General features: G+C 65.0%; 107 protein-coding genes, 1 tRNA gene and 1 pseudogene (1 of these 109 cut by a window edge). 48 read left to right on the top strand and 61 right to left on the bottom strand.

Features of this window, described 5'->3' with window-relative positions:
• Both clpP and LI72_RS15165 read right to left on the bottom strand, forming a co-directional pair.
• Positions 1 to 425: the 5' portion of an ATP-dependent Clp endopeptidase proteolytic subunit ClpP gene (clpP, locus tag LI72_RS15170; protein WP_017671688.1), read on the bottom strand. Its footprint begins 202 nt before the window's first position; the window shows 425 of its 627 coding nt (coding positions 1–425); it begins with the start codon at positions 423 to 425; the stop codon falls past the left edge of the window.
• Positions 426 to 568: 143 nt separating this feature from the next.
• Positions 569 to 1,948 carry an MFS transporter gene (locus tag LI72_RS15165; RefSeq protein ID WP_052130029.1) on the bottom strand — a complete coding sequence of 460 codons (1,380 nt, stop codon included), beginning with the start codon at positions 1,946 to 1,948 and terminating at the stop codon, positions 569 to 571.
• Positions 1,949 to 2,127: 179 nt separating this feature from the next.
• Here LI72_RS15165 and LI72_RS15160 point away from each other — a divergent pair, with 179 nt between their 5' ends.
• From LI72_RS15160 to LI72_RS15150, 3 genes are read left to right on the top strand one after another with little or no spacing between them, the layout of a single operon-like run.
• The gene (locus tag LI72_RS15160) at positions 2,128 to 4,602 is read left to right on the top strand and encodes a TonB-dependent receptor (RefSeq protein WP_033926795.1); all 2,475 of its coding nucleotides are present in this window, start codon (positions 2,128 to 2,130) and stop codon (positions 4,600 to 4,602) included.
• A gap of 8 nt (positions 4,603 to 4,610) precedes the next feature.
• On the top strand, positions 4,611 to 5,759 hold the full coding sequence (locus tag LI72_RS15155) for a glycoside hydrolase family 68 protein (protein WP_033926794.1): 1,149 nt from the start codon (positions 4,611 to 4,613) through the stop codon (positions 5,757 to 5,759).
• A complete protein-coding gene (locus tag LI72_RS15150; protein ID WP_033926793.1) occupies positions 5,749 to 6,624 on the top strand; it encodes an ROK family protein in 876 nt (291 codons plus the stop codon). Before LI72_RS15155 ends, LI72_RS15150 begins: the two co-directional genes overlap by 11 nt.
• Before the next feature lie 5 nt (positions 6,625 to 6,629).
• On the opposite strand, the gene yghU is transcribed toward LI72_RS15150, so the two are convergent.
• From yghU to LI72_RS20530, 8 genes and pseudogenes are all read right to left on the bottom strand, one after another.
• Positions 6,630 to 7,517, bottom strand: coding sequence for a glutathione-dependent disulfide-bond oxidoreductase (gene yghU / locus LI72_RS15145; protein WP_033926792.1), 888 nt, complete (start codon positions 7,515 to 7,517; stop codon positions 6,630 to 6,632).
• Positions 7,518 to 7,736: 219 nt separating this feature from the next.
• Entirely contained in the window at positions 7,737 to 7,961 is a 225-nt protein-coding gene (locus LI72_RS15140) for a hypothetical protein (RefSeq protein ID WP_033926791.1), read from the bottom strand.
• A gap of 122 nt (positions 7,962 to 8,083) precedes the next feature.
• The gene (locus tag LI72_RS15135) at positions 8,084 to 8,794 is read right to left on the bottom strand and encodes a hypothetical protein (protein WP_052129960.1); all 711 of its coding nucleotides are present in this window, start codon (positions 8,792 to 8,794) and stop codon (positions 8,084 to 8,086) included.
• A gap of 163 nt (positions 8,795 to 8,957) precedes the next feature.
• Positions 8,958 to 9,206: pseudogene (locus tag LI72_RS20685) on the bottom strand (SRPBCC domain-containing protein); the annotation flags it as partial.
• 15 nt (positions 9,207 to 9,221) lie between these two features.
• A complete protein-coding gene (locus tag LI72_RS20680; RefSeq protein WP_331378687.1) occupies positions 9,222 to 9,422 on the bottom strand; it encodes an SRPBCC domain-containing protein in 201 nt (66 codons plus the stop codon).
• Positions 9,419 to 10,195: a VOC family protein gene (locus tag LI72_RS15125; protein WP_033926790.1), complete on the bottom strand. Its 777-nt coding sequence runs from the start codon at positions 10,193 to 10,195 to the stop codon at positions 9,419 to 9,421. The genes LI72_RS20680 and LI72_RS15125 overlap by 4 nt, the downstream gene beginning before the upstream one ends.
• Before the next feature lie 23 nt (positions 10,196 to 10,218).
• Positions 10,219 to 10,602 carry a DUF1428 domain-containing protein gene (locus LI72_RS15120; protein ID WP_033926789.1) on the bottom strand — a complete coding sequence of 128 codons (384 nt, stop codon included), beginning with the start codon at positions 10,600 to 10,602 and terminating at the stop codon, positions 10,219 to 10,221.
• Positions 10,603 to 10,632: 30 nt separating this feature from the next.
• Positions 10,633 to 10,755 (bottom strand): VOC family protein, encoded by a 123-nt coding sequence (locus tag LI72_RS20530; protein ID WP_231562491.1) that lies wholly within the window; start codon positions 10,753 to 10,755, stop codon positions 10,633 to 10,635.
• Between the two features lie 126 nt (positions 10,756 to 10,881).
• Between LI72_RS20530 and LI72_RS15115 the strand changes: the two genes are divergently transcribed.
• Together LI72_RS15115 and LI72_RS15110 are read left to right on the top strand one after the other, a co-directional pair.
• Positions 10,882 to 11,550 (top strand): winged helix-turn-helix transcriptional regulator, encoded by a 669-nt coding sequence (locus LI72_RS15115; protein WP_052129958.1) that lies wholly within the window; start codon positions 10,882 to 10,884, stop codon positions 11,548 to 11,550.
• Positions 11,551 to 11,627: 77 nt separating this feature from the next.
• Positions 11,628 to 13,139: a YifB family Mg chelatase-like AAA ATPase gene (locus LI72_RS15110; RefSeq protein ID WP_033926788.1), complete on the top strand. Its 1,512-nt coding sequence runs from the start codon at positions 11,628 to 11,630 to the stop codon at positions 13,137 to 13,139.
• A gap of 4 nt (positions 13,140 to 13,143) precedes the next feature.
• Here LI72_RS15110 and LI72_RS15105 read toward each other — a convergent pair whose 3' ends face one another.
• The 3 genes from LI72_RS15105 to LI72_RS15095 form a co-directional block, all read right to left on the bottom strand.
• Complete coding sequence (locus tag LI72_RS15105) at positions 13,144 to 13,389, bottom strand: pilus assembly protein HicB (protein WP_231562490.1); 246 nt, start codon at positions 13,387 to 13,389, stop codon at positions 13,144 to 13,146.
• 17 nt (positions 13,390 to 13,406) lie between these two features.
• Entirely contained in the window at positions 13,407 to 13,832 is a 426-nt protein-coding gene (locus LI72_RS15100; protein ID WP_033926786.1) for a putative toxin-antitoxin system toxin component, PIN family, read from the bottom strand.
• Between the two features lie 138 nt (positions 13,833 to 13,970).
• Positions 13,971 to 14,753, bottom strand: a complete 783-nt coding sequence (locus LI72_RS15095; protein ID WP_033926785.1) for a 3-hydroxybutyrate dehydrogenase — start codon at positions 14,751 to 14,753, stop codon at positions 13,971 to 13,973.
• A 150-nt stretch (positions 14,754 to 14,903) separates the two neighbouring features.
• Here LI72_RS15095 and LI72_RS15090 point away from each other — a divergent pair, with 150 nt between their 5' ends.
• From LI72_RS15090 to LI72_RS15080, 3 genes are read left to right on the top strand one after another with little or no spacing between them, the layout of a single operon-like run.
• Positions 14,904 to 15,992, top strand: coding sequence for a patatin-like phospholipase family protein (locus tag LI72_RS15090; RefSeq protein WP_081985068.1), 1,089 nt, complete (start codon positions 14,904 to 14,906; stop codon positions 15,990 to 15,992).
• Positions 15,993 to 16,048: 56 nt separating this feature from the next.
• Entirely contained in the window at positions 16,049 to 16,804 is a 756-nt protein-coding gene (locus LI72_RS15085; RefSeq protein ID WP_033926784.1) for an acetoacetate decarboxylase, read from the top strand.
• A gap of 14 nt (positions 16,805 to 16,818) precedes the next feature.
• A complete protein-coding gene (locus LI72_RS15080) occupies positions 16,819 to 17,556 on the top strand; it encodes an acetoacetate decarboxylase (protein ID WP_033926783.1) in 738 nt (245 codons plus the stop codon).
• 61 nt (positions 17,557 to 17,617) lie between these two features.
• On the opposite strand, the gene arsC is transcribed toward LI72_RS15080, so the two are convergent.
• From arsC to LI72_RS15055, 5 genes are all read right to left on the bottom strand, one after another.
• Positions 17,618 to 17,965, bottom strand: a complete 348-nt coding sequence (gene arsC, locus LI72_RS15075) for an arsenate reductase (glutaredoxin) (protein ID WP_033926782.1) — start codon at positions 17,963 to 17,965, stop codon at positions 17,618 to 17,620.
• A 28-nt stretch (positions 17,966 to 17,993) separates the two neighbouring features.
• Positions 17,994 to 18,497: a cupin domain-containing protein gene (locus LI72_RS15070; protein WP_033926781.1), complete on the bottom strand. Its 504-nt coding sequence runs from the start codon at positions 18,495 to 18,497 to the stop codon at positions 17,994 to 17,996.
• Positions 18,498 to 18,523: 26 nt separating this feature from the next.
• On the bottom strand, positions 18,524 to 19,057 hold the full coding sequence (gene ssb, locus LI72_RS15065) for a single-stranded DNA-binding protein (protein WP_033926780.1): 534 nt from the start codon (positions 19,055 to 19,057) through the stop codon (positions 18,524 to 18,526).
• A gap of 70 nt (positions 19,058 to 19,127) precedes the next feature.
• Positions 19,128 to 20,984 carry a ferrous iron transporter B gene (gene feoB / locus LI72_RS15060; protein WP_033926779.1) on the bottom strand — a complete coding sequence of 619 codons (1,857 nt, stop codon included), beginning with the start codon at positions 20,982 to 20,984 and terminating at the stop codon, positions 19,128 to 19,130.
• A complete protein-coding gene (locus LI72_RS15055; RefSeq protein ID WP_033926778.1) occupies positions 20,981 to 21,232 on the bottom strand; it encodes a FeoA family protein in 252 nt (83 codons plus the stop codon). The genes feoB and LI72_RS15055 overlap by 4 nt, the downstream gene beginning before the upstream one ends.
• Positions 21,233 to 21,344: 112 nt before the next feature.
• Between LI72_RS15055 and LI72_RS15050 the strand changes: the two genes are divergently transcribed.
• Positions 21,345 to 22,940 carry a phytoene desaturase family protein gene (locus tag LI72_RS15050; protein WP_033926777.1) on the top strand — a complete coding sequence of 532 codons (1,596 nt, stop codon included), beginning with the start codon at positions 21,345 to 21,347 and terminating at the stop codon, positions 22,938 to 22,940.
• An 81-nt stretch (positions 22,941 to 23,021) separates the two neighbouring features.
• On the opposite strand, the gene tig is transcribed toward LI72_RS15050, so the two are convergent.
• Together tig and LI72_RS15040 are read right to left on the bottom strand one after the other, a co-directional pair.
• The gene (gene tig, locus LI72_RS15045; RefSeq protein WP_033926776.1) at positions 23,022 to 24,638 is read right to left on the bottom strand and encodes a trigger factor; all 1,617 of its coding nucleotides are present in this window, start codon (positions 24,636 to 24,638) and stop codon (positions 23,022 to 23,024) included.
• A 66-nt stretch (positions 24,639 to 24,704) separates the two neighbouring features.
• Positions 24,705 to 24,789: transfer RNA gene (locus LI72_RS15040), tRNA-Leu, on the bottom strand.
• 138 nt (positions 24,790 to 24,927) lie between these two features.
• On the opposite strand from LI72_RS15040, the gene LI72_RS15035 reads away from it, so the two are divergent.
• Positions 24,928 to 25,119, top strand: a complete 192-nt coding sequence (locus tag LI72_RS15035; protein WP_033926775.1) for a hypothetical protein — start codon at positions 24,928 to 24,930, stop codon at positions 25,117 to 25,119.
• 33 nt (positions 25,120 to 25,152) lie between these two features.
• Here the strand turns inward: LI72_RS15035 and LI72_RS15030 are convergent, their stop codons facing one another.
• Complete coding sequence (locus LI72_RS15030; RefSeq protein WP_033926774.1) at positions 25,153 to 28,083, bottom strand: M16 family metallopeptidase; 2,931 nt, start codon at positions 28,081 to 28,083, stop codon at positions 25,153 to 25,155.
• A gap of 148 nt (positions 28,084 to 28,231) precedes the next feature.
• On the opposite strand from LI72_RS15030, the gene LI72_RS15025 reads away from it, so the two are divergent.
• The 12 genes from LI72_RS15025 (at position 28,232) to LI72_RS14970 (ending at position 38,010) form a co-directional block, all read left to right on the top strand.
• Complete coding sequence (locus LI72_RS15025; protein ID WP_033926773.1) at positions 28,232 to 28,807, top strand: NifU family protein; 576 nt, start codon at positions 28,232 to 28,234, stop codon at positions 28,805 to 28,807.
• 33 nt (positions 28,808 to 28,840) lie between these two features.
• Positions 28,841 to 29,440, top strand: coding sequence for a malonic semialdehyde reductase (locus tag LI72_RS15020; protein ID WP_033926772.1), 600 nt, complete (start codon positions 28,841 to 28,843; stop codon positions 29,438 to 29,440).
• Between the two features lie 12 nt (positions 29,441 to 29,452).
• Positions 29,453 to 30,097: a tRNA (adenosine(37)-N6)-threonylcarbamoyltransferase complex dimerization subunit type 1 TsaB gene (gene tsaB / locus LI72_RS15015; protein WP_033926771.1), complete on the top strand. Its 645-nt coding sequence runs from the start codon at positions 29,453 to 29,455 to the stop codon at positions 30,095 to 30,097.
• Positions 30,098 to 30,101: 4 nt separating this feature from the next.
• Positions 30,102 to 30,623, top strand: coding sequence for a GNAT family N-acetyltransferase (locus tag LI72_RS15010; protein WP_052129956.1), 522 nt, complete (start codon positions 30,102 to 30,104; stop codon positions 30,621 to 30,623).
• 171 nt (positions 30,624 to 30,794) lie between these two features.
• Complete coding sequence (locus LI72_RS15005; RefSeq protein WP_033926770.1) at positions 30,795 to 31,223, top strand: MucR family transcriptional regulator; 429 nt, start codon at positions 30,795 to 30,797, stop codon at positions 31,221 to 31,223.
• Between the two features lie 163 nt (positions 31,224 to 31,386).
• Positions 31,387 to 31,809 (top strand): Fur family transcriptional regulator, encoded by a 423-nt coding sequence (locus LI72_RS15000; RefSeq protein WP_033926769.1) that lies wholly within the window; start codon positions 31,387 to 31,389, stop codon positions 31,807 to 31,809.
• A 7-nt stretch (positions 31,810 to 31,816) separates the two neighbouring features.
• Positions 31,817 to 32,659 carry a lysophospholipid acyltransferase family protein gene (locus tag LI72_RS14995; RefSeq protein WP_033926768.1) on the top strand — a complete coding sequence of 281 codons (843 nt, stop codon included), beginning with the start codon at positions 31,817 to 31,819 and terminating at the stop codon, positions 32,657 to 32,659.
• A gap of 11 nt (positions 32,660 to 32,670) precedes the next feature.
• On the top strand, positions 32,671 to 34,050 hold the full coding sequence (gene miaB, locus LI72_RS14990) for a tRNA (N6-isopentenyl adenosine(37)-C2)-methylthiotransferase MiaB (RefSeq protein ID WP_081985065.1): 1,380 nt from the start codon (positions 32,671 to 32,673) through the stop codon (positions 34,048 to 34,050).
• Positions 34,050 to 35,159: a PhoH family protein gene (locus LI72_RS14985; RefSeq protein ID WP_033926767.1), complete on the top strand. Its 1,110-nt coding sequence runs from the start codon at positions 34,050 to 34,052 to the stop codon at positions 35,157 to 35,159. Before miaB ends, LI72_RS14985 begins: the two co-directional genes overlap by 1 nt.
• A 132-nt stretch (positions 35,160 to 35,291) precedes the next feature.
• Positions 35,292 to 35,786 (top strand): rRNA maturation RNase YbeY, encoded by a 495-nt coding sequence (ybeY, locus tag LI72_RS14980; RefSeq protein WP_033926766.1) that lies wholly within the window; start codon positions 35,292 to 35,294, stop codon positions 35,784 to 35,786.
• A gap of 63 nt (positions 35,787 to 35,849) precedes the next feature.
• Positions 35,850 to 36,779: a hemolysin family protein gene (locus LI72_RS14975; RefSeq protein WP_033926765.1), complete on the top strand. Its 930-nt coding sequence runs from the start codon at positions 35,850 to 35,852 to the stop codon at positions 36,777 to 36,779.
• Positions 36,780 to 36,828: 49 nt separating this feature from the next.
• Positions 36,829 to 38,010, top strand: a complete 1,182-nt coding sequence (locus LI72_RS14970; RefSeq protein ID WP_033926764.1) for a glycosyltransferase family 4 protein — start codon at positions 36,829 to 36,831, stop codon at positions 38,008 to 38,010.
• A gap of 58 nt (positions 38,011 to 38,068) precedes the next feature.
• Here the strand turns inward: LI72_RS14970 and LI72_RS14965 are convergent, their stop codons facing one another.
• From LI72_RS14965 to pepN, 4 genes are all read right to left on the bottom strand, one after another.
• Positions 38,069 to 39,394: a cystathionine gamma-synthase family protein gene (locus LI72_RS14965; RefSeq protein WP_033926763.1), complete on the bottom strand. Its 1,326-nt coding sequence runs from the start codon at positions 39,392 to 39,394 to the stop codon at positions 38,069 to 38,071.
• A gap of 182 nt (positions 39,395 to 39,576) precedes the next feature.
• Entirely contained in the window at positions 39,577 to 40,980 is a 1,404-nt protein-coding gene (locus tag LI72_RS14960; protein WP_033926762.1) for an SLC13 family permease, read from the bottom strand.
• A 220-nt stretch (positions 40,981 to 41,200) separates the two neighbouring features.
• Complete coding sequence (pgeF, locus tag LI72_RS14955) at positions 41,201 to 41,959, bottom strand: peptidoglycan editing factor PgeF (protein WP_033926761.1); 759 nt, start codon at positions 41,957 to 41,959, stop codon at positions 41,201 to 41,203.
• Positions 41,960 to 41,969: 10 nt separating this feature from the next.
• Positions 41,970 to 44,600: an aminopeptidase N gene (gene pepN / locus LI72_RS14950; RefSeq protein ID WP_033926760.1), complete on the bottom strand. Its 2,631-nt coding sequence runs from the start codon at positions 44,598 to 44,600 to the stop codon at positions 41,970 to 41,972.
• A gap of 264 nt (positions 44,601 to 44,864) precedes the next feature.
• Between pepN and LI72_RS14945 the strand changes: the two genes are divergently transcribed.
• On the top strand, positions 44,865 to 45,668 hold the full coding sequence (locus LI72_RS14945; RefSeq protein WP_033926759.1) for an SDR family oxidoreductase: 804 nt from the start codon (positions 44,865 to 44,867) through the stop codon (positions 45,666 to 45,668).
• Positions 45,669 to 45,672: 4 nt separating this feature from the next.
• On the opposite strand, the gene LI72_RS14940 is transcribed toward LI72_RS14945, so the two are convergent.
• From LI72_RS14940 to acnA, 10 genes are all read right to left on the bottom strand, one after another.
• Entirely contained in the window at positions 45,673 to 46,326 is a 654-nt protein-coding gene (locus tag LI72_RS14940; protein WP_033926758.1) for a glutathione S-transferase family protein, read from the bottom strand.
• Between the two features lie 31 nt (positions 46,327 to 46,357).
• Positions 46,358 to 47,011, bottom strand: coding sequence for a ribosome biogenesis GTP-binding protein YihA/YsxC (yihA, locus tag LI72_RS14935; RefSeq protein ID WP_033926757.1), 654 nt, complete (start codon positions 47,009 to 47,011; stop codon positions 46,358 to 46,360).
• Positions 47,008 to 48,774: a membrane protein insertase YidC gene (yidC, locus tag LI72_RS14930; protein ID WP_033926756.1), complete on the bottom strand. Its 1,767-nt coding sequence runs from the start codon at positions 48,772 to 48,774 to the stop codon at positions 47,008 to 47,010. Before yidC ends, yihA begins: the two co-directional genes overlap by 4 nt.
• A 47-nt stretch (positions 48,775 to 48,821) precedes the next feature.
• Positions 48,822 to 49,031, bottom strand: coding sequence for a membrane protein insertion efficiency factor YidD (gene yidD, locus LI72_RS14925; RefSeq protein WP_033926755.1), 210 nt, complete (start codon positions 49,029 to 49,031; stop codon positions 48,822 to 48,824).
• 93 nt (positions 49,032 to 49,124) lie between these two features.
• Positions 49,125 to 49,496 carry a ribonuclease P protein component gene (gene rnpA / locus LI72_RS14920; protein WP_052130023.1) on the bottom strand — a complete coding sequence of 124 codons (372 nt, stop codon included), beginning with the start codon at positions 49,494 to 49,496 and terminating at the stop codon, positions 49,125 to 49,127.
• A gap of 86 nt (positions 49,497 to 49,582) precedes the next feature.
• Positions 49,583 to 49,717 carry a 50S ribosomal protein L34 gene (gene rpmH, locus LI72_RS19670; RefSeq protein WP_081985062.1) on the bottom strand — a complete coding sequence of 45 codons (135 nt, stop codon included), beginning with the start codon at positions 49,715 to 49,717 and terminating at the stop codon, positions 49,583 to 49,585.
• Between the two features lie 138 nt (positions 49,718 to 49,855).
• On the bottom strand, positions 49,856 to 50,479 hold the full coding sequence (locus LI72_RS14915; protein WP_033926754.1) for a hypothetical protein: 624 nt from the start codon (positions 50,477 to 50,479) through the stop codon (positions 49,856 to 49,858).
• The gene (locus LI72_RS20340) at positions 50,476 to 50,763 is read right to left on the bottom strand and encodes a hypothetical protein (RefSeq protein ID WP_197051932.1); all 288 of its coding nucleotides are present in this window, start codon (positions 50,761 to 50,763) and stop codon (positions 50,476 to 50,478) included. The genes LI72_RS14915 and LI72_RS20340 overlap by 4 nt, the downstream gene beginning before the upstream one ends.
• A 5-nt stretch (positions 50,764 to 50,768) precedes the next feature.
• Complete coding sequence (locus LI72_RS14905; RefSeq protein WP_033926752.1) at positions 50,769 to 51,434, bottom strand: hypothetical protein; 666 nt, start codon at positions 51,432 to 51,434, stop codon at positions 50,769 to 50,771.
• Positions 51,431 to 54,103, bottom strand: coding sequence for an aconitate hydratase AcnA (gene acnA, locus LI72_RS14900; RefSeq protein WP_033926751.1), 2,673 nt, complete (start codon positions 54,101 to 54,103; stop codon positions 51,431 to 51,433). The genes LI72_RS14905 and acnA overlap by 4 nt, the downstream gene beginning before the upstream one ends.
• 334 nt (positions 54,104 to 54,437) lie before the next feature.
• Between acnA and LI72_RS14895 the strand changes: the two genes are divergently transcribed.
• The 3 genes from LI72_RS14895 (at position 54,438) to LI72_RS14885 (ending at position 57,069) form a co-directional block, all read left to right on the top strand.
• On the top strand, positions 54,438 to 55,055 hold the full coding sequence (locus LI72_RS14895) for a LuxR C-terminal-related transcriptional regulator (RefSeq protein ID WP_033926750.1): 618 nt from the start codon (positions 54,438 to 54,440) through the stop codon (positions 55,053 to 55,055).
• A gap of 208 nt (positions 55,056 to 55,263) precedes the next feature.
• Positions 55,264 to 56,046, top strand: a complete 783-nt coding sequence (locus LI72_RS14890; RefSeq protein WP_052129953.1) for a bacteriorhodopsin-like — start codon at positions 55,264 to 55,266, stop codon at positions 56,044 to 56,046.
• Positions 56,047 to 56,103: 57 nt separating this feature from the next.
• Positions 56,104 to 57,069, top strand: coding sequence for a Brp/Blh family beta-carotene 15,15'-dioxygenase (locus tag LI72_RS14885; protein ID WP_081985060.1), 966 nt, complete (start codon positions 56,104 to 56,106; stop codon positions 57,067 to 57,069).
• Here LI72_RS14885 and LI72_RS14880 read toward each other — a convergent pair.
• Positions 57,017 to 57,394, bottom strand: a complete 378-nt coding sequence (locus LI72_RS14880) for a winged helix-turn-helix transcriptional regulator (RefSeq protein WP_052129951.1) — start codon at positions 57,392 to 57,394, stop codon at positions 57,017 to 57,019. The genes LI72_RS14885 and LI72_RS14880 overlap by 53 nt on opposite strands.
• Before the next feature lie 101 nt (positions 57,395 to 57,495).
• Here LI72_RS14880 and LI72_RS14875 point away from each other — a divergent pair, with 101 nt between their 5' ends.
• Positions 57,496 to 58,344, top strand: coding sequence for an SDR family oxidoreductase (locus LI72_RS14875; protein ID WP_033926748.1), 849 nt, complete (start codon positions 57,496 to 57,498; stop codon positions 58,342 to 58,344).
• 60 nt (positions 58,345 to 58,404) lie between these two features.
• Here the strand turns inward: LI72_RS14875 and tldD are convergent, their stop codons facing one another.
• The 3 genes from tldD to LI72_RS14860 form a co-directional block, all read right to left on the bottom strand.
• Positions 58,405 to 59,829: a metalloprotease TldD gene (gene tldD, locus LI72_RS14870; protein WP_033926747.1), complete on the bottom strand. Its 1,425-nt coding sequence runs from the start codon at positions 59,827 to 59,829 to the stop codon at positions 58,405 to 58,407.
• Between the two features lie 167 nt (positions 59,830 to 59,996).
• Positions 59,997 to 61,325: a glutamate--tRNA ligase gene (gene gltX / locus LI72_RS14865; RefSeq protein ID WP_033926746.1), complete on the bottom strand. Its 1,329-nt coding sequence runs from the start codon at positions 61,323 to 61,325 to the stop codon at positions 59,997 to 59,999.
• Positions 61,326 to 62,318: 993 nt separating this feature from the next.
• Positions 62,319 to 63,974: an NAD+ synthase gene (locus LI72_RS14860; RefSeq protein ID WP_033926745.1), complete on the bottom strand. Its 1,656-nt coding sequence runs from the start codon at positions 63,972 to 63,974 to the stop codon at positions 62,319 to 62,321.
• A gap of 153 nt (positions 63,975 to 64,127) precedes the next feature.
• Here LI72_RS14860 and LI72_RS14855 point away from each other — a divergent pair, with 153 nt between their 5' ends.
• Genes LI72_RS14855 through hisN form a run of 3 tightly spaced genes read left to right on the top strand, consistent with a single transcriptional unit; the run spans position 64,128 to position 66,706 of the window.
• On the top strand, positions 64,128 to 65,063 hold the full coding sequence (locus LI72_RS14855; protein WP_033926744.1) for a ribose-phosphate pyrophosphokinase: 936 nt from the start codon (positions 64,128 to 64,130) through the stop codon (positions 65,061 to 65,063).
• A 9-nt stretch (positions 65,064 to 65,072) separates the two neighbouring features.
• Positions 65,073 to 65,873 carry an arylamine N-acetyltransferase family protein gene (locus LI72_RS14850; protein WP_033926743.1) on the top strand — a complete coding sequence of 267 codons (801 nt, stop codon included), beginning with the start codon at positions 65,073 to 65,075 and terminating at the stop codon, positions 65,871 to 65,873.
• Between the two features lie 47 nt (positions 65,874 to 65,920).
• Positions 65,921 to 66,706 (top strand): histidinol-phosphatase, encoded by a 786-nt coding sequence (hisN, locus tag LI72_RS14845; RefSeq protein WP_033926742.1) that lies wholly within the window; start codon positions 65,921 to 65,923, stop codon positions 66,704 to 66,706.
• 85 nt (positions 66,707 to 66,791) lie between these two features.
• Here the strand turns inward: hisN and LI72_RS14840 are convergent, their stop codons facing one another.
• The 3 genes from LI72_RS14840 to LI72_RS14830 all read right to left on the bottom strand — a co-directional run bounded on the left by LI72_RS14840 (position 66,792) and on the right by LI72_RS14830 (position 70,690).
• Positions 66,792 to 67,802, bottom strand: coding sequence for a DUF6607 family protein (locus LI72_RS14840; protein ID WP_033926741.1), 1,011 nt, complete (start codon positions 67,800 to 67,802; stop codon positions 66,792 to 66,794).
• A 40-nt stretch (positions 67,803 to 67,842) separates the two neighbouring features.
• Positions 67,843 to 70,044: a TonB-dependent hemoglobin/transferrin/lactoferrin family receptor gene (locus tag LI72_RS14835; protein WP_052129950.1), complete on the bottom strand. Its 2,202-nt coding sequence runs from the start codon at positions 70,042 to 70,044 to the stop codon at positions 67,843 to 67,845.
• A gap of 190 nt (positions 70,045 to 70,234) precedes the next feature.
• On the bottom strand, positions 70,235 to 70,690 hold the full coding sequence (locus LI72_RS14830; protein ID WP_033926740.1) for a cupin domain-containing protein: 456 nt from the start codon (positions 70,688 to 70,690) through the stop codon (positions 70,235 to 70,237).
• 41 nt (positions 70,691 to 70,731) lie between these two features.
• Between LI72_RS14830 and dapE the strand changes: the two genes are divergently transcribed.
• Positions 70,732 to 71,886, top strand: a complete 1,155-nt coding sequence (dapE, locus tag LI72_RS14825; protein ID WP_033926739.1) for a succinyl-diaminopimelate desuccinylase — start codon at positions 70,732 to 70,734, stop codon at positions 71,884 to 71,886.
• Between the two features lie 39 nt (positions 71,887 to 71,925).
• On the opposite strand, the gene LI72_RS14820 is transcribed toward dapE, so the two are convergent.
• The 4 genes from LI72_RS14820 to LI72_RS14805 all read right to left on the bottom strand — a co-directional run bounded on the left by LI72_RS14820 (position 71,926) and on the right by LI72_RS14805 (position 75,379).
• The gene (locus LI72_RS14820; RefSeq protein ID WP_033926738.1) at positions 71,926 to 72,486 is read right to left on the bottom strand and encodes a hypothetical protein; all 561 of its coding nucleotides are present in this window, start codon (positions 72,484 to 72,486) and stop codon (positions 71,926 to 71,928) included.
• Positions 72,487 to 72,607: 121 nt separating this feature from the next.
• Positions 72,608 to 73,048 carry a TIGR01244 family sulfur transferase gene (locus tag LI72_RS14815; RefSeq protein WP_033926916.1) on the bottom strand — a complete coding sequence of 147 codons (441 nt, stop codon included), beginning with the start codon at positions 73,046 to 73,048 and terminating at the stop codon, positions 72,608 to 72,610.
• 148 nt (positions 73,049 to 73,196) lie between these two features.
• The gene (locus LI72_RS14810; RefSeq protein WP_033926737.1) at positions 73,197 to 73,553 is read right to left on the bottom strand and encodes a hypothetical protein; all 357 of its coding nucleotides are present in this window, start codon (positions 73,551 to 73,553) and stop codon (positions 73,197 to 73,199) included.
• On the bottom strand, positions 73,550 to 75,379 hold the full coding sequence (locus LI72_RS14805) for an ABCB family ABC transporter ATP-binding protein/permease (protein ID WP_033926736.1): 1,830 nt from the start codon (positions 75,377 to 75,379) through the stop codon (positions 73,550 to 73,552). The genes LI72_RS14810 and LI72_RS14805 overlap by 4 nt, the downstream gene beginning before the upstream one ends.
• Before the next feature lie 256 nt (positions 75,380 to 75,635).
• On the opposite strand from LI72_RS14805, the gene LI72_RS14800 reads away from it, so the two are divergent.
• On the top strand, positions 75,636 to 77,423 hold the full coding sequence (locus LI72_RS14800; RefSeq protein WP_156139638.1) for a tetratricopeptide repeat protein: 1,788 nt from the start codon (positions 75,636 to 75,638) through the stop codon (positions 77,421 to 77,423).
• Between the two features lie 715 nt (positions 77,424 to 78,138).
• On the opposite strand, the gene LI72_RS14795 is transcribed toward LI72_RS14800, so the two are convergent.
• Genes LI72_RS14795 through LI72_RS14770 form a run of 6 tightly spaced genes read right to left on the bottom strand, consistent with a single transcriptional unit; the run spans position 78,139 to position 82,636 of the window.
• Positions 78,139 to 79,071 (bottom strand): NAD(P)/FAD-dependent oxidoreductase, encoded by a 933-nt coding sequence (locus LI72_RS14795; RefSeq protein WP_033926734.1) that lies wholly within the window; start codon positions 79,069 to 79,071, stop codon positions 78,139 to 78,141.
• Between the two features lie 11 nt (positions 79,072 to 79,082).
• Positions 79,083 to 79,673 carry a methionine biosynthesis protein MetW gene (metW, locus tag LI72_RS14790; RefSeq protein WP_033926733.1) on the bottom strand — a complete coding sequence of 197 codons (591 nt, stop codon included), beginning with the start codon at positions 79,671 to 79,673 and terminating at the stop codon, positions 79,083 to 79,085.
• A complete protein-coding gene (gene metX, locus LI72_RS14785; protein ID WP_033926732.1) occupies positions 79,670 to 80,827 on the bottom strand; it encodes a homoserine O-acetyltransferase MetX in 1,158 nt (385 codons plus the stop codon). Before metX ends, metW begins: the two co-directional genes overlap by 4 nt.
• A 59-nt stretch (positions 80,828 to 80,886) precedes the next feature.
• Positions 80,887 to 81,285, bottom strand: coding sequence for a VOC family protein (locus tag LI72_RS14780; RefSeq protein ID WP_033926731.1), 399 nt, complete (start codon positions 81,283 to 81,285; stop codon positions 80,887 to 80,889).
• A 7-nt stretch (positions 81,286 to 81,292) separates the two neighbouring features.
• Positions 81,293 to 82,147, bottom strand: a complete 855-nt coding sequence (gene hemF / locus LI72_RS14775; protein WP_033926915.1) for an oxygen-dependent coproporphyrinogen oxidase — start codon at positions 82,145 to 82,147, stop codon at positions 81,293 to 81,295.
• A 27-nt stretch (positions 82,148 to 82,174) separates the two neighbouring features.
• Positions 82,175 to 82,636: a tRNA (cytidine(34)-2'-O)-methyltransferase gene (locus LI72_RS14770; RefSeq protein ID WP_033926730.1), complete on the bottom strand. Its 462-nt coding sequence runs from the start codon at positions 82,634 to 82,636 to the stop codon at positions 82,175 to 82,177.
• Positions 82,637 to 82,889: 253 nt separating this feature from the next.
• Between LI72_RS14770 and petA the strand changes: the two genes are divergently transcribed.
• The 6 genes from petA to LI72_RS14740 all read left to right on the top strand — a co-directional run bounded on the left by petA (position 82,890) and on the right by LI72_RS14740 (position 87,423).
• Positions 82,890 to 83,462: a ubiquinol-cytochrome c reductase iron-sulfur subunit gene (gene petA, locus LI72_RS14765; RefSeq protein ID WP_017671760.1), complete on the top strand. Its 573-nt coding sequence runs from the start codon at positions 82,890 to 82,892 to the stop codon at positions 83,460 to 83,462.
• Between the two features lie 12 nt (positions 83,463 to 83,474).
• On the top strand, positions 83,475 to 84,770 hold the full coding sequence (locus LI72_RS14760; RefSeq protein ID WP_033926729.1) for a cytochrome b: 1,296 nt from the start codon (positions 83,475 to 83,477) through the stop codon (positions 84,768 to 84,770).
• Positions 84,771 to 84,800: 30 nt separating this feature from the next.
• A complete protein-coding gene (locus LI72_RS14755) occupies positions 84,801 to 85,643 on the top strand; it encodes a cytochrome c1 (RefSeq protein ID WP_033926728.1) in 843 nt (280 codons plus the stop codon).
• A 210-nt stretch (positions 85,644 to 85,853) separates the two neighbouring features.
• Positions 85,854 to 86,327, top strand: coding sequence for a hypothetical protein (locus LI72_RS14750; RefSeq protein ID WP_033926727.1), 474 nt, complete (start codon positions 85,854 to 85,856; stop codon positions 86,325 to 86,327).
• Positions 86,324 to 86,632 (top strand): transcriptional regulator, encoded by a 309-nt coding sequence (locus tag LI72_RS14745; protein ID WP_033926726.1) that lies wholly within the window; start codon positions 86,324 to 86,326, stop codon positions 86,630 to 86,632. Before LI72_RS14750 ends, LI72_RS14745 begins: the two co-directional genes overlap by 4 nt.
• Positions 86,633 to 86,919: 287 nt before the next feature.
• The gene (locus LI72_RS14740) at positions 86,920 to 87,423 is read left to right on the top strand and encodes an SUKH-3 domain-containing protein (protein WP_081985058.1); all 504 of its coding nucleotides are present in this window, start codon (positions 86,920 to 86,922) and stop codon (positions 87,421 to 87,423) included.
• Positions 87,424 to 87,503: 80 nt separating this feature from the next.
• Here the strand turns inward: LI72_RS14740 and LI72_RS14735 are convergent, their stop codons facing one another.
• From LI72_RS14735 to hemC, 5 genes are all read right to left on the bottom strand, one after another.
• Positions 87,504 to 89,633 carry a transglycosylase domain-containing protein gene (locus tag LI72_RS14735; RefSeq protein WP_052129945.1) on the bottom strand — a complete coding sequence of 710 codons (2,130 nt, stop codon included), beginning with the start codon at positions 89,631 to 89,633 and terminating at the stop codon, positions 87,504 to 87,506.
• Between the two features lie 139 nt (positions 89,634 to 89,772).
• Positions 89,773 to 90,363, bottom strand: a complete 591-nt coding sequence (gene mobA, locus LI72_RS14730; protein ID WP_052129943.1) for a molybdenum cofactor guanylyltransferase — start codon at positions 90,361 to 90,363, stop codon at positions 89,773 to 89,775.
• Between the two features lie 12 nt (positions 90,364 to 90,375).
• Positions 90,376 to 91,275: a hypothetical protein gene (locus LI72_RS14725; protein ID WP_156139637.1), complete on the bottom strand. Its 900-nt coding sequence runs from the start codon at positions 91,273 to 91,275 to the stop codon at positions 90,376 to 90,378.
• The gene (locus tag LI72_RS14720) at positions 91,275 to 91,997 is read right to left on the bottom strand and encodes a uroporphyrinogen-III synthase (protein ID WP_033926724.1); all 723 of its coding nucleotides are present in this window, start codon (positions 91,995 to 91,997) and stop codon (positions 91,275 to 91,277) included. Before LI72_RS14720 ends, LI72_RS14725 begins: the two co-directional genes overlap by 1 nt.
• Positions 91,997 to 92,989, bottom strand: coding sequence for a hydroxymethylbilane synthase (gene hemC / locus LI72_RS14715; protein ID WP_081985056.1), 993 nt, complete (start codon positions 92,987 to 92,989; stop codon positions 91,997 to 91,999). Before hemC ends, LI72_RS14720 begins: the two co-directional genes overlap by 1 nt.
• A 40-nt stretch (positions 92,990 to 93,029) precedes the next feature.
• Here hemC and tsaD point away from each other — a divergent pair, with 40 nt between their 5' ends.
• The 3 genes from tsaD to LI72_RS14700 all read left to right on the top strand — a co-directional run bounded on the left by tsaD (position 93,030) and on the right by LI72_RS14700 (position 95,647).
• Positions 93,030 to 94,076: a tRNA (adenosine(37)-N6)-threonylcarbamoyltransferase complex transferase subunit TsaD gene (gene tsaD / locus LI72_RS14710; protein WP_033926723.1), complete on the top strand. Its 1,047-nt coding sequence runs from the start codon at positions 93,030 to 93,032 to the stop codon at positions 94,074 to 94,076.
• A complete protein-coding gene (locus LI72_RS14705) occupies positions 94,073 to 95,062 on the top strand; it encodes an NAD(P)H-dependent glycerol-3-phosphate dehydrogenase (protein WP_033926722.1) in 990 nt (329 codons plus the stop codon). The genes tsaD and LI72_RS14705 overlap by 4 nt, the downstream gene beginning before the upstream one ends.
• Before the next feature lie 87 nt (positions 95,063 to 95,149).
• Complete coding sequence (locus LI72_RS14700; protein ID WP_052129941.1) at positions 95,150 to 95,647, top strand: MGMT family protein; 498 nt, start codon at positions 95,150 to 95,152, stop codon at positions 95,645 to 95,647.
• 11 nt (positions 95,648 to 95,658) lie between these two features.
• Here the strand turns inward: LI72_RS14700 and LI72_RS14695 are convergent, their stop codons facing one another.
• The gene (locus LI72_RS14695) at positions 95,659 to 97,602 is read right to left on the bottom strand and encodes an alkyl/aryl-sulfatase (RefSeq protein ID WP_033926721.1); all 1,944 of its coding nucleotides are present in this window, start codon (positions 97,600 to 97,602) and stop codon (positions 95,659 to 95,661) included.
• A 303-nt stretch (positions 97,603 to 97,905) separates the two neighbouring features.
• Between LI72_RS14695 and LI72_RS14690 the strand changes: the two genes are divergently transcribed.
• The 5 genes from LI72_RS14690 (at position 97,906) to gltB (ending at position 106,835) form a co-directional block, all read left to right on the top strand.
• On the top strand, positions 97,906 to 98,904 hold the full coding sequence (locus LI72_RS14690) for a hypothetical protein (RefSeq protein ID WP_033926720.1): 999 nt from the start codon (positions 97,906 to 97,908) through the stop codon (positions 98,902 to 98,904).
• 77 nt (positions 98,905 to 98,981) lie between these two features.
• Complete coding sequence (locus LI72_RS14685) at positions 98,982 to 99,785, top strand: undecaprenyl-diphosphate phosphatase (RefSeq protein WP_033926719.1); 804 nt, start codon at positions 98,982 to 98,984, stop codon at positions 99,783 to 99,785.
• 267 nt (positions 99,786 to 100,052) lie between these two features.
• The gene (locus LI72_RS14680) at positions 100,053 to 101,486 is read left to right on the top strand and encodes an NAD(P)-dependent oxidoreductase (RefSeq protein WP_033926909.1); all 1,434 of its coding nucleotides are present in this window, start codon (positions 100,053 to 100,055) and stop codon (positions 101,484 to 101,486) included.
• A gap of 32 nt (positions 101,487 to 101,518) precedes the next feature.
• A complete protein-coding gene (locus LI72_RS14675; RefSeq protein WP_231562489.1) occupies positions 101,519 to 102,262 on the top strand; it encodes a DUF2059 domain-containing protein in 744 nt (247 codons plus the stop codon).
• Between the two features lie 49 nt (positions 102,263 to 102,311).
• The gene (gltB, locus tag LI72_RS14670; protein WP_033926718.1) at positions 102,312 to 106,835 is read left to right on the top strand and encodes a glutamate synthase large subunit; all 4,524 of its coding nucleotides are present in this window, start codon (positions 102,312 to 102,314) and stop codon (positions 106,833 to 106,835) included.
• Positions 106,836 to 106,944: 109 nt separating this feature from the next.
• On the opposite strand, the gene LI72_RS19150 is transcribed toward gltB, so the two are convergent.
• On the bottom strand, positions 106,945 to 107,484 hold the full coding sequence (locus LI72_RS19150) for an outer membrane beta-barrel protein (protein ID WP_052129938.1): 540 nt from the start codon (positions 107,482 to 107,484) through the stop codon (positions 106,945 to 106,947).
• Between the two features lie 256 nt (positions 107,485 to 107,740).
• On the opposite strand from LI72_RS19150, the gene LI72_RS14660 reads away from it, so the two are divergent.
• Positions 107,741 to 108,412, top strand: a complete 672-nt coding sequence (locus LI72_RS14660) for a glutathione S-transferase family protein (RefSeq protein WP_033926906.1) — start codon at positions 107,741 to 107,743, stop codon at positions 108,410 to 108,412.
• Between the two features lie 222 nt (positions 108,413 to 108,634).
• Here LI72_RS14660 and LI72_RS14655 read toward each other — a convergent pair whose 3' ends face one another.
• Positions 108,635 to 109,693 carry a sigma-54 interaction domain-containing protein gene (locus tag LI72_RS14655; RefSeq protein WP_052129936.1) on the bottom strand — a complete coding sequence of 353 codons (1,059 nt, stop codon included), beginning with the start codon at positions 109,691 to 109,693 and terminating at the stop codon, positions 108,635 to 108,637.
• Between the two features lie 177 nt (positions 109,694 to 109,870).
• Positions 109,871 to 110,563 (bottom strand): hypothetical protein, encoded by a 693-nt coding sequence (locus LI72_RS19145; RefSeq protein ID WP_052129934.1) that lies wholly within the window; start codon positions 110,561 to 110,563, stop codon positions 109,871 to 109,873.
• A gap of 191 nt (positions 110,564 to 110,754) precedes the next feature.
• Here LI72_RS19145 and lnt point away from each other — a divergent pair.
• Positions 110,755 to 112,288: apolipoprotein N-acyltransferase (gene lnt, locus LI72_RS14645; protein WP_033926717.1), on the top strand; the 1,534-nt coding region annotated here is incomplete at its 3' end.

Below are 112,288 nucleotides of genomic sequence, written 5' to 3'. Positions count from 1 at the left end.
ATGTCCGATGCCATGCCGCGTGCGCCGCCCGAAGGCTGGTGCACCATGATGCGGGCGTTCGACAGCGCGGTGCGCATGCCGGGCTCGCCCGCGGCGAGCAGGAAGCTGCCCATCGATGCGGCCTGGCCGATGCACACGGTCGCCACGCGCGGGCGGATGTACTGCATGGTGTCATAGATCGCCATGCCCGCCGTCACCACGCCACCGGGCGAGTTGATGTACATCGAGATGTCCTTCTTCGGATTTTCCGATTCGAGGAACAGCAGCTGGGCAACGATCAGCGAGGCCATGTTGTCCTCGACCTCGCCGGTCACGAACACGATCCGCTCACGCAGCAGCCGCGAGAAAATGTCAAAGCTGCGCTCTCCCCGGTTCGACTGTTCGATGACAATCGGGACCAGAGCATCGCGGACGGTATCGTACATAGAGGGCCTTCTTTCTGCGCCGTTGGATCGGGTGTGTATCGCCCGTCTAAATCGGCCTGTTTGCGCAAGAGTTCAAGCCCCGATGCGCGCAGGCATCCGGAACGCCCGAAGCAGGGCCGGTGGCGGGGGCGCCGAGCCTGCCCTCAGGCCCGGGGTGCAAGCGGCGAGGGCGATGGCTGGCCGCCTGCGCGGACCATCAGCGTGGCCAAGGCACCGGCGAGCATCAGGACGCCGCCGAGCAGGATCGCATTGCGCGGATCGGAGCCCAGCAGCGGGGCATAGAGCAGCGGCATGGTCACCGTCTCGATCAGCATCGGCACCACGATGAACATGTTGAAGATGCCCATGTACACGCCGGTGCGTTCGGGCGGGATGCAATCGGCGAGCATCACATAGGTGTTGCCCATCATCCCCGCCCAGCCAAGGCCGATGCCGATCATCGGAATGAACATCGCGGTGCGATTGTCGATGAACGGCAGGCTGATCATCGCAATGCCCGAGGCCACCAGGCACACTGCGTGCACCGGCCTTGCGCCCAGCCGGCGGACGATCGGGATCAGCAGCAGCGCGCCGACGCAGGCGACGGCGTTGTACGCGACGCCCATCTGCTGCGCGGTGAGCGAGGCCGAGATGAAATCCGCCCCGCTGCCGCGTTCGCCGCCAGGAAACAGCGTGCGCGACACCGACAGCGAGATGAACTGCCAATAGACGAACATCGCATACCACTGGCACAGCATCGCCCAGGCGAGCTGGCGCATAGGCCGCGGCATGGCGACAAAGGCGTCCCGGATTTCCGCCAGTGCGGCGAGCGCGCCCGAGGGCTTGGCCGCCATTTCGGCCAGCTCTGCGTCGCTGAGCTTGATCTCGGGGACGCGCACCACCGACCAGACGATACTGGAGATCGACAGGATCGCACCGATGACGAACGCGACTCGCACGATCACCGGAATGCCGTTGATATCCACCAGATTCTGGCTGATGCCGAACCCGACCAGCAGGCTGGGCGTCGCGTAGGACAGGCATTGGGCCAGCCCGGTGAACGCGCTTTGCACCAGAAAGCCTGCAGGGCGTTGCCCCGGCTCAAGCCGGTCGGCGACATAGGCCCGATAGGGCTCCATCGTGATGTTGTTGCCCGCGTCGAGCAGCCACAACAGGCTGGCGGCCATCCACAGGGTGCTCGAATAGGGCATCAGGAACAGGCACAGCGAACAGATGACCGCGCCGATCAGGAAATAGGGCGTGCGCCGCCCCAGCTTCGATCGGGTGCGGTCGGACAACGCGCCTACCAGCGGCTGGATCAGCAGCCCGGTCATCGGGCCCGCCAGCCACAGCAGCGGCATCGTCGCCTCGTCTGCGCCCAGAAAGGTGTAGATCGGCGTCATGTTGGCCTGCTGCAGGCCGAAACTGAACTGGAGACCGAAAAACCCGAGATTCATCTCGACGATCCGCGGCAGCGACAGTCGCGGCGGGCCGGCTTTCGCGATCGCGGCATCAGGCTGCAGGGCGTGCGTTGCGCTGGTCATGGGCCGGTCCTTCATCCTCAGGGCGTCTTGCCTTGCGCCTTGCCCTGCATGCTATGCCTGAGGCGACGGGGTTGGCAAGCCTTTTTGCAAACGATTGCAGAATGTCTCTTGCAATCGTTTGCGGTAATGATAGCATAAGCGCTCAAAGCCGACTAACCGGCAGGTTCAGGAGAGATGTCATGACGATTTCAAAGGCCCTGCGCGCACGCAGCGCATATGCGGTTCTGGCCGCAGCTTCCATCAGTTTCACGTTCCCTGCCCTGGCCCAGGATGCGGCGCAGGACAATGGTGAACAGGACGATGTCATCATCGTCACCGCCGTGGCGCGCGGCGCCAACGTGCTCGACAGCTCGGTCTCGGTGAGTGCCATCGATGCCGACCAGATCGCCACCACTGCCCCGCGCAGCGCCGCGGAAATCTTCCGCAACATTCCCGGCATCCGCTCCGAATCGTCGGGCGGTGAAGGCAATGCCAATATCGCGGTGCGCGGTCTGCCGATCGCATCGGGCGGCGCCAAGTTCCTGCAGCTGCAGGAAGACGGCCTGCCGATCCTCGAATTCGGCGACATCACCTTCGGCAACTCGGACATCTTCCTGCGCTCGGACCTCAACATCGCCCGCGTCGAGGCGATTCGCGGCGGCAGTGCCTCGACCTTCGCATCCAACTCGCCCGGCGGCGTGATCAACATGATCTCCAAGACCGGCAAGGGCCAGGAGGGCGGCACGATCCAGGCGACGCTCGGCCTCGATTATGACGAAAAGCGCTTCGACTTCGATTATGGCGGTTCGCTCGGCCAGGACCTGTATTTCCACATGGGCGGCTTCGTGCGCCAGGGCGAAGGGCCGCGCGATATCGGCTATGACGGCAACCGTGGCGGCCAGTTCAAGATCAACATCACCAAGGAATTCACCGGCGGCTTCATCCGCTTCTACGGCAAGTATCTCAACGACCGCGCGGTCGCCTATCTGCCCAATCCGGTGCGCGTGACCGGCACCAACGCCAACCCCAATTATTCGAACGTCCCCGGCTTCGACATCAGCGGCGACAGCCTCCACTCGCGCTTCTTCCGTTCTGCGCAGAGCCTCAACGGCAACAACCAGCCGCAGCGCTATGACATCACCGCAGGCCAGCGCCCGCTGGTCAAGGCGTTCGGCTTCGAAGGCGAATTCGAGGTCGCCGACGGCTGGACGGTGACCAACCGCTTCCGCTTCTCCGACGTGTCGGGCAGCTTCGCCTCGCCCTTCCCCGGATCGGTCGATACCGCCGCTGCCACCGCGACGGGCCTTGCCGGCGCCGGTTCGCGGCTGGTCTTTGCCAACGGTCTGCAGGCCGGGCAGAACGTGCCGGGCAACGCGCTGGTCGCCAGCGTCGTGCTGTTCAACACGCGTCTGAACAGCCTCGACAACATCACCAACGATCTGCGCATCACCGGCGACTTCGAGGTCGGCAGCGGCACCGCCACGCTGACTGCGGGCTTCTACAAGTCGCGGCAGGACATCAACACCGACTGGCTGTGGACCTCGCACCTGCTCGAAGTGCGCGGTGGCGGCAATGCCGCGCTGATCGATGTGGTGGCCGCGAACGGCCAGCGTCGCAGCGACCTTGGCACCATTGCCTATTCGGCCAGCTTCTTCGGCAACTGCTGCCGCCGCAGCTACGACCTGCAATATGATACCAACGCCCCGTTCGCCTCGCTGTCGCTGGCATTCGACCGGCTGACGCTGGATGGCAGCATCCGCTATGACTTCGGCGATGCCTCGGGCCGGACCTTCGGCTCGGATCTGGGCGGCGGCCGGGTCGGAATCACCAGCTTCGACTTCAACCGCAACGGTGCGATCAGCCCGGCCGAGGCACAGACCGCGACCATTCCGCTGAACGCGCCGGCCCTGGTCGATTACAGCTACAATTATTTCAGCTATTCGTTCGGCGCCAACTACCGGGTGAGCGACGATCTGGCGCTGTTCGCGCGTTACAGCAAGGGTGGCCGCGCCAATGCCGACCGCATCCTGTTCAACAACGACAATGTGAACTTCGTCACCGGCGATATCCGCAGCGAAGGCCTGGCGATCGACTTCGTCAAGCAGGCTGAAGCGGGCGTGAAATACCGTTCGGGCGGCCTCGCGCTCTATGCCACCGGCTTCTATGCGGAGACCGAGGAAACCAATTTCGAGGCGACCAGCCGCCAGACCTTCGACCGGCAGTTCAAGGCGCACGGCATCGAGCTGGAAGCCTCGTACCGCACCGGCGGCTTCACGCTCAGCGCGGGCGGCACCTATACCGACGCGGAAATCAGCCGCGACCGGATCAGTCCTGCCAACCAGGGCAATACCCCGCGTCGCCAGGCCGATTTCATCTATCAGCTGAGCGGCCAGTACGAACAGGACATGTTCACGGTCGGCGCCAACATGGTCGGCACCACCGACAGCTATGCGCAGGACAACAATCTGCTCGTGCTGCCAGGCTTTGCCCAGGTGAACGCCTTTGTCGCGGTGCGGCCGTTCGATCGGGTGCAGCTGTCGGTCAACGCCAACAACCTGTTCGACACCCGCGGCTTCACCGAAGCGGAAGAAGGGGCGATCCCGGCCAACGGCATCGTGCGGGCGCGCTCGATCAACGGCCGCACCATCTCTGCCACGCTGCGCTACGACTTCTGACGCGCGCGATGACCACTGCCTGGACTGCCGCGCATCTTGCATCGCTCGCCGATCAGCCGCTTCCTGTTGCGGGACTGATCGAGGCGAAGGATGCGCGGCGGATCCTGCCCGATCTGATGCTCTGGGACATGTGGCCGTTGCAGCGGCCCGATGGCCGGCTGGCCTGCGTGAACGAGGGCAGCCTGTGGATGGTGCTCGCAGCACCTGACCGTGGCGATCCGGTCCTGCGGCATTTCGAGGCGAAGATCCGGCTGCTCTATCTCGACGCATCGGGCTGGCACGATCTGGGTGACATGCTGCCTGCGGGCCTGGGGGATTTCGAGCGCGAGTGGTCGGGCTCTGCGGTGCTCGAGGGCGATACGGTCACGCTCTACTTCACCGCGGCAGGCTATGCCGACCGGCCCGGCGGCTTCCAGCAGCGGCTGGCGGAAACGACGGGGACGCTGCAGGACGATGGCCGGATCACCGGCTGGTCGCCGGTGCGCGAAAGCGTCGCCGCCGATGGCACCATGTATCTCGCGGCCGACCGGCACGAGGGCATACCCGGCACGGTCAAGGCCTTTCGCGACCCGGCGTTCTTCATCGATCCAGCCGATGGCGCGCGGTACCTGGTGTTCACCGCAACGCTGGCGGCATCCGACAGCGCGTTCAACGGCGCGGTGGGGATGGCGCAGCTCGATGCGGCGGGCCAATGGGCGCTTCTTCCCCCGATCATTCATGCCGACACGCTCAATAACGAGCTTGAGCGCGCGCAGATCATCGCGCATCAGGGGCTCTATTATGCCTTCTGGTCCACGCAAACATCCGTCTTCAATCCCGATGGGCCGACCGGGCCGACCGGGTTTTACGGCATGGTCGCCGAACAGCTCTCTGGTCCGTGGCGCCCGCTCAACGGCAGCGGCCTGGTGATCGCCAATCCCGATGCAGAGCCGATGCAGGCCTATAGCTGGTTTGCCACGGCCGATTTGTGGGTATGCAGCTTTGTCGACCACTGGGGGCTGAACGGCCGCCGACCCACCGATTCCGCGTTCATCGCTGCCGAAACCTTCGGCGGCACGCCCGCGCCGATGGTGCGGATCGCGCTCGATGGGGACCGTGCGCAAATTGTCGAAAGCCTGGCCATGGAGCGGCTGCATGCCATCTGCGATGTCCACTGACCGCCCGCTCCTGGGAGCGATCGAGGCCGGCGGCACCAAGTTCGTCCTAGGGGTCGGCTTTTGCTCCGGCGAGATCATCGAGCAGCGGCAGATCGCGACGCGCGATCCCGAAACGACGCTGGCCGAGACGATCGCCTTCTTCCGCGCGCATCCGGGTCTCGCCGCGGTCGGGATCGGGTCGTTCGGACCGCTCGAGCGCGTGGTGGGGCACCCCAGATGGGGCCATATCCTGGCCACGCCCAAGCCCGGCTGGAGCGATTGCGACCTTGCGGGCACTGTCGCCCGGGCGCTCGCCGTTCCGGTGGCCTTCGATACCGATGTCAACGCGGCCGCGCTGGCCGAGGCACGGACCGGCGCAGCGCAAGATTCGGCGGTCAGCGTCTATGTCACCATCGGCACCGGGATCGGCGGCGGGGTGATCGCCGATGGCCGGATCGTCGGCGGCAAGGGGCATCCCGAACTCGGGCACATGCGTCCGCGCCGTGGTGCCGATGACACGGATTTTGCGGGCGTCTGTCCGTTTCATGGCGACTGCCTGGAAGGATTGGCGAGCGGCCCTGCGATCATCGCGCGCTGGGGCCAGTCCCTCTCGCACCTGGCGACCGATCATCCTGCGCACGGCATCATTGCGGGCTATCTTGCCGAAATGTGCAACACGCTGCGCGCAGCGCTGGCTCCCGATGCGATCGTGCTGGGCGGCGGCGTGATGGGCACGCCGGGACTGTTCGAGCGAATCGTCGCGACGGCGCACGGCACCGACGGTGGCTATTTTGCGCTGTCAGCGGCGCAGGTGATCCGCCGCCCGGCGCTCGCCCCCGTGTCGGGGCTGGCGGGCGCCTTTGAACTGGCGGCGGACCTTCTGTAACCCGGTTACTCTGCGGGTGCGGTAGCAAGCTTGTCCTGCGTGCGCAGATCGAAATCGGATGCGTCGTGCCGCTCGTGCAGCTGCTCGCTCAGATCATCGCCCCAGTTGCGGTTGACGATGCGTCCGCGCTTGACTGCGGGCCGCTGGGCGATCTGATCGGTCCAGCGCAGCAGGTGCGGATAGTCCTGCGTCTGCAGGAATTCGGCCGCATTGTAGACCGCGCCGGTCGCAACCCCGCCGTACCACGGCCAGATGGCGATATCGGCGATCGAATAGTCGCTGCCGCCCATGAATTCGTTGTCGGCCAGATGCCGGTTGAGCACGTCCATCTGCCGCTTGGCCTCCATGGTGAAGCGGTCGATGCAATATTCGATCTTGATCGGCGCATAGGCATAGAAATGGCCGAAGCCGCCGCCAAGATACGGCGCGCTGCCCATCTGCCAGAACAGCCAGTTCATCACTTCGGCCTGCCTGGCCGGATCGCTGGGCAGGAAGGCACCGAACTTCTGCGCCAGATACAGCAGGATCGACCCCGATTCGAACAGCCGCACCGGCTGCGCGCCGCTGTGGTCCATCAGCGCAGGGATCTTGCTGTTGGGGTTGATCGCGACAAAGTCGCTGCCGAACTGGCCGCCCTGGCGGATATCGATCAGCCAGGCATCATATTCGGCGCCGGCATGGCCTGCAGCGAGCAGCTCTTCCAGCATCACCGTGACCTTCACGCCGTTGGGCGTGGCCATCGAATAGAGCTGCAGCGGATGCTTGCCCACGGGCAGCGTCTTGTCGTGCGTCGCGCCTGCGACCGGGCGGTTGATGTTGGCAAAGGCGCCGCCATTGTCCTTGTCCCAGGTCCAGACGGCGGGCGGCGTGTAATCGGCGGGAAAGTTGGTCATGATCGGGCCTTTCGCAAAGGAGCAGCGCGCAGCACGGTCGCTGCGGCAGATGCGTCGACGATCAACATGGCGGCGGCCCGGCGGCAGTCAAGGGCGTCGGGCCTGGGGAGCGTGCCGCGCACGGCGCCGGTCGCGCCGATCCGGGGCGGCAGATACGAAAAAGGGCGACCATTGCTGGCCGCCCTTTCCCGAATCAGAACCTGATTTCCCGAAGGAAAATCAGGGGCTGTTGGGCTCATCATCGTCAGCGATGACGATGATGCCACCAACAACAGCGGCAGCGGCCACGACACCAATGATGATGCCGGTGCTGCCTTCTGCGTCGCTCTCTTCGCTCGAGGTGCTGGCGACGCGAACCGCGGGGTTCGCAGCCTTCGCCAGTACCGGAGCGCCGACCATGGTGGTCAGAGCAAGCGCAGCCAGTGCGGTCTTTGCAAGTTTCATACTATTGTCCCTTCAGACATGCTGCTAGCCCCTGCCGTATTCCATAGTCTGTGAGCAATTGCAACATGCGCCAGGCGCAATTCTTGGCATTTTCGTCGCTCTTTTCAGGCGCTTCACGGCTTTCAAATCACGTCCAGCAATCCCATCGCCGCCAAATGTAACGGCGCTACATACAGCGCATCATCAAAGGCAACGCTGCTGGTTAACGCGTAAAATTGCCTCGCCCTGTCTTCGCTGAGACCCATTTCGCGGTAAAATTCAATATATTCACTGTGTACCGGGTCGTCGGGCGGCAGATCGTCCGCCTCGCGGCCCAGCGAATCGCGCCAGCTGTGGACGGCAAATTCGGCCCGCGAATCGGCACGCCTGCGCACGCCGGCAAGGAACAGTTCGACCGCGCCCGACCGGACCGATCCACCGGCTGGGACCACCGTCTCGATTCGCGCCGCGCGCACCATCCGCGCCAGCTTCAGATTCGCCTCGTCGTCCTCGGACCCCGGGCATTCGATCATCCGCAGCGTGCCGATCCCGGGATAGGCCTTCAGCATGGCGGCGAACTGCCGGGGCGTGTGCGAATCGACCACGCCGATCATGTCGGCGGTGGTGGCACCGGTGACATGGAACGGACCGAAGCGGGCCAGCGCAGGTGCCGCCTGGGGCAGGGCGGGGGCATCGACCGTCTCGGTCCAGCTCAGCTGTTCCTGCCATCCGCTGGCGACCGGTTCGATGACCATCGCAGCCGGCGCGTGCGCGGCGACGGGGGTAGTGGCAAGCAGGTATCCCGCCGACAGCAGCGCAGGCAGCAACAACGACAGACAGCGCGGATACGGCATGAACGGGCATCCAGGACAGGGGGACTATCCTTCCCCGATGCGCCTGCCGCCTTGCCGATGTGTTGCGCTCCATGGTTAGGGCAACACGTTACGCTGGCGTTAATGGTCGCGCCATGACGTCTGCCGGTCGCGGCCATCCGCGGATCGCCGGTGCAACACGTGGTTACCGTGCCTCGGCCAGCTCGGCCAATTGATCGGCCATCGTCGCCCAGCCTTGCTCGAACCCCATCGTCTTGTGCTGGTCGTACGCCTCCCGGGTCCAGTGCCAGGTGGTGGCGGTGTACCGGGTGCCTTCGCCTTCGGGCGCGATCTCCAGGCAGCCGACCATGAACGCGCTCTGCGGTATCCAGCCGACGCGAAAGGCGTCGGTGAAGACGATGCGCTTGCCGGCAGTCACCTCGAGCAGCACGCCATCGCCCTCGTGGCTTTAGCCATCGGGCCCGCGCATGATCGTCGCCATCCGCCCGCCCGATCGCCAGTCGATCTCGATGATCTCGGTCCGCCAGGGCCGCGGGCACCAGTATTCCTCTAGGCGCTCGGTCATCACCTGCCAGACCCTGTCGGTCGGCGCAGCGATATGGCGGGTCACCTGCAGCGGAAATCCGGGTTGGTCCTGTGCTTCGGTCATGATCTTGGTCCTACCAGCGAAAAGATCGCGCCCTGCGGGTCGCGGCCGGTGATGATGTAATCGCCGCCCGGGATTTCCGACGGGCCGAACAGGATTTCGCCCTGCCGCGCCGGGATGGTGCGGGCCGCGGCATCGATATCGGCCACGTAGAAATAATAGGCCCAGCCGGGCTGCGGCACGTCGTCAGGCTTGGTCATCATCGCGCCGATGAGCTCGCCATGGCGCAGGAACTCGTAAGCGCCCATCGGCCCCATATCCATCTCGCCATCCTTCACCCAGCCGAACTGTGCGGCGTAGAAAGCCATCGCTGCCGGCTGATCGGTGGTGGTCAGCTCGTTCCAGGCGCAGTGGCCGGGCTTGCCGCCATTGCAGACATAGGCGGCGGAGGTCCGCCCGGACATGGCCTGCAGGATGTAGAACGGCACCCCTTGCGGATCGGCGACCATGGCAAGCCGGCCGGTTCCCGCAATATCCTGCGGCGCCAGATGAACCTGGCCCCCCGCGGCGGCGATCGCGGTGGCCGCGGCATCGACATCGTCGACCGCGATATAGCCCAGCCAGCCGGGCTGCGCGCCGCCCGCCAGCATCTGCGGGCTCAGCGCCAGGATGCCGCCGATCGGATCGTCGCCGGCCTGGATGATGCGATAGTCGCGCGCTGCCTGCCCGGACTCGGCATAGGTCCAGCCCAGCAGCGCGGCGTAAAAGGCCTGCGCCCCATCGGCATCGCGGGTCATCAGTTCGTACCAGACGAATTCACCTTGGCGGTTGGTCATGGTGCTTCTCCTGCTGCGCGCCGTCAGGCGGTCAGTTCGACGACCGGAACGAAACCGCCGAAGATCAGCCGCTTGCCGTCGAACGGCATCGGGTTCTTCTCCGGGTCCATCCGCGGATCGACCTTGCTAGGGTCGGTCATCATCTCCTGCATGCGAGCCATCGCGGCATCGCGCGTCGCCTTGTCGGGCCATTCGATCCAGCTGAACAGCACCGCCTCGCCGTCCTGCGCCTGCACCGCGCGGCGGAAATCGGTGGTGTGGCCATCGCGCACATCATCGCCCCAGCATTCGACGATACGCAGCGCGCCCAATTCCATGAACACTGCATCGCCCTGCCGGGCATGCTCGATAAACTTGTCCCGGTTGGCTTCGGGGCAGGCAATCACGAATCCGTCGATATAGGTCATGGGCTTTCATCCTTGTCGCAGAAGGGAAATTCAGGCCGCGTCTGCGGCGGCCTCGATCGCGGCAATGTCGATCCTGATCATCGCCGACATGGCATCGAACGCGGCCTCCTGGGCGGCGCCATCATACCACAGGCACGCGGCAATCTTGCTCATCGGCATATCCTCGCTTGGTCCGGCCACCTGTTTCTGCGACTCGGGAGCTGTCGTTGCCCAGAGTGACCAGCTGTGTTACAAAAAGCAACCACGTAGTTACTATTTATAACTTCAAAGGGGGAATGATTGCCCAAGAGGCTTTATGACGATGCCTGCGGCACCGCGCATGCGCTGGAACTGATCGGCGAACGCTGGGCGCTGCTGGTGATGCGCGAGCTGATGCTGGGCGCGCGCCGGTTCAGCGAGCTGCGCGCCGACCTGCCCGGGATCAGCGCCAATGTGCTCACCCAGCGGCTGGAAGGGCTTGAGGCCAGGCACCTGCTCGTCCGCCGCCGCCTTCCGCCGCCCGCCTCGGCGCAGGTCTACGAGTTGACCCCATGGGGCTATGAGGCCGAACCGCTGGTGCAGGTGCTGGGCCGCTGGGCGGCGCGCTCGCCCTGGCACGATCCGACGCTGCCGATCAGCGGCGTATCGGTGATGCTGTCGTTCCGCACGATGATCGACCGTGCGCGGGTGGGAGACCTGCGCTGCCGCGTGGGTTTCGTCTTTGGCGACATGGCCTATGTCGGCGTGCTCGATGGCAGCGGCATCGCCATCGCGCGTGGCGAGGTGCGCGGCTGCGACCTGGTCTTTGTCGGCAGCCCCCATGCGCTGGCGGGCGCGGTCTATGGCGGGGTCCCGCTGGCGGTGCTGGAGGCCGAAGGGCTGCTGCGCGCCGAGGGCGACGCCGCGCTGATTGCGCGCTTCCTCACCCTGTTCCCGCTCCCGGCGCGGGTGGAATTGCCTCCGGAATGAACCAATTGCGCGCTTTTCGCTCGACTCGTTAGGGACGCCGCGCCAGTCTTGCGACGCGAACAAACAGGGGGCAGCGCATGGTCGCCATCGTCCAGACCGTCGCCTATCTGGGGCTGGAGGCGCGCAGCGTCGAGGCGCAGGTGCAGATCTCGCCCGGCATGAACAAGGGCATCGCGGTGGTCGGCCTGCCCGACAAGGCGGTGGGCGAAAGCCGCGAGCGGGTGCGCGCCGCGATCGCCTCATTGGGCCTCTCGCTGCCGCCCAAGCGCATCACCGTCAACCTCTCGCCCGCAGACCTGCCCAAGGAAGGATCGCATTACGATCTGCCGATCGCGCTGGCGATGCTCGCCGCGATGGGGATCATCGATGCTGAACTTGCGAGCGAATATGTCGCGGTGGGCGAACTCGCGCTCGACGGGCGGATCGCCGCCTCGCCCGGCGTCCTGCTCGCCGCATTGCACGCTTCGGCCACCGGGCGCGGGCTGATCTGCCCGGCGGCGCAAGGGGCCGAGGCCGCCTGGGCGGGCGGCATCGACGTCATCGCTGCGCCCGATCTGCTCACTTTGCTCAACCATCTCAAGGGCAACGGGCGGCTCAGCCCGCCCAAGCCCGGCATCGCCGAAGAGCCCGCGCCGGGGCCGGACCTCAAACAGGTCAAGGGGCAGGAAACCGCCAAGCGCGCGCTCGAGATCGCCGCGGCCGGCGGGCACAACATGGTGATGGTGGGGCCTCCCGGCGCGGGCAAGTCGCTGATGGCCTCGTGCCTGCCCGGCATATTGCCGCCGCTGACCCCGCAGGAGGCGCTGGAAGTCTCGATGGTGGCGAGCGTCGCAGGCACTTTGGTCGATGGCCGGATCAGCCGCGCGCGCCCGTTCCGCAGCCCCCATCACAGCGCCTCGATGGCCGCGCTGGTCGGTGGCGGGCTCAAGGTGCGCCCGGGCGAGGTCTCGATGGCGCATCTGGGCGTGCTGTTCCTCGACGAGCTGCCCGAATTCCAGCGCACCGTGCTCGATTCTTTGCGCCAACCGCTGGAGACCGGCGAGGTCAGCGTCGCGCGCGCCAATGCGCATGTCACCTTCCCGGCGCGGGTGCAGATGATCGCGGCGATGAACCCGTGCCGCTGCGGGCACCTGGGCGATCCGGCGCTCGGCTGCTCGCGCGCACCGCGCTGCGCGGCGGACTATCAGGCCAAGGTGTCAGGGCCGCTGCTCGATCGCATCGACCTGCACGTCGAGGTCGAGGCGGTGACCGCCGCCGACCTCACCCTGCCGCCACCTGCCGAAGGCTCAGCCGAGGTCGCCGCCCGCGTCGCCGCCGCCCGCGCCCTCCAGACCGCGCGCTACGCCGACATCAAGGCCCGCACCAATGCCGAGATCGACGGCGAAGCGCTGGAGCGGTTCGCGACACCGGACGAACCCGCGCGCCAACTATTAGCGAGAGCGGCCGAAGCAATGCGGCTTTCGGCGCGGGGGTATACGCGGGTGTTGAGGGTCGCGCGAACCATCGCGGACCTAAGCGGCGCAGAAACGGTGGGGAGAGTACATGTCGCTGAGGCGCTGAGCTATCGCAGACGAGCGCCGGTGGGGTGAGGCCCTATCGCGGCTTTGCTCCCGCTTCAATCTCGTCTCCGGGAGGCAACGGCTCGGTTCCTGCCCGATCCAGAAATGGCAGCATGTCCGAAGGCTTGGCAGCCCCGGCGCGCTGTTTCAAAAAATCTGCTGCCGTTTCGACGGCACCGATCTTTTGGGCCACGGCCACTGAAATCCACTGATTGAGCGACACGCCGTCCTGCTTGGCCAGCCGCGCGGCAGCCTCCTTGATCGAAACCGGCAGCTTCAAGGGATAAGATGCCTTGCTCATGACCGTAATTCCTTCAATAGCTCGCCAGGTCTAACAACTGGCAGTCCAAACAGCGCCGCGCCTTTGGCAAAATCGCGAACATTGTGCGTCACCAACCTGTCGGCACCACCATTGATTGCGGCTTCCAACACCATTTCGTCATTCGGGTCATGCAGCATCGGGCGCCACCGGAAGCTGACTTCGACCGCCTGGCAGCTGCTCGCCAGCGCCTCGAGAAATAGATCGATCTCGTCCAGGCTGAAGCCATGCACCGCGCATTGCTCAGGCCGTTTCAAGACCGATTCGTATTCGACGAACAGCGCGGGCGTTACCAGTGGAACAACCCGTCCGGCGGCGACCAGCCGGAGCACGGCGTTGCTGCCGCCTTCTCTGCTCCGTAGTGCCGTCACCACAACGTCCGTGTCGAGAACGACCTTTAGCATATCTTATGAGATATCACTCAATGGGCCAAGACGCAATCAAGTCACCTAACGAAAACCGGCGGAGCTTTCACCCCGCCGGTTCCCAGAATATCCGAATGCAGCGGAGGCCCCAAGAAAGGCCCCGCCACCATCATCGCATCACTGCGCGGTCCAGCCGCCGTCGACCGGGATCGCCACGCCGGTGATCTGCGCGGCGGCCTCGCTCGAGAGGAACGCGGCGAGTTCGCCCATCTGTTCGGGCGTCGCGAACTGCTTGCTGGGCTGCTTTTCGATCAGCAGCTTTTCGGTCGCGGCTTCCACGCTGATGCCCTGGTCGGCGGCCATCGCCTCGATCTGCTTCTGCACCAGCGGGGTGTGGACCCAGCCGGGGCAGATGGTGTTGCTGGTGATGCCGGTGCCCGCGTTTTCCAGCGCGACCACCTTGCTGAGGCCGACCACGCCATGCTTGGCCGCGACATAGGCTGCCTTGTGCTTGCTGGCGATCAGGCCGTGCACCGATCCGATGTTGATGATGCGGCCAAAGCCCTTGGCCTTCATGTGCGGCAATGCTGCCTGGATGGCGAAGAAGATGCCCGACAGGTTGATCGCGATCACCTGATGCCACTTTTCCTCGGGGAATTCCTCCACCGATGCGGTGTGCTGGATGCCGGCATTGTTGACCAGGATGTCGACCGAGCCCAGCTTTTCGACGCACAGTTCGACCATCGCGCGGACATCGTCGGGCTTGGACATGTCGGCATTGCTGTAGACCACCTCGACGCCGTATTTTTCAGCGAGGCCAGCGCGTTCCTTCTCGATCGCATCGGCATCGCCGAAGCCGGTGATGACCAGATTGGCCCCCTTGGACGCCAGCACATTGGCAATGCCCAGACCAATTCCGCTGGTCGAGCCGGTGACGATGGCGTTCAAACCCTTGAGCATGTGATTTCCCCTTCAGAGCAGTTGCAAGACGCGGCCCGGAGGAATGTTCGCAGTTGCAGCGAATCACTCTTGCCGACTCGTCTAACGTGAGTTACCCCTAGGTTCCAACGGAAAAGACGGGTTTCGCGACAGTTTCTGGGGGGACAAGCGATGGCCAAGTCAGGTCCGTCGTCGGCAGCCTATGCTGCGGATGCGAAACCGAAAAATGACAAATATGTTGCAGCCGCGAACAGCAAGCCGGTCAATCTGGCCTTGCAGGGCGGGGGTGCGCATGGCGCATTCGCCTGGGGGGTGCTCGACCGCCTGCTCGAGGATGGGCGGCTCAAGTTCGATGCGGTGAGCGCCACCAGCGCAGGCGCAATGAATGCCACCGTGCTGGGCTATGGCCTGACCATCGGCGGCGCCGAGGGGGCACGCGAAGAGCTCGAGAAATTCTGGAAGAAGATCAGCGACGAAGGCGCCAAGGGGCCGTTGCAGCCTTCGTGGATCGACAAGGCGATGGGCAACCACAGCCTCGATTTCAGCCCCGCCTTCCTGTTCATGGACATCCTGTCGCGGGTGATGTCGCCCTACGAGCTCAACCCGCTCAACTTCAATCCGCTGCGCCAGGTGCTGGAAAGCAGCGTCGATTTCGGCGTGCTGCGCGAAGGCTGCCCGATCAAGCTGTTTCTCTCAGCAACCAATGTCCGCACCGGCAAGGTGCGCATGTTCGAAAATCACGAGATCGGCCCCGACCAGGTGCTGGCCTCGGGCTGCCTGCCGTTCATGTTCCAGACGATCGAGATCGATGGCGAGGCCTATTGGGACGGCGGCTACATGGGCAACCCCGCCATCTTCCCGCTGATCTACGGCAGCCAGACCAACGATGTGGTGATCGTCCACATCAACCCGCTCAACCGCAGCGAAATCCCCAAGACGGCAAAGGATATCCTCAACCGGATCAACGAGATCAGCTTCAATTCCAGCCTGATGCGCGAAATGCGCGCGATCGCCTTTGTCAGCCATCTGATCGACGATGGTCAGCTCAATGACGACAAGCACCGGCGGATGCTGATCCACTCGATCCAGGACGAGGAGTTCATGGAGAGCCTGGGGGTCACCAGCAAGCTGAACCCCGACTGGGGCTTCATGAAGAAGCTGCGCGATGTCGGGCGGGAGAGTGCGACGCAATGGCTCGATGCGCATTTCGATGATGTCGGCATCCGCTCGTCGGCCGACATCAAGGCATCCTTCCTCTGATTTCCAGCCATTTCGTGTTTCCGTAACGTCCACCATCACAGGGGGTTTACCGAACAATGACGCCTGAAGAGATTCTCAAACTGCCGTCGATGCCGGCGGCGGCACCCAGCTATCCGCTGGGGCCCTACCGGTTCATCAACCGCGAATTCATGATCGTCACCTACGAGACCGATCCGGTGGCCCTGCGCGCCGCGGTGCCCGAGCCGCTCGAGCCCAACACCGACAATCTGGTGCTCTACGAGTGGATCAAGATGCCCGACAGCTCAGGCTTTGGCGATTACACCGAAAGCGGCATTGTCATTCCGTGCACCTTCAATGGCGAGCCGATCAACTATACCGCGCAAATGTATCTGGATGACCAGCCGCCGATCGACGGCGGCCGCGAAATCTGGGGCTTCCCCAAGAAATACGCGCTGCCCAAGCTGGTCGTCGCCTCGGACACGCTGACCGGCACCTTGTCGTATGCGGGGCAGACGGTAGCGATGGGCACCATGGCCTATAAATGGGCCGAAGCCCCCGGTGGCTGCGAGGCGCAGGCCCAATCGATGACCAAGACCTCGTGCAACCTCAAGATCATTCCCGATGTCGATGGCAGCCCCAAGATCTGCCAGCTCGTCGCCTACAATCTGGAGGACATCACGGTGAAGGGCTGCTGGATCAGCCCTGCGCGGTTGCAGCTGATCCCGCATGTCAACGCGCCGGTCGCGGACCTGCCGATCCTGCGCATTGTCGGCGGCAAGCATTTCGTCAGCGACCTGACCCTGCCGCATGGCCGGGTGCTGTTCGACTATATCAAAGACGCCGCGGGCTGAGGGGAGGACAGACGATGAAAAAGCAGGATGTGCTGAAGCTCAGCTCGATGCCGTTGCAGAGCCCGACCTATCCGGTGGGCCCGTACAAGTTCTTCGAACGCCAATACATGATCATCAACTACCGGACCGACCCGGCGATGATCCGCAAGATGCTGCCCGAGCCGCTCGAGCCCGATGGCGACGTGGTATCGATCCAGTGGCTCGATCTGCCCGATGGCGAAGGCTTTGGTGCCTATTCGGCTGCGGCGCAGGCGATTCCCTGCACCTTCCAGGGCGAAAAGTGCAGCTTCCTCACCCAGATGTATGTCGACAACTGCCCGCCTCTGGCTGGTGGTCGCGAGATCTGGGGCTATCCGATGAAATACGGCATCGCCAAGCTCGAAACCGTGGGCGACACGCTGACCGGCGTGCTGACCTATGCCGGGCAGACCGTGGCCAGCGGGACGATGGTCTACAAGCACAGTGGTCCGACCGATCCGGGGGCGATCGAGGCGCTGCTCAAGCGCACCCAGGTGACGCTGAAGCTGATCCCCGACATCGATGGCACGCCTGCCATCGCGCAGCTGGTCGGCATCAATTTTGCCGATGTGGTGGTGAAGGGCGCCTGGACGGGCCGCGCGCGGGTCGAGCTGGTCGATTCAGTCAACTGCCCTCTCGCCGACCTGCCGGTGCTCGAACACACCGGCGGCCTGCACCTCGTCACCGACATGACGCTGCCTTATGGCCGCGTGTTGCACGATTATCTGGGCTGAAACGCCGGAACAAGAACACTCCTGGCCCCGGCGTGGCGTCACCGCGCCGGGGTTTTCGTCTTCAGAGCAGTTCGGCGACCGTCTCGCTGGGGCGGCAGAGCTTGACCGCATCCGGCGTCACCACGATGGGGCGGTTGATCAGGATGGGGTGCGCGACCATCGCGTCGATGATCTGCGCGTCGGTCACGCCCGCAGCGTCGAGGCCCAGTTCCTTGACCAAGGGCTCCTTGGCGCGCAGCAGCCCGCGTGCGCCGTCGCCTGCGCGCGCGATCAGGCTTTCCAGCGTCTCGCGCGTCGGCGGCGTCTTGAGATACTCGATGACTTGCGGATCGTGCCCCGCCTCGCGGATCGCGGCGAGCACGTTGCGCGAGGTGCCGCATTTGGGGTTGTGATAGATCGTGATCTGCATCGGGGTCTCTTTTCCGCCTTGAACGAAATCAGGGTTCGCCGTCCCAGTAATCCAGGCTCTCGCCGCTGCGCTGAATCACCTCGAACGGATGTTCGCGCGCCAGCCCGGCCTCGGCCATGAACTTGCCCGAATCGGGATATTCATAAATTTCCGGATCGTCCTGGGTGCTGATCGCCAGATACTTGAGCGGCGCATCGGACGTGTTGATAATCTGGCGAGGGTAATCGGGGCCGGGCGGCACGGTGATGACATCGCCCGCGCCGATCGGCACATGCTCGCCCGCGACGCGCAGTGTACCGCTCCCCTCCAGGATGACGAACATCTCTTCCTGCGCATGGTGCAGGTGATACGGGCAGGCGATCTTGCCCGGCGCGACGACCAGCACTGCCGCGCCCAGCTTGGTCGCTGGCGTGCCATCGGTCAGCCGGGCGTGATGAAAGTCGACGCTGGCGGTGCGGGTGCGATGCTCGAGCGAAATGGTGTCGAAGTTTCGAACCAGCTGCGCCTTCAGCATCTCGGACCGGTCGGTCATCCCGCTGCCCTGCCGTTCGCGACCTGTCAGAACGGAACGTCGTCGTTCAGGTCGTCGTCAAAGCCGCCGCCGCCCCAGCCGCTGCTCGATCCGCCGTCGTTGAAGCCGCGCCCGCCGCTGCCCGAAGAGCCGCCCGACGAACCGCCGGTGCTGCGACCGCCGCCGAAATCGCCGCCACCGCCGCCGCCCATTCCGCCGCCGCCGCCGGGCTTGCCGTCAAGCATGGTCAGCACTGCGCCAGGGCCCTGCAGCACCACTTCGGTGGTGTAGCGGTCTGCGCCCGACTGGTCCTGCCACTTGCGGGTGCGCAGCTGGCCTTCGACATAGATCTTGGAGCCCTTGCGCAGGAAGCGCTCGGCGACGCCCGCCAGGCCATCGCCGAATATCGCGACATTGTGCCAGTCGGTGCGCTCCTGCTTTTCGCCCGAATTGCGGTCTTTCCACGTTTCGGTGGTGGCGATGCGCAGATTGGCGACCTTGCCACCGTTCTGGAAGCTGCGGACCTCGGGATCGGCGCCCAGATTGCCGATCAGAATGACCTTGTTGACGCTGCCCGACATATGCTTTCCCCGGAATTTCTGTGATGTGGTGGATGACCGGGCGAAACATCGCCCCGATCTGTTGCGGCGTTTATAGCCCGAAAGCCGTCGCGGTCCAGAAGGTAATCCCGGCGGCCACCCAGGCCAGGCCGAACAGATAGACCAGCATGAAGATCGGCCATTTCCAGCCGTTGGTCTCGCGCCGCGTCACCGCGACTGTCGAGATGCACTGCGGTGCGAACACGAACCAGGCGAGGAACGCCAGTGCGGTGGGCAGCGACCAGCGCCCGGCGAGCCGCTCGCCCAGCGCCTGCGCCTGTTCGTCCTCGTCGGTGGCGTCGATGGCATAGGTGGTGGCGAGCGCCGAGACGGCGACCTCGCGCGCGGCCATCGCCGGGATCAGCGCCAATGCGATGTCGCGCGAAAAGCCGATCGGCGCGACCACCGGTTCGAGCACGCTGGCGATGCGCCCGGCGGCCGAATATTCGGACTGGCTGATGCCGCTGCCTGCGGGCGCCTGCGGATAGGTGAGCAGCAGCCACAGGCCGATGGTCACGGCAAAGATGATCGTGCCCGCACGCCGCAGGAACAGCGCGGCCCGCTGCCACAGGCCGAGCGCCAGATCGCCGATCCGCGGCAGCTGGTATTTGGGCATTTCCATCAGGAAGCCGCTCGCGCCGCCCTTGGCCACGGTCGAGCGCAGCACCAGCGCCACCACCATCGCGCCGATGATGCCGAAGACATACAGGCCGAACAGCACCAGCCCCTGCAGGCCGACGCCCGGGCCGACGGTGATCTGCGGAATGAACGCGGCGATGATCACGGTATAGACGGGCAACCGCGCCGAGCAGGTCATCAGCGGGGCGATGAGGATGGTGGTCAGCCGGTCCTTCTCGTCCGAGATGCTGCGCGTCGCCATGATGCCGGGGATCGCGCAGGCAAAGCTGGAGAGCAGCGGGATGAACGAGCGGCCCGACAGGCCGACGCTCGCCATCATCCGGTCCATGATGAACGCGGCGCGCGCCATGTAGCCGGTCGCCTCCATCAGCAGGATGAAGAAGAACAGGATGATGATCTGCGGCAGGAAGACGACGACCGATCCGACGCCCGCGATCACGCCATCGACGATCATCGAGCGGAAAAAGCCTTCCGGGATCGTCGTGGTGGCCAGTTCGCCCAGAGCGGCTGCGCCCGCTTCCAGCGCGTCGGCAAAGGGCGTGGCCCAGCTGAACACCGCCTGGAAGATGATGAACAGCAAGGCGAGCAGGATCAACGGCCCGGCAAAGGGGTGCAGCAGCACGCTGTCCGCCCGGTCGGTCCAGCGGCGGCTGTGGGTCTGGCTGACGATGGCGGCATGGGCGATATGCTCGGCCCGCCTGCGCCGGGCGCGCATGTCGGGCTCGCCCAGCGGCGCATGCGGCACCTGCCTGGCGAGGATCACCGCATCCAGCGCTTCAGCCAGTTCGGTGAGCCCCCGGCGGCGCACCGCGACGGTGGGGATGACCGGTACGCCCAGATCCGCCGCCAGCCGCGCCGCATCGAGCGTCAGCCCATCGCGTTCGGCAAGGTCCACCATGTTGAGTGCGACGACCGTGGGCAGGCCGAGCTGCAGCAGCTCGAGCGCGAAGACGAGGTGCTGGTCGAGATTGGCCGAATCGAGCACGATCACCAGCGCCTCGGGCTGGCGTTCGCCCGCCTGGCGGCCCATCACGACATCGCGGGTCACTGCTTCGTCGGGGCTGGTGGGGTCGAGGCTGTAGCTGCCGGGCAGGTCGATCAGCTCGGCGGGGCGGCCATCGGCAAAGGCAAAGCGGCCCGATTTGCGCTCCACGGTCACGCCGGGATAATTGGCGATCTTCTGCCGCGCGCCGGTGAGCGCGTTGAACAGCGCGCTCTTGCCGGCATTGGGGTTGCCGACCAGCGCGATCAGCGGCTGGTGCCGGGTCATGCGGCGGCTCCCGGTTCGCGCAGGGTGATCGCGCGCGCATGGACGCGGCGGATCGCCACCGTCATCCGCCCGATGCTGAGCGCGATCGGATCGCGTCCGAAAAAGATGCCGCGATGGCGGATCGAGACCATCGCGCCGGTATCCACGCCCAGCGCACGCAGGCGCTTGCCCTCGTCTGGGGGCAGGACGCTCCAGTCGATCGCGGCAATCTCCGCACGCTGGCCATTGGGAAGCTGGTCAAGAAGCATGGTTTTGCGAACCGCTATCAATATCCGCCGTGCCGCGCCAGCGATTTCTTGGGGCTGACGGCGTGGGTGTGCCCCCCTTGGCGGCGGCCAGGTGCTGGGCTAGGCCTTGGACATGGGCAACAGCAGCACATCGCCTGACGCGATCATCATCGGCGGCGGCCATAACGGTCTGACCTGCGCCTTCTATCTGGCACGCGCGGGGCTGAAGGTGCGCGTGCTGGAGGCAAGGCATGTCGCAGGCGGCGCGGCGGTGACGCAGGAATTTCACCCCGGTTTCCGCAATTCGGTGGCGAGCTATACCGTCAGCCTGCTCCAGCCCCAGGTCATTGCAGACTTGGGCCTGGTACGGCGCGGCTACCGGGTGATCGAACGGCCGGTGTCGAACTTCCTGCCGCTGCCGCACGGCGACCATCTGATTCTGGGCGGCGGGCTGGAGCGCACCCAAGCCGCGTTCGCGCGCTTCTCGAAGCGCGATGCCGAAGCGCTGCCCGCCTATTACGCGATGCTCGAGCGCGTCGCCGATGTGCTGCGCGATCTGGCATTGCGCCCGCCGCCCAATATCGGCGGGGGCGTGGCGGGGCTGGTCGAGGCGCTGACCACCGGGCGGCTGCTGTCGCGGCTGTCGCGCGAGGTGCAGCGCGACATGCTCGATCTGTTCACCAGGTCGGCGCGCGAGTTCCTGTCGCAATGGTTCGAAAGTGCGCCCGTGCAGGCGGCGTTCGGCTTCGATGCGGTGGTCGGCAATTACGCCAGCCCCGATACGCCGGGCTCGGCCTATGTGCTGCTGCACCATGTCTTCGGCGAGGTGAACGGCAACAAGGGCAGCTGGGGTCATGTGCTGGGCGGGATGGGCAGCATCACCCGGATGATGGCCGAAGCTTGCGCCGAGCAGGGGGTGGAGATCACGCTCAACGCACCGGTCGAGCAGGTGCTGGTCGAACAGGGCCGCGCGGTCGGGGTGCAGCTGGCGAGTGGCGAGGCGCTGCGTAGCCCCCGCATCATCGCCAATGTGGGGCCCAAGCTGCTTTATGGACGGCTGGTGCCCGAAGCCGCGCTCCCCCAGGATTTCGCGCGCCGGATGCGCGGCTATGTCACCGGATCGGGTAGCTTCCGGATGAACGTGGCGCTGGACCGGCTCCCCAGCTTTGCCAGCCTGCCCGGAGACGGTGAGCACCTGCGCGCCGGCATCGTGATCGCGCCGAGCCTCGATTACATGGACCGCGCCTTCACCGACGCGCGCGCGCACGGCTGGTCGCGCGAACCGATCGTCGAGATGCTGATCCCCTCGATCGTCGATGACAGCCTGGCGCCGGCAGGCAGCCATGTCGCAAGCCTGTTCTGCCAGCAGTTCGACCCCGCGCTCGACTGGACGCCTGAGCAGGAAGCCGCTGCCGCCGACACGATCATTGCCACAGTGGAGGCGCATGCGCCGGGCTTCCGCGCCTCGATCCTCGGCAAGCAGGTGCTCAGTCCCAAGGGCCTGGAGCGAACCTTCGGCCTGATCGGCGGCGACATCTTCCACGGCCGGATGAGCTTGGACCAGCTGTGGTCAGCGCGGCCGGTGCTGGGCCATGCCGATTATCGCGGGCCTTTGAAGGGCCTGTACATGTGCGGATCGGGCACGCATCCCGGCGGCGGGGTCACCGGCGCGCCGGGGCACAATGCGGCCCGGGTGATCCTCTCCGACCGGCGCTGGCGGCGCAGTTAGCGCAAGGGTTCGACGCGCACGAAAAAGCCCCCGCGAGGCGAACCTGGCGGGGGCTGATTTCGTAGCGCAAAGGGCTGAAGATCAGTCCTTCTTGGCGGCTGCCTTCTTGGGAGCAGCCTTCTTTGCAGCAGGCTTGGCTTCCTCGGCAGCTTCGGCCGGAGCCTCGTCCTTCTTGGCAGCGGCCTTCTTGGGCGCTGCCTTTTTCGCGGGCTTTTCAGCTGCTTCAGGCGCTGCTTCGGTCTCTGCCTCGGCGTCCTTCTTCACCGCAGCCTTTTTCGGCGCGGCCTTCTTGGCCTTGGGCTTTTCGTCATGGCCATGATCATGGCCGCAATCGGGGCCATGGACATGACCACCATTGGCGCCGGCGTCTTCCTCGGCTTCGATCGCCGCTTCCAGCTCTTCGCGGGTCACGGTGCGATCGGTGATCGTTGCCTTGTCGAACAGGAAGTCGACAACCTTGTCCTCGTACATCGGTGCGCGCAGCTGGGCGGCGGCCATCGGCGTGTTGCGGATGTACTCGGCAAACCGCTGGCGGTCTTCCTGACGATACTGCTGCGCAGCCTGCGCGATCAGCATGTTCATTTCCTGCTGCGAAACTTCGACGCCATTGGCCTGGCCGATTTCGGAAAGCAGCAGGCCCAGACGGACGCGGCGCACGGCGATCGAATGATATTCGTCGCGGTCCTTTTCCATCTCGGCGCGGGCCGATTCGGCGTCTTCTTCCTGCGAAGCTTCCTGTTCGAGCTGTGCCCAGATCTGGTTGAACTCGGCTTCGACCATCGAGGGCGGGACTTCGAAATCATGGGTTTCGGCGAGGTGGTCGAGCAGACGGCGCTTCATGTGGGTGCGGGTCAGGCCGTTCAGTTCCTGCTCCAGCTGGCCCTTGATCAGGCCGGTCAGCTGCTCGAGGCTCTCGAGACCCAGCGACTTGGCGAAATCGTCGTCCAGCTTGGTTTCGCCGGGCTTCTTCACTTCGCCCACGACGATGTCGAAGGTTGCAGCCTTGCCGGCGAGATCCTTGGCGCCGTATTCGGCGGGGAAGGTCACGTTGATGACGGCTTCGTCATTGGCCTTCAGGCCGACGAGCTGGTCCTCGAAACCGGGGATGAGCTGGCCCGAACCGATGACGACGGCCATGCCTTCGCCCTTGCCGCCTTCGAACGGAACGCCATCGACCTTGCCTTCAAAGTCGATGATGACCTGGTCGCCGTCCTTGGCCTTGTAGGTCTTGGGTGCAGCGGTGTAGCTCTTCTGGCCATCGGCGATGCGCTGCAGCGCTTCGGTCACGGCGGCTTCGCCCGGCTCGACGATCAGCCGCTCGAGCGTGATCGAATCGATCGACGGGGTCGGAACCTGCGGCAGCACCTCGAGCGACATCTTCACTTCGGCATCCTTGCCGGCGGTGTAATCCTCGTTGAGGTCGACCGAAGGCTGGATGGCGGGGCGCAGGTTGTTGTCGCGGATCGCCTTGTCGACGCTTTCCTGGATGGTCGCGTTCAGCGCATCGGCGTGAATCGATTCGCCATGCATCTTGCGAATCAGGTTGGCGGGCACCTTGCCGGGGCGGAAGCCGGGCATGCGCACCTGCGGCGCAATCTTCTTCACTTCGGCATCCACCCGCGCTTCCAGATCCTGGGCGGGGATGGTGATGGTGTAGGCCCGCTTCAGGCCCTCGTTCAGCGTCTCGACAATCTGCATCGGCTTCAACTCTTGTCTTTCCATAAAAAGAAGGGAATTTCCTCCCCTTCCCGGCCATCCATGCGATGGTGCGGGCGAAGGGACTTGAACCCCCACATCTTGCGATACCAGAACCTAAATCTGGCGCGTCTACCAGTTTCGCCACGCCCGCGTCGCGGTAATCAAGCGTGCGCGTCTAAAGAAGGTTGCCGCAAAGGGCAAGGGGGGCAAATCCGCCGTCCTCGCCCACAGGATCGACTTGCAACCTCACCCTTGCGCGAACGTAAGCTCTTCAGAAAGGAACATGCTTATGGCTACCCGTCCTGAAGACCCTGCAATCCCCGCACCCGATCGTATCGAGCCGCAGAGCCCGACCGAACTGCCGGTCAACGATCCGCCGATGGAAGACCCGGTCCAGCAGCCGCCCGAAATCGATCCGGTCGGCCCGGACATCATCGAACCCGATCGCGGGCCCGACGAGGTTCCCCCGCAGACGATGTGACCGTCAACCTCCGACTTATTGATCCGATTCCGGTCAGCGGCCCGGGGACGCAGTCGCGTCCTCGGGCAGCACCACGAATGACCAGGCCTTGTCCTTCATCAGATATTTCGCCGCCAGCGCCTGCATCTTTTCGGGCGTGGTGACGGTGTAATCGGGCAGGATCGTGCGCAGCGCCGAGATGCGGCGCGGATCGCGCGTCGCACCCTGCAGCTGGTTCAGCCAAAAATTGTTGCCGGTGCTGGCGCGCGAGACCAGCTGCCGTAGCGGCTCGGTCGCCCGTGCCAGCTCGTCCGCGCTGACCGGGGTGGCAGCGAGGTCCGCCGCGATCGCATTGGCGATCTCGAAGAACTTGCCGACATTTTCAGGCGCAAGCTGGCCGATGACTCCGACATAGCCGCCCTTTTCGAACGCGGTCGGCCAGTTGTTGAGCACCTGCGGAGCGTAGCTTGCCCCCGCCTGCGCGCGCAGCTGATCGAACAGGCGGCTGTTGAAAATCGCGGTCAGGATTTCGAGCTGGCGGCTTTCCTGCACATTGGCGATGCCGCCGCCGGTCGGCCAGCCGATAAACGCGGCGGCCTGATCGGGCGCGCCCTCGTGCCGCACGACGACAGGCTCGCTGTTGGGCGCGGGGAAGGACACGGTATCGGGACCTGCCACCACGGGCACTTCGGTGCGGGACGGCAATGCGCCGAAAGTCTTTTCCAGCGCCGCGATCGCCGCAGGCTTGTCGAAATCACCGAACAGCAGCACCTCGATCGGGCCCTGCGCCAGCATCGGCTCCCATGTCGAGCGGAACGCTTCGGGCGTCAGCTGCGCGGCATCCTGAGGATCGGGCACCTTCCAGCGCGGATCGCGGTCGCGGGTGAGATAGTTGAGATCGCGCTCGAGCACGGTCTGGGGCGACATCGAGAAGCTGCGATAGGCAAGCTCGGTTCCCGCCTTGGCGCGGCGCACCGGGTTGGCGTCCCAGCGCGGCGCCGCCAGCTTGGCGGCAAACAGCTTGAGCTGGTCCTCCAGATCGGCGCGACGGGTATCGGCGGAGAAGGCAAAGGCGTCGTTCTCGACCTCGAAGCCGAAACCGATGCGGCGGCCGTTGGTCAGCCGGTCGAGCCCTTCCTGGCCGATCTCGCCGACGCCGCTGGCAACCAAAGCCGACTGGCCCGCCCAGACGAGCGAGGGCTTGTCCGCCGGAAACGCCTGATAGCCGTTGCCGAAGCGCACCTTGACCATGATCTTCGAGACCTCGGCGTCATTGGGATAAAGGATCGCCTTCACCCCGTTGGACAGTTCGATCATCTCGATGCCCAGCAGCCTGAGGTCGGTGGTCGATGCCACCGTTCCCGGCGTGCCCAGCGCGGGCAGATCATCAAAGGTGACTGCCGCTGCCGCCAGACGCGCGCTGGCGTCCGCACTGACATCGCGGGTCAGCGCCGATGCGAGCAGCTGCTCGCCCTCGGGTACCGCCTTGGGCGAGACGAGGATTGCGCGGGTGGCAACGCCGCTGAACAGCCGCTGCGTCGCTTCGAGCAGCCGTTCGGGCGTGTACATGTCCTTCATGCCGCGAAACACATCGAGCGCGGTCTGCGGCGCAGCGATCGTCTCGCGGATGTCGACCGCGCCGATGATGTCATCGGCCTGCTTGGCACCGGCCTCGGTATCCGCGCTTTCGACGCGGACTGCCAGCGCGGCGTCGAATTCGGCCATTTCGCGGGCGATTTCCTCGGGCGTCGGCGCGGTGGTGGTGGCATCGGCAAGCACCCCGCGCACATCAGCGAGCGCCGCCTGCCAGTCGTCGCCGATCGGCACCACCGAGATGAAGGTGCCGTCGGCCGAGCGGCTGACGTCCTCGCTGTTGACCTGCGCCTGCAGGAAGCTGCCACCCCCGCGCGCGCGGCCTTCCAGCCGTCGGTTGATCAGTTGCGTCGCGACCAGATCGATCAACAGCTGCTGGTTGTATTCGATGGTGTCGTTGACCGGCTTCCAGGGCCTCAGGATTCCCATGCTGACCAGATAAGGAAAGCCGGGCTCGACGATGGTGCGCGCGACGGGCGCTGACGGGTCGGGCGCCCCGAAGCCGGGATAGGGGGCCTGTTTGCCCTTGACCTTCCAGTCGCCATAATAGGTCTTGATCAGCGCCTCGATCGTCGCCGGTTCGACATCGCCGGCAATCGCTATCACCGTGTTTTCAGGCCGGTACCAGCGCTGGTGGAATGCGCGCACGACGTCCGACGTCGCCGCGTTCAGCGTCTCGGGCTTGCCGATCGGCGAACGTTCGGCAAGCTTCTGCCCGGCAAAGAACAGCTGGCGCGTCGCATCGCCGACCCGGACCTGCGCGCCCGATCGCTCGCGCAGTTCGGCCAGCACCACCGGCACCTCGGCCTTGACCGCCTCGCCGGTCAGCCCGGGTTCGCGGATCATGCCCGAGAGGATCTTCATGCTCTCGTCGAGCCCGGCGGGCGTCGCGGCGGGCAGGTCGAGCTTGTAGACGGTGTGCGTCGGTGTGGTCTCGGCATTGCTGTCGCTGCCGAAGCTGGCGCCAAGCCGCTGCCAGATGCGGATCGCCTCGCCATCGGGGACATATTTGGAGCCGCGGAAGGTGAGGTGCTCGAGCAGATGGGCAAAGCCCTGTTCGGCGTCGGTTTCCATCATCGAACCGGCATCGATGCGCACGCGGATCGAGACCTGGCCCGGCGGCACGCCGTTGCGGCGCACGGCATAGCGCACGCCGTTGCTCAGCTCGCCAAAGGTCCAGCCCTTGTCGACCGGCACGTTGCTGCGCTCGTACAGCCAGGGGGTCTTTTCGCCCGGTTCCAGATTGGGCGGCCGCAGCGGCTTGCCATTGGCGTCCTTGCCGCTGGCCACCGGTTCGCCGGGCAGGTTGGCAAGCAGCGGCGGCGAAACAACAAGCGAAAGAGCCGCAAGCATGGCGGCCATGGGCGCGCAGCGCATCAGGGGAAAGGTCATGCGCAATCTATAGGCAGCCCCAATCTGACTGGCCAGTGAATATGCGGCAGACCGCACGACCGCCGGTACAGGCCAAAGCCCGCAATGTTTGCCGCCACAAAAGAAAAACTGCCTTGCGCGCAGGCCGGCGCTGCACCAGATACCGGACATGCTGATCGAAACCGAAACCACGCCGAACCCCGCCACGCTCAAGTTCCTGCCTGGTCGCCAGGTCATGGACATGGGCACTCGCGATTTTGCCTCGCCCGAAGAGGCGGAAGCCTCGCCGCTCGCCGAAGCGATCTTCGGCCTGGGCGATGTGACCGGCGTGTTCTTCGGCCACAACTTCATTTCGGTGACTGCAGGGCCCGGTGCTGACTGGTCGTCGCTCCGCGCCGAAGTGCTTTCGGTGCTGCTTGACCATTTCTCGGCCGACATGCCGCTGTTCCGCGCCGCCACCGCAGCCGGCATCGCGGTGCCGGCAGAAGATGCCGACTGGCCGAGCAATCCTGAAGATGCCGACATCGTTGCGCAGATCAAGGACCTTATCGAGACGCGCGTCCGCCCTGCGGTCGCCAACGATGGCGGCGACATCCTCTATCGCGGTTTCGACAAGGGCGTGGTCTATCTGCAGATGCAGGGTGCCTGCTCGGGTTGCCCGTCGTCGAGCGCGACGCTCAAGCACGGCATCGAATCGCTGCTCAAGCATTACGTTCCCGAAGTGATCGAGGTTCGCGCCGCCTGACGTGCGTTCTCTCCCCAGACCAGAGGTTTCTTCATGACTGCACCGCTCGACGATGCCGCGCTCGACCAGCTGTTCCGCACCGCGCGCACCTATAATGGCTATACCGACCAGCCGGTCAGCCCCGAGCAGCTGCATGCCATCTGGGATCTGATGAAGATGGGGCCGACATCGGCCAACATGCTGCCCGCGCGGATGGTGTGGTGCGTCTCGGACGAGGCCAAGCAGAAGCTGGCGGCCTGCTGCATGGAAGCGAACGCGAAGAAGATCCTGGCCGCGCCGGTCAGCGTCGTCATCGGCATGGATCTCGAATTCTACGAGCTTCTGCCCGAACTTTTCCCGCATACCGATGCGCGCAGCTGGTTTGTCGGTGAAGGCAAGGAACAGTTCCGCCGCGATTCGGCGCTGCGCAATTCCTCGCTGCAGGGTGCCTATTTCATCCTCGCCGCGCGCGCGCTGGGGCTCGATACCGGGCCGATGTCGGGCTTCGACAATGCCGCGGTCGACAAGGCGTTCTTTGCCGATACGCCCAATGTGACGTCGAACTTCATTTCGACCCTGGGCTATGGCGACCCTGCGACGATTTTCGATCGCAGCCCGCGTCCGGGTTTTGACCGGTTCAACACAATCAGCTAGCGGCTGTCGGGTATGCGACCCGATCTGCCCAGCCTGCTTGTCATCGACACCGCGACCGAAGCCTGTTCGGTGGCGGTGTTTGACGACGACCACCTGGTCGCCTCCGACCATGCCATCATGGGGCGCGGCCATGCCGAACGGCTGGTGCCGATGATCGCTAGCCTCCCCGGCAGAGGCCAGGCCCAGGCGATTTTGGTCAACTGCGGTCCCGGCAGCTTTACCGGGGTGCGCGTCGGGCTGGCCGCAGCGCGTGCGCTGGCGCTCGCCTGGGGCGTTCCTGTTTCCGGCTATTCGACGCATCGGCTGGTTGCGGCGATGGCGCTCGACCAGTCCCCTGGCGCGTCCGGGGTGGATGTCGTGATGACCGGCGGCCATGGCGAATATTTCACGCAAGCCTTTGATGGCATGGGCGAGCCAACGGGGCCGCTGGCATCGCTCGCACCCGATGCGGCGCGCAGCACCTGCACGCAGCATCTGGTCGCGGGCAGCATGGCGGCCGCTCTGGTCGAGGCGCGCGGCGAGGGTGATGCACGGGTGCTGATGCCCGATGCGCGCCAGGCGCTGCTGCTGCCGCCCGCAGCACGGGCCCTGCCGGCTGATCCCCTGTACGGTCGCGGCGCGGATGCTAAGCCGATGGCCACGGCCATTCCGGGTTAGCCTGATGGTCAGCCAGCCCCCCGATTCCGGCCACCGACCGTTTTTCCAGCTGGTCTCAGGCCTGGCTGCAGAGGACGCAATCGGCCCGGTGATGCAGGTGATGCAGCAGGCGTTCGATCCGCTGTTCGGCGAGGCCTGGAATCACAGCCAGACCCGCTCGATGCTGGCCATGCCGCTCACCCGGGTTCTTCTGGCCGAAGCGCCCGGTCCGGCCTTTCCGGCAGGCCATGGCGGCACGATCGGTTTTGCCATGACACGCCGCGTGGCTGATGAGGAAGAATTGCTGCTGATCGCGATAGCCCCAAAATGGCGTCAATTTGGCGTCGGATCGGCGCTTCTGGCAGAAGTCATCGAAGACGCAAAAGAGGCGGGGGTGAAAAGGTTGCATCTTGAAATGAGAAGTAACAACTCTGCAATTCACCTTTACCAAAAATTTGGCTTCAATCAGGTCGGTGTGCGGCGCAATTACTATAAGGGTGATGATTCCAGACATTATGATGCCTTGACTTTGGCAATTGAAATTTAACTCTGAGTTTTGGTTGTTACTGTCAAAACGACGATCAACGTGGTATTCACCGGCTTCTGTGCCCGCAAATGACATTGACGAGAGCATTGTCATCTTGCATATCGCGCGCACCCTGCGTCAAACGCCGGGTAAAGGGTCGCTAATCAAAAGATAGAAACGGGATTGATTGAAATGGCAGAAACCGAATTGGAAATGCACGAGACGTTGATAACGCTCACGGCAGATATTGTGGCCGCCCATGTCAGCAACAACAGCGTGGCGGTGTCCGACATTCCCAGCCTGATCGAAAACGTTCATCGCGCGCTCAATGGTTTGTCGGCAGGTGAAGTTGTCGCCGAGCCGGAAATGCCAGAACCGGCGGTTTCGGTCCGTGCCTCGATCAAGCCCGACTATATCGTGTGCCTTGAAGACGGCAAGAAGCTCAAGATGCTCAAGCGGCACCTGATGACGCACTACAACATGACCCCCGATGAATATCGCGCACGCTGGAACCTGCCTGCCGATTATCCGATGGTCGCTCCCAATTACGCCGCCACCCGCCGCGAGCTCGCCAAGAAGATTGGCCTGGGCCGCAAGCCGGGCAAGCGTACGGCCAAGTAAGCACGTCCGACGCCGCGCGGCCGCCTGTGGCGGTTGCAATTGCGGCGGCGCACGATAGATTGATGAGCCGGTGCGTGATGACAGTCCGCACCGGCCAGTCACCGTGAACCCTATGCCTGGGGCACGAGGCTGGACCATCAGAAACGGCATTCAAAGGGGCATCATGCGCCAGAAAATCGACCTGGAGGCGTTGTGCGCCGATCGTGGCCTGCGGATCACCGATCAGCGCCGCGTGATCGCACGCGTGCTCTCCGAAGCCGATGACCACCCCGATGTCGAGCGGCTGCACGAACGCGCCTCGGCCATCGACCCGCGGATTTCGATCGCCACGGTCTATCGCACCGTGCGCCTGTTCGAAGAGGCGGGCATTCTCGACCGGCACGATTTCGGCGATGGCCGCGCGCGCTACGAGGCTGCTCCCGAAGCGCATCACGACCATCTGATCGATGTCGAAACCGGCAAGGTGCTCGAATTCGTCGATCCCGAGCTGGAAGCGCTGCAGAAGCTGATCGCCGAACGCCTCGGCTACCGGCTGGTCGACCACCGGATGGAACTCTACGGCGTTTCGCTCGACCGCAAGGACTGATCGCCGGATGAGCGAGGCTGAAGCCGCGCCCGCCGCGCCCCCGCCACCGCTTTACCCCGATACGCCCGACATGGCGCATCTGCACTGGCGCGATCCAGGGCTGGTCGGTCGCATCCGCCTGGCCTGCCGGGCGCTGCTGATCGTCGTCGCCCTGGTCGCCTGCGTGCCGCTCTATTACACCTGGCGCACGCTCAGGCTTTCGAACCCCTGGCCCAAACTGTTCCTGCGGGGCGTCGGCCGGGCCTGCGGGGCCAAGGTTCGGGTGGTCGGCACGCCACTCAAGCGCGATGTCTTCTATATCTCCAACCATCTGAGCTGGCTGGATATTCCGGTGATCGCGGGGCGCAACGGCAGCGCGTTCGTGGCGCAGGACGGCATCAAGAGCTGGCCGGTGGTCGGCTGGCTGTGCAAGCTCAACGATACCGTCTTCGTGTCCCGCACCAATCGCCTGGGTATTGCCGGGCAGATCAACGAACTGCGCGATGCGCTCGCCGAAACCTGGGCGATCACCATCTTTCCCGAGGGCACGACCACCGACGGATCGATGCTGCTGCCGTTCAAGTCGCCCTTGCTGCAGGTGCTCGACCCGCCCCCGCCCGGCGTGCTGGTGCAGCCGATGTACCTCGATTACGGCAGCGACGCGCACGACATCGCCTGGGTGGGGGAAGAGACCGCGCCCAACAACGCGCTCCGGCTGTTCACCCGCAAGGGCAGCTTCTGGGTGACGCTGCACTTTCTCGAACCGTTCCGCCCCGCCGATTTTCCGGGGCGCAAGGCGATTGCCGCCGAGGCGCGTCGACGCATCGACGCGGCGCTTTGTGCTTCCTTGGGGCGCGAACCGGCTGTATAGCCGTGTCATCCATGAGCCATCCCACCGATACACCCACCGTCCCCGCGCCCGCCCCGATCGGCGACGCGCCCAGCCGCTATTTCGTGACCTCGTTCGGCTGTCAGATGAACGTCTATGACGGCGAGCGCATGGGCGAGATGCTCAGCGCGCAAGGCATGCAGGCCGCCGCGACCCGCGAGGAGGCCGATCTGGTCATCCTCAACACCTGCCATATCCGCGAAAAGGCGGTTGCGCGGGTGTATTCGGATATCGGCCGCCTCAAGCGCGAGGACGGGTCCAAGCCGATGATCGCGGTGGCAGGCTGCGTCGCGCAGGCCGAGGGCGAGGAAATCGCCCGGCGCGCGCGCAGCGTCGATATCGTGGTCGGGCCGCAGGCCTATCACCGCCTGCCGCAGCTGATCGAGCAGGCGCGGACCGGCCAACCGGCGATCGATACCGACATGCCCGCGGTCACCAAGTTCGGTGCGCTTCCAGCGCGCACCAAGCAGCCGCGCCCGACCGCCTTCCTCACCGTGCAGGAAGGCTGCGACAAGTTCTGCACCTATTGCGTCGTGCCCTACACGCGCGGCGCCGAGATCAGCCGTCCGTTTGCCGATCTGGTCGACGAGGCGAAGGCGCTGGTCGATGGCGGCGTACGCGAGATCACCTTGCTCGGCCAGAACGTCAACGCTTGGGCCGGCACCGACGGCAAGGGCCGCCCCCAGGGGCTGGACGGGCTGATCGAGGTTCTGGCGGAGCTGCCGGGGCTGGAGCGCATCCGCTACACCACCAGCCATCCCAACGACATGACCGACGGGCTGATCGCCGCGCACCGCGATATCGACAAGCTGATGCCCTATCTGCATCTGCCGGTGCAGTCGGGGAGCGACCGCATCCTCAAGGCGATGAACCGCAGCCACAATGCCGCCAGCTATCTGGCGATCATCGACAAGGTGCGCCGCAGCCGGCCCGATATCGCGCTGTCGGGGGATTTCATCGTCGGCTTCCCCGGCGAGACCGAGGCCGATTTCGAAGCGACGCTCGATATCGTGCGCGCCGCCAATTACGCGCAGGCCTACAGCTTCAAATACTCGCCCCGCCCCGGCACCCCTGCCGCCGATATGGAGGATCAGATCAGCGCTCAGATCATGGATGAACGCTTGCAGCGCCTGCAGGAATTGCTGGGCGCACAGCAGCATGCCTTCAACGCGGCCACGGTCGGCAAGCGCACCCGGGTGCTGCTGGAGCGGCAGGGCCGCAAGGACGGCCAGCTGGTCGGCAAGTCGCCCTGGCTGCAATCGGTGCATGTCATCGATCCGGCGGCCCGGCTGGGCGACCTCATCGATGTCGAGATCGTGTCGGCCGGGCCGAACAGCCTGGAAGGCCTATCGCTCCAGCTGGTGACCGCCTGATGGCGCGCAAGCAGGGCGGCGGCAGCGGTGGCGACCGGCGCGGCAGCGATGGCACCAAGTTCCGGGGCAAGCCCGAACCGCAGAGCGCGAAGCTCTCCCCGGTCTATGGCACCGATTTTCCGTTCAACCGGCCTGAACCTGCCAACAAGGCGCGGATCGGGGTCGAGTTCGACGAACCCACGTTGCTGGGGCCGCTGTTCGGCCAGTTCGACAAGAATCTGGTGGCGATCGAGAACAGGCTCGGCGTCTATATCGCCGCGCGCGGCAACCGCATCCAGATCGAAGGCGAGGCCGAGGCGGCTGCCCGTGCGCGCGATGTGCTGGTGGGTCTGCACAAGAGGATTGAACAGGGATTGGATATCGATGAAGGCGCGGTCGAGGCGCTGATCAGCATGTCGGCCGAGCCGACGCTCGAAGGCATCGTGCGCAGCGATGTCGCCGAGGCCCCCGGCATCATGATCCGCACGCGCAAGAAGACCATCGTGCCGCGCTCGGCGACGCAGACCGAGTACATGAAATCGCTGGTCCGCGACGACATCATCTTCGCCTTGGGCCCGGCGGGGACCGGCAAGACCTATCTCGCGGTGGCGCAGGCGGTGAGCCAGCTGATCACCGGTAGCGTCAACCGGCTGATCCTGTCGCGCCCGGCGGTCGAGGCAGGCGAGCGGCTGGGCTTTCTGCCCGGCGACATGAAGGAGAAGGTCGACCCCTATCTCCGCCCGCTTTACGACGCCTTGTACGATACGCTGCCGGCGGAACAGGTCGAGCGGCGCATCGCCAGCGGCGAGATCGAGATCGCCCCGCTGGCCTTCATGCGCGGACGCACGCTCGCGGACAGCTTCATCATCCTCGACGAGGCGCAGAACACCACGCCGGCGCAGATGAAGATGTTCCTCACCCGCTTCGGCATGAACAGCCGGATGGTGATCTGCGGCGATCCCAAGCAGGTCGATCTGCCCGGCGGTGTCGGGGCATCGGGTCTCGCGGACGCGGTCAGTCGGCTCGAAGGCGTGCAGGGCATCGGCACCGTGCGCTTCACCGCTGCCGACGTGGTCCGTCACCCGATCGTCGGACGTATCGTGGAGGCCTATGAGGGCAAGGATGCGTGAGTATCCTCGTCTTGCGCGCTCCATACTCCCGTTTGTCCCGAGCGAAGTCGAGGGACGTGACTATGAACGGTTGCGCATGCATCCCTCGACTTCGCTCGGGACAAACGGAAGGGGGCTAGGCAACCCGACTCCATGATCGAAACCGAAACTTCCGTCGACGCACTGTGGCCGGGCGACACCGACTGGGAGGCGCTGGCCACGCGTGCCGTCGCCGCCGCACTGGCCGTCAGCCCCTATGGATCGCTCGCCGATGCGCGGTTTACCGTCTCGGTCAGCGTGCATTTCGGCACCGATGACGAGGTGCACGCGCTCAACCGCGATTATCGCGGCAAGGACAAGCCGACCAACGTGCTGTCGTTCCCGATGCTCGAACCCGATATGCTGGATGCGCTCGCCAACACCGATGACGGCGAGGTTCTGCTCGGCGATATCATGCTCGCCTTCCAAACCTGCGCTGCCGAAGCGGCGGAAAAGGGCGTGACGATCGCCGCGCATGCTACCCATCTGATCGCGCACGGTGCGCTGCATCTGGTCGGCTACGACCATATCGAAGAGGCCGATGCGGTGCACATGGAGGCGCTGGAGGTGAAAGCGCTTGCCAATCTGGGGTTGGACAATCCATATTGACGCAGCGTAATCGCATGCTGCCTTCCCATATCAACGAACAGCGGGGTTAAGATACAGCCAGTCATGGCAGACGGAGACAGTAACGGCGGTGGTAAATCCGCCGCAAGCGACGAGGGTTCGGGACGAATATGGCGGGGTCTGAAGGCCCTGCTGTTCGGAGAACATCACGACCAGTCGCTGCGCGCCCAGCTTGAAGAGGCCATCGACGAGCACGAGGACGATGACGACGACAATGGCGCGTCCGCACGGGGCGACCTGTCGCGCGTCGAGCGCGAGATGCTGCGCAATCTGCTGCACTTCAGCGAGCATGACGTCGACGACGTCGCCGTGCCGCGCAGCGACATCATCGCGATCGACAAGGACGCGAGCTTCGATGCGCTCGTGCAGATCTTCGCCGAACACGGCCACAGCCGCGTTCCGGTGTACGAAGGATCGCTCGATCACATCGTCGGCATGGTGCACATCAAGGACGTCTTCCCGATCATCGCCGCGGACGGCCCGCGCCCGGACACTTGGGACAGCCTGATCCGCCAGCCGCGATTCGTGCCCGAGACCATGGGCGTGCTCGATCTGCTCGCCGAAATGCGGCAGACGCGCACGCACCTTGCCATCGTCATCGATGAATATTCGGGCACCGAAGGGCTGGTGACGATCGAGGATCTGGTCGAGGAAATCGTCGGCGATATCGAGGACGAGCATGACGACGAACCCGAGACGCTGGTGACCCAGAGCGAGGACGGCAGCTGGGACGCCGATGCGCGCGCCGAGCTGGACGATGTCGCCAAGCTGATCGACGTCGCGCTGGGCGAGATCGACGAGGATGTCGATACGCTGGGCGGCCTGGCCTTCGTGCTGGCAGGCGAAGTGCCTGCGCCCGGCCGGGTGCTGGATCACGACAGCGGCTGGCAGCTCGAGATCGTCGATGGCGACGAACGCCGGGTCACCCGCATCCGGCTGGTCCCGCCACCGCAACCGGTTGTGGCCGAAGCCTGAGCGGCGCGCTCTGGCTTTTCCGGCCCAGCGCGCTTAAGGCGTCCCGATCATGGACATTTCCGACCTTCGCATCGCGCTGTTCAGCGGTAACTACAATTACGTGCGCGACGGCGCCAACCAGGCGCTCAATCGCCTGGTCGGCTGGCTGCTGGAGCATGGCGCGGCGGTGCGGGTCTATTCGCCCACCACCAAGACCCCGGCGTTCGAGCCGGCGGGCGATCTGGTCAGCCTGCCGTCGCTGCCGATCCCGGGGCGCAGCGAATATCGCGTCACCACCATCCTGCCGCCGTCGATCAAGAAGGACCTCAACCGGTTCGCCCCCAATATCGTGCATGTCTCCAGCCCCGACAGCGCGGGCCACAGCGCGGTGCGCTGGGCGCAGCGGCACAACCTGCCGGTGCTGGGATCGGTGCACACCCGGTTCGAAACCTATCCGCGCTATTACAACATGGCGTTTCTCGAGCCGGTGCTCGAGGCGATCCTGCGCCGCCTCTACCGCAAGTGCGATGCCATCGTCGCGCCGTCGGATTCGATGGCACAGGTGCTGCGCGAACAGCGGATGAGCTATGATGTCGGCATCTGGTCGCGCGGGGTCGACAAGCATATCTTCAACCCGCAGGTCCGCGACATGGACTGGCGGCGCTCGCTGGGGCTTGCCGATGATGTCCCGGTGATCGGCTTTCTGGGCCGGCTAGTGATGGAAAAGGGGCTCGACGTCTTTTCCGATTCGATCGACCGGCTGGTGCGCCGCAAGATCCCGCATCAGGTGCTGGTGGTGGGCGAGGGGCCGGCACGCGGCTGGTTCGAATCGCGGCTCCCGGGCGCGGTGTTCGCAGGGTTCCAGGGCGGCGCCGACCTCGGCCGCGCGGTCGCGAGCATGGACCTGTTCTTCAACCCGTCGATCACCGAAACCTTCGGCAACGTGACGCTGGAAGCGATGGCATGCGGGCTGCCGGTGGTGGCCGCGCGCGCGACGGGCAGCGAAAGCCTGGTCGAACATGGCGTGACCGGCCAGCTCGTGCGCCCCGGCGCGACGATGGAATTTGCCGACGCGCTGCAGGCCTATTGCGATGATCCGGCGCTGCGCCAGGCGCATGGCATGGCCGGGGTCCGCCGCAGCGAGAAATACAGCTGGGACCGGATCAATGGCGGGCTGGCCGCGACCTATATCCGGCTGATCCGCCAGCGCCAGGCGGGCAGCGGCGGCGTCCCCTATCGCGCGATCCGGTAACACCGGCCGCTGAGGCGGTTCCGGCTCCCCGCGGCATGCGGGAAGCCGGAGACCTGCATCACACCGCGTCAAGCGCCTGTTCGAAATCGGCGATCAGATCGTCGGGATCTTCGACACCGATCGAGATGCGCACCAGATTGTCGGTGATGCCCAAAGCCGCCTTGCGCGCATCGGGGACCGACAGGTGGGTCATCGTGGCAGGATGGCTGGCCAGCGTCTCGGTGCCGCCCAGGCTCACCGCCAGCTTGGCGATGCGCAAGCTGTCGAGGATGCGGAAGCTCTCGGTCTCGCCGCCCTTGATGAACAGCGAGAAGGTCGATCCCGCGCCCGAGCAATGCCGGTCGAAAATGTCCTGCTGGCGCGCATCGTGGATCATGCCGAGATAGCCGAGGCCCTCGACCTTGGGGTGCTGCGCCAGGAATTCGCAGACCTTGGCGGCGTTCTCGCCGGCGCGGTTCATGCGCAGCTCGACGGTCTCGAGCGACCGCATCAGCATCCAGGCGGTGTTGGGATCGCAGATCGTGCCGATGGTGTTGCGCAGCGCGCGCACCGGGTCCATCCATTTCTTGGGGCCGGACAGGCCACCTGCGACCAGATCGCTGTGGCCGCCGACATATTTGGTCAGGCTGTAGACCACGATGTCCGCGCCGTGGTGCAAAGGCTGCTGCCACAAGGGGCCGAGGAACGTGTTGTCGATCGCGATCGGCGTCGGCGTCTCGCCGCCCAGCACGGCATCGCGCGATGCCGCCACGGCCTCGATATCCACCAAAGCGTTGGTCGGGTTGGCGGGGCTTTCCAGATAGATCATCGCGACGCGGCCGCCCTGCTTGGCCGCCATGTCCCTGGCCTGCTCCATCACCATGTCGATCTCTTCGCGGGTCGCACCGGCGGGGAAATCGAGATAGGTGATGCCGAAGCGCGAGAGGATCCGTGCGATCATCGTTTCGGTCGCGGCGTAGAGCGGGCCCGAATGGACGATGACGTCGTTGTTGCTGCAATAGGCGAGCAGCAGCGTCGCGATCGCCGACATGCCGCTGGAGAACACCAGAGAATCCTCGGCATCGTCCCAGATGCTCAGCCGATCCTCCAGGATTTCCTGGTTGGGGCCGTTGAAGCGCGAATAGACCAGGCCTTCGGCGCCGCCGGGGCGCTTGCCGGTCAGTCCTTCGAAATGGCGCTTGCCTGCTGCGGCATTCTCGAACGCGAAGGTCGAGGTGAGGAAGATCGGGGCCTTCAGCGATCCTTCGGACAACACGGGGTCGAAGCCATGGCCCATCATCAGCGTCGCGGGCTTGAGCTTGCGCCCGCCGAGCATCTCGACCTTGGGCTTGGGTTTGCGGCGCGGGGTGGGGGTGGTGATCGGCTTGATCGGGGTGTCGGTCATATGCGGGGTTCCTGCGATTGGGGCGGGTTGATACCGGCTCCACCCCCCGCTCAGCCTGAGCCTGTCGAAGGCCACGGGAAACCGCCAGCGTGGGCGCGGGACCTTCGACGGGCTCAGGTTGAGCGGATGTGGGTGCTGGGAATATCCCGGCCCTTGTTATGCCGCCATCTATGCCCGAGCGCTCAACTGATTACAAAGGAAACCATCCAGATCGTGCCGACCATGAGGGGAACGCCCGCAATGTCGAGCATCAGCCCCGCCTTCAGCTGGCGCGGCAGCGATATGTTGCCGCTCGCCCAGGCGATGGCATTGGGCCCGGTGCCCGAGGGCAGCATGAAGCCCCAGCTCGCGGCCATCGCCACCGGCATCGCCAGCAGCACCGGATCGACGCCCAGGGTCACGATCAGGCTGGCGACAACGGGCATCACCCCGCTCGCGGTGGCGACATTGCTGGCAAATTCGGTCACCAGCACGACCAGCGCGGTCAGTGCCAGTGCGATGACGATCAGCGGCACGCCGGCCAGCGGCTCGAGCGCGGTGCCGATCCAGCTGTCGAGCCCCGATGCGCCGATACCCGCCGCGAGTGCCAACCCGCCGCCGAACATCATGATGACATCCCAGGGCGCGCGGTTCGCCTCTTTCCACACCAGCATCGGGCGGCCGGTGCCATCGGGCAGGATGAACAGCGCGATTCCGGCGATGACCGCGATGCTGCCATCGGTCAGCGCCCCGCCGGGCAACATGCCGCTGAACCAGGGTTGCAGGATCCAGGCGATCACCACCAGCGCGATCACCGGCACCAGCCGCTTTTCGGGTTCGCTCCAATGGTCCTGCCGGGCAATCGCGCTGCGCGCTGCATCGACATCGAACGGATGACTGGCGAGCCTCTGTACCCGCGCGAGGATATAGGCCGCGATGGGCACGCTGAGGATTACGATCGGCATGCCGTAGGCGGCCCATTCGGCAAAGCCGATCTGCAGCCCGGTGGTCTTTTCAAGCAGACCTGCGGCGATCGCGTTGGTCGGCGATCCGACGAGCGTGCCCAGCCCGCCGATCGAGGCGGCAAAGGCGATGCCCATCATCAAAGCGCCGGGCAGGCCCTCGCTCTCGCCCTCTGCCACATTGCCCGCCAGCAGCACCGCGCTGGCGATCGGGACCATGATCAAGGTGGTCGAGGTGTTCGAGATCAGCAGCGAGAGAGTCGCGGTGGCGATCATGAACGCGAACAGCAACTGCGCCGAAGTATGGCCCGCGCGGTTGACGATGGCGAGCGCGAGCCTTTTGTGCAGGCCCACCCGCTCGATCGCCAGCGCCAGAAACGCGCCGCCCAGGATCAGGAACAGGATCGGCGAATAATATTCGGCGGCGATGTCGTTGGCGCTCATCACCCCGGTCAGCGGCAGCACCACGAACGGCAGCAAGGCGGTGACGGTCAAGGGCACGACCTGAGTCATCCACCATGTCGCCATCCAGAACACCAGGCCGGCGGTTGTCCACGCCTGCGGCTCCATGCCTGCAGGCGCGGGCAGCACGAGCGTCAGCGCAAAGCCCAGCACACCGATGATAAGGCCCCAGATGTTGGTCAATGCGAACCTTCCACGCTGTCTTTCCCCGCTGCAAAGCCCTCCCCCTCGATGGGGGAGGGTTGGGTGGGGGTGATCTCTTCGGATAGCGCTGGGGGCGCGTCACTGCACCACCGACCCCCAGACGCACCATCACCCTCACCGCTGTGACTAGGCAGCAAGCTGCCAAGTCTCGCTGCCTCTCCCATCAAGGGAGAGGCCGATCAAGGTTGCCACGCCCTGATCACCCCCTCAGCCCGATCGCCCCCATCTGCCGTCCGTAGTCCAGCTCGCCGCGGTGCGTGGCGCGGCGGAAGCTGTAATAGCCGTCCGCGTCCGCATAGGTATCGACCCCGCTGACATGCACCGTGCCGATGCCGCACCCGGCCAGCCGCGACGCGATGAAGCCTTCCAGATCGAACTGATAGTGATCCGCGCGGCCTTCGCGGAAGAAGCGCTCGTTTTCCGGATCAGCCTCGCAAAAGCGCTTGAAGAAGCCGGCATCGACCTCATAGCTCTTCTGCTGGATGCACGGGCCGATCGCGGCGACAACGCGCGAGCGGTCCGCACCCAGCCGCTCCATCGCGGCGACGGTCGCTTCGCCGACACCGGCAAATGCGCCCTTCCAGCCCGAATGCGCCGCGCCGATCACGCCTGCGGCCTCGTCCGCGAACAGGATCGGCGGGCAGTCCGCGCCCAGTACGCCGAGCAGCAGCCCGGGCCGGTCGGTGACCATGGCATCGGCCTTGGGGCGGTCTTCGATCGGAAAGGCGGCATTGACGCGGATCACGTCGGCGCTGTGCACCTGATGCAGCGTGACCAGCGCCGAGCCGGGCAGGATCGCCTCGGCGGCGCGTCTGCGGTTCTCGTGCACCGCAGCGGGGTCGTCATCCGACCCCAGGCCGACGTTGAGGCCCGCCACCAGCCCGGTGGATACGCCGCCGCGCCGCCCGGTGAAACCGTGGGCGATCGTGCCGAGAGCGGGGGAGGTGAGGAGGGGCACGTGCTGTGTGTTATTCAAGGCTCTTCACCACCTGTTCGGTTACATCCTTCGAAAGCCCCGGCTGCGCCAGAATCCGCTCCAGGCAGCCGCGCATCCTGGCTGCGCGGGCTTCGTCGAACCGGCGCCAGCGGCCCAAAGGCGCGATGAAGCGCGCGGTGGTCTGCGGGTTCACGGAATCGAGCCGCAGGACGAGGTCGGTCAGCAATTCATAGCCGCGCCCGCTGGCATCATGGAACGCCGCCTGGTTGGAGACGAACGGCCAGTAGAGCGCGCGCACCCTATTGGGGTTGGTCAGCGTGAAATCCTTGTGCCGGATCAGCTCGAGCGTCTGGTCGTACACCTGGGGGTGCGCAGAGCCGGTCTGCAGCGAGAACCATTTGTCGATGACCAGCGCATTGCCCGAAAAGCGGTTGTAGAAGCTGTCGAGCGCGGTTTCGCGAACATCGGTCTGCATGCTGGCAAGCACCGCCATAGCACCTTGCCGGTCGGTCATGTTGTCGGCGCGGGCGAACTGCTCGAAGGCGATTGTGCCAGCATCCGAAGCCTCGGCCGATGCGATATAGCCCAAGGCCAGCGACTTGATCTTGCGTGCGCCGCGCGCCTCGCGGCTCAGCGAATAGGGTACGGCGCTGGCTCGTTCGTGCGCGATGCGCCACGGATCGAGCAGCCGCGACCCGATCGCCTTGCGCAAGGCCCGGCGTGCGGCATGAATCGCTTCGGGCCGCACCACCAGCATCTGTTCGCCCAGAAACGCCTCGGTCGGCAGGCTGAGGATCTCGGCGCGCATCGAATCGTCGAGTCTCTGGTCGCTGACCAGATCGCCGAACACCGCGATGATCTCGTCGAGCGACACGGCATGCGTCTGCGCCGCGCCGGGGCCATCGAGATCGGCGATATCGGCGATCAGCCGGTCGATCACCAGCTGCTGCAGCGCCTCGTAGCGCGCGAAGGGATCATCGTCGTGCCGCACCAGGAACGGCAGGTCGCTGGGCTGGCGCGCGATGTCGAGGTTCACCGGCGCGGAAAAGCCGCGATTGATCGACAGGATCGGCGCGCGGGCAAAGCCGGGAAAGGCAAAGCTCTGTTCGGCCTCGGTCAGCATCACCAGAGTCTCGCCGCGATGCGCCTTCATGTCGCGGTCGATCAACGCGGTGCGCAGCGGGATCGGCATCAGCGGCTTGTGCGGCTGGCCGGGCGTCGCGGCGAAGTTCTGGCGCAAGTGCAGTGTCGCGGTGCCGGTTGCGGCGTCATGCTCCAGCCGCGCCTGGACCTGCGGAGTGCCCGCCTGCTCGTACCAGCGGCGGAACTGGGTGAGGTCCAGACCTGCCCCTTCCTCCATCGCGCGGACGAAATCCTCGCAGGTCGCCGCCTCGCCATCGTGGCGCTGGAAATACACGTCGCAGCCCTGCCGGAAGCGTTCGGACCCCGCCATCGTCGCCATCATGCGGATGACCTCTGCGCCCTTGTTGTAGACGGTGGAGGTGTAGAAGTTGCTGATCTCCATATAGCTGTCAGGGCGGATCGGGTGCGCGAGCGGCCCGGCATCCTCCGGGAACTGCGCCGCGCGCAGCATCCGGACATCCTCGATGCGCTTGACCGCTTCCGACCCCATGTCGGCGGAAAAGCACTGGTCGCGATAGACGGTGAAGCCTTCCTTCAGGCTCAGCTGGAACCAGTCGCGGCAGGTGACGCGGTTGCCCGACCAGTTGTGGAAATATTCGTGCGCGACCACGCCCTCGATCGCGTCATAATCATAATCGGTCGCGGTATCGGGATCAGCGAGGATGTAGCGCGAATTGAAGATGTTGAGGCCCTTGTTCTCCATCGCCCCCATGTTGAAATCGCTGACCGCAACGATGTTGAACACCGGCAGATCATATTCCAGCCCATAGACCTGCTCGTCCCAGGCCATCGAGGCCTTGAGCGCCTGCATCGCGTGCGCGGTGCGGCCTTCGTCGCCTTCGCGGACATAGATGGCAAGGTCGACAGCCGTCCCCGATTTCGTGGTGAAACTGTCGCGGGTCGCCACCAGATCGCCCGCGACCAAGGCGAATAGATAGCTCGGCTTGGGGTGCGGATCGTGCCAGCGGGCAAAGTGACGGCCATCGGGCAGATCGCCCGAATCGACCAGCGCGCCGTTGCTGAGCAGCACCGGGAACTGCGCCTTGTCGCCGCGCAGCAGCACCTCGTACACCGCCATATTGTCGGGCCGGTCGATGAATGGAATGATCCGGCGGAAGCCTTCGGCCTCGCACTGGGTGCACAGCATGCCGTTCGAGGCGAACAGCCCCATCAACTGGGTGTTGGTATCGGGTGCGATCCGCGTGGCGAGTGTCAGCGTGGCGCGCGGCTGGTGCACGTCAAAGGCGATCTGACTGCCCTCGCTCCGCCAGTGGACCTGCGCGCCATCGACCTCGAGCGTGACCGGTAGCGCGCCATCGCAATCGAGCCGGACGGGCCGGTCGTGCTCGCCGTTGCGGACCATGCCAAGCGTCGCGGTGACATGGGTCGCGGACAGATCGAGGTCGAACTCGAGCTTCACCGTTTCCACCCGCCAGTCGGGCGGCTGATAGTCCGCGCGGTAGATCACCGGGGTTTCATGGTGCGCCGGGCTGGCGGTTGCGGTCTGGATGTCGGCCATGGGGGTGACACTAGTGGGCGTGTCGGTCTTTGGCACGAAAAAATCCTCCCCGAGCTTGTCTCGGGGAGGGGGACCGCCGCCCAAGGGGCGGTGGTGGAGGGGAAGCGGGATGGCACAAGCCTTGGGATTTGCATGACCCCGCCGCCCCTCCACCCCCCGCTGCGCGGGCGGTCCCCCTCCCCCAGCAAGCTGGGGGAGGATTTGCAGAGGCGCATCCCTGCCAACCGCCTTGCATCCCCCCGCCCCGCCGCTAGGTTCGTGGCCATGAACACCCTCTTCATCTTCGGCATGGGTTACACGTCGACCCACCTCGCCCGGCGGCTCCGCGCGCAAGGATGGCAGGTGCGCGGCACGGGCCGGGCGGGGGACGTCGCCTTTGCGGATAGCGCCGCGGTCCATGCCGCGCTGGGGCAGGCGACGCATGTGCTCTCCAGCGTCCCGCCCGAGCGCGCCCGAGGGCTTGACCCAGTGCTGACGCAGTATGGCGAGATCCTTCGCGCCGCGCCCGCGCGCTGGATCGGGTACCTGTCATCCACCGGTGTCTATGGCGATGCGGGCGGGGCGTGGGTGGATGAAGGATCGGTGGTCGGCACCGGACGGCGCAATGCACGGACCGAGGCCGATCTCGTCTGGCAGGCGCTCGACAATCGGGCGCGGGTGCTGCGGCTGCCGGGAATCTACGGACCGGGGCGCAGCGCGCTCGACCGGGTGCGGGAAGGCAGCGCCAAACGCATCGACATGCCCGATCAGGTGTTCAGCCGCGTGCATGTCGAGGATATCGCGGGCGGCATCATCGCCTCGTTCGATGGGCCAGCCGGAGTCTACAACCTCGCCGACGATCTGCCATGCTCGCAGAACCGCGTGATCGAGGCTGCGTGCCGCCTGCTTGGCGCGCCGCTGCCGCCGATGCAGTCGCTGCAGGAGGTCAACCTGTCGCCGATGGCGCTGGGTTTCTATGCGGAGAACCGCCGCGTGGCCAATCGCAAGGCCAAGCGGCTGCTCGGCTGGCAGCTCGCCTATCCCGATTACGAGGCCGGGCTTTCGGCCATCCTGAGCGGCGGCGGCTGAAGCGTCAGCGCTCGAAGCGCTCGATCACCCAGGGTTCGGCCTCGGCGGCGGCGGCCCAGTCGAGCATCCATTCATGCTCCATGATGGCATCGCTATAGGCGCGGGCAAATCCGGGTAAAGTGATCCCATAGGTCTGGAAGCGGGTGACGACGGGCGCGAACATGATATCCGCTGCGCCGAAGCTGCCGAACAGGAAGGGTCCGCCCCGCCCGAAGCGCGCCCGCGCCTCCGCCCAGAGCGACAGGATGCGCATGACATCCTGGTGCACTTCAGGGCTGACGGAGAAATCATCGAAGCGCTTGCGCATGTTCATGCCGCATTCGCGGCGCAGCGGCAGGTATCCGCTGTGCATTTCGGCTGCCATCGATCGGGCGAGGGCGGCGGCGACGGGATCCTTGGGCCAGAAGCGGTCGCGGTGCGTCCTGTCGGCGAGCCAGCCGATGATGGCGAGCGAATCCCACACCACCGCTTCGCCGTCCCACAGCACCGGCACCTTGCCGGCCGAGGGCTGAAACTCGGGCTGCTGGCGGGTCTCGGCCCAGGCATCGTCGTACAGCGGCACCACGATTTCCTCGAACGGCAGGCCCGACTGCTTGCACGCAAGCCAGCCGCGCAGCGACCAGCTCGAATAGTTCTTGTTGCCGATATAGAGTTTCATGGGCGCCCCTGACCTACCCCTGCGGTGCTGCTCACTCGCTGATCGAATCCATCACAAAGCCGCGCAGTTCGTCAATGCCCATGCGCTTTTCGGACGAGGTGATGATCACATCGGGGAAGGCCGCAGCGTGCTTGCGCGCTTCGGCGCGGGTCGCGTTGGCGACCTTTTCCAGATCGCTGGCCTTGATCTTGTCTGCCTTGGTCAGCACCAGCCGGTAGCTGACCGCCGCCTCATCGAGCATCTTCATGACATCGAGATCGACGTCCTTGACCCCATGACGGCTGTCGATCAGCACCAATGTGCGTTTCAATACCTGGCGTCCGCGCAGATAGTCGTTGATCAGGAAGCGCCATTTCTTGACGACATCCTTGGGCGCCTTGGCATAGCCATAGCCCGGCATGTCGACCACGCGAAAGCGCGGCGGATCGCCGATGTCGAAGAAGTTGAGCTCCTGCGTTCGCCCCGGGGTCACCGACGTGCGCGCAATCGCCCGGCGGCCGACCAGCGCGTTGAGCAGCGAGGACTTGCCGACGTTCGAGCGGCCGGCAAACGCGATTTCGGGTACGCTGGGCGGCGGCAGGAATTCGAGCGCAGGCGCGGATTTCAGGAACGTCACCGATCCTGAGAACAGCCGGTTGGCCTCCTGCAGCAGCGGGTGGATAACGGGCTGGGTTTCTTCGGTCACGCCGCGCCTTTATCTTTCTCGGCCTTGGCCGCCTTGGCTGCCGCCTCTTGCGCGGCGAGCTCCTTCAACTGCGGATGGCGGCTATAGAGCCACTTCTGCTGCGCGATGGTGAGCACGTTCGACATCGCCCAATACAGCTGCAAGCCAGCGGCAAACGGGGCCATCACGAACATCAGCACCCAGGGCATGATCGAGAAGACCTGCTGCTGGACCGGGTCCATCGGCGCGGGATTGAGCTTGAACTGCAACCACATGGTGACGCCCAGGATGATCGGCAGGATGCCGATGGCGATCATGCTCGGCGGATCGAAGGGCAGCAGGCCGAACAGGTTGACCGGCGTCAGCGGATCGGGCGCGGACAGATCCTTGATCCACAACACGAACGGCTGGTGGCGCATTTCGATGGCGAGCAGCAGCACCTTGTAGAGCGCGAAGAAGACCGGGATCTGCAGGAACATCGGCAGGCATCCGGCGAGCGGATTGACCTTTTCCTTGCGGTACAGCTCCATCATCTCCTGCTGGAGCTTCTGCTTGTCGTCCTTGTAGCGTTCCTGCAGCGCCTTCATCTTGGGCTGCACCGCGCGCATCTGCGCCATCGAGGCGAACTGCTTCTGCGCGATGGGGAACATCAGGCCGCGGATGATGATGGTGAGCAGGATGATCGCCACGCCGAAGTTGCCGACCTGCTCGAAGAGCCAGTTGAGCAGCTTGAAGATCGGCTTTTCGAACCAGATGAACCAGCCCCAGTCGACCGCGCGGTCGAGCAGCTTGATATCCTTGGCATCGACATAATCGTCGAGCAGCTCGGTTTCCTTGGCACCCGCAAACAGCATCGACTTGGTCTCGATCTGCTTGCCCGGGGCCACGACCGTGGTGTCAAACAGCAGTTCGGACTGATAGAGCTTGCCGCCCAGGCTGCGGAAATTGCCCGCCATCTTGCCCTTGGCACCCGGTGCGGGGATCAGCGCAGACAGCCAGTAATGGTCGGTGAAGCCCAGCCAGTCGATCGTGCCGTTATACTCGACCAGCTTCTTGGGATTCTCGTCGAGGTCGTCATAGTGCACATCGAAATCGGCGACATCGTCGAACACGCCGAGCGGTCCGTTGCGCACGGTCCAGGTGCTGGGGTCGGCATTGGCGCGGGTGCGGTTGATCAGCCCCAGCGGGCGCACGATCGCTGGTGTGGCGCCGGCATTGACGAAACGCTGGGTGACGCTGACCAGATAGTTGGCGTCGATCGCATAGACGATCTCGAAGCGCTGGCCTGCCGGATTGGTCCAGCTCAGCGTCACCGGTGTCGCGGGGGTCAGCTTGGCGCCATTGGGCGTCCAGACGGTCTGGCTGGTGGGGGTGACGACACCCTCGCCGATCCAGCCGAACTGCGCGAAATACTGGTCTTCGGTGCCGGCAGGCGAGAACAGGTGGACAAGGTCGCTGTCCTTGTCGAGCTTCTCGCGATAGTCCTTGAGCACGATGTCATCGAGCCGGGCACCGGTGAGGTTGATCGATCCGGCGACGCGCGGCGCATCGATCGCGACGCGGCTGGTGCCGGAGAGCACGGCCTTGCGGCTGCGGATGACCTTGGGGGCGGTGCCGGTGTCGGGCACGGCGTTACGGTTGTCGAGGCCGGGGCGCGGCGCTTCGATCGCATCCTCGATCGTCGCCGGACGCGCTGGATACAGGATTTCCAGCGCATAGGGCCATCCGAACAGGACCAGGGCCATCAAACCGATGGCCAGGATGACGTTACGCTGATTCTCCACGCTTCAAACCTCGTTCCGGCAATTCATAAAGGGGGCGCATATGTGCATCAGGGCACCGGATCATGGCCGTGCCCGCCCCATGGGTGACAGCGCAATAGCCGCTTCATCGCCAGCCAGCCACCCTTAATCGCACCATGGCGGTTGAGCGCCTGGATGGCGTATTCGGAACAGCTGGGGCTGTACCTGCAGGTCGGCGGCAGGATGCGCGAAGGGCCCAGTTGCCAGCCCCGGGCGATCAGGATCAGCAACTGGCGCATCGGTTTTCCATGGCCGGCATCACCATCACAGCCAGGTCTGCCAGGCGAGCACCGCTCGACCGGCATACGCCAGTCTCCGACGGAATGCGCATGTCAGCGCCGCCGGGGTTTGCCGCGCGGCGGGCGGCGATCGGTGGTGGCCTTGCCATCGCGCACCTTGGCCAGGGCGCGTTCGAGATCGGCCTGCATCGCGGCGAATTCGCGGGTCAGCGCGTCTTCACGGCCGATCAGCACGTGATCTGCGCCTGCCAGGCCGTGATCGGGCAGCACCTGGCGCGCCAGCGCGCGAAACCGGCGCTTGATGCGGTTGCGCACCACGGCGTTGCCGGTCTTCTTGGTGACGGTATAGCCGATGCGGCAGGTGGTGTCGGCATCCTGGCGGGATTTGACGAGCAGCACGAAGGCGGGGGTGCCGACGCGCAGGCCCCCGTTGGCGGCCAGGAAATCCGACCTTTGGCGCAACACAACAGGCGCCCCGGAACGATCCGGAGCGCCCGTCTGCTCGATATCCTGGCTGTCGTCCGCGCCCGCAATCACGGGCAGCGGCCCGATCAGGCGCTCAGGCGCTTGCGGCCACGGGCGCGACGTGCACGCAGAACGGCACGGCCACCGGGGGTCGCGGTGCGCGAACGGAATCCGTGACGACGAGCGCGCACAAGGTTGCTGGGCTGAAATGTGCGCTTCATGCGGCACTCCTGAAAATTACGGGTTCAAATGATTCGCCGCGCACATCACCTGCTGCGATGCCCGCGAAAGCAGGCCGCATACGGTCGAGGGGGGGTAAAGTCAAGCGATGAGGGGGCAGTGTGGCACTCTACCGCTAATCAAGACTGGAACTGGAGAGGCCGCAGCTCTGGAGGGTAGAAAATCCCCTTAATGCAATCCGTGTTTCGAACCGCAATCTGAACATGGCTTTTCCGGTAGAAGCCGCTGCCCGGATAGAGCCGCCCTCCTTCCATAAACATGCCGCGCACGGTATCAAACGGGCGGAAGCTGGCGTCGTCCTTTGCCAATTCATCAATGATCGAATGCAGGTGGCGAAACACGGCGCAATCGAGAAAGCGAAGCAGCCTGTCTTTCTTTTTCATGCCCTTGGGACTTCGGTTTTCTGGAATAGGCAGCCCGGAAAGTTGACGCAGTTGCAGAAACGATGCGTGCGCTTCTTTCAGAATTTCGAGATTCTCTCTGGCAAGCAGATCAAGGCAGTTCCCCAGGTCGATGACCGCTCCGATAACAGCAGGTCTTTTGTAATCGCCGATGTCCGATTTCCATTGCGCCCATTCCAGTGCGCGAATGGGGTCTGACTCCCAAAAATACGCTCCTGGGCCAAGCCAGTCATAGTCTCGGTCACTCTGCAGAACCTCGGCACCGTTCAGTACCGCATTGTCTGCGACACTCCGGTCGCAACCATGGTATCCCAAGACAAATGACGTCGCGAGGCGACTCAAGCTGCCGCCTTGCCTTTTCCGTCTCCTCCAAACTCAACCTTGAGTTTGCCCTTTTTGGTGTAAATGCCTTCGCTAATCAGCATTTCACGAGCAGCATGTTTCGATGCCGTGCCGCGTTCGGTCTGACGCGCAATGGCATCGAGAATTTTCTGATTACGTTGTGTGTGTTCCATGCTCTCATTCCTGCTCGCCAGCTTCCTGATAAGCTCAACGGAAAAGCGGTTTGGAAGTTTCGGGAATTTGCACGCAAATTTGTGACGATTTTCCGCGTTGATGGCAAGCAATGAAATCAACCCGCCTTCTCGCAGGCCTCCAGAACCTTCATCGGATTGCCCGCCGGGCCGATGTCGCGCAGCGAGCGTGCAAACTGCCGCTGCATCGCGTCCGGATCGGCAATGCCTGCCGCCTTGGCGCGGTCTTCGGTCAGCCGTGCGGACAATGTGTCTGCCAGAGCGCCGACCCGTTTGCCGAACGGGCTTTCACCCGAATCCTCAAGCTCGCTTTCCGCCATGCCCGCGAGATAGCTTGCGAGCGCAAAGCACTGCATGTCGCGGGTGAACGGATCGCTGGGCAGGGATATCGCCCGCTTCGAGCTGATCTGCGGATAGCGCCCGGCGCACAAGGGCAGCAATCTGGGCGCATCGCCCGCGAGCGTATCGAGATTGGGTGGCGGCAGGCCCGCCACCTCCTCCAGCCGCTCGACGAACGTGTCGGGCGCAGCTTCGGTCTTCTGCCGGGCGATCTCGAACAGGAACCAGCTCGCCTCGGCGAGCGCCTCGGTCTTGCCGCCACCCGTGACCACCGCCGAATAGAAACAGGTGAGCCCAGCCTCCTGCGGATCGGCAGGCAGGGCGAGCGGTGCAGGCGAACCCTGCGCCGCCGCCTGCGAGGCCGCGCCAACAACCATGGCCGCGCCGATCAGCGCAGCCATGGCCGATGACAGGACCGGGTTCATGCAGCCAGTTTGCGCAGCACGTAATGCAGGATGCCGCCGTTCATGAAATACTCGATCTCATTGGCGGTATCGATGCGGCACAGCGCTTCGAAGCTGAAGGTGGAACCATCGGCGCGGGTCACCTTGACGGTGACCTGCTGGCGCGGCTTGAGATCGGCGACGCCTTCGATGGTGAAGCTGTCGTCGCCGGTCAGGCCCAGAGTTTCGCGCGTATCGCCGTTCTGGAACTGCAGCGGCAGAACGCCCATGCCGACCAGATTGGAACGGTGGATACGCTCGAAGCTTTCGACGATCACCGCCTTGACGCCCAGCAGGTTGGTGCCCTTGGCCGCCCAGTCGCGCGACGACCCGGTGCCGTATTCCTTGCCCGCGATCACCACCAGCGGCGTGCCGTCGGCCTTGTGACGCATCGCGACGTCGTAGATCGGCATCACTTCCTGGCCATAGCGGCTCATGCCGCCTTCGATGCCGGGGACCATTTCGTTCTTGATGCGGATGTTGGCAAAGGTGCCGCGCATCATCACGTCATGATGGCCACGGCGCGCGCCATAGCTGTTGAAGTCGGCCTTGCTGACCTGATGCTCCATCAGCCACTTGCCCGCCGGGCTGTCAGCCTTGATGCTGCCTGCGGGCGAGATGTGGTCGGTGGTGATCGAATCGCCCAGGATCGCGAGCGGCTTGGCCTCGATGATGTCGCCCACCGGGGCAGGCGTCATGCTCATGCCCTCGAAATACGGCGGGTTGGCGACATAGGTCGATCCGGCGCGCCAGTTGTACGTTTCCGAGCCCTCGACATTGATTGCCTGCCAATGCTCGTCGCCGAGATAGACGTTGGCATAGCGCGCCTGGAACATTTCGCGGTCCATGCAGGCTGCCATGGTGTCGGCGACTTCCAGATTGGTCGGCCAGATGTCCTTGAGGAACACGTCCTGGCCGGCGCTGCCGGTGCCGATCGGGGTGGTGGTGAAGTCCTCGATCACCGTACCCTTGAGCGCGTAAGCCACGACCAGCGGCGGCGAGGCGAGGAAGTTGGCGCGCACGTCGGGCGAGACGCGGCCTTCGAAGTTGCGGTTGCCCGAGATCACGGCAGCGGCGACCAGGCCGTTCTCGTTGATCGCCTTGCTGATCGGTTCAGCCAGCGGACCCGAGTTGCCGATGCAGGTGGTGCAGCCATAGCCGACGAGGTTGAAGCCGACCGCATCGAGATGCGTCTGCAGGCCTGCCTTGTTGAAATAGTCGGTGACCACCTGCGATCCCGGCGCAAGCGAGGTCTTGACCCAGGGCTTGGGCTTGAGGCCGAGCTCGTTCGCCTTCTTGGCGACGAGGCCCGCGGCGACCATCACGCCGGGGTTCGACGTGTTGGTGCAGCTGGTGATCGCAGCGATCATCACGTCGCCATCGCCGATGTCGAAGTCCTTGCCTTCCACTGCGACGCGCTGGTTGGCCTTCTTGTAGGTTTCGGCCATGTCCTTGGCGAAGACATCGTCGACTTCCGTCAGGTCGACGCGGTCCTGCGGGCGCTTGGGGCCGGCGAGCGAGGGGACGACGGTCGACATGTCGAGTTCGAGCGTGCTGGTGAACACGGGGTCGGCGGCATCGGGCTGGATCCAGAAGCCCTGCTCCTTGGCATAGGCTTCGACCAGCGCCAGCGACTCTTCATCGCGGCCGGTGAGGCGCATGTAATCGAGCGTCTTGTCGTCGATGCCGAAGAAGCCGCAGGTCGCGCCATATTCGGGCGCCATGTTGGCCAGCGTCGCACGGTCGGCAAGGCTCAGCGAGGCGAGGCCCGGGCCGAAATATTCGACGAAGCGGCCGACCACGCCGTGCTTGCGCAGCATGTTGGTGCAGGTCAGCACCAGATCGGTGGCGGTGACGCCTTCCTTGAGCGCGCCGGTGAGCTTGAAGCCGACGACCTCGGGGATCAGCATCGAGACCGGCTGGCCGAGCATCGCGGCTTCCGCCTCGATCCCGCCGACGCCCCAGCCGAGCACGCCCAGGCCGTTGATCATCGTGGTGTGGCTGTCGGTGCCGACGCAGGTGTCGGGATAGGCCACGGTCGCGCCCGATGCATCGGTGCTGGTCCACACCGCCTGCGCGATGTTCTCGAGGTTCACCTGGTGGCAGATGCCGGTGCCCGGAGGAACCGCCTTGAAGTTGTCGAGGCTCTTGGAGCCCCACTTCAGGAAGTCGTAGCGCTCGCCATTGCGGTAATATTCGATCTCGACATTCTGTTCGAACGCCTTGGGGTGGCCGAATTCGTCGACCATCACCGAGTGGTCGATGACCAGGTGGACGGGGACGAGCGGATTGATTTTGCTGGTGTCACCGCCGAGCTTGGCGATCGCATCGCGCATCGCGGCCAGATCGACGACGCAGGGAACGCCGGTGAAATCCTGCAGCAGCACGCGCGCGGGGCGATACTGGATTTCCGCGTCGGACGAGGGGTTCTTCTGCCAGTCGACGATCGCCTGCGCATCGGCCACCGACACGGTGAAACCGCCGTCTTCGAAGCGCAGCATGTTCTCGAGCAGCACCTTCATGCTGAACGGCAGCCGCGAGATATCGCCGAGCTTCTCCGCCGCCTTGGCGAGCGAATAATATGCGATGGACTTGCCGCCCACCTCCATGGTCGCACGGGTGCCGAGCGTGTCCTGTCCAACAGCGGTCATGTGGAGTCCCTTCCAGTAGTAACAGTTATGCGTGTAGCGCCTGAACGACGCCGGTGTGTGACGGTTCGCACCAGAGGCCGGAATGGGGACGCGCGCGACCATTTTCTGCGCGAAACCGGCGGGCCGATACGGAAACCGTTATGCCGCGGCAGGCCTTAGCGCAAGGTTGCGAAAGGGGGAAGGGGGGATGGGCCACCTAATGGGTCAGCCAGGGGGCAAAGTCATTGCAAAGCACCGGCATTGGGCGTTGCAGGTGCGCACAATGCCCTGTACCCCCGAGGCGGGGGGCGAGGACCGTTGCGACCAAGCGACGGCAGCCCGAAAGCAGCATGACATGTCCGGCACGTTCGATGCGGTGGCTGACGGATTGATCGATTCAATCCGGCTCAGCCCGATAGCCGCGGTGATCAGCAACCCCCGGTTGGCAGACAACCCGATCATCGCGGTGAACACGCCGTTCTGCGAGTTGACCGGTTATGCCGTGTCTGAAATCCTCGGCCGCAACTGCAAGTTCCTGGCGGGTCCGGCGACCGAGCCATGGCTTACCAACCGGATCCGCGACGGAGTCGAACGCCACCGTCCGGTGCTGGTCGAGATCCTGAACTACAAGCGCGATGGCAGGGCCTTCCGCAATGCCGTGCTGGTTGCCCCGGTGTTCGATTCAGACGGCGCACTGACCTATTTCCTGGGATCACAGGTCGAGTTGCGTGATGACGATGCCGGCCCCAACAGCAACCGCCACCATCGCGCGGTCGATCTTGTCAAGACGCTGACCCCGAGGCAGCGCCAGATCCTGCAGCAGATCGCCGCCGGGCACCGCACCAAGCACATCGCCTACCGGCTGTCGCTGAGCGAGAAAACGGTCAAGATGCACCGGTCTGCGCTGCTCTCCAGGCTGCAGACATCCAACGTCGCCGACGTCATTCGCATCGCAGTCGAAGCCGGGCTTTAGACCCAGTACAGCCTAAAGACCGTATAGAATTGATCATGCCTCAACCCAATATCTGGGCAATCGATTCCATGTGCTTGGCATCGTACTGCACGATAACGGGTGATCTTCAGAACACTGTGGATGCATTTAGCAGGCAGGAAGCGCCAAGCTCTGTGGCAATGATGTTGTCTCAATCGTTCGTCGAACGCCATTTCCACAGGGGTCCAGCATGGATACAATTACAGCGGGTCAATATTTATTGGTCTATAACGCCTTTTCATTCACGTTTGCCGCGATGGCAGCCGCAACGTTGTTCTTCTGGTTCGGCCGCTCGCAGGTCGGCCCGGCTTACAAGACCGCGCTGACCATCACCGGTCTCGTCACCGCGATTGCCGCCTATCATTATCTGCGCATCTTCGAGAGCTGGTCATCGGCTTATGCGCTGACCGATGGCGTGATCAGCGCCAGCGGAAGGGGCTTCAATGATGCCTATCGCTATGTCGACTGGCTGCTGACCGTGCCATTGCTGCTGATCGAACTGGTGCTGGTGATGCGCTTGTCGCAGAGCAAGACTGTCTCGCTGTCGGTCCGGCTGGGTTCGGCCGCAGCGTTGATGATCATCCTGGGCTATCCGGGTGAAATCGCCGACGACAACACCACCCGCGCGATCTGGGGCACCTTGTCCTCGATTCCGTTCCTCTACATCGTGTGGGAACTGTTCAAGGGCTTGGGCGATGCTATCGAGCGTCAGCCCGAAAGCGCGCGTGGCCTGATCAAGCAGGCACGCCTGCTGACCTTCGCGTCATGGGGCTTCTACCCGATCGTCTACATGATCCCCTATACCAGCCTGTCGGGTGGTTCGGTCGAAACCGCGGTGCAGATCGGCTACACGATTGCCGATCTCGTCGCCAAGGTGGGCGTCGGCATCCTGGTCTACATGATCGCAGTGCGGAAGTCGGAAGCCGAATATGGCGATGCGGCTAAGCCGGTCCCCGTCGTGGTTGCTCAGTAAGGGCGAGTCATCGGCCAGCCGAGCCCCCAAGGTTCGGCTGGCCGATGGTCACCGATCATGGCCAGCGCGGCTTTCCCTTCTTCCCCATCCCCCTCCCGCCTCGGCACCGGCACGGTCGGCTGGATGCTGATGATCACCGCCATGGCCATCGCGGTATACTCCGCCGGGTTATTGCCTGAAACCGGCCAGGCCATCGCGGTGCTGTCCGCCACGCTGATGGTGGTCGGGATGCCACATGGCAGCTTTGATATCGCGCTACTGCAAAACGGCTCGGCCGATGACCCGGCAGCCCCGCGACGCAGCACGCTGATCGGTCTCTATCTTGTTTGCGCGCTCGCCATGTATCTGTTGTGGCAGGCCGCGCCCGCCTGGGGCCTGGGCATCTTCCTGCTGATGGCGGCGGTGCATTTTTCCGAAGACTGGCAGCGCTGCGGGTCGCGGTTCATCGCGACCGGAATGGCGCTGGCCTTTCTTTCGGCTCCGTCATTGTTGCACTCTGCAAGTCTTGCCAGCCTGTTTGCGGTGCTGTCGAACGACGCTGCCGCCAGACTGCTGGTCGATGTGATGGTGCTGATCGCACCGACAATGCTCATGCTGGCGATCGCTGGCGCAGGGATGCTGTGGCATGCAGGGGAGCGCAACCGCGCGTTGTCAGCGGTCTGCGGGCTGGCCGCGATGCTGGTGCTGCCACCCGTCCACGGCTTTGCGCTGTTCTTCTGTCTGGTGCATTCGCCGATCCAGTTCGGCGATCATTCCCGCGCACTGGGATTGCATGGCCTTCGCCAATGGGGCGGCACCGTGATCCCGCTGACCCTGGGCGGCCTGGGGATAGCGGTGGCAATCTTTGCCCTGAACCGGGGCGCGGTGATCACGCAGGATGTGTTTGCCGCCAGCTTTGTGGCGCTGTCCGTGCTCACCGCGCCGCACATGCTTGTACCTGTGATATTGCGGCTTATGGTGAGGCCAGGGCTCAAGCGGGGGGTGCGGCTGCGCCCGCGCCCCGGCTCGTCTGGCGATGCATGATCGCTGCGAGATTGCCCTCGATACACTGCGCCAGGGCCAGCACGTGGTGCGCGACCTCCCGGCCCATCGGGGTCAAATCATAATCGACATGCGGGGGGACCACCTGGTGCGCGGTGCGCTGGACCAGACCGTCTTCCTCCAGCAACCGCAGCGATTGGGTAAGCATCCGCTCGGACACCCCGCCGATGCGGCGGCGCAGCGCGCTGAACCGCATGGTGCCATCGAGCAGCGCGATCAGCACCAAAGATCCCCAGCGGCTGGTGCAATGGCCCAGCACCTGCCGCGATCCGCATTTTTCATTGAGCACATCGGGTTTGAATTCCACCGCAAACGCCTTTCTTCATACTTACAAAAATGTGGGTACTTACGTTTTGTGCGTATACTTCTATCTGCTTGCGGTCAACTGCACAGAAGGAGCCTTTACCCATGACCATCGCCATCACCGGAGCCAGCGGCCAGCTTGGCCGCGCCGCCATCGATTTCCTCAAGGTCCGTGTCTCACCCGCACTGATCGTAGCCCTGGCGCGTGACCCTTCCAAGGTTGGCGGCCTGGGTGTTGAGGCCCGCGCCTTCGATTACACCCACCAGCCCGATGCCCTGGCCCTGGCGCTTGCCGGGGTGGAGACCTTGGTGCTGATCTCGTCGAGCGATTTCAACGACCGGGTCGGCCAGCACCGCAACGTGATCGACGCCGCCGAGGCCGCAGGCGTCGGCCGGATCATCTATACCTCGATCCTCAAGGCAGATGTCTCGCCGATGCTGATCGCCGAAGATCACCGTGCGACCGAAGCGCTCATTGCAGCCTCTGGCCTGTCGGCGACGATCCTGCGCAACGGCTGGTACACCGAAAACTGGACCGGCACCTTGGGCGCCGCGCTGGGTGCCGGCGCGCTGATCGGCTCGGCGGGATCGGCCCGGTTCACGCCTGCCACCCGCGGCGATTATGCCCAAGCCATTGCCGTTGTCGCTGCCAGCGCCGACCATGCCGGCAAGACCTATGAACTGGGCGGTGACGAGGCTTTCACCCTCTCCGAACTCGCCGCAGAGGTCGCGCGCCAGTCGGGCAAGCCGCTACCCTACAATGATCTTCCGCCGGAAGAGTACCAGGGCATCTTGGAAAGCTTCGGCCTGCCTGCCGGGTTTGCTGCGTTGCTGGTCGATGTCGACGTGAAGGCCGCAGAAGGCTGGCTGGAAGATCCCAGCGGCGCACTGTCGCATCTGCTTGGCCGCCCCACAACGCCGATGGCAGCGGCGGTCAGCGCCGCGCTGGGCTGACGAATGATGCGCTAGATCGGTGGCGGGTAGCGGCTACGCCATGCCTGCCATCGATGGTGCCTACCCAGTCCCCCCTACCGTCAGTCCGCTGACCAGCAGCGTCGGCTGGCCCACGCCTGCAGGCACGCCTTGCCCCGCCTTGCCGCACATGCCGACGCCTTCGTCGAGCGCGAAGTCGTTGCCGATGCCGGTGACCTTGGTGAGCACGGTAGGGCCGTCGCCGATCAACGTCGCGCCCTTGATCGGGGCGCCCAATTTGCCGTTCTCGACGCGATAGGCCTCGGTGCACGAGAAGACGAACTTGCCCGAGACGATATCGACCTGGCCGCCGCCGAAGCTCTTGGCGTAGATGCCGTTTTTCACGCGCGACAACAGTTCCGCCGGGTCGTCGTTACCTCCGCGCATGAAGGTGTTGGTCATCCGCGGCATTGGGGCATGCGCGTAGGACTGGCGGCGGCCGTTGCCGGTGGGCGCGACGCCCATCAGCCGCGCGTTGAGCCGGTCCTGCATATAGCCGCGCAGAATGCCGTTCTCGATCAGCACGTTCTCCTGCGTCGGCGTGCCCTCGTCATCGATTGAGAGCGATCCGCGGCGGTTCATGATCGAGCCATCGTCGACCACGGTGACGCCATCGGCGGCGACGCGCTGGCCGATGCGGCCCGAAAAGGCGCTGGTGCCCTTGCGGTTGAAATCGCCCTCAAGGCCGTGTCCGATCGCCTCGTGCAGGATGATGCCGGGCCAGCCGGGGCCGAGCAGCACCGTCATCTCGCCCGCAGGGGCCGCGACGCTCTCCAGGTTGGTCAGCGCCTGGCCAAGCGCCTCGTCGATCGCGCGGTTCCAGGTCGCGTCGTCGAACAGGCCATCGTAGAGATAACGCCCGCCCATGCCGAAGCTGCCGACCTCGCGCCGTTCGCCGCTTTGGGCGACGATCGAGACGTTGAGGCGGACCAGAGGCCGCACATCGGTGGCGACGAAGCCATCGGCGCGCACGACCTCGATCACCGACCAGCTGCCGATCAGGCTCGCGGTCACCTGCGCGACGCGCGGATCGCGGGCGCGCGCGGCGGCGTCGATCTTTTCGAGCAGCGCGATCTTGGTCTCGAACGGAATGCTCTCGAGCGGGTTGCCATCGGTGTACAGGTGCCGGTTGTTCTGCCGGGGCGGGGGGGCAGCCTCGCCCTTGGCGGGATCGAGCAGCTTCAGAGTCTCGGCGGCGCGGCGGATGCCCGCCTCGCTGACATCATTGGCATGGGCAAAGCCGGTCATCTCGCCCGACACGCCGCGCAGGCCAAAGCCCGAATCGGTCGAGTAATCGGCAGTCTTCAGCCGTCCGTCATCGAAGACGAAGCTCTCGCTCGCGGCATACTGCAGATAGAGTTCGCCATCGTCGCATGCGCTCAGCGCATCGCGGGTGAGCCGCTGCGCAGCATCGGGGTCGAGCGCATCGGGGCGGTACAGGAACGAGCGGGGGTCTGTGATGGTCATGCCAGACATATGCGGCATGGGGAGGGATTATCCAAGGGTGTGCCGAGTATTCACCTTCTCGTCATTCCCGCGAACGCGGGAATCCCGCTTTGCGATTGCGCGGAAGAAAGAAGCGGGACTCCCGCCTGCGCGGGGGTGACGTGAACAGGGAAAGTGCGAGAGGCCCTTCAGCCCGCCAACCGCTCCAGGGCGCGATCCTTGCCGATCAGCGGCAACAGCTCGCTCATGTCCGGACCGTGGTCCATGCCCGTCAACGCACGGCGGAGCGGCAGGAACAGGCCTTTGCCCTTGCGCCCGGTGCTGGCCTTGAGCAATTCTGTCCAGTCCTTCCACACGGTGGGGCCAAACGCCAGCGGCTCGAGCGCGGCGCGCGCCTCTGCGAGATACGCGGCGTCCTCCGCCTCAGGCGCAGGTGCATCGATCGGCCCCTCGATCACACGCCAGTAATCCGCAACCTCGCCCAGGTGGGCGATATTGGGGCGAATGGCGTGCCAGGCGGCCTCGTCGACTTGGCACGGAAGCTGGTCGGCGATCGCGGCAAACTCGGCGGTGTGGACGAGCTGGCGGTTGATCCGCTCCAGATCCTCTTCGGCAAAGCGCGCAGGCGCGCGGCCGAAACGCGCGAAATCCAACGTCTCGAGCAGCGCTGCGCGGTCATGCAGCGGCTCGACCGGATCGGCGGTGCCCAGCCGCGCGAGCAAGGCAACGATGGCTTGCGGCAGGATGTGCTTTTCGCGCAATTCGCCCACGCCGAGCGAGCCCAGCCGCTTGGAGAGCTTGCCCTCTGCCCCCACCAGCAAAGCCTCGTGCGCGAACGCGGGCGGGGTGCTGCCCAAGGCGGTGAACATCTGCAGCTGCACGGCAGTGTTAGACACATGATCCTCGCCGCGCACGACATGCGTGATCGCCATGTCGACGTCGTCGATCGCCGAGGGGAGCATGTACAGCCAGCTGCCATCGGCGCGGCGGATGACGGGATCGGACAGGCTTGCCGCGTCGAATTTCTGCGGCCCGCGGATCAGGTCGTCCCAGGCGATGGCCTCGTCATGATCCAGCTTGAAGCGCCAGTGCGGGCGGAGGCCCTGCGCGTCCAACTCCGCTCGCTCGGCATCGGTAAGCTTGAGCGCGGCGCGGTCGTAAACCGGCGGAAGACCGCGGCCGAGCGCAATCTTGCGCTTGAGGTCGAGCTCCTGCGAAGTTTCATAGCACGCATAGACGCGGCCCGCTTCGCGCAGCTTGTCGAACGCGGCGTCGTACAGCGCGCTGCGCTCGGACTGGCGATATTCGGCATCCGGGGAGAGCCCCAGCCAGGAGAGGTCCGCGCGGATGCCCTCGACATATTCCTCGCGGCTGCGCTCCTTGTCGGTATCGTCGATGCGCAGGATGAAGCGCCCGCCCGTCTTCTTCGCCCACATCCAGTTGTGGAGCGCGGTGCGGATGTTGCCGATGTGCAGATGCCCGGTGGGCGACGGGGCGAAACGGGTGGTGACGGTCATGGGCGATCCGGCTATAGCAGCAACCGCGGCAGTCAAGACGCAAAGTGACGGAGGCGCGGTTCTATAATGAAAAGGCTTTGCCTGTCTGTTTTGTCGATGACCATCTGTCTGGCTGCGATATCGGCGTCACCGGTTGAGGCAACGATCTATTTCGAGGTCAAGAAGACCTGTCCGATCGGCAACGAAACATTCACGGCGAGCGAAGTCGGCAGCAACAGCACTTTTGGTCAGCGGCCCGATGGCAAGCCATACAGCCCTTTGCCGGTTGTGCCTTACCCCGAATGCCCCTCGAATGGATTTCCTCTTTTCGAGCAGGAATTCTCGCAGGATGCGCTTGCCATACTCGAACCCATCGTCAGGGGTGCGGATTTCCAGGCAAGCCGTCGATCGGAGACGCAACATTATCGTGTCTGGATCCTTCGGAAGGCTCTTGACGCAAAGCCGGGCGCGCTGGCTATCGATCTGATGGTGGCGGGCTGGGAGACCGACCGCAACCTTGAACGCAAGGCGCGTTACCAGAACGAATTTGTTACTGCCGTGACGAAGATAGAACGATCAGGCAATGAAGAGGAATGGTTCTGGTTGAATTTGCGCGCCGCAAATGCGTTGCGGGAGCTTGGCCGATTTGAAGAGGCTGTCGACCGCTTGAATCTTTTAGCGTCGCAGATCGACTTGCTGAAAGGCAAGCAGGCCCATGACAGTCTTCCTCCCTTTATCGCCAGTCTAAGGCAGCTGACCCAGGAGCGTAACCAAGCCTCCGAACCCGCAGGAGCAGTGCCTGACCAAGCCGGTGCTTTTCGCTGCGTTATCGACCAGGCCAGTCTCTCGCCCAGCGAGGTGACCGTTTGCAAAAGCCGAAGCATGGCGATGACCATCGCAGACTATGAATTTAGCGACGGTGGCCGCATCATAAAGGGTGCGGATGCAATCCGAGCGATCCGCACGCAAAGCCTGAGCTTGTCCGAACCGGACAAGCATTACGCCCGGCCGCGTCTACGCCGTCCGGAACCGGTTCGTGATCGGATAACGCCGGTCGCGGCCGAAGTTGCGGATGCCGAGCTTCACGCCGGGAGGCGCCTGGCGGCGCTTGTATTCGGCCAGATACAGCAGGCGCTCGATGCGCGCGACCGTCGCATGGTCGAACCCGCGTGCCACGATTTCGGAGACGCTCAGCTCCTCTTCCACCAGCGCGTGCAGGATGGGATCGAGGATTTCATATGGCGGCAGGCTGTCATCGTCGCGCTGGTCGGGGCGCAGTTCGGCGCTGGGCGGCTTGGTGATCACGCGCTCGGGCATCACGGGACCATCGGGGCCGAGCGCCAGCGGCGGCTTGTGGGCATTGCGCCAGCGGGACAGTTCGAACACCGTCAGCTTGTAGGCGTCCTTGAGCACATTGTAGCCGCCCGACATGTCGCCATAGATGGTGGCATAGCCGACGCTCATCTCGCTCTTGTTGCCGGTGGTGAGCAGCATCGGGCCGAACTTGTTGGAGAGCCCCATCAAGGTCACCGCGCGGATGCGCGACTGGATGTTCTCTTCGGCAAGGTCCGGGTCGCGCCCGGCAAAGCTGGGGGCGAGCATCGCATCGAACGCTTCGACCGCGGGCTGGATCGGGATGCTGTCGAGCCTGCACTGCAGCAGCCGTGCGCACTCGGCTGCATCATCGAGGCTCTCCTGGCTGGTATAACGGCTGGGCAGCATCACGCACCACACCCGCTCGGCGCCCAGCGCATCGACGGCAACGGCGGCCGACAGCGCGCTGTCGATGCCGCCCGAAAGCCCCAGCACGACGCCGGGAAAGCCGTTGGCGTTCACATAATCGCGCAGCCCCACGATCATCGCGTGATAGGCATCCTGCGGATAGGGATCGAGCGCGTGGATCTCGCCGGGCGCGCAATGCCATCCGGCCTCGCCCCTGGTCCATTCGGTGCGCACCGTGGCAGGCTCCCAGTCGGGCAGCTGGTGGCTCAGCGATCCATCGGCATTGACGACGAACGAGGCGCCATCGAACACCAGCTCGTCCTGCCCGCCGATGCGGTTGAGGAAGACGAGTGGCAGCCCGGTTTCGGCGACGCGAGCGCGCGCGACATTGTGCAGGCGGCGCTCGTCCTTCTCGATCTCATAGGGGCTGCCATGCGGCGCGATGAGCAATTCGGCACCCATGGCCTTCAGATGGCCGCAGACGATGGGGAACCAGATATCCTCGCACAGCGGCAGGCCCAGCATCATGCCGCGGAAGGGCACTGGCGACTGCAGCGGGGCGGAGGCGAACAGCCGCTTCTCGTCGAACGTGCCGTAATTGGGCAATTCGTGCTTCAGCCGCACGGCGCAGACCGTGCCGCCGTCGAGCAGGGCAATGCCGTTGTACAATGCATTTTCGCGCGCGAAGACGCTGCCCACCAGCATTGCTGGGCCGCCATCGGCGGTGGCGGCCGCCATCCGCTCCAGCTCGGCTGCGGCGCGCGCGATCAGCGCGGGTTTGAGCACTAGATCCTCGGGCGGATAGCCGATCAGCTGCAGTTCGGGGAAAACGACCAGGTCGCTGCCTTGCGCCTCGGCGCGGGCGGCAAGCATGGCATCGGCATTGCCGGCGAGGTCGCCGATGGTCTGCGAACACTGGACGAGGGTGATGATAAGCCGGTCGGTCATGGCTGCGGGATAGGGGCTGGCCGGAAGGGCGGCAACCAGTTTTGCCTCGGTCAGGGCTCTGTTGAACCTTTCATCAAAGTTTCATCTTCCGGTTTGCGGGGCTTCTGGTTAAGGGGACGGCGTTCGATCAGGGCGACGGGGAAGCACGATCACATGAAAATCCTGTCTGGCAACAGCAATCTGCCGTTGGCGCGCGCCGTGGGCGCCTATCTGGAAATGCCGCTTACCGATGCAAGCGTGCGGCGCTTTGCCGACGAGGAGATCTTCGTCGAAATCCATGAAAACGTGCGCGGCGAGGACGTGTTCGTCATCCAGTCGACCGGCTATCCGGCCAACGACAACCTCATGGAACTGCTGATCTGCATCGATGCCTTGAAGCGCGCCTCGGCGCGGCGCATCACCGCGGTGATCCCCTATTTCGGCTATGCCCGGCAGGACCGCAAGCCTGGGCCGCGTACGCCGATCTCGGCCAAGCTGGTTGCCAATCTGATCACCAAGGCAGGGGCCGACCGCGTGCTTTCGGTCGATCTGCACGCCGGCCAGATTCAGGGCTTTTTCGATATTCCGACCGACAACCTCTATGCCGCGCCGGTGATGGCAGCGGACATCCAGGCGCGGTTCGGCGAGCACAAGCTGATGGTCGTGTCACCCGACGTCGGCGGCGTGGTGCGCGCGCGGGCGCTGGCCAAGCGGCTCGACAATGCGCCGCTGGCGATCGTTGACAAGCGCCGCGAGCGCCCCGGCGAATCGGAAGTGATGAACATCATCGGCAATGTCGAAGGGCGCTTCTGCATCCTGATCGACGATATCGTCGATTCGGGCGGCACCCTGTGCAACGCGGCGCAGGCGCTGAAGAACGCAGGCGCGGTGGATGTGGTGTCCTATGTCACCCACGGCGTGCTGTCGGGCGGCGCCGTCGCGCGCGTCAACAACAGCGCGCTGAAGGAACTGGTGATCACCGATTCGATCCAGGCGACCCAGGCCGTCGTCGCATCGGACCGCATCCGCACGCTGCCGATGGCGGCGTTGATCGGCGAGGCGATGCGCCGGATCGCCGACGAAAGCTCGGTCTCCAGCCTGTTCGATTGATCGCGGGACTTGTCCGGCTTTCTCCAGCGCTATCTGACGTCCGTCGGGCTTGCCGAACGGCCGGCTGCCGATCTTGCCGGGCTCGACGCCCTGCTCTGGGCGCAGCGGCTCGCCATCCCCTATGATGCGCTCGATGCGCGGCTGGGGCGCGGGGTCGCAATCGATCCGGATGCCGTGGCCGACAAGCTGCTGTCCGGCACGCGGGGCGGCTATTGCTTCGAGCTCAACCCGCTGTTCGCTCGCGCGCTGGCCGAGATCGGCTTTCAGGTCGAACCGCTGCTCGCGCGCGTCTGGTTTCGCCAGCAACCCGATGATCCGGTTCCCCCGCGCACGCATATCGTGCTGGCGGTGACGATCGATGGCGAACGCTGGCTGGCCGATGCCGGGTTCGGCGGCGGCCATGTGCCCGCGATGCGGCTGGCTGAAGGCGCAGAGGCACAAGGCAATGACGGCGCGGTCCACCGTCTGCGCCGCGACGATACGTTCGGCTGGATGCTCGATCGCCATTTTGGCGGGGAGGTTCGGGCGCAATACAGCTTCACCGACGAGTTCGCGCATCCTGCCGACATCGCGATGTCCAACCACTGGACCGCGACCTCGCCCGAATCGCGCTTCATTCGTAACGTGCTGGTCAGCCAGGTGACACGCGACGGGCTCAAATCGATCACCAACGACCAGTTCAGCCTCCAGCGCGGCGGTGAGACCGAGCGGATGACGATCGCAGGACCAGAGGCGATGCGCGTGCTGCTCGCTGAAGAATTCGGCATCGTGCTGACGGACGACGAGGTCCGGGCGCTCGCCGCATTCTGACCATATCGGTCTGGCCAAGGCTGGCGCGACGCGATAGCACCGCAGCCATGATACACAGCAAGGACATTGCGCTGGCCGAACGGCTGGCCGAAGCGGCGGGCGAGGCGATCCGCCCCTTCTACCGCTCGAACTTCACCACCGATCGCAAGGCCGATGCCTCCCCTGTCACCGAGGCCGACCGGGCGGCGGAAGCCGCGATGCGCGCGATCCTCGATGCCGAAGCGCCGCGCGATGGCGTGATCGGCGAGGAATATGGGGAAAAGCCGGGCACGACCGGCCGGGTCTGGGTGCTCGATCCGATCGATGGCACCACCAGCTTCATCGCCGGACGGCCGATCTTCGGCACGCTGATCGCCTTGATCGCCGAGGAATGGCCGGTGCTCGGCGTGATCGACCAGCCGATCGGGCGCGAGCGCTGGGTCGGCGCGACAGGGCGCGGCACCACCTTCAACGGCCAGCCGGTCAGGGCGCGGCTGTGCCCGGATATCGAGGACGCGGTGCTCGCCACCACCAGCCCGCATCTGTTCAGCGACCACGACGCGATGCATTTCATGGCGCTCGCCAAGCAATGCGATACGCGCCGGCTGATCTGGGGCGGGGATTGCTACAATTACGCACTCGTCGCCCAGGGCTCGGTCGATCTGGTGTGCGAAAGCGGGCTGAAGCTGCATGATTTTGCCGCGCTCGTCCCCGTCGTCGAAGGCGCAGGCGGGCATATGTGCGACTGGAACGGCGATCCGCTGCACAAGGGCAGCGATGGCCGCGTGGTCGCGATGGGCGATCCGGCGCGGCTGGAGGATGTGCTCGCGGCGCTGGCGCAGCACGATCATTGAACCATCATCCCCTGCCCCGCCATGTCCAGTGAACAGGGCAGGGGAATGACGGCGCTCCGCCCGGCAATTGACGGAGCGCCGACCCTTATTGGCCGGTGCTCGCGACCCGCCGTGCACCCGCCATCCGGGTATTGTCGTCGATCAGCTTGATCGCTTCGGCCGTGGCCTTGCCTTCCGTCAACTTGCCCTCGACAATCTCGTCGGCCATGGTCAGCAGGCGGGCGCTGATGATCGTGCCGGCCTGTGCCTCTTCCTGGATGGCGATGCCGCCCTTGGTCGCGGCCACCTTGTCCCAGGCGGCGCGCACGGCCGCCCAATAGCCCTGTGTCGCCGCCCAATAGTCGTCGGCGGCCTTGACGTTATAGCCATCGAACTTGGTGTAGGTGTTCAGCACATATTCCTGCACGACCGGCTGCAGCGCGCCGTCTTTCAGGCCCATCTTGATATTGTCCTGCCAGTGCACCCAGCCATCGGGCGTCGGCTGGTGGCGGTTGATCGCGTAATAGCGGTCATAGACGGGGTTGCGCACCGCATCGCGGCGAGCAAGCGGCCGCCAGGTCCAGTTGGAGCGCCAGCGGCGGATCCCGCCCTGCTGCTCGAACTGGCCCCACCCGGCATAGCGTGGGCTGTCATCGACCTGCCAGACGGTCTGCGACCAGCGACCCCGGCGCATCTTCTCGGGCACGTCCTCCCAGGTCCAGGCATTGCGGTCGGAATAGACCAGAACCTTGGCGGGCTCATATTCCCAGTCCTGCCGCCAGTGCTTGGTGATGTGCGGCTTGCCCTCGTGCTCGGACACCAGGATGTGCTGCAGCACGATGCGGCGGCCGGTGTCCTCGATCACCCGGACGACCTCGTGCCCGCCCGAGATCTTGCGGTCGAGCGGGGCATAGCCCGGTTGCCAGGGCGTGGCTTCCTGCATGTCGAAGCGGACCTTGAAATTGCCCGCCATCGCCAGAATGTCGGCGCGGTCGGCCTCGAAGGCGGCGGCTTCTTCCTGCGCTGGCCGCTCGGCGATCGGTGGATGGGCAAGGGCGGCGGTGGAGGTCAAAGCGAGCAGGCTGGCTGCGGCAAGCGAGATGATCTTCATGGTCATGATCAAGTCCCCTGTTCTAGGATGCTAACGGTATTGCGAATCAGAAGCGATAAGTCAACGAGACACTGCCGTTGCGGCCTGGCTGGGTGAAGGCATCGGCGATCGTTGTCGTGCTGGCGAGCCCGCGTACATCGGCCCACCAGGCGTATTTGGCGTTGGTCAGGTTGAACAGGCCCGCGCGCAGCGTCACCGGCCCCAGGGTCACGAACGCAGTGGCATCGAGGATCGTGAATGCATCGGGACGGAAGCACGACGGCGTGCATACCCCGGTGCTGCGCTCATCGGACTTGCGCGCGCTGTGCGTGGCGATCAACTGCCCGCCAAACCGGCCCCTGGGATCGCGCCAGCCGAGCCCGGCGATGAGCTTGAGCGGATCGACCGTGGCCAAAGGCAGGCGCGTGCCCGCCTGCGGGTCGATGACATCGCCCTTGGCATAAGACAGCGCGACCTGGCCGTTGATCCCCGACGTATCGCGCAGCTCCAGCCGCGCTTCGGCGCCTTCGACCTTCACCCGGTCGAGGTTGATGAACTGGAAGACCGCCGGATTGGCGGGGGTGAAGCCGCCGCCGACCACCTCCTGGCTGATGAAATCCTTGTAGCGCGCGCTGAACGCGGTGGCGCTGAGGCTCACCGCCTCGCTGGTAAAGCGGATGCCGCCCTCGATGCTCTCGCTGCGCTCGGGGCCCAGATCGGCATTGGGCCGCGAGGTATAGCCCTGCGCCAGATTCTCGAAGAACTGGTTGATCTGGCTGGGCTCGGGCGCGCGGAACCCTTGCGCGTAATTGGCGAACAGCCGCACCTCCTGGCTGAGCTTGAGCACCGCGCCCATCTTGGGGCTCAGCCGGCTGCCCGACTGGCCGGTGGTAACAAAGGTTGCCGGCAGCAGCGGATCGGCCTGCGGGGTGAGCTTGTAGTGATCGAAGCGCAGCGCCGGAAACAGGGTGAGCGGCCCGACACTGATCTCGTCGCCGACGAACAGCCCGGCGAGCGCATAATCGGTCACCGGAAAGGCGCTGGAGGGGAAAGTCTCGCCCGCAGGCGGCACCGTGCCGTCGCGAAGCCCTTGCTGCCGGGTCCAGCTGGCATCACCGCCGAACACCAACTTATGCTGCAACGGGCCGGTGGCAAAGCGCAGGCGCGCCTCTGCCGCGAGGCCATAGACCCGGTTGTCGAAACGGTTGTCGCGGGTGCGGTCGGCCAGCGGGGTGCGGTCTTCGTGCGTGAACTGGCGGTCCTTCGCTGACTGCCAATAGGCGTTGACCCGCGCCATCTCGAGCGCGCCGGTCCCCTCCCAGATCCAGTCGCCGGCAATGCGCCAGCGCTCGCCGGTGTCGCGCGCGACCAGATTGTCGACTGTGGCCGACCGGCCCGACAGCAGATCGGTGACCATGCGGTTGTCGAGATATTCGCCAGTCAACCGCAGCTTGTGGCCACCGGCGGGGTCCCAGACGATGCGCGCGGTCGCGGCATTGCTGTGCCCGTCCTGCGGATTGGGAGTCGTCCGATTGGCGCCCAGCACGTCATTGGTGCCGCGGTTCTCGAGCTCCTGGAAGTCGCGGCGGCTATAGGAGAACAGCGCCGAGACATCGCCCGATCGCCCCGCGAGGATCGCGGTCTGGGCAAATTCCTCGTCGGCGCTGGCATATTGGCTGCGCACCAGCCCTGCGACCTGCTGGCCCTTCAGGATATCTTCGGGATCGCTGAGCGTGAAGCTCACCGCGCCTGCCAGGCCATCGCTGCCATAGAGCGCTGAGGCCGGGCCGCGCAGGATCTCGACCGATTTGACAAGCCCGATATCAACCGAATCGCCCCGGCCCACGCTTTGCGCGCCGAAGTTGAAGCCCATCGGGATGCGCACGCCATCGACCTGGATCAGCACGCGGTTGCCGCCGATGCCGCGGATGGTGAAATCCTCGTTGCCCGCGCGGCCGGTGCTGCCCAGCGCCGCGCCGAAACGCGCGGGCTGGCGGCGAACGCTGACCCCCGGCTCGAACCGCACCAGATCCTTGATGTCGGTCGCCAGTTCGTCGGCAATCTCTTCATCGGTCTTGGCCGAGATAGTGGCAGGTGCCTCGTCGATGGTGATCGGCGTGCGCGTGGCCGAGACGACGATGGTGCGCCCGTCACCTGCTTCGGCATCCGCCAAAGCATCGGTGTCGGCGCGCGGGGCGGTTTGCGCCTCTGCAGAAAATTGAGCCGCGCACAGCCCCAGCACGGCCACGGAACTCAACCAGCGTGTCATGATGTCCCCTCAAATGATAATGCAAGCGATTCGCATTAGCCTATGAGGTGTTTTGCTGGTGCGGTCAACAGCCGGAACGCACGCAGCGGCGCTACCTGCGCGGTCAGCCGCAGCCATCGGATTGTCACCGGTTATTGCAAAAGGGGGTCAACAATCGGCCGGTCAGCCGGTGAAGGTCGAAAAACCCGCCTCAACGGGGCGAGAAAGCCTCACCATCGCGGCGGCGCTTATCGCCCGCGCCGAATTCGTGCATGTCGACATCGGGGTAATGGCACGGGCCATTGACGCTCTGACCGATCACCACGAACACGCAATCGGCATCGCTTTCGTTGATCAGGCAATGGCCATTGCCATCGTTCTTGGGAAAAGTGGCGATATCGCCGGGATGCAGCGGCGTACGGCCCGAATCGTCGACCAGCACCGCGGTGCCCGATACCATCACCAGCAGCTCGTCCTCGCGTTCGTGCCAGTGGCGGTGCGCCGACCAGGCGCCGGGTTTCAGCACGACATGGCTGGCGGCGAAATCGACCAGGCCCGTGGCGGGTGAAAGCCGGCGGTACCAGCGCTCCTGCACGACATCGGCAAGATGCTCGGGATAGCCGGTGGCGTTGGTCTGGGGGATGGCTTGCAGGTCGACTTTGGGCATGGCGCAATGCTAATGCGGTACCAGTCAAATAGAAAGCCGCCATGACCGACACTGCTCTTGTTGCCGCCGCCCCGCTCGACCTCGCCAGCCGCCTGATCGCGTGCGAAAGCGTCACGCCCGCGCGCGGGGCCGTGTTTGCCTGTCTCGAGGCGATGCTCGAGCCCTTGGGCTTTGCGGTCACGCGCTTCGTCTGCGGCGAGGCTCCTGACGGCCCGGTCGAGAACCTGCTCGCGATCCGGCGGCCGGCGGGCGATCCCGGACGGCATTTTGCCTTTGCCGGGCATCTCGATGTCGTGCCGCCGGGCAAGGGCTGGGCCAGCGACCCGTTTGTGCCGCAAGTCCGGGGCGACCTGCTGCACGGACGCGGCGCCGTTGACATGAAGGGTTCGATCGCGAGCTTCGTTGCGGCGCTGCACGATATCCCGCGCGAGGCCGGCACGATCAGCCTGATCATCACCGGCGACGAGGAAGGCCCTGCCCTCTACGGCACCCGCGCGCTCATTGACCTGATGGTGGCGCAGGGCAATGTGCCCGATCTTTGCCTGGTGGGCGAGCCGACCTCGGTTGCGCGGCTGGGCGACATGGTCAAGATCGGGCGACGCGGCTCGGTTAACATGTGGATCCGCGTCGCCGGCCAGCAGGGCCATGTCGCCTATCCGCACCTTGCGGACAATCCGATCCCCAGGCTGGTCGCGATCCTGTCCGAGATCAAGCGCGTGGTGCTGGACGAGGGCACCGACTGGTTCCAGCCGAGCAATATCGAGGTTACCGACCTCGCCGTCGGCAACCCGGCGCACAATGTCATTCCCGCTGCGGCCGAGGCGCGGATTTCGATCCGCTTCAACGACCTGCACAGCGGAGCCTCGCTGACGCAATTGATTACCGACATCGCCGGAGCCATGGGCGGCAGCGTCGAGGCGAAGATCTCGGGCGAGGCGTTCCTGACCCCGCCGGGCGAGCTTTCGGGGATGATCGCCGATGCGATCCGGGCAGAGACGGGGATCGAGACCGAGCTTTCCACCACCGGCGGCACATCGGACGCGCGCTTCCTGTCGCGGATCTGTCCGGTGGTCGAATTCGGGCTGTGCAACGCGACGATGCACAAGCTCGACGAGGCAGTGGCGATTGCCGATCTGGATGCGCTGACGCGGATCTACCGCCGCGTGGTGCTGGGCGCCCTGGTGGGCACGAGCTGACTGGGGACGTCGCGCAACCTTAGCGCAACCCAGAAACCCTCAATGCGCGGCGTCGCCGCTGACCCATTCCACCCACTCGGGGAAGAACACGGGCGCGCGCAGCGACCAGCCCGGAGCGGTGGCCGCCGCTTCGCTGATCGACTGGAGCAGGATCTTGCGGCGGTCGGGCTGGATCTGCGGCAGCGCGGCGGCGGCGCAATAGGCCGAGGGCAGCCAGGGCCGGACGTCCGCGCCCAGCAGGCGTTCATACAGGAAGCGGAACGACGAGAAGCTCTCGATGCGGCCCTGCGACAGATCGAACGCCGCCAGCCGGACGAGCAGCGCCATGAAATGCTCGAACCCGTCCTCGTGCGGCGCATCGGGCACGTTGCCGCGCAGCAGCTTGAGATCCTGATAGACCAGATAATGCATGCGGATCGAGGCGGTTTCCTCGGCATTGCGGGCCCAGCGCTTGAAGGCATCCTCGCGCGCCAGGCCGATATCGAGCGCGCGCTTGATGTAGCGCTGCGCACCTGGCGAGAAGCTCGCAAATTCGCGTAGTTCAGCGAGCGTCAATGCTGCTGCCGAATTGCCGGACGCCGCGCTGGGATGGCTGGCCATGCCCCATTCTCCTTGCCTTTCCGCAGCGGATGGTCCGCAATCGGAATGGCAAAGGATGGTCACAAGAGGGTTATCATCCGGTTAACCATGATGAAAAACCCCCGATATGGGGCTGGGTGGCTTATTCGACCTGGCCCGACAGCGCATCGAGCATCGGGCGGATCGGGCTGAGATCATAGCCGGCATTGGCAGCCACCCGGGTGAGCTCGACCGGATTGGCACCCTTCTTGGCCTGTGCGAGTGACCACAGCAAGGTCGAGCGTGTACCCGACCGGCAATAGGCCAGCACCTTGCCGCCGCCTGCTTCGGCCTTGCCCAGCGCCGCGATCATCGCATCGACCTGCGGGGCGGAAAAACCGGCATGGGTGACGGGGATGGAAACATAGTCGATGCCGGCAGCGGTGGCCGCTGTCTCGATCTCGGCGCTCTGCGGCGCGGACGGATCCTCGCCATCGGGGCGGTTGTTGATGATCATGGTCACGCCCTGCGCCCTGGCGGCGGCGACCTGATCGAGCGAAATCTGCGGGGAGACCTGGATATCGTCGGTCAGCGGTATGAACATGGGCATCTCTTTCGTGGCAACAGGGGCAGTGGTCATCGATGCCAGGATCGGCGGCATCTGCACGGGCGAACGTTCGGACTGGTTGCGGTCCTTGCAGCCGGGCAGCGCCAGCACAAGGCCGGCCAGCATCAATGCACTCCATCGCGATTCAGTCACGCAAAGGCTCCCAGTGTTTCTCGACCAAGGCGCGCGACGGCGCATCGGTTGCAGGATCGGCCAGAATCGCGGTGTAGCGCTCCTTCAGACCGGCGCAATGCTCGTCCATCATGGCGTTGAGGAACGCTGCGCGCTCTGCATCATACGCCTCTTCCCCGGCAAAATGAAGACAGGCCTGCGCGGCATGGACGAACAATCGGACGCGGTAGCTGGCGCCTGGATGCTGGGCATCGCCGTAGAGATCCGTCCACGCACCAGAGGGGGCGGGGCCCTGTGCCTGGCTGCCATCCCCCTGCGCCGAGGCGAGCAGCAAGGCCGCCGCTGCAATCGATGCGCCAAACCCCGTCATGCCACCACCGCTGCTTCTTCCTTCTCGCGCTCCTGCGCCTGCCGTTCCCACATCGCAGCATACAGCCCGCCGCGCCGCAGCAGCTCGCGATGCGAACCCTGCTCGGCGACGCGGCCGTTTTCCAGCACCAGGATGCTGTCGGCATGGGTGACCGTGGAAAGCCGGTGCGCGATGACCAGGGTCGTGCGCCCTTCGGCGAGCGACTTGAGCGTGCCCAGGATCTCGGCTTCGGTGGCACTGTCGAGCGCGCTGGTCGCCTCGTCGAAGATGGTGAGCGGCGGGTTCTTGAGCAGGGTGCGGGCGATCGCGACGCGCTGCTTCTCGCCACCCGAGAGCTTGAGCCCGCGCTCGCCGACCTCGGTATCATAGCCGCGCGGCAGTGATTCGATGAACGTGCCGATCGCCGCGCCATGCGCCGCGCGCACGATCTCCTCCTGGCTCGAGCCCTCGCGGCCATAGCCGATATTGTAGCCGATGGTGTCGTTGAACAGCACGGTGTCCTGCGGCACGATGCCCAGCGACTTGCGCAGCGATGCCTGCGTGACCTTGGCGATATCCTGCCCGCCGATCAGGATGCGTCCGCCCTGGGGATCGTAGAAGCGGAACAGCAGCCGCGCGATCGTCGATTTGCCCGCGCCCGATGGGCCGACCAGCGCCAAAGTCTGGCCCGGCTCGACCTTGAAGCTCAGCCCGTGCAGGATCTGGCGATCGGCATCATAGCCGAAATCGACATTCTGGAACTCGACCGAGGGCAGCGAGATATCGATCGGCCGTGCGCCGGGGACATCGACGATCTCGGCTGGCGTATCGATGAGGTCGAACATCGCCGCCATGTCGACCAGGCCCTGGCGGATGGTGCGATACACCATGCCCAGCAGGTCGAGCGGGCGGAACAGCTGCATCAGCAGCGTGTTGACCAGCACCAGATCACCCACGGTAAACTGGCCCTGGCTCCAGCCCCAGATGGTATAGGCCATCGCGCCTGCCATCATCAGGTTGGTGATCAGCGACTGGCCGACGTTGAGCAGCGCCAGCGAATTTTCCGATTTGACCGCCGCATTGGCATAGGTGCGCGCCGCATCGCCATAGCGCTTGGCCTCGCGTTCCTCGGCGGTGAAATACTTGACCGTCTCGTAGTTCAGCAGCGAATCGACCGCGCGCGCCAGCTGCTTGCCGTCGAGCGTGTTCATCGTTTCGCGCAAATGGTTGCGCCAGTCGGTTACCATCCGGGTGAAGGCGATGTAGATCGCCACCATTGCGATGGTCGCCAGCACCAGTCCGATGCCGAAGTTGATCCAGAAGATCACCAGCACCGCGACCAGCTCCAGCACCGTCGGGGCGATGTTGAACAGCAGGAAATAGAGCATCACGTCGATGCTCTTGGTGCCGCGCTCGATCACCTTGGTGACCTCGCCGGTGCGGCGCGCCAGATGGAAGCGCAGCGACAGGCTGTGCAGCTGCACGAACACGTTCTCGGCCAGCGTCCGCGTCGCTTCTTGCCCGACACGTTCGAACACCACGTTGCGCAGATTGTCGAACAGCACCGAACCGAGCCGTGCCGCGCCATAAGCCAGCACCGCGATGATCGCGGCCATCGCCATCGTGGTGCCGTCGATGGTCATGCGGTCGACCGCCGCCTTGTAGGCGAAGGGCATCGACAGCACTGCGGCCTTACCGAGCAGCACCATCAGCATGGCCCCGCAGATGCGCAATTTCAGGTCCGGCCGATCGGCGGGCCAGAGATAGGGCAGGAAGCGTCCGAGGGTCTGCCGCATGGCAGGCTGGCTGGCGCTCGCTGCCGGGGGCGCGTGGTGGGGGGAATGCATGATCCCTCCTCGATAGGGGCGATCAGCTAAGGTTCCAAGCCCCTCGCCGTAAAAAGACCTCTAGCCTCAGTCTGGCGCAATGTTACCCGTGAAATGTCGCTTTTTCATTATCAATCTGCATTTTCATGTCACGTTTGATTGCAAAGTTACATTGGCGTCTATATCTTTTAACTGACAGATGCGGAGAGGATATCGATTCCGGGCGCTTCATCCGTTGCTATCGAAGAACAGCCAACACTGAAGGGATTTTACCCAGGTGAACGCGCCACACGATAGAAGCGCAATGCAGGCCGAACTGGCACTGGTGATGGAATCGCCGGAGTTTGTGCGCTCGCCCGTCTTGCGGCGCCTGCTCGAATATCTTGTCCAGCAGACAGCTGCAGGCAATGGCGAGCGGCTCAAGGCCTATCAGATCGCGGTCGAGGGACTGGGGCGCGACGACAGCTTCGATCCGCAGAGCGACAGCTATCCCCGCGTTCAGGTCGGGCGGCTGCGCAAGATGCTCGATCTGCATTATGCCGGGCTCTCGCCCGAACAGGCGGCAGGCCGCCAGCGCATCGTTATCCCGGTCGGCCATTACAATGTCACGCTGGTGCCGTTGGCCGAACCCGCGCCTGTGCCGGGCCCTTCGCCGGTGGCTGCACCCGATGGGCTCTCCGCTGCCGAAGAAGGCGCCGGACCCATGGATTCGTCCGGAGCTCAGCCGGGCCTGGCGGGCGATCGTCTGACCCCGCTGCCTGCCGATCCCGAAGGCATCGACCGCGGCTGGGCCTTGTGGGCCGTGGGCATCCTGGCGCTGCTCGCGCTCGCCTATGTCGTCTGGCAGGTCGCGAGACCCGATGATGGCGAAGAGGCCGCGCGGCGCGACATGCGATCGCAGCTGGCGCATGTGAACATCACCACCGACCCGGTAGCGGGCAACGATGATCTCAATACCGCCGCGCAGATCGCCGAGATGCATCTCCAGCGTTTCGAGATGCTGGCGGTCAGCACCGGCAGCCACAATGATGTCGATAATGGCGACAGTCCGCGCGAATATGCGCTGCTGGTGCGCGGCGCTCCCGGGAATGACGGCACACGAGGCGGGCCGATCTTTCTGACGCTGCGCCACACGGCGAGCGGCACCACCTTGTGGTCGTATGAAATCGATCGCAAGGGCAGCCCAATGGCCGCGCCCGATATCGAGCAGGCCATCGGCACCGGCATTTCCACCATCGCCAGGTCCGGCGGGGTGATCATCCAGCACCAGCGCAAGCTGCTGGGCCAGGATGTCTCGCCAGGCTATCCCTGCCTGGTCCAGTATGACGGCTTCCGCCAGCGTCGCGCGCCCGAGAAGCGGCAGATGCTCGAACAATGCCTTGCTCGGTCGCTGCAAGCCTATCCGGATGAGCCGCTGTTGCTGCAGGCATTGTCTTACATGGAGCTGTCGCGGCCCCAGCGCGCGCAACCCGCGCCGCTCGCGGCGTCCGAGCGCGGGCGCGAACTGGCCGAGGCCGCACTGCAGTATGACAGCAAGTCTGCATTGGCGCAGATCGCGGTCGCTCGGTCGGCATGGGTGCGCGGCAACTGTCCCCGCTCCATCGCGTTCTCGCGCCGGGCGGTGGAGAGCAATCCGCTTGAACCCGATACCCTGAGTCTGGCCGGCAGCTTCCTGCTGTCGTGCGGCGATCCCGTCGGGGCCGAGCCGGTGCTGGAGCGCGCGCGATCAATGAACGAGCAGCCTGGCGGATATCAGATTTCTTCGCTGGTGATCACCCGGGTCATCAACGGCAAGCCCAAGGCTGCGCTCGACCTGGCGCTGCTTGCGGATTCGCCCGAGCTTGAAGCGCAACCCAATTTCCTGCTGGCAAGAGCGCTGGCGCTCGCGGCCAATGGACGCATCGACGAGGCGCGCAAAAACTGGGCCCAGCTCGAGAAATCGGTCGGTGCCAAGCCTGGCACGCCGCCCGCCGATGTTCTGGCGACCTTCACCATCTCGCCCTATTTCGGGCGCCGGATGCTGGCCGAAGCCGAAGCCACGGGCCTGCTGCCCATTCCCGGCTGAGCGCCGCCCCTTTCTCTGCCAAACCGCGATGCTGATTAATGGGAAATTTTCCCAACAGTCAGCATTCGTTCATCTGAGATTTTGGCGCGCTCCACAATAAACCACGGAATTACAACGATTTTTCAAACTGGCACGCCCCGTGCAATGCTTCTGGCATCTCCGGACACACGGTCCGGACCAACCAGAAACACACGAAAGGACACTGCCATGACCATCTTCTCGAACGTTCAGAGCCAGCTCTTCGCCGCCGCTCTCGCCATCCTGACCTCCAGCGTCTTCATCGCTGCCAGCGTCGCTCCCGGCACGATCGTCTGATCTCCACCCCGCCTTCAACCCGCATTCGAAAGGACCACCATCATGAACATTCTCGCAACCGCACTCGCCACCGTCTGCTCGGTCATCCTGGTCGCCACCAGCGTCGTTCCCGGCATCATCGTCTAATCCGCAACGCCCGACCTTCCAGCCTCTCTCTCAATCAAAGGACCCAAGACATGAACTTCGTTGCTTCCGCTCTCGCTGCCATCTCGTCGATCGTTCTGGTTGCTGCCAGCGTCCTGCCCGGCGTGATCGTCTGATCACCGCCTTCCCATCGCATCACTCAAAGGAAACCCCAATGTTCGCCCAGACCTACAGCCAGATTGGTTCGGCCATGCTCGCCATCATGACCTCGGCGCTGTTCATCGCCGCCAGCGTTGCCCCCGGCGCGATTGTCTGATCAACTCTCGACAATCGCTGCCGCGAGCGCCCGGCCCGAGGCCCAGGCGCTCTCGATCCGGGGTCCGATGAGCCAGTCGCCGCTCACCCCCAGCCTCAAGTCCCCATCCCACAACGCCGTCCGTCCCGCCGCGCCCGACAGCGCATAGCGCCAGCGATGCGCCTGCACCGCGAGCGTCGCGGGCAAGGGGCCACCGGTCGCCTCAGTCAGATCCGCCAGCAACGCGGCGATCACCGGCTCGGCTTCATCCTCCAGATGCGCCGCAGACCAAGCCGCCGATCCCTGGATGACCCAGCTTTCCGGCCCGGTCCGGCCGGGCTTGGCACTGTTGCGCGCCGCCCAGCCGATCGCGCCCTGATCGCGCAGGCTATCGGGGCCGAAAGCCACCGGCTCGGCAAAGGCCGCCATCACCGTCCAGCACGGCTGCGAAAGTGTCGCGTCCGCCAGCGCCGCCCATTCGGGCACATGCTGCGCGAGCAACGGCGCGACCTGCTCGGCAGGCACGGCGACGACCACCGTGTCGAACGTCTCTTCGCCCTCGGCATGCGCCAGCTGCCAGCCCGTGCCATCGCGCACGATGCGCTCGATCCGGCAGTTCCAGCGGACGTCGCGCCCTGCAGCTTCAGCCTTGATGATCGCATTCATGCCCGGCGTGCCGACCCAGGCATTGTCGCCTGGGGCCGGCCAGCGCGCGGCGACGCCTTCCGCCTCCCAACGCGCGACGGTTTCAGCAAAACCTGTATCGCGAACGTTGAAATACTGCGCACCATGGTCGAAAAACGCCATGCCTGCTGCGGTTTCGACCCGCCGCGTCGACATCCGCCCACCGGGGCCGCGTGCTTTGTCGAACAGCGTGACCACGTGGCCCGCCTCGGCCAGCGCGCGCGCGGCGGTCAGCCCGGCAAGGCCCGCTCCGATAATTCCGATCTTCATGGCCTTGTCCCTTATCGCCGCAGCAGAAACACCGCGTGCTCCGCAAGCAGATTGGCCAGCCCGCGCGAGGTTGGCTGGCCCCCCGAAAGGAACCACTCGCCATCGCAGGTCCAGCCGCGCTGGGCGATCAGGTCGCGGAAATCGTCGATGCTGACATGGTGGATGTTGGGCGTGTCATACCAGTTTTCCGGAAGCAGCCGCGTGACCGGCATCTTCCCCTGGGTCAGCAGCGACAGCCGCAGCCGCCAATGCGCGAAATTGGGGAAGCTGACAAACGCCTGGCGTCCGATACGCAGCAGCTCTTCCAGCACCAGATGCGGCGCGCGCGTCGTCTGCAGCGTCTGGCTGAGGATCGCATAATCGACGCTGTCGGACGGATAATCGACGAGATCGGTATCAGCATCGCCCTGGATCACCGAAAGCCCGCGCGTCACCGCCGCGCTCACATTGACAGGGTTGAGCTCGAGCCCGCGCGCACGCACCTGGCGGCTGTCGCGCAGCGCCGCCATCAGCGCGCCATCGCCGCAGCCGACATCGAGCACGCGGGCGCCTGGCGACACGTTTTCGGCGATGATCTGCAAATCGGGGCGCAGAGCGGTCAAGCCTTGGACCCCGCGCGCAAAAAGCCATCGACGATGCGGTTCATCTCCGGGTAGTCGAGCAGGAAGGCATCATGGCCGAAGGGCGAGGACAGTTCGACAAAGCTGACTTCGGCCCCTGCGGCATTGAGCGCATGGACGATGCGGCGCGATTCCGCCGTCGGGTACAGCCAGTCGGTGTCAAAGCTGATCAGGCAGAAACGCGTCTTCGTGCCCATGAAGGCACTCGCCAGCACGCCGTCGAACGGCTCGGCGAGATCGAAATAGTCCATCGCGCGGGTGATATAGAGATAGCTGTTGGCATCGAACCGGTCGACGAAGCTGATCCCCTGGTGGCGCAGATAGCTCTGGATCTGGAAATCGGCATCGAAGCCGAAGCTGCTGCCGCTGCAGTCCTGCCCGGTCTTGTCCTGCAGGCGGCGACCGAATTTCTCGGTGAGGCCGGCTTCGGACAGATAGGTGATGTGCGCCGCCATGCGCGCAACCGCCAGGCCCGAGGCGGGCACATCGCCATCGGCATAATAAGCGCCCTTGCGCCAGCGCGGATCGGCCATGATCGCCTGGCGGCCCACTTCGTGGAATGCGATATTCTGCGCCGAATGCCGCGCGGTCGAGGCGATGACCAGAGCGGCGCGGACACGGTCGGGATAGAGCACCGGCCAGCTGATCGCCTGCATGCCGCCCATCGATCCACCGATGACGGCGGCCAGGGTACCAATGCCCAGATAATCGAGCAGCAAGGCCTGCGCGCGGACCATGTCGGCGATCGACAGCACCGGAAAATCCATGCCCCAGGGCTCGCCGGTTGCAGGGTTGACGGTGGCGGGGCCCGACGAGCCCATGCAGCTGCCGATGACATTGGCGCAGATGATGAAATCGCGTGCGGGATCGACCGGCTTGCCTGCCCCGACCAGCCTTTGCCACCATCCGGGCTTGCCAGTGAGCGGATGGGTGGAGGCGACATACTGGTCGCCGGTCAGCGCATGGCAGATCAGCACCGCGTTGCTCTTGTCGGCGTTCAGGCTGCCATAGGTCTCATAGGCAATCTGCACCGGCGCGAGCGCGGCCCCGCAATCGAGCGGCAGCGGGCCCAGCAGCGTGACCTTGCGGTCCAGCCCGAAGCGATCATCAGAAACGGGGGCGATTGCGCTGGCCATGGCGGGTTCGCTTGGCGGCAAGCCGTGCGGCTGTCAATGGGGGGCGGATTGGCGTGCCATCAGCCCGCGAAGAAATTGAGCTCCAGCAGCACGCCATTGGGGTCGAGCGTGAAGATCTGGCGCAGGCCGATGGCATTGACCTCGCTCGCCTTATAGTCCGCGCCGCGCGCTTTCAGCTTCGCCTCCATCTCGGCAAAACCGGTGCAGCGAAAGGCGATGTGGTGGATCGACCCGGTGGGACCGGGCGAGACATCGCGGTCGAACCGGCGCGGGCAATTCACGCTGTTGATATGGATCACCGCCTGACCACTGCGGTCGAAGGCCCAGCGTGCGTTCTGCGGCGTCAGCGGCGGCGGCGCGTCGCGGATCTCGAGGTCGAGCAGCTCGGCATAGAATTGCGCCGTGGCCTGAAGGTCCACAGCGATGATGTTCACATGGTCGAGCCGCTCCACCGTCACGTCCCGATCACTCCCACACGGCTTCGGGCGGCAGGCTCATCAGGATCGCATCGATATTGCCGCCGGTCTTGAGGCCGAACAATGTGCCGCGATCGTGGATCAGGTTGAATTCGGCATAGCGGCCGCGCCACACCAGCTGCTGGTGCTTTTCGGCCGGGGTGAATTCCTGCGCCATCCGGCGGCGGACCAGCGCGGGGAAGATATCCAGAAACGCGCGGCCGACATCCTGGGTGAATGCGAAGTTCGCATCGAACGTCGCCTGATCGGTGCATTCGAGATGGTCGTAGAAGATGCCGCCGACGCCGCGATGGACGCCGCGATGCGGAATATAGAAATAGTCGTCCGCCCACGCCTTGAACTTGTCATGATAGTCCGGATTGTGCTTGTCGCACGCCGCCTGCATCCGGGCGTGAAAATCGTCCGTATCTTCCGCGTAAGGCAGCGGCGGGTTGAGATCGGCTCCCCCGCCGAACCACGCCTTGGTGGTCACTAGAAAACGGGTGTTCATATGCACCGCAGGAACGTGCGGATTCGACATATGGGCGACCAGGCTTATTCCGGTCGCAAAGAAGCGTGGGTCTTCCCCTGCGCCGTTGATCGATTTGGCGAACTCCTCGCTGAATCGACCCTCGACGGTCGACACGTTGACGCCGGCCTTCTCGAAGACCTTGCCCTTGATCAGGCCGCGCACGCCGCCGCCGCCGTGCGAGCCATCGGCTTCGGTCCGGTCCCAGGGGCTGTACTCGAAGCTGGCGTCGCTGCCGGCTTCGCGCTCGATCGCAGTGAATTCGGCGCAGATCGCGTCGCGCAGGCTTTCGAACCAGGCCCGCGCTGCAGGCTTCTGTTCACTCCAATCGGTCATCATGCTCCCCTTGTCGGCGGCGGGCCTTCAAGCCTCGCCCAGATGCCGTGTCTGCCGCAGCGCTTCGCCAAGCGCAATCCCGGTAGCAACCGATATGTTCAGCGAACGGACACCCGGCGCCATCGGAATGGTGGTCAGAAGATCGCAGGCATCGCGCACATGCGCCGGAACGCCGGCGCTTTCGGACCCCATCAGCAGGATGTCGTTGTCGGCAAAGGCGGTGCGATAGACGCTGGATGTCGCCTTGGAGCTCATCAGCACCAGCCGCGCACCTTGCGCCCGCACGAAATCCTGGAACGCCGCCCAGTCGGCATGGCGGCGCATCTCGGCCAGCGGGCCGTAATCCATCGCGGCGCGCTTCAGGCGCTTGTCGTCAAAGACGAATCCGCACGGTTCGATGATCTCCACCGGAACCGCCATGCAGGCGGCCAGACGCAGGATGGCGCCGACGTTTCCGGCAATTTCGGGCTGATAAAGGGCAATGCGCATGGTGCTGCTTTAGCGAACCGCACGCCCAAGTCACAGGGCTTGTGGCACCGCCCGGCACGTTTGCAGGCAGCCATCGGCATCATTGAAAACAACTATGCTGCGATGCGCCAATTTCGTTGTTGGCAAAATGACGGTTTTGCGTCTATCAGGCGCGCAATCATGCGGACGGGCCAGGGGCAAAGCCGTGCCATGCCGCTTCCAAAATCTAAAATAAGCTTTTACTTTTCAATAGCTTGAGGGTCAGGTTAGCGACATGGCAGAACAAGTCACGATGAATCAGGATGGCACTGCAGCGATCGAATCCGATGGCGTGCGTCGCCGCGATTTCATCAACATCGCCGCAGTCAGCTTCGCGGGCGTGGGCGGCGCCACGGTTCTTATCCCGCTCATCACGCAGATGGCGCCCAGCAAGGACGTCCTGGCGCAGGCCTCGACCGAGGTCGACGTGTCGGCTGTCGAGCCGGGCCAGGCGATCAAGACCGTCTGGCGCAAGCAGCCGATGTTCATCCGCAACCTGACGCCGGCGGAAATCGACGCCGCGAACAAGGTGGATGTGGGCTCGCTGCGCGATCCGCAGACGCTTGCTGAACGTACGCTGGAAGGCAAGACCAACTGGCTGGTTACCCTGGGCGTCTGCACCCATCTGGGCTGTGTGCCCCTGGGTGCGGCACAGGGCGAAGTGAAAGGCGAATTCGGGGGCTATTTCTGCCCCTGCCACGGTTCGCATTACGATACCGCTGCACGGATCCGCAAAGGTCCGGCCCCGACCAACCTTGTCGTGCCGGAATATGAATTCCTGTCAGACACTGTCATCAAGATCGGTTGAGGAGCATAGAATATGAGCTTTTCCTGGGCCAAGCATTACGAACCGAAGTCCGATCTGACCAAATGGCTGGATCAACGCCTGCCGCTGCCGCGGCTGGTCTACGGGGCGATCGGTGGCGGCTATCCGGTGCCGCGCAACCTGAACTATTTCTGGAACTTCGGCGTTCTCGCCGGGGTCGCGCTGGTCATGCAGATCGTGACCGGCATCATCATGGCGATGCACTATGCACCCAACGCATTGGTCGCCTTTGATTCCACCGAACACATCATGCGTGACGTGAACTGGGGCTGGATGCTGCGCTATGCGCACGCCAACGGCGCCAGCTTCTTCTTCATCGTCGTCTATATCCACATCTTCCGCGGGCTGTATTTCAGCTCGTACAAGGCGCCGCGCGAAATGATCTGGCTGCTCGGCCTGGTCATCTTCCTGCTGATGATGGCGACCGCGTTCATGGGCTATGTGCTTCCCTGGGGCCAGATGAGCTTCTGGGGTGCCAAGGTGATCACCGGCCTGTTCGGCGCGATCCCGCTGGTAGGTGAACCGATCCAGACCTGGCTTCTGGGCGGATTTGCGCCTGACAACGCCGCGCTGAACCGCTTCTTCTCGCTGCACTATCTGCTGCCGTTCGTGACCGCCGGTGTCATCATCCTGCACATCTGGGCGCTGCACATTCCCGGCTCGTCGAACCCGACCGGCGTGGAAGTGAAGTCGGAGTCGGACACCGTGCCGTTCCACCCCTATTACACCGCCAAGGACGGCTTCGGCCTGGGCGTGTTCCTGATCCTGTTCTGCTCGGTGCTGTTCTTCGCGCCGAACTTCCTGGGCCATGCGGACAACTACATCCCCGCCAACCCGCTCTCGACGCCGGCGCACATCGTTCCCGAATGGTATTTCTGGCCGTTCTACGCGATCCTGCGCGCCTTCACCTTCGACTTCTTCATCGTGCCTGCCAAGCTGCTGGGCGTGCTGGCGATGTTCGCTTCGATCCTGCTGCTGTTCTTCCTGCCCTGGCTGGACCGTTCGCCGGTGCGTTCGGGCAACTATCGTCCGCTGTTCAAGATCTTCTTCGGCATTCTGGTCGCAGACGTTCTGCTGCTCGGCTATCTGGGCGGCGCTCCGGCTGAAGAGCCCTATGTGATGCTCAGCCAGCTGGGTTCGGCTTATTATTTCGCCCACTTCCTGATCATCCTGCCGATCATCTCGAAGATCGAAAAGCCCAAGCCGCTGCCTTTCTCGATCACGGAAAGCGTGCTCGGCAAGAGCAGCACCGGCACGGCAGGCGGCCCCGCGCTGCAGCCCGCCGAGTAACGCCAGAACCCATAAGGAAAGTCATTCGACATGATTCGCATTGGTGCATTTTTGGTGGGGCTGTTCTTCAGCGGCTGGCTCATCGTCTCGTTTGGTGTGGGCGCAGCCGCCTACATCAGCGAGCCGCCGCAGGAAACGGCGGAGCATGCCTTCCACCTCGAACCCAAGAAGCTTTCGCTGGCCAGCGACGGCCCGATGGGCAAGTTCGACCGCCAGCAGCTGCAGCGCGGTTTCCAGGTGTACAAGGAAGTGTGCTCGGCCTGCCATTCGATGCGGCTGGTCTCGTTCCGCAACCTGGCGGAACTGGGCTATACCGAAGACGAAGTGAAGGCGATCGCCGCCAACTGGCCCGCCCAGACCCCGTCGATCGATCCGGCCACCGGTGAAGCGACGACGCGCAAGCCGCTGCCCGCCGACTATATCCCTTCGCCGCATGCGAACGAAACCGCGGCTCGCGCCGCCAACAACAACGCCCTGCCGCCTGATCTTTCGCTGATCACCAAGGCGCGTCACGGCGGTGCACCCTATGTGTACTCGCTGCTGACCGGCTATCAGGAACCGCCGGCTGAACTCGCCAAGCGCTTCCCCGATGCGATGCCGGGACCGGGCCTGAACTACAACCCGTACTTCGCGAACCTCAACATCGCGATGGCCAACCCGCTGGGCAGCGACGGCATCGTCACCTACTCGGACGGCACCAACGCCACCCGCGAGCAGATGGCCAAAGACGTCGCCGCATTCCTGGTGTGGACCGCAGAGCCCACGCTGGAAAAGCGTCACCAGACCGGCTGGGCCGTGCTGGTCTTCCTGATCATCGCGACGGGCCTCGGCTACATGGCCTATCGCAACGTCTGGGCAGGCGTGAAGCACTAAGCTTCCAGCCTCTCAGAGCCAAACAAACGATCCGGCCCGGAAGTGCGAACTTCCGGGCCGGATTGCGTTTGGGGGGCGGGTTTGTCCGCGTCTGTTCGGGACTGGATGCTCGGGCAGCCACTTTTGCGCTCACCACCCGGCCTGACGCTTGCTTTCCAAATTGGAAAGAAATGACTTGCCAGATTGGAAAGTCAGGGTTATCGAGTTTCCATGATGGAAAACGATCACCGCACCATGAACCCGAAAGACGCGGCCGCCGCGCTCGCACAGGTCGAATTGGCTCAGACACGACTGGCCGCGCGCGCACACTGGCCCCTGTACCGCCACGCCCTGTTCGGACTGGTCGAAGGGTTGGTGGTCGCCGCCGTAGCCCAGCCGATCGCGCACGCTGGCGCATTGTTCGTCGTGGCGATGGGGCTGCTGGTCCTGTGCGTGCAGGGGGACAGGCGGCGCGATGGCATGTTCGTTTCGGGCTGGCAGCGTGGCGCCACGTTGCCGCTGACGATCCTGATCGTCCTGTTTGCGCTCGCCATGGCCTGGGCGTCCGCCAGCCTTCGCGATGGTAGTGTTATGGTGCCTATGGGCTATCTGCTGGGCGTCATCACCTTTGCGGTCTGCACCGCAGCGAGCCTGCGCTGGGAAAAGGTGTACCGGGCCAATCTGTCGGAATCGGGCCAGCAGTGACCGGCAGGCTGGACACCATCCTGCATCCTCCTGCGCGGCTGCAGATTGCAGCGCTGCTGGCCCGCGTTCAGGAGGCCGAGTTCGCCACGCTGCGCGACCTCGTGGAGGTGAGCGATTCGGTCCTGTCCAAGCACCTGTCTGCGTTGAAAGAGGCCGGCTATGTCGACCTGCGCAAGGCGGCGCTGGATGGTCGGCAGCGCACCTGGGCCTCATTGACACGCGCCGGCCGCCAGGCCTTCGCCTCGCATCTCGCCGCGCTCCACGATCTGGTCGCCAGCGCGCAAGTGGCGATCGCGGCGGATTGATTGGTGATCTGCCTCAAAAGTCCGTAACTTGTGAGGGCGAGCTGCCTTGCCGCCTGACAACCTCCGCTCAGCCCTGAAACAAGTTCAGGCCAGGTTCTGAGCCGTGGTTTTCAGCCCGCGCAGTCGAAGGACCCGCGCCCACGCTGGCCATATAGCGGGGCCTTCGACAAGCTCAGGCTGAGCGGAGGTGGAGGGTTTTCGATAGATCTCCGAAGAGGCATCTCGTCGGCACACGAACTCATTGTTGACATCTTGTCACTCAAGGCGAATTTGTTAATCTCGCAAGTGTGTCGCTTGTCCCTACTCATCTAGAAAACAGGCTAGAGGAATCTGGCTGGTATCGAGGCCGGTGCATTACAGTCGATAATCGCGTGCCAGTCTCGCACCCCGCATATCTTGTGCTTGCCGAGCTTAGCGGGCTTCAGGTCTATCGATTCAACGATAGCTATGAGGTTTGTGAGGTCGATTTCCAGTTCGTGCCCGAAAAGCTTGATCTCACTGAGCGCTGGGAGGCTGAATTAGGTACGGAATTGATTGGATTCGCCGAGCATCATAATGGCCACGGCGAATTGCTAATAAGCGCCACCGGTCGTGTGTTTGGCGGCGGTCGCGTTGGTTCGGGCTTCTGGTTCGTTGGTAGCACGTTCCAAGAGGCTTTAATGAACCTCATGGCTGGCATCCCCTTCCGTCCCATGCTTTTGCAAACTGACACGTCGGTTTCGCTTTATGGCCGCACATACACGCATGCAGACCCCGAGGTGCTGCATGCGATGTCACCGGAATTGCGTTAGCGGTGCTGGCTGCATTGCCCCTAGTGCCTCCCAAAGGAAGCTACCCATCGCGACCGTGGACACGGACGCGCCGCTTCTAGCTACTGCCCTTCCTCATCCCGCAACCTTGGCGCGACGCGTTCGTCCTGCGGGTTGGGGGGCGGCCTGCGCACCGGCGGGCGCGGCTCGGCCTGGCGAACCTGCGGGCGTTGCGGGGCAGTATCGCGGCCGAGAGCGCGGTCGATGAAGTTCTCGTCGAGCCGTTCGGGCTGCGGTGCCTCGCTCGGACCGTCGTCGGGCGCTGGGCCGGGGCCGCCGCCGGGCTCTACCGGATTGCCGTTCTCGTCGATGAAGATGACATCGTCGGGCGAGCCGAAATAGGCCTCGTCATCGGGCTCGAGCTGCCATTCGGGGAGCTTGAGTTCGGTCTCGAACGGCTCGACCTTGCGCTTGGCGACTGCCACTTTCATGAACGATGCAAAGGCGCGCGCGGGCGCGGTGCCGCCCTGCAGCCCGCCGACGGGGCGCGCATCGTCGCGGCCCATCCACACGCCGGTGGTGATGCCGCTCGAAAAGCCCAGGAACCAGCCATCCTTGTTGCTGTTGGTCGTGCCCGTCTTGCCCGCGACCGGCCTGCCGATCTGTGCGGCGCGGCCAGTGCCGACATTGACTGCAGTCTGCAGCAGGTCGGTCATCCCGGCCGTGACATAGGGCGGCACCAGCACCTGGCTCATGTCGGCTTCGTGCTGGTAGAGCAGTTCGCCCTTGCTGGTCGTCACCTTGGTGATGCCGTAAGGCGCGATCGCGACGCCGCCTGCGCTGACCCCGGCAAAGGCGCGGACCATGTCGATCACGCGCACCTCGGACGACCCCAGCACCATCGAGGGCAGGGTGGTAATGGGCGTAGTGATGCCGAAGCGGCGCGCCATGTTGGCGATCGTGCTGGTGCCGACATCCTCACCAATGCGCGCGGCGACGGTGTTCTTCGAATAGGCAAAGGCGGTGCGCAGCGAGATGTCGCCGGCATAGCTGCCGCCGCTGTTGCGCGGGGTCCAGCCGCCAATGGTGATCGGCGCGTCGGTGACGATGTCCTCGGGCGTATAGCCCGCTTCCAGCGCGGCGAGATAGACGAACAGCTTCCACGCCGAACCCGGCTGGCGCAGCGCGCTGGTGGCGCGGTTGTAGTTGGAGGTGACGTAATCGGTGCCGCCGACCATCGCGCGCACCGCGCCATCGCGGTCCAGTGCCACGAGCGCGCCTTGCGCGCCGCCCGGAACGTTCGCCTGGATGGCGTTGGTGCCCGCGCGCTGCATCGACAGGTCGAGCGTGGTCCACACCACGATCGGCTCGCCATTGTCCTCGATTAGCGTATCGAGCTGCGGCAGCGCCCAGTCGGTGAAATAGCGTACCGAATTCTGGCCCTTTTCAGGCGCGAACTCGACGCCTTCGAGATCGGCCTCTGCGGCCTGGGCCGGGGTGATCGTTCCGACATCCTGCATCACTTGCAGCACGACGCCCGCTCGGCCGATCGCCGCTTCGCTGTCGGCGGTGGGCGAATAGCGCGACGGTGCCTTGACCAGCCCGGCGATGATCGCGGCTTCGGCCAGCGACAGGTTGGTGCCGTCATGGTTGAAGAACTTGCGCGCGGCGGAATCGACGCCATAGGCCCCGCCGCCGAAATAGACCTTGTTGAGATAGAGCTCGAGGATCTGGTCCTTGCTGAACTTCTGCTCAAGCGCGAGTGCCAGCACGCCTTCGCGGATCTTGCGGGTGTACGACCGGCTGTTGCTGAGGAAGATGTTGCGCGCGAGCTGCTGGGTGATTGTCGAGGTGGCGCGCAGCCGCCCGCCGCCGCTCGCGGTGGTGAAGATCGCGCGGCCGATTCCGATCACGTCGACGCCGGGGTGATAGGAGAAGCGCCGGTCCTCGACCGAGATCATCGCATCCTTCATCACCTGCGGGATATCCTCGATATCCAGCCATTCGCCGAAACTCGGGCCCAGTTGCATGATCTCGGTGCCGTCGGCGGCGCGCACGAGGATCATCTGGCCATTGGGCGAGGATTTCATGTCCTGGAAGCTGGGCAGCGACCCCATCACGGTGATGACCGCGACGATCAGCCCGATCAGGCCGAAGATCGCGGTGGCGCCGCCGATCTTGACGATCCGCCAGAACCACAGGCGTGCGCCGCCCTTGGGGGCAGATTTGCCGCCCTTGTCTTTCACCGCCATGCCTTGTTGGCCCCTGTCATCCCTGCCACGTCATCCTTGCCACGCAATTGCTGATCCTCCCGTGGCAAAGCGCCGCGTTATGCAGTCTGCGGCTTTCATTATGCTGAATATCGTGTCCACCGCGAAGCGCCAAGCCGTTTCACCCCCGGCCTTCGGCGCGCCGCCGCGCTTCGATCAGGTCGCCCGGGGTGTTGACGTTCATCAGCGCCGATGCATCCTCGAACGGCACGCCCACCGCGCCAAGCGCTTCGCCCAGACGGTGCAGCGACCAGCGCTCGTCACAGCGCTCCTCCGGCAGCGCGGCCAGTACGGCGCGAGCGCTCCACAGCGCGAACACCGGCTGCAGCGCGCCGCCCGTCTCGGCCATCGCGACCGGGCCTGAGGCGCGCAGCCGCGCGACCAGGTCCTGCGGAACGAACGGCGCGTCGACCGGGCAGGTGACGAAGCCGTCCTCACCCAGCGATGCGACATGCGCTGCCACCGCGCGGATCGCGCCGACCGGCCCGCGCGGCCCGATCGCACCGTCGGGAATGGCAACGAGGCCGGTGGCGTAATCATGCGGGGCCGACAGCAGCACCGCGCCTGCCTGCGGGCGGAGGCGATCCAGAACCCGGTCGATCATCCGCTGGCCGCCGATCTTGGCGAGAGCCTTGTCCTCGCCTTCCATCCGCCGCGATTGCCCACCTGCCAGCAGCACCACGAGCGGCAGGGTCAGCGGGTCCGCGGGCATCTGCGGGCGTGGTCAGTTCGTGCCCGGCTGGGGGGCCAGCGGCGAGGGCTGACCGATCAGCTGGCCGTTGGCATCGCGCAGGCCGCGCGGTTCCAGGATCGCAGCACTCTCGATGATGTCGAGCGCCCGGCGCGCCTCGGCATAGAGCCTGGCCCTGGCCATCCAGTCGGCGGCCTTGTCGCGGCCTGGCAGCCGTTCGATCTCGCCCAGCGCTGCCTCGACCCGGCCTGCCTCGAGATAGCGCTTGGCGCGCTGCATCCGCTGCGTCGGGGTCTGCGACACGGTGCCTTCCTGCTCGATCACGAACAGCTCGCTCGCCTCGCGGGTCAGCGTATCCCAGAAACCCTCGCCATCGGCATTGCCCGAGACGATCGAAGGACCGATCTCTTCGAGCTGGGCGCGCAATTGGTCCATCGTCACGGGGTTCTTGGAGGCGCGGACGATGGTGGCGACCGCATTGGGCTGCGCCGCGCCGAAGCGCAGCTGCAATTGCCCTTCCAGATAGCCCAGTGCCGAGGCACGGTCGAGCGCGCGGCGCGCGGCAAAGGCGATCAGCAAGCCTTCCGCGCGCCCGGCATTGCCCGATGCGGCCTGCGCCTGCACGTTGATCAGCGACAGCCGGTTTTCCAGCTCTGCGACGCGATCGTCAAGCGCGCGTCCGGTCACCGGCCCTGCCAGCATGCCGCCGCCCGGCGGCGGTGCCGGCGGTGCGCCCAGCGCAGGATTGGCGGGGTCGGCGGTGATCACGTTGCTGTCCAGCGCGGCCTGGGGTGCGGCGGCAGGCTCGGCAAACCAGCCCGATCGGGTGATCAGCCAGCCCGACAGGATGGCGCCGCCGATAAAGGCCAGCGCCAGCATGATCAGCAGCGTTCGGCCGCTCGCGCCGCGCGATTCGCGTGTATCAACGTTCATCATGTCTCCGGCGTTGCTGCCTGTTGCGGTCCCGGGCCATGCTGGCACAGCGCGGCTGCGGCGTCCAGCAAGGCACGGTCGTCTGTCGTCGCCGCCACGCGGACCGCGGCCCAGCCGCTGCCCGCCGCATCGACCAGCGCCGGCGCAAACAGCGCCAGCTTGATATGCGCGCGCGCAATCCCTTCGGCATCGACCGATTGCGCGAAATGCTGGGCTGCGCGCGCCGAATGCAGCAGCACCACAGCCGGCGATTGCAGCGCCTCGATCAGCGCTTCGGGCATCGGCAGGGCGCGCGATCGGTAGACGATGCGCGTATCGATGGCGAGCCGCGAGCTGGGCAAATCGACATGGTCTTCCCCCGCCAGCCGGAGGATGTGCAGGTGCCCGTCGCCGGTCAGCATCGGCAGCAAAGCGGCGAGCCCGCCCTGGCCCTGGCCATGCACGCGGAAGCCCAGATCGAGCGCCATCCGCGCGGTCTTGCCGCCGACCGCATAGACCGGCAGCGCCTTCAGGTCGGCCAGCGCCGGGCCGCCGTGGCGAAAGACATTGGCGCTGCCGACCAGCAGCGCATCATAGGCGTCGGGATCGGCGGGCGTCCAGGCGACCTGCTCGATCCGGAACAACGGGCAGACCAGAGGATCGTATCCTGCCGCGCGCAGCGCCTGCGTGGTCGCGGTCGCCCCAGGCTGGGGGCGCAGCACGATGATGCGCGGGGCGGCCATCAGCCGGCCTTGAACAGCCGCGTGATCGTTTCGGGGGCCCGGCCGAGCAGATCGGCAGCCAGCTGCGCAGGCGCGCCCGGATCGCTCGCTGCGAAGCGGATGTCGCCCGCGACATGCTCGGCGCCATCCTCCGAATAGAGCACCGCGCGCAGATGGATGGTCCGGTCCGAGATCCGCGCCAGCGCCGCGATCGCCGAATGGCAATCGCCGCCCAGCGCCTCGAGCAGCGCGCGCTCGGCCATCACGCAGGCCGATGTCGGGGCATCGTCGATCCCGCCAATCAGTGCACGCATCGGCGCATCGTCCCGGCGCACTTCGATCCCCACTGCGCCCTGCGAAGGCGCAGGCAGCCAGACATCGGTCTCCAGCCGTACCGAAGCGATGCCGGGCAATGTCTCGCCCAGCCGGTCGAGCCCGGCGGCGGCCAGCAAGGTTGCGTCCGCCTCGCCGCTCTTGAGCTTGCCGATGCGGGTGGCGACATTGCCGCGAAACAGCACAGGCACGACATCGGGCCGGATCTGGCGGATCTGCGCCGCGCGGCGCGGCGAGCTGGTGCCGAAGCGCGCACCCTGGGGCAACGCATCGATGCTGGCGGCCCCCAGCAGCACATCGCGCACATCGGCGCGCGGCAGCATCGCAGCGAGGACGAACGCTTCAGGGCGGATCGTCTCGACATCCTTCATCGAATGCACCGACAGGTCGATCGTCCCGCCGCCCAGCGACCAGTCGAGCTCGCGCGTCCACAAGGCCTTGCCACCGACATCGGCGAGCGGGCGATCGGTGATCTTGTCGCCGCTGGCCACCACGGGCGAGAGTTCGACCTGATCTTCGCTGAGGCCCCAGCGCGCACGCAGCGCCGCGGCGGTCATGTGCGCCTGCGCCATCGCCAGCGGCGATGCGCGCGTGCCCAGCCAGATGGGCCGGGTGGCCAGGATTTCGGATATGCCTTCGGGCAGGTCGGCGCTGGTGCCGGGGTGCAGTGTCTCTCCCATGCCCTTGTGCTAGCGGCCAATCCCGATAAGGGGAAGCCTTATGGCAATCATCCTGGGCATCGAATCGAGCTGCGATGAAAGCGCAGCGGCGCTGATCGGGTCGGACCGGACCATCCTGGCGCACCGGCTGGCGGGGCAGGAGGACGCGCACCGCCCTTATGGCGGCGTGGTTCCGGAAATCGCTGCGCGCGCGCATGTGCAGACGCTGACCCCTTTGATCGAGGCCGCGTTGAAGGATGCCGGCATGACGCTCGCCGATGTCGATGCCGTCGCCGCGACCGCCGGGCCTGGGCTGATCGGCGGGGTGATGGTCGGGCTGGTGACCGCCAAGGCGCTGGCGATGGCGGCGGGCAAGCCGCTGATCGCGGTCAACCATCTCGAAGGCCATGCGCTTTCGCCGCGGCTGGCCGATGCGAGCCTGGATTTTCCCTATCTGCTGTTGCTGGTTTCGGGCGGGCACTGCCAGATCCTGCGCGTCGATGGCGTCGGGCAATATCGCCGCCTAGCCACCACGATCGACGACGCGGCGGGAGAAGCGTTCGACAAGACCGCCAAGATCCTGGGGCTGGGCTATCCCGGCGGACCGAAGGTGGAGGCGCTGGCGAAGACGGGTGACCCCAAGGCGGTGCCGCTGCCACGCCCGCTGCTGGGCAGCGCGGAGCCGCATTTCTCGTTCGCCGGCCTCAAGAGTGCGGTGCTGCGCGCTAGCCAGAGCGGCAACTACCGCCCCGAGGATATCGCTGCGGGCTTTCAGCAGGCAGTGGTCGATTGTGTGATCGACCGGCTGGAAAAGGCTCTTTCCGCATCTGCCCAAGAAAGTGACATGCCCAAAACCCTTGTGGTCGCAGGCGGGGTTGCCGCCAATGGCGCGATCCGTTCGGCGCTCGAGGCGCTTGCCAGCCGCCACGGCATGGGCTTTGTCGCCCCACCGCTTTGGCTGTGCACCGACAATGCCGCGATGATCGGATGGGCGGGGGCAGAACGCTTCGCGCTGGGGCTCACGGATCCGCTCGACATGCCAGCCCGCCCGCGCTGGCCGCTCGACCCGGCAGCGGAAGCCGCGCGCGGTGCGGGGGTGAAGGCATGACCGGCGGCCAAACTGCGCTCGGCGTCATCGGCGGCGGTGCCTGGGGTACTGCGCTGGCGCAGATGCTGGCGAGCGATGGCAGCGCTGTCAGGCTCTGGGCATTCGAACCCGATGTGGTTGCCGAGATCAACGCCCATCACCGCAACAGCGCCTATCTCGCCGGGATCGCCCTCAACCCCGCGATCACGGCCAGCACCGATCTGGCGGATCTTGCCAATTGCGCTCTGCTGCTGGTGGTCACGCCCGCGCAGCACATGCGCCGGGTGCTCGCGCAATTGCCGCCGGGCAGCGCCGATCTGGTCCTGTGCTGCAAGGGCATCGAAGAGGCGAGCGGCGATCTGATGGTCGATGCCGCGCGCGCTGCTGCGCCCGGCAGGCCGCTTGCCGTGCTGTCCGGCCCCACGTTCGCGCACGAGGTGGCCGGGGGCCAGCCGACCGCGGTCACGCTGGCCTGCCAGGATGGTGCGCAGTGGGAGCGGATCGCACCGCGGATCGCGCGTCCCGCCTTCCGGCCCTATTTCACCACCGACATCACCGGGGCCGAGATCGGCGGTGCGGTCAAGAACGTGCTCGCCATCGCCTGCGGCGTGGTCGAGGGGCTGGGGCTGGGGCAGAACGCCCGCGCCGCGTTGATCGCGCGCGGCTTTGCCGAAATGACGCGCTTTGGCCTGGCCTGCGGCGCGCAGGCCGAAACGCTGTCGGGCCTGTCGGGCCTCGGCGATCTGGTGCTGACCTGCTCGTCGGTCAGCTCGCGCAACTTCTCGCTTGGCAAGGCGCTGGGCGAGGGGCGCAAGGCCGCCGAGGTGCTGGCCGATCGCGCCACCGTGGCCGAAGGCGCGTTCACCGCGCCGGTGCTGCAGCGCGTCGCGCGGGCGCGCGGCGTCGCGATGCCGATCGTTGATACCGTTTGTGCGCTGCTGGCGGGCGAGGTGGCTGCAGCCGAAGCCGCCGCCGCCCTCCTTGCCCGCCCGCTCAAGGCGGAATGAAGCCGGAAAAAAAGCGCCTTATTCCTTTCAGTCCCGAATCGCGCCATCACCGGCGCAACGCTTTGGGTTGATGATGAGGCATGGGCTATGGGCAAGGCAAAGTCGGCGATTGAGCATCTGGAATCGGGCCGCGAGCCCCATATCGTGCACATGATCCCGCCCGGCGCGCCCGGCTATCGCGAGGCTGCCGGCGGGGCCATGGTGGTGTCCAGCCCAGCCGAGGTCGATGCTCTGGTGCGCGCGCTCAAGCCGGGAGAGGTGCTGACGCTCGACGACCTGCGCGCGGCGCTGGCACGACGTCATCAGGTGGCGACCGCCTGCCCGGTTTCGACCGCCATCTTTGCCAACATGAGCGCGCGTGCGGCCGAAGAACGCCGAGCGATGGGGCTGCCCGCTTCGGAGCTGACGCCATGGTGGCGATTGCTCAAGCGCGACGGTTTTCTCAACCCAAAGCTGCCCGGCGGGATGGCCCGCCAAGCCGAACTTCTCGCCGAAGATGGCGTCCTCGCGTCACCGCGCGGCAAGCAGATGGCGGTCTATGACTTTGCCGAGCGCCTGCCGCGCGATCCGGTGGAGTTGCGCTGATCGGGGCCGCGTTACGGCGTGACCACCGCAAAGGCCGGATCGAACGGCGGGTGGAGCATCAGCCAGCGCAGGAACAGCCCCGAATCGCCATCGATCTTCATCGCGCCCGATTTCATCAGCGTCGGGAAATCGGTCTCGCCGATGACGATGCTATCGAAGTCCTTGCGGTTGAGCGTCACCGTGGCGTTGGCATTGCTGAGCGTCGCGCCATAGCGCGGGATCTCGACATCGCCATTGACCATGATGCCCAAGGTCTCCTTGGTATCGGGCAGGATGAAGTTGATCCGGGCACGCATGTTGCCTGACCGTTCGGCGGCAAAGCGGGTGGCGAGCGCGTCGAAGAATTCCGCCGTGGGGATGGCGCTGATGAAGCTTCGGCTCTGGGTGCTCGCGCCCTTGCGCGGCAGTTCGGTGCCGCGCAGCGTCGCGGCGCCCGCGAGATAGTAATTGCGCCAGATGCCCGATTCGGCGGCAAAGCCCAGCGCCTCGTAGCTGTCGGCGAGTGCGGCCTTGGCGGCAGCATTGTTCGGTTCGGCGAAGACCAGATGGTTGAGCAGTTCTGCCGCCCAGCGGTGGTTGCCCTGGCCTTGCGCCTTCCTGCCCGCCGCCAGCAGCGCCTCGCCGCCGCCTGCCAGCTCGACATAGCCCTTGCCAGCGGTGACCGGGGGCAGGGGGTTGAAATTGGCGGGCACGCCATCCCACCAGCCATAATAGCGCTGATAGGTTGCCTTCATGTTGTGGTTGATCGTGCCGTAATAGCCGCGCGAGGCATACGCCTGCTGCTGCGCGGAAGGCTCGGCAATGCCATCGGCGACCTCGTGCAGAGTCATCCCCGCGTTCGCCCGGCCTAGGGTGCGGTCGTGGACATAGCGATAGGCATCGCGCTGGTTTTCGAGATAGCTGGCAACCCGCTTCTGCCCCCAGGTCGGCCAGTTGTGCGAGGCGATCTGCACCTCGGCGCTATCGCCCCATTTGACGAGCGCATTGTCGAGAATCTTCGACCAGCGCAGGGCATCGCGCACCTGTGCGCCGCGCAGGGTCAATATGTTGTGCAATGTCTTCACCGAGACCTCGGTGGTGTGCAGCACCTTGAAATCGGGCAGGTAGAACAGGAATTCGGCCGGAGCCTCGGTACCGGCGGCATCCATGAAGTCGAATTTCACCCCGTCAATGACCTTCAGCCCGCCTTCGGGGCCGATCAGCATATTGGGGGCCAGATAGCCGGTGGTGCCGATCGACAGTCCGGTGCCCAAGCCGTTGTCGACGCGGCCTTCCGCGCCCGGCGCCAGCGCGGTGCCGAACATATAGGCGCTGCGGCGAGTCATCGCGTTGCCCGCCAGCACATTCTCGCTCACCGCCTCTTCGGCAAAGCCGTGCGGGGCGACGATCGGAACCTTGCGCTTCTTCACCTCGTCAGCCGCGATGATGCCGCCGACACCGCCGAAATGGTCGGCATGGCTGTGGCTGAACAGCACGGCGGAGATGGGGCGCTTGCCGATCTTGGCTTGCGCCAGCTGCATCGCAGCGGCGGCGGCCTCTTCGGTCAACAGCGGATCGACCACGATCCAGCCGGTCTTGCCCGCTATGATCGTCATTACCGCAATGTCATAGCCGCGCACCTGCCAGACCTTGCCGGGCACGATCTCGAACAGGCCATGGATATGGTTGAGCCGCGCATGCCGCCACAGCGACGGGTGGACGGTCGAGGGCACGGTCTCGCTCTTGAGGAAATCGAACGCGCCCGCATCCCAGACCGTCTTGCCATCGGCCGACGTGATCAGGCCGCCGGGAATCTCGGCAATCTTGCCGCGGGTGGCGTCAGCCAGATCACTGCCATCATCGGCGGGCAGCCGCGCCAGCACCGCCGCGCGCTCGGCATCGCTCAGCTGCGCCTGCGCCGCGCCGCTACTTGCCAGCGCGAGCGCCATCATTCCGGTTGTCCAGAGCCGTTTCATATTCACCCTCCTGCCTGTGCCGTCTATGCGGTCCGATTTATTGGCAGTCATGCTGCCATATTGTTTGCGCGCTGTCAGCTATAGTTCGTGAGGCCACGGCAAAATCAAATCCCCCCCAAATGGGGTGTGGCAAGCATGAAGACGCGCTTAACCCTGCTTGCGACACCGCAATCCGCTTTTCGTTGCCATCTGCCAAACATCAGCAAACCGCGACCCTGCTGGCCGGTGAATGGAAACGGAAAGGCGATCCCGGCAGGCCCAGCCTGTCGGGATCGTCGCTTCAAATCAACCGGGGGAGCCGCCATGCAGATCGATCGCCGCCATTTCATCCTGGCCTCGGCCAGCGCCGCCGCCTGCGCCGCGTTGCCGCTGCCCGCGCTCGCCGCCAAGGCCAAGTCACCGGTCGCGGTGAAGAACCCTGCCGCGCTGGCCGGGGTGCGCCAGGCGGTCATCGGATCGTTCGCGGTCGGTTTCCTCACCGAACGGGTGGACCGCGCCAAGGCGGGCGGCGGCCTGATGGGCGGCGGCTTCGGCGGTCGCTCGACCGCCAAGAGCTACCTCGCCGGGCTGACCGACGCCGATTTCATCGCTGCCACCGAGGCCGCCTATGCGGCCTTTCTCGACCGGCTGGGCAGCGCCGGGATCACGCTGGGCGACCGCCAGGGGCTGATCGAGGCCTATGGTACCAAGGTCAAGCCCCTGCCCAATGGCGAGGAGCGCAACCTCATCACCGGGCGCGATGACAAGGCCAAGGCGCGGGTGTTCAGCCCCGCAGCGCTCGGCGATCCGGTGGTGCTGATGGAATGGCTGGGCCTGCTCCACGGCGGCAGCTTCGATTTCAGCTTCAACATGAGCGTGGGGCAGGCCAGCATGGCCGCCAAGACCTTCGCCAAGACCTCCGGCCAGCCGGTGATCAATGCCCTGCTGCTGGTCGATTTCGCCAATGCCGAAAGCTACGGCGGCTGGTTCCGCAACACGTCGGCGGTCAACGTCAAGTCCAGCCTCGCGGCCTTTCCCGATGTCAGCCAGCTGACGGTGTTCGCCCCTGGCGGCAAGGTGGGGCAGGTGATCCTGAAGGAACCGGTCGCGATGGGCGGCGACTATGGCACGTTCGAGGACACCACCGGCGGCACCGCCAAGACGGTCGAGACGATCAGCAATGTCATCGGCTTTCTGGGCGGCGTCGGCACCAACAAGTCGCGCAAATACACGATGACCGCCAACCCGGATCGCTGGCGCGAGGGCATGGACGGGCTCTCGCGCGAGGCGCTGGCGCGGCTGACCGCCAGTCTGACCGGGTAAAGCACCGGACCTGGTCAAACGCCGCAAACGGGCGATATTCGGTTGACTTGGGGGTGCGCCGCCGCTCTTAAAGCCGCATGATCGAACTGTACCTTATCCCCATTTTGCTGGGAATCGTCGAAGGCCTGACCGAGTTTCTGCCGGTCTCTTCCACCGGCCACCTGATCCTTGCCACCGAGCTGCTGGGCTTTGATGCGCAGGCCTGGGCGGTGTTCAACATCGCGATCCAGCCAGGCGCGATCCTGGCGATCGTGGTGCTCTACTGGCGCACCTTCATGGATGTGCTCGCAGGCCTGCTGCGGTGGGAGCCGTCCGCGGTCGCCTTCACCCGCAACCTGCTGATCGCCTTCTTCCCCGCCGTGGTGCTGGGTCTGGCGTTCGGTGACCAGATCGACAAGCTGCTGGAAAACGCGGTGGTCGTCGCCTGGGCGCTGATCATCGGGGGCGTTGCCATCCTTGTGGTCGAAAAGCTGGCCAAGACCAGCGATGCCGGCGGCGTGGCCGGGGTTCCGTTCAAGACCGCGATCGGCATCGGCCTGGTCCAGTGCATCGCGATGATCCCCGGGGTCAGCCGCTCGGGCGCGACGATCCTGGGCGCGATGGCGATGGGCGTCGACCGCAAGACCGCGGCGGAGTTCAGCTTCTTCCTAGCCCTGCCGACCCTTACCGGCGCGACGGTGCTGCAGCTCTACAAGAACCGCGAGATGCTGACGCCCGATGATTTCGGCGCGATTGCCATCGGTTTCGTCGTCTCGTTCGTGGTGGCGCTGATCGTGGTCAAGGCCTTCCTCAAGGTCATCACCCGCTATGGCTTTGCCCCGTTTGCCTGGTATCGGATCGTGGCGGGCGCGGCGGCATTGATCTGGCTGGCCAACCGATAGGTCCGATATGGGCCCATAAGGGCTCGCCAAGCCCCGACTTTCGGACCATCGTGGCAATCTGCGATATATAAAAGGCAACACCCCTTACCTATTATCATAAAAATGCGTGACTCACCGTGCGCAATGGCTTAAAGCTGCGTCCGTAGCGGCGGGCACTTGCCTGGGCCGCGCATTTGACTTGCAGCAGGAAACAGGTGGGGCATGGCTGATCACCAGCACGAACAGGGTTTTGCCGACGGAGCGGCATTGGCGGCGGAAAAGCTGGCGATGCTGAAATTCGTCGATCTGGGCCAGTCCTATCCGCCCAAGCGCGCTGCCGATGCACGCGCCGAGGATTTCGACGAAATCTCCGACCGGTTCGATGGCAAGGCCGCACAGCACCAGTCCGCGCGCTGCTCGCAGTGCGGCGTGCCCTATTGCTCGACGCACTGCCCCCTGCACAACCACATCCCCGACTGGCTGCGGCTGACCGCAGAGGGGCGGCTGCGCGAGGCGTATGAAATGTCGAACCTCACCTCGACCATGCCCGAGATCTGCGGCCGCATCTGCCCGCAGGACCGGCTGTGCGAGGGCAATTGCGTCATCGAGTTTTCCGGCCATGGCGCGGTCACCATCGGTTCGGTGGAAAAGTACATCACCGACACCGCCTGGGAACAGGGCTGGGTCGAGCCGGTTGCGGTCGGCAAGCCCCGTGGCCAGTCGGTCGGCATCATCGGGGCGGGACCAGCAGGCCTCACCACCGCGGAATATCTGCGCATGGGCGGCTATGACGTGCACGTCTATGATCGCTACGACCGCGCGGGCGGCTTGCTGACCTACGGCATCCCCGGCTTCAAACTGGAAAAGGACGTGGTCATGCGCCGCGTCGCCCGGCTCGAAGAGGCCGGCATCGTCTTCCACTGCGGCTTCGAGGTGGGGCGCGATGCCACGATGGACGACCTGCGCGAAAAGCACGATGCCGTGCTGATCGCGACCGGCGTCTACAAGCCGCGCGACATCAAGGTGCCGGGCATCGGTGCCGATGGCGTGGTGCCCGCGCTCGACTATCTGATCGCCTCGAACCGCAAGGGCTTCGGCGACGCGGTCCCGGCGTTCGACAGCGGCGCGCTCAACGCGCACGGCAAGAATGTCGTCGTCATTGGCGGTGGCGATACCGCGATGGATTGCGTGCGCACCGCGGTCCGCCAGGGCGCGGCCTCGGTCAAGTGCCTGTACCGGCGCGACCGGATCAACATGCCCGGGTCGCAGCGCGAAGTGCTCAATGCCGAGGAAGAGGGCGTCGAGTTCGTCTGGCTGTCGGGCCCGGTCGCGGTCGAAGGCACGCCGCACGCGACTGCCGTCCGCGCCAGCCGCATGCGCCTGGGCGCGCCCGATGCTTCGGGCCGCAGCGCGCCCGAGCCCGATCCCGACAGCGATTTTTCGGTTCCCGCCGATCTTGTCATCAAGGCCCTGGGCTTCGATCCCGAGGACCTGCCGGGCGCGTTTGGCTGCGACGACCTGTCGGTCAATCGCTGGGGCACCTTGCGGGTCGATCACAAGACGATGATGACCAGCCTGGACGGCGTGTTCGCCGCGGGCGACATCGTGCGCGGTGCCTCGCTGGTGGTCTGGGCGATCCGCGACGGCCGCGATGTCGCCGAGCATATGCACAAGTATCTCAAGGCCAAGGCGCGCGCAGGGGCCGAAAAGGTCGCTGCCTGAGCCGCATGGCCTGATCATACCGGATTGAAATGATGTCTGATCGCTCATCCTTCCTGACGTTGCGTCATGCGCGGCTTGGCCTTGCCGGGCTGGTGCTGGCGGCGCTGTCGCCTGTTCAGGTTCACGCGCAGGCCAGCCCTGCCCCTGCGGCAAGCGTCGCGTCTGAAGCGCCGGAGCCGGTCGACCCTGCCCGGCTGACAGCCGCGCGGCCGGTGGTCGAGAAGCTCTGGCCGCTGGGCACCTACCGGCGGATGATGGACAGCGTCATGACCGGCATGATGCAGCAGATCATGAACCAGATGTTCGACATGCGCGCGGGCGATTTCGCCAAGGCCGCAGGCGCATCGGGCGCGGATGCCGATGCGGTCGGCGACAAGACGCTGGGCGAGCTTGCCAGCGAGGTCGACCCGCATTTTCGCGAGCGCACCAGCATCGCCACCGATGTGATGATGAAAGAGATGATCCCGCTGATCGAGAAGCTGGAGCCCGGCATCCGCGAGGCACTGGCATCGGTCTATGCGCGCAAGTTTTCCGCCGCGCAGCTGGCCGACATGAACGCCTTTTTCGCGACACCTTCCGGCACGGCCTTTGCCGGCGAGTTCATGATGACGTTCGTCAACCCCGAGCTGATGGGGCAGATGCAGTCCTTCGTGCCCGAGCTGATGGCCGCGATGCCGGGGATTACCGCCAAGGTCGAGGCAGCGACCGCGCATCTGCCGCCACCGGTCAAACCGGGCGGGGCTGGCCCCTCCAGCGATGCCGCCACACCCGAATGATCCGGGCCGCCCCTGCAGCGGGGCTGCCCAGCGAAGAAAGACGTTTGCGATGACCCATTTTCCCACTCCCGAGCACGAACGCCTGGCCCGCGAGGGCATGTACCGGCCCGATACCGAATCCGATGCCTGCGGCGTCGGTCTGGTTGCCGCGACCGATGGCAAGCCTTCGCGGCGCGTCGTCGAAAGCGCGATCGATGCGCTCAAGGCGGTGTGGCATCGCGGTGCGGTGGATGCCGATGGCATGACCGGCGATGGCGCGGGCCTGCATGTCGATCTGCCGGTGCGCTTCTTCGACGATGCGATCGCCGATTCGGGCCACAAGGTGCTGCCCAACAAGCTGGCCGTGGGCATGATCTTCCTGCCGCGCACCGATCTGCAGGCGCAGGAAACCTGCCGCACGATCGTCGAGAGCGAGATCATCGAGGCGGGCTATACCATCTATGGCTGGCGTCAGGTGCCGGTGAACATCTCGGTGATCGGTGACAAGGCGCAGCGCACCCGGCCCGAGATCGAGCAGATCATGATCGCGGGCCCCATGCCCGACGAGCAGAATGTCGCCGAGTTCGAAAAGCAGCTGTATCTCGTCCGCAGGCGGATCGAGAACAAGGTGATCGCGGCGCAGATCAACGATTTCTACATCTGCTCGCTGTCGTGCCGGTCGATCATCTACAAGGGGCTGTTCCTCGCCGAGAGCCTGTCGGTGTTCTACCCCGACCTCACCGATCCGCGCTTCGAAAGCCGTATCGCGATCTTCCACCAGCGCTATTCGACCAACACCTTCCCGCAATGGTGGCTGGCGCAGCCGTTCCGCTGCCTAGCGCACAATGGCGAGATCAACACCATTCGCGGCAACAAGAACTGGATGAAAAGCCACGAGATCAAGATGGCGAGCCTGGCGTTCGGCGAGAACAGCGAGGACATCAAGCCGGTGATCCCGGCAGGCGCGTCCGATACCGCCGCATTGGACGCGGTGTTCGAGGCGATCTGCCGTTCGGGCCGCGAAGCGCCCACCGCCAAGATCATGCTGGTGCCCGAAGCCTGGCAGGGCGACCAGGTGCTGCCGCCCGAACACAAGGCAATGTACGAATATATGGCGAGCGTGATGGAGCCGTGGGACGGCCCGGCGGCGCTGGCGATGACCGATGGCCGCTGGGCGGTCGCGGGCGTCGATCGCAATGCGCTGCGTCCGCTGCGCTACAGCCTGACCAACGACAATCTGCTCGTCATCGGGTCAGAGACCGGCATGGTCGTGCTGCCCGAAAGCAGCATTGTCGAAAAGGGTCGGCTGGGGCCGGGCCAGATGATCGCGGTCGATCTGCACGAGGGCCGTTTCTATCACGACCGCGCGATCAAGGACCGGATCGCCGCCGAACAGCCCTATCGCGAGCTGGTCAAGGGCTTCCGCAGCCTCGATGACCTCCCGCCCGCCGGCCCCGACAGCCTGGGCGAGATGAACCGTGCGGAGCTGACCCGGCGCCAGGTCGCGGCGGGCCTGACCATCGAGGACATGGAGACGATCCTCGCGCCGATGGCCGAGGACGGCAAGGAAGCGATCGGTTCGATGGGCGACGACACACCGCTCGCGGTGGTGAGCGCCAAGCCGCGCCCGATCGCGCAGTTCTTTCGCCAGAATTTCAGCCAGGTCACCAACCCGCCGATCGACAGCTTGCGCGAACGGCATGTGATGAGCCTGAAGACGCGCTTTTCCAACCTGGCCAACATCCTGGAGCAGGACAGCCAGAACGAGCGCGTGCTTGTGCTCGACAGCCCGGTGCTGACCAATGCCGACTGGCTGCGGCTCAAGGCCGATTTCGGCAGCCTGGTGGCGGAAATCGACTGCGTCTTCCCCGCCGACGGCGGCCCCGAGCAGCTGCGCGCGGCGATCACCCGCATCCGCAACGAAGCCGAGCAGGCGGTGCGAGAGGGCAGCACCGAAATCTTCCTGACCGACGAGAATGCCGACGAGGACCAGATCGGCGTTCCGATGATCCTGGCCGCGGCCGCCGTCCACACCCACCTCGTGCGCAAGGGCCTGCGCGCCTATGCCTCGATCAACGTGCGCTCGGCCGAATGCCTCGACACGCACCATTTCGCGGTGCTGATCGGCGCAGGCGCGACCACGGTCAACGCCTGGCTGGCAGAGCTTTCGATCGCCGATCGTCAGTCGCGCGGCCTGTGCGGCGACATCAGCCTGTCCAAGTGCATCGCCAACTATCGCAAGGCGATCAACGAGGGGCTGCTCAAGATCATGTCCAAGATGGGCATCGCGGTGATCTCGAGCTATCGCGGTGGTTACAATTTCGAAGCGGTCGGTCTCAGCCGCGCGCTGGTCAACGACCTGTTCCCCGGCATGCCGTCCAAGATCTCGGGCGAGGGCTATGCCTCGCTGCATCTCAACGCCAAGTTGCGGCATGATGCGGCCTGGGACAGCAATGTCGCGCGGCTGCCGATCGGTGGCTTCTACAAGCAGCGCGATGGCGGGGAGGCGCATGCCTATTCGGCCGGCCTCATGCACCTGCTGCAGACCGCCGTCGCCAAGGACAGCTATTCGCAATATCTGCAGTTCGCCGAAGGCGTGCGCCAGCTGCCGCCGGTGTATCTGCGCGACCTGATGGAGTTCAACTACGCCGCCAAGGCAGTGCCGCTCGACGAGGTCGAGGCGATCACCGAGATCCGCAAGCGGTTCGTGACGCCGGGCATGTCGCTGGGTGCCTTGTCGCCCGAAGCGCACGAGACGCTGGCCATCGCGATGAACCGCATCGGCGCCAAGGCGGTGTCGGGCGAGGGCGGCGAGGATTCCGAACGCTATCTGCCGCGCGACAATGGCGACAATGCCAACAGCGGCATCAAGCAGATCGCCTCGGGCCGCTTCGGCGTCACCGCCGAATATCTGGGCGCGTGCGAAGAGATCGAGATCAAGGTCGCGCAAGGGGCCAAGCCCGGCGAGGGCGGCCAGCTGCCCGGCTTCAAGGTGACCGAATACATCGCCAAGCTGCGCCACTCGACCCCGGGGGTGACGCTGATCAGCCCGCCGCCGCATCACGACATCTATTCGATCGAGGATCTGGCGCAGCTGATCTATGACCTGAAGCAGATCAACCCGCATGCGCGCGTCTGCGTGAAGCTGGTCTCTGCTGCTGGCATCGGCACCATTGCCGCCGGCGTCGCCAAAGCGCATGCCGACGTCATCTTGGTTTCGGGCAATGTCGGCGGTACCGGCGCATCACCGCAGACCAGCATCAAATATGCCGGAACGCCGTGGGAAATGGGCCTGTCCGAGGCGAACCAGGTGCTGACGCTGAATGGCCTGCGCCACCGCGTGAAGCTGCGCACCGATGGCGGGCTCAAGACCGGGCGCGACATCGTCATCGCAGCGATCCTGGGCGCCGAAGAGTTCGGCATCGGCACACTGTCGCTCGTCGCGATGGGCTGCATCATGGTGCGCCAGTGCCACAGCAACACCTGCCCGGTGGGCGTGTGCGTGCAGGACGAGCGGCTGCGCGCGAAGTTCACCGGCACGCCCGAAAAGGTCATCAACCTGATGACCTTCATCGCCGAGGAGGTGCGCGAGATCCTGGCGCGGCTGGGCTTCCGCAGCCTCGACGAGATCATCGGCCGCACCGATCTGCTGCGTCAGGTCAGCCGCGGCGCCGAGCATCTTGACGATCTCGACCTCAACCCGATCCTCGCCAAGGTCGATGTCGCTGACGACCAGCGCAAGTTCAACCTCGACAGCTGGCGCAACCCGGTGCCCGACAGCCTCGATGCGCTGATCCTCAAGGATGCGCGCCCCGTGTTCGACCGGCGGGAGAAGATGCAGCTGACCTATAATGTCCGCAACACGCACCGTGCGGTGGGCACGCGTCTGTCGGCGGAGATTACCCGCATCTACGGCATGAAGGCATTGGACGAGGGGCATGTCCGCATCCGGCTGCGCGGGTCGGCGGGCCAGTCCTTGGGCGCGTTCCTGTGCCAGGGGATCACGCTCGAAGTGTTCGGCGATGCCAACGACTATGTCGGCAAGGGCCTGTCCGGCGGCACCATCATCGTGCGGCCGACGGTCAGCTCGCCTCTGGTCAGCCATGCCAACACGATCATCGGCAACACTGTGCTGTATGGCGCGACGGCGGGCAAGCTGTTCGCCGCGGGCCAGGCGGGCGAGCGCTTTGCGGTGCGCAACTCGGGCGCGGAAGTCGTCGTCGAGGGCTGTGGTGCCAATGGCTGCGAATACATGACCGGCGGCGTTGCGGTGATCCTGGGCGAGACCGGCAGCAACTTCGGGGCAGGCATGACCGGCGGCATGGCTTTCGTGCTCGACCGGCATGACCGCTTCGCAGGGCAGGCCAACCCCGAATCGATCATCTGGCAGCGCATCGACAGCGCACACTGGGAAGACCGCCTGAAAGGTCTGATCGCGGCGCATATCGAAGGCACCGACAGCCAGTGGGCACAGGAAATCCTGCGCAACTGGGATCGGTACCTGCCGCAGTTCTGGCAGGTCTGCCCGAAGGAGATGCTCACCCGTCTCGCGCATCCGCTGAGCGATGCGGTGGCGATGGAAGCGGCCGAATAAGCTGCAACCGGAAAAACAAAACCCCGCCTGCGACCTTGGGGAAAGGGCCGCAGGTGGGGTCTGTTGTCAGCCGGTGCCCGTCAGGTGACGAGCATCAGGTGCTGTGCGCTCAGAAGTTGAACGCCAGGCCGCCTGCCACGCGGGTGGTGTCGAAGCCCAGGGTATCGACCGTCACGCGCAGCGCGGTGTTGGTGCCGATCTTGTACTGGCCGCCAACGCCGACGAGATAATCGCCGCTGGTGTCGTCCAGGCCCGACGGAGTCGGAATGCCGGTCGCGCGGCGCACGTCAAGGTCGACCCACTGATAGCCGCCACGCGCGAACAGCTGGCCCTTGTCGCCAACGCGCACGCCGATCTTGCCGGTCGCGCCATATTCGCTGTCGATGATGCCCGAGCCCAGGTTGAAATTGCCTTCCGCGCCGACGATCAGCGTCGGGCCGACGGGAACGTCGACACCGGCGAACACGCCGTAGATCGGGCTGCCATCCTTGCCGAGCGGATTGTCGCCCAGATCGTGATAGCCACCCTGCGCGCCGACATAGACGTCAGCCTGCGGGGCTTCCTGCGCCAGGGCCGGGGCCGACAGCGCGAACGGAAGGGCTGCGACAGCCGAAAGGCAAGCGAACTTGATGGGGGAGAGAGTTTTCATTGTTTTGTCCTTCATTGTCACGCCAGGGCAAGCCCGGCGTCGGGCCGGGTCTAGCTGGTCGCGCCCGACCCCAAGCTGAACGAAAGATGCGGCAAATCGACAGAATCGGTCCGTTGGTCGAAACAAAATGACAGTCTGTTCAGGTTGGGGCAGACTTTGAGGTCCCTGCCGACTGCCCCCGATCTGGCCGTAAAATGCGTTCAAGCCCGCCAGCATTGTGTGGACGCATCGGCGTTGCTGTTGCATGGATGATGCCATGTGGCAGTTGTTTCAGTTTCCCTTGTGTCCGTTTTCGCGAAAAGTCCGCCTGCTGCTGGGCGAGAAGGGCATCGGCTATGAGCTGGTGCGCGAATCACCCTGGGAGCAGCGCGACGAATTTCTCGACATGAACCCCGCCGGGCGGACCCCGGTGATGCGGCACCGTGATCGCGACCAGACGCTGTGCGACAGCTGGGCGATCTGCGAATATTTCGAGGAAACGGTCGAGAAGAACCCGATGATCAACGGATCGGCCGACAACCGCGCCGAAATCCGCCGGCTGGTGGCCTGGTTCGACGAGCAGTTCTTCGGCGATGTCGTCGCCCCATTGATGCACGAGCGCATGCGCAAGCGCCTGATCTATCGCCAGCCGCCCGATGGACGGGTGCTGCGCGAGGCGATGCGGCTGGCCAACACGCATCTCGACTATATCGATTATCTGCTCGACCATCATGCGTGGATCGGCGGAGCGACGATGAGTCTCGCGGATCTGGCCGCCGCCGCGCATATCTCGATCGCGGATTATCTGGGCGGCATCGACTGGCTGGCGCATGCGCAGACTGCGGACTGGTACCGCAAGTTCAAGTCGCGGCCGTCCTTTCGTCCGCTGCTGGCCGAACGGATGGAAGTGATCAAGCCTCCCTCGCATTACGAGGAAGCGGATTTCTGAGGGGTTTTATTCCCTTCAGCTTTCGGACGGTAACGCCTCTCCCTTGATGGGAGAGGCAGCGAGACTTGGTGGCTTTGCCGCCTAGTCGCAGCGGTGAGGGTGCCGGTGCGGCTGGGTGATGATCCATCGCATCGTTGCGCGATCCGGAGCGATCACCTCCACCCAACCCTCCCCCATCAAGGGGGAGGACTTTCGTTCTCCTAGAAGCAGGAGGGAAAGGGTTCAGGCGCTCATCGCGATATCGCGGCCGATCTGGTAGCGCTTCATCTTCTCGACAAAGGTCGTGCGCTGCAGCTTGACCAGCCGGGCCGCGGCCGAAACCACGCCATTGGTCGATTCGAGCGCCTCGATCAGCACGCGCTTTTCCTCGTTCTGAAGATGCTCGCGCAGGTCCATCGGGCGGGCGAAGCGCGGCGTGGCGGGCTGGGCCGGGGCCAGAGCCACGACATTGACGGGCAGGTCCTGCGATGCAGGGGCAGCGCTGGCGGCCGGGCGGGCGCTGCGCGTGGGGCGCAGCAGCATTGCCATCTGGTCGGTGCCAACTTCCATGCCCTGGAAGAACACGGCGGCGCGCTCGACCAGATTTTTGAGTTCGCGGACATTGCCGGGCCAGTCATGCGCCATCAGGATGGCCAGCGCCTCGTCGGTGAACACCGGGGGATTGTCCGCCGCAAAGCCGCGCGACAGGAAATGCTCGACCAGCATCGGAATGTCCTCGATGCGCTCGGCCAGCGCGGGCAGCTCGATCGGCAGGACGTTGAGGCGGTAGAAAAGGTCAGCCCGGAACCGGCCCTGCGCGATCGCGCTTTCCAGGCACTGGTGGGTGGCGGCGATCATGCGGACATCGACGCTGACATCCTCGTTGCTGCCGATGCGGCGGACCTTGTGGTCCTCCAGCACGCGCAGCAGCCGCACCTGCATGTCGAGCGGCATCTCGCCGATTTCGTCGAGGAACAATGTGCCATTATTGGCCGATTCGAAATGGCCGATGCGCCGCGCGATGGCGCCGGTGAAGCTGCCCTTCTCATGGCCGAACAGTTCGGATTCGATCAGTTCGCGCGGGATCGCGCCGCTGTTGACCGCGACGAACGGGGCGGCGGTGCGCGACGACGCGCGGTGCAGCGCGTGGGCGACGAGCTCCTTGCCGGTGCCCGAAGGCCCGGTGATCAGGACGGAAGCGCGGGTTTCGGCGGCAAAGCGCACCAGGCCCCGGATTTCGCGGATCGCCAGGCTGTTGCCCACGATCAGGTCCGCCATTGCCAGTCCGTCCAGCTTGTCCATGTCAACTTTGCCCCATTATGTCTTGCTGGCAGTGCTTACCGCCTTGAGTTAACGATTTAGGGGTCATTCGTTAACGATGCGTAAAGCCGTCAGCCCAGGTGACACATTTCGCCATTTTTTTGACAGGCGCAGGCGCCGCGGAATCCCGATCCGGGGCAGCGGCCGATGCGGGGTCGATCAGCGCTTTTCCGCGGGGCGCGCCAGATTGAAGCAGTGCTCGAAATCGATATCGGTGGCGGTATCGTCGGTTTCGCGCACGGCCTCGGCGGCGATCGCGCTCTCGCGCGCCTTGATGAACCGGGCATCGGCCTCGTTGCCGCTCAGCCCTTCGTCGCGCATTTCGTCGCGGGCGCGCGATTCGAGCACGCTGGCGAGGGTCTTCAGGTCGCGCGCGGTGCTCGAATCACCCTCGCGGCCCTTCACCTCGTCATAGGCGAGCTGCACATAGACCGCGCATTGCAGCATCGAAGGCGGCGGCGGCAGCGGGACGGCGGCGTCCAGCTTCTTGAGGCAGGGCTCCATCACGGCATCGACCACGCCGGCAGGGTCGTTCGACTGCGCCGCTTCTGCCTGCAACCGCTCAACAATGTCCTGCAGCGCCAGCCCGACGCCTTCGTCGCTCGAGCCGGTTTCGGCGACGATGCGTTCGGCGGTGGTGACGAAATAGACGCGTCCGCGGCTGACCAAAGTGGGATAGGCGAGCGCCGAGGTGACACCGCGCGCCTGTTCCGATGCGATGATCGCAAAGGCCGCGGCGCAGGTCAGGTCGTCGCGCTGCGCCTGCGACAGCGTGGGCGCCGACGCGGCGACGGCGGGCGCAGGGGCAGGGGCAGCTTGCAGGGTCAGCAGCAGGGCGGTCAGCATGGTCATCGGCCAAGCTTATGCGCAGCGGCGCACTGCCTGTCACCTGCTTTCGCATCGATAGATAGGCCGCTGTCCAAGCGTGACCGCCCCAGTGTGACCGCACCAGCGTGACCGGCTCAGTGTGCCCCGCCAAGTGTGACAGGCAGGTTGCAACGCCGATTGTCAGCGCCTGCGCGCGCGGGCATAGGCTCACACCCATGATCCAGCGCTATCCCCGTTTGCTCGCCCTGCTCGCAGGCGGTCTGTCCGCCACCGGCTTTGCTCCTCTGGGCCTGTGGCCGATGACGCTGGCGGGTATGATGCTGCTGATCCACCTGATCTCCATCGCCCCCAACCGCCGCGCGGCCTTTGCGCGCGGATGGTTTTTCGCGCTGGGCCAGTTCACAATCGGGCTCAACTGGATCGCGATCGCCTTTACCTATCAGGACACGATGCCGTCCTGGCTGGGCTGGGTCGCGGTGGTGGGGCTGTCCTGCTATCTGGGGCTGTTTCCGGCGCTGGCGGCATTGGCGGTCAAGGTCGTTCGCCCCGGCAGCGGCGACAAGGTCGATGCCGTGCAGGTGCTTGCCTTTGCCGGATTGTGGCTGATCACCGAATGGATGCGCGCCTGGGTGTTCACCGGCTTTGCCTGGAACCCGCTGGGCGTGGTCGCGCTGGATGCGGGCTGGGCGGCGCGGATCGTCGGCACCTACGGGCTTGGTGCGCTGGTCGTGCTGACCGCAGGCGCACTGCTGCTGCTGGTGCAGCGGCAATGGCGAGCCGCAGCAGCGCTGCTGGGAGGCGTAGTTCTGGTGAGCAGCGCTGGCTGGGCCATCCAGCCGCGCGCCGCCCCGCCGACCGCAACGCCGATCACCGTGGTCCAGCCGAACAACGACCAGTCGGACAAATATGACCCGCAGGAGGCGATGCGCAATTTCGCGCGGCTGGAACGGCAGACGGTCGATCGCCAGGCTGTGCGCCCGCGCATCGTCTTCTGGCCCGAGGCAGCCACCGAGGATTTTGTCGAGGATGGCTATCCCCGCCGCTATTATTACCCCGAAACGGCCGCCGGTGTCCGCGCGCGGCTGACCCGCTCGCTCAACGACGGCGATCTGCTGGTCACTGGCGGGGTGAAGCTAGACTTCGACCGCAACGGTCAGGCGGTGGCTGCGGCCAACAGCGTGTTCGCCTTCTCCAGCCAGGGCGAAATCCTGGCGAGCTACGACAAGAGCCATCTCGTCCCTGGCGGCGAATATCTGCCCTATGAAGACATTCTGGGCCAGATCGGCCTGTCACGGCTGGTGCCGGGGACGATCGGTTTTACCCCCGGGCCTGGGGCGCAGACGCTGGACCTGGGGGCATTCGGCCGGATGGGGCTGCAGATCTGCTACGAGATCGTGTTCTCGGGCGAGGTGGTCGATGCCGCCAACCGGCCCGGTTTCCTGTTCAACCCCAGCAACGATGCCTGGTTCGGCACCTGGGGTCCGCCGCAGCATCTGGCGCAGGCGCGGATGCGCGCGCTGGAAGAAGGGCTGCCCGTGATCCGATCGACTCCGACCGGCATATCGGCGGTGATCGATGCCGATGGACGGTTGCTGCAGTCGCTCGCCCATCACAGCGCGGGCCATATCGGCAGCGTGCTGCCCGGCGCGCATGCCCCGACGCCTTTTGCGCGCTGGGGCAATCTGCTGTCGCTCGGGCTCGCGGGGCTGCTGTTGCTGTTGGCAGTTGCACTGGCCGCATTCCGCCGTT

It is taken from the genome of Sphingomonas sp. 35-24ZXX, from assembly GCF_000786215.1.
Taxonomy (GTDB): domain Bacteria; phylum Pseudomonadota; class Alphaproteobacteria; order Sphingomonadales; family Sphingomonadaceae; genus Blastomonas.
Note: the sequence above shows the minus strand (reverse complement) of the source record. Positions and strands in the feature narration are given on the sequence as shown.

What these genes read in the sequence shown, in the direction of transcription:
- hisN (WP_033926742.1), top strand. Translation starts at nt 65,921, where the DNA reads ATGATACACAGCAAGGACATTGCGCTGGCCGAACGGCTGGCCGAAGCG.
- yghU (WP_033926792.1), bottom strand. Translation starts at nt 7,517, where the DNA reads ATGACCAACTTTCCCGCCGATTACACGCCGCCCGCCGTCTGGACCTGG.
- LI72_RS15120 (WP_033926789.1), bottom strand. Translation starts at nt 10,602, where the DNA reads ATGACCTATATCGACGGATTCGTGATTGCCTGCCCCGAAGCCAACCGG.
- LI72_RS14985 (WP_033926767.1), top strand. Translation starts at nt 34,050, where the DNA reads ATGGCGCGCAAGCAGGGCGGCGGCAGCGGTGGCGACCGGCGCGGCAGC.
- LI72_RS14660 (WP_033926906.1), top strand. Translation starts at nt 107,741, where the DNA reads ATGTGGCAGTTGTTTCAGTTTCCCTTGTGTCCGTTTTCGCGAAAAGTC.
- LI72_RS14690 (WP_033926720.1), top strand. Translation starts at nt 97,906, where the DNA reads ATGCAGATCGATCGCCGCCATTTCATCCTGGCCTCGGCCAGCGCCGCC.
- LI72_RS15085 (WP_033926784.1), top strand. Translation starts at nt 16,049, where the DNA reads ATGACGCCTGAAGAGATTCTCAAACTGCCGTCGATGCCGGCGGCGGCA.
- LI72_RS19145 (WP_052129934.1), bottom strand. Translation starts at nt 110,563, where the DNA reads ATGACCATGCTGACCGCCCTGCTGCTGACCCTGCAAGCTGCCCCTGCC.
- miaB (WP_081985065.1), top strand. Translation starts at nt 32,671, where the DNA reads ATGAGCCATCCCACCGATACACCCACCGTCCCCGCGCCCGCCCCGATC.
- LI72_RS15035 (WP_033926775.1), top strand. Translation starts at nt 24,928, where the DNA reads ATGGCTACCCGTCCTGAAGACCCTGCAATCCCCGCACCCGATCGTATC.
- LI72_RS15005 (WP_033926770.1), top strand. Translation starts at nt 30,795, where the DNA reads ATGGCAGAAACCGAATTGGAAATGCACGAGACGTTGATAACGCTCACG.
- feoB (WP_033926779.1), bottom strand. Translation starts at nt 20,984, where the DNA reads ATGACCCGGCACCAGCCGCTGATCGCGCTGGTCGGCAACCCCAATGCC.
- LI72_RS15070 (WP_033926781.1), bottom strand. Translation starts at nt 18,497, where the DNA reads ATGACCGACCGGTCCGAGATGCTGAAGGCGCAGCTGGTTCGAAACTTC.
- LI72_RS14895 (WP_033926750.1), top strand. Translation starts at nt 54,438, where the DNA reads ATGTCCGGCACGTTCGATGCGGTGGCTGACGGATTGATCGATTCAATC.
- LI72_RS14735 (WP_052129945.1), bottom strand. Translation starts at nt 89,633, where the DNA reads ATGGCGGTGAAAGACAAGGGCGGCAAATCTGCCCCCAAGGGCGGCGCA.
- LI72_RS15050 (WP_033926777.1), top strand. Translation starts at nt 21,345, where the DNA reads ATGGGCAACAGCAGCACATCGCCTGACGCGATCATCATCGGCGGCGGC.
- LI72_RS14885 (WP_081985060.1), top strand. Translation starts at nt 56,104, where the DNA reads ATGGCCAGCGCGGCTTTCCCTTCTTCCCCATCCCCCTCCCGCCTCGGC.
- LI72_RS14860 (WP_033926745.1), bottom strand. Translation starts at nt 63,974, where the DNA reads ATGACCGACCGGCTTATCATCACCCTCGTCCAGTGTTCGCAGACCATC.
- LI72_RS15080 (WP_033926783.1), top strand. Translation starts at nt 16,819, where the DNA reads ATGAAAAAGCAGGATGTGCTGAAGCTCAGCTCGATGCCGTTGCAGAGC.
- yidD (WP_033926755.1), bottom strand. Translation starts at nt 49,031, where the DNA reads ATGCGCCAGTTGCTGATCCTGATCGCCCGGGGCTGGCAACTGGGCCCT.
- LI72_RS14705 (WP_033926722.1), top strand. Translation starts at nt 94,073, where the DNA reads ATGACCGGCGGCCAAACTGCGCTCGGCGTCATCGGCGGCGGTGCCTGG.
- LI72_RS14695 (WP_033926721.1), bottom strand. Translation starts at nt 97,602, where the DNA reads ATGAAACGGCTCTGGACAACCGGAATGATGGCGCTCGCGCTGGCAAGT.
- LI72_RS14975 (WP_033926765.1), top strand. Translation starts at nt 35,850, where the DNA reads ATGGCAGACGGAGACAGTAACGGCGGTGGTAAATCCGCCGCAAGCGAC.
- LI72_RS14945 (WP_033926759.1), top strand. Translation starts at nt 44,865, where the DNA reads ATGAACACCCTCTTCATCTTCGGCATGGGTTACACGTCGACCCACCTC.
- LI72_RS15140 (WP_033926791.1), bottom strand. Translation starts at nt 7,961, where the DNA reads ATGAAACTTGCAAAGACCGCACTGGCTGCGCTTGCTCTGACCACCATG.
- petA (WP_017671760.1), top strand. Translation starts at nt 82,890, where the DNA reads ATGGCAGAACAAGTCACGATGAATCAGGATGGCACTGCAGCGATCGAA.
- LI72_RS14905 (WP_033926752.1), bottom strand. Translation starts at nt 51,434, where the DNA reads ATGAACCCGGTCCTGTCATCGGCCATGGCTGCGCTGATCGGCGCGGCC.
- metX (WP_033926732.1), bottom strand. Translation starts at nt 80,827, where the DNA reads ATGGCCAGCGCAATCGCCCCCGTTTCTGATGATCGCTTCGGGCTGGAC.
- LI72_RS14815 (WP_033926916.1), bottom strand. Translation starts at nt 73,048, where the DNA reads ATGTTCATACCGCTGACCGACGATATCCAGGTCTCCCCGCAGATTTCG.
- LI72_RS14835 (WP_052129950.1), bottom strand. Translation starts at nt 70,044, where the DNA reads ATGACACGCTGGTTGAGTTCCGTGGCCGTGCTGGGGCTGTGCGCGGCT.
- LI72_RS14655 (WP_052129936.1), bottom strand. Translation starts at nt 109,693, where the DNA reads ATGGACAAGCTGGACGGACTGGCAATGGCGGACCTGATCGTGGGCAAC.
- LI72_RS14875 (WP_033926748.1), top strand. Translation starts at nt 57,496, where the DNA reads ATGACCATCGCCATCACCGGAGCCAGCGGCCAGCTTGGCCGCGCCGCC.
- LI72_RS20680 (WP_331378687.1), bottom strand. Translation starts at nt 9,422, where the DNA reads ATGACCGAAGCACAGGACCAACCCGGATTTCCGCTGCAGGTGACCCGC.
- LI72_RS15090 (WP_081985068.1), top strand. Translation starts at nt 14,904, where the DNA reads ATGGCCAAGTCAGGTCCGTCGTCGGCAGCCTATGCTGCGGATGCGAAA.
- LI72_RS14750 (WP_033926727.1), top strand. Translation starts at nt 85,854, where the DNA reads ATGATGGAAAACGATCACCGCACCATGAACCCGAAAGACGCGGCCGCC.
- LI72_RS14760 (WP_033926729.1), top strand. Translation starts at nt 83,475, where the DNA reads ATGAGCTTTTCCTGGGCCAAGCATTACGAACCGAAGTCCGATCTGACC.
- tig (WP_033926776.1), bottom strand. Translation starts at nt 24,638, where the DNA reads ATGCAGATTGTCGAGACGCTGAACGAGGGCCTGAAGCGGGCCTACACC.
- gltB (WP_033926718.1), top strand. Translation starts at nt 102,312, where the DNA reads ATGACCCATTTTCCCACTCCCGAGCACGAACGCCTGGCCCGCGAGGGC.
- LI72_RS14805 (WP_033926736.1), bottom strand. Translation starts at nt 75,379, where the DNA reads ATGCATTCCCCCCACCACGCGCCCCCGGCAGCGAGCGCCAGCCAGCCT.
- LI72_RS15150 (WP_033926793.1), top strand. Translation starts at nt 5,749, where the DNA reads ATGTCCACTGACCGCCCGCTCCTGGGAGCGATCGAGGCCGGCGGCACC.
- LI72_RS15010 (WP_052129956.1), top strand. Translation starts at nt 30,102, where the DNA reads ATGGTCAGCCAGCCCCCCGATTCCGGCCACCGACCGTTTTTCCAGCTG.
- LI72_RS14720 (WP_033926724.1), bottom strand. Translation starts at nt 91,997, where the DNA reads ATGGCCGCCCCGCGCATCATCGTGCTGCGCCCCCAGCCTGGGGCGACC.
- LI72_RS14770 (WP_033926730.1), bottom strand. Translation starts at nt 82,636, where the DNA reads ATGCGCATTGCCCTTTATCAGCCCGAAATTGCCGGAAACGTCGGCGCC.
- gltX (WP_033926746.1), bottom strand. Translation starts at nt 61,325, where the DNA reads ATGACCGTCACCACCCGTTTCGCCCCGTCGCCCACCGGGCATCTGCAC.
- LI72_RS14890 (WP_052129953.1), top strand. Translation starts at nt 55,264, where the DNA reads ATGGATACAATTACAGCGGGTCAATATTTATTGGTCTATAACGCCTTT.
- LI72_RS14685 (WP_033926719.1), top strand. Translation starts at nt 98,982, where the DNA reads ATGATCGAACTGTACCTTATCCCCATTTTGCTGGGAATCGTCGAAGGC.
- LI72_RS14675 (WP_231562489.1), top strand. Translation starts at nt 101,519, where the DNA reads ATGTCTGATCGCTCATCCTTCCTGACGTTGCGTCATGCGCGGCTTGGC.
- LI72_RS19150 (WP_052129938.1), bottom strand. Translation starts at nt 107,484, where the DNA reads ATGAAAACTCTCTCCCCCATCAAGTTCGCTTGCCTTTCGGCTGTCGCA.
- LI72_RS14940 (WP_033926758.1), bottom strand. Translation starts at nt 46,326, where the DNA reads ATGAAACTCTATATCGGCAACAAGAACTATTCGAGCTGGTCGCTGCGC.
- hemF (WP_033926915.1), bottom strand. Translation starts at nt 82,147, where the DNA reads ATGACCGATTGGAGTGAACAGAAGCCTGCAGCGCGGGCCTGGTTCGAA.
- tldD (WP_033926747.1), bottom strand. Translation starts at nt 59,829, where the DNA reads ATGACCATCACAGACCCCCGCTCGTTCCTGTACCGCCCCGATGCGCTC.
- pepN (WP_033926760.1), bottom strand. Translation starts at nt 44,600, where the DNA reads ATGGCCGACATCCAGACCGCAACCGCCAGCCCGGCGCACCATGAAACC.
- tsaD (WP_033926723.1), top strand. Translation starts at nt 93,030, where the DNA reads ATGGCAATCATCCTGGGCATCGAATCGAGCTGCGATGAAAGCGCAGCG.
- LI72_RS14970 (WP_033926764.1), top strand. Translation starts at nt 36,829, where the DNA reads ATGGACATTTCCGACCTTCGCATCGCGCTGTTCAGCGGTAACTACAAT.
- LI72_RS14725 (WP_156139637.1), bottom strand. Translation starts at nt 91,275, where the DNA reads ATGAACGTTGATACACGCGAATCGCGCGGCGCGAGCGGCCGAACGCTG.
- LI72_RS20530 (WP_231562491.1), bottom strand. Translation starts at nt 10,755, where the DNA reads ATGAGCAAGATTGCCGCGTGCCTGTGGTATGATGGCGCCGCCCAGGAG.
- LI72_RS14755 (WP_033926728.1), top strand. Translation starts at nt 84,801, where the DNA reads ATGATTCGCATTGGTGCATTTTTGGTGGGGCTGTTCTTCAGCGGCTGG.
- hemC (WP_081985056.1), bottom strand. Translation starts at nt 92,989, where the DNA reads ATGGGAGAGACACTGCACCCCGGCACCAGCGCCGACCTGCCCGAAGGC.
- tsaB (WP_033926771.1), top strand. Translation starts at nt 29,453, where the DNA reads ATGCGACCCGATCTGCCCAGCCTGCTTGTCATCGACACCGCGACCGAA.
- ssb (WP_033926780.1), bottom strand. Translation starts at nt 19,057, where the DNA reads ATGTCGGGCAGCGTCAACAAGGTCATTCTGATCGGCAATCTGGGCGCC.
- LI72_RS15020 (WP_033926772.1), top strand. Translation starts at nt 28,841, where the DNA reads ATGACTGCACCGCTCGACGATGCCGCGCTCGACCAGCTGTTCCGCACC.
- LI72_RS14965 (WP_033926763.1), bottom strand. Translation starts at nt 39,394, where the DNA reads ATGACCGACACCCCGATCAAGCCGATCACCACCCCCACCCCGCGCCGC.
- mobA (WP_052129943.1), bottom strand. Translation starts at nt 90,363, where the DNA reads ATGCCCGCGGACCCGCTGACCCTGCCGCTCGTGGTGCTGCTGGCAGGT.
- LI72_RS14820 (WP_033926738.1), bottom strand. Translation starts at nt 72,486, where the DNA reads ATGGCCAGCCATCCCAGCGCGGCGTCCGGCAATTCGGCAGCAGCATTG.
- LI72_RS14795 (WP_033926734.1), bottom strand. Translation starts at nt 79,071, where the DNA reads ATGAAGATCGGAATTATCGGAGCGGGCCTTGCCGGGCTGACCGCCGCG.
- LI72_RS15095 (WP_033926785.1), bottom strand. Translation starts at nt 14,753, where the DNA reads ATGCTCAAGGGTTTGAACGCCATCGTCACCGGCTCGACCAGCGGAATT.
- arsC (WP_033926782.1), bottom strand. Translation starts at nt 17,965, where the DNA reads ATGCAGATCACGATCTATCACAACCCCAAATGCGGCACCTCGCGCAAC.
- LI72_RS15125 (WP_033926790.1), bottom strand. Translation starts at nt 10,195, where the DNA reads ATGACCAACCGCCAAGGTGAATTCGTCTGGTACGAACTGATGACCCGC.
- LI72_RS15155 (WP_033926794.1), top strand. Translation starts at nt 4,611, where the DNA reads ATGACCACTGCCTGGACTGCCGCGCATCTTGCATCGCTCGCCGATCAG.
- LI72_RS15030 (WP_033926774.1), bottom strand. Translation starts at nt 28,083, where the DNA reads ATGACCTTTCCCCTGATGCGCTGCGCGCCCATGGCCGCCATGCTTGCG.
- LI72_RS14830 (WP_033926740.1), bottom strand. Translation starts at nt 70,690, where the DNA reads ATGCCCAAAGTCGACCTGCAAGCCATCCCCCAGACCAACGCCACCGGC.
- LI72_RS15165 (WP_052130029.1), bottom strand. Translation starts at nt 1,948, where the DNA reads ATGACCAGCGCAACGCACGCCCTGCAGCCTGATGCCGCGATCGCGAAA.
- dapE (WP_033926739.1), top strand. Translation starts at nt 70,732, where the DNA reads ATGACCGACACTGCTCTTGTTGCCGCCGCCCCGCTCGACCTCGCCAGC.
- acnA (WP_033926751.1), bottom strand. Translation starts at nt 54,103, where the DNA reads ATGACCGCTGTTGGACAGGACACGCTCGGCACCCGTGCGACCATGGAG.
- LI72_RS14810 (WP_033926737.1), bottom strand. Translation starts at nt 73,553, where the DNA reads ATGACGGGGTTTGGCGCATCGATTGCAGCGGCGGCCTTGCTGCTCGCC.
- LI72_RS14855 (WP_033926744.1), top strand. Translation starts at nt 64,128, where the DNA reads ATGAAAATCCTGTCTGGCAACAGCAATCTGCCGTTGGCGCGCGCCGTG.
- LI72_RS15110 (WP_033926788.1), top strand. Translation starts at nt 11,628, where the DNA reads ATGGTCGCCATCGTCCAGACCGTCGCCTATCTGGGGCTGGAGGCGCGC.
- LI72_RS14700 (WP_052129941.1), top strand. Translation starts at nt 95,150, where the DNA reads ATGGGCAAGGCAAAGTCGGCGATTGAGCATCTGGAATCGGGCCGCGAG.
- LI72_RS15000 (WP_033926769.1), top strand. Translation starts at nt 31,387, where the DNA reads ATGCGCCAGAAAATCGACCTGGAGGCGTTGTGCGCCGATCGTGGCCTG.
- LI72_RS14840 (WP_033926741.1), bottom strand. Translation starts at nt 67,802, where the DNA reads ATGACCATGAAGATCATCTCGCTTGCCGCAGCCAGCCTGCTCGCTTTG.
- LI72_RS14680 (WP_033926909.1), top strand. Translation starts at nt 100,053, where the DNA reads ATGCTGAAATTCGTCGATCTGGGCCAGTCCTATCCGCCCAAGCGCGCT.
- LI72_RS15025 (WP_033926773.1), top strand. Translation starts at nt 28,232, where the DNA reads ATGCTGATCGAAACCGAAACCACGCCGAACCCCGCCACGCTCAAGTTC.
- LI72_RS14995 (WP_033926768.1), top strand. Translation starts at nt 31,817, where the DNA reads ATGAGCGAGGCTGAAGCCGCGCCCGCCGCGCCCCCGCCACCGCTTTAC.
- LI72_RS15055 (WP_033926778.1), bottom strand. Translation starts at nt 21,232, where the DNA reads ATGCTTCTTGACCAGCTTCCCAATGGCCAGCGTGCGGAGATTGCCGCG.
- rpmH (WP_081985062.1), bottom strand. Translation starts at nt 49,717, where the DNA reads ATGAAGCGCACATTTCAGCCCAGCAACCTTGTGCGCGCTCGTCGTCAC.
- LI72_RS15160 (WP_033926795.1), top strand. Translation starts at nt 2,128, where the DNA reads ATGACGATTTCAAAGGCCCTGCGCGCACGCAGCGCATATGCGGTTCTG.
- ybeY (WP_033926766.1), top strand. Translation starts at nt 35,292, where the DNA reads ATGATCGAAACCGAAACTTCCGTCGACGCACTGTGGCCGGGCGACACC.
- LI72_RS15135 (WP_052129960.1), bottom strand. Translation starts at nt 8,794, where the DNA reads ATGCCGTATCCGCGCTGTCTGTCGTTGTTGCTGCCTGCGCTGCTGTCG.
- LI72_RS15100 (WP_033926786.1), bottom strand. Translation starts at nt 13,832, where the DNA reads ATGCTAAAGGTCGTTCTCGACACGGACGTTGTGGTGACGGCACTACGG.